This window comes from Pseudoduganella lutea, from assembly GCF_004209755.1.
Lineage (GTDB): Bacteria > Pseudomonadota > Gammaproteobacteria > Burkholderiales > Burkholderiaceae_D > Rugamonas > Rugamonas lutea.
Window position 1 is genome coordinate 6,543,211 of record NZ_CP035913.1, and the last position, 110,821, is coordinate 6,654,031.

Annotated in this window: 117 protein-coding genes and 9 pseudogenes (2 of these 126 running past the window's edge); 88 read left to right on the forward strand and 38 right to left on the reverse strand. The window is 58.1% G+C overall.

The features are described 5' to 3' along the window. A protein-coding gene (locus EWM63_RS27560) for a S24 family peptidase (RefSeq protein ID WP_130189379.1) crosses the window boundary here: on the reverse strand, positions 1–496 show its 5' portion. 29 nt of this gene lie to the left of the window's left edge; 496 of the gene's 525 nt are visible here — the first part of the coding sequence; it begins with the start codon at positions 494–496; the stop codon falls past the left edge of the window. Between the two features lie 485 nt (positions 497–981). Here EWM63_RS27560 and EWM63_RS27565 point away from each other — a divergent pair, with 485 nt between their 5' ends. The 5 genes from EWM63_RS27565 to EWM63_RS27585 all read left to right on the forward strand — a co-directional run bounded on the left by EWM63_RS27565 (position 982) and on the right by EWM63_RS27585 (position 6,347). Then, the gene (locus EWM63_RS27565) at positions 982–1,311 is read left to right on the forward strand and encodes a flagellar transcriptional regulator FlhD (RefSeq protein ID WP_130189380.1); all 330 of its coding nucleotides are present in this window, start codon (positions 982–984) and stop codon (positions 1,309–1,311) included. 8 nt (positions 1,312–1,319) lie between these two features. After that, positions 1,320–1,910: a FlhC family transcriptional regulator gene (locus tag EWM63_RS27570; RefSeq protein ID WP_130189381.1), complete on the forward strand. Its 591-nt coding sequence runs from the start codon at positions 1,320–1,322 to the stop codon at positions 1,908–1,910. Positions 1,911–2,003: 93 nt separating this feature from the next. Beyond that, on the forward strand, positions 2,004–3,836 hold the full coding sequence (gene mobH, locus EWM63_RS27575; protein WP_130189382.1) for a MobH family relaxase: 1,833 nt from the start codon (positions 2,004–2,006) through the stop codon (positions 3,834–3,836). Then, a complete protein-coding gene (traD, locus tag EWM63_RS27580) occupies positions 3,817–5,724 on the forward strand; it encodes a conjugative transfer system coupling protein TraD (protein WP_130189383.1) in 1,908 nt (635 codons plus the stop codon). Before mobH ends, traD begins: the two co-directional genes overlap by 20 nt. After that, positions 5,721–6,347 (forward strand): IncC plasmid conjugative DNA transfer DtrJ family protein, encoded by a 627-nt coding sequence (locus EWM63_RS27585; protein ID WP_130189384.1) that lies wholly within the window; start codon positions 5,721–5,723, stop codon positions 6,345–6,347. The genes traD and EWM63_RS27585 overlap by 4 nt, the downstream gene beginning before the upstream one ends. Before the next feature lie 418 nt (positions 6,348–6,765). Here the strand turns inward: EWM63_RS27585 and EWM63_RS27590 are convergent, their stop codons facing one another. Further along, positions 6,766–6,972, reverse strand: coding sequence for a hypothetical protein (locus tag EWM63_RS27590; protein WP_130189385.1), 207 nt, complete (start codon positions 6,970–6,972; stop codon positions 6,766–6,768). A gap of 307 nt (positions 6,973–7,279) precedes the next feature. Here EWM63_RS27590 and EWM63_RS27595 point away from each other — a divergent pair, with 307 nt between their 5' ends. From EWM63_RS27595 to EWM63_RS27710, 26 genes and pseudogenes are all read left to right on the forward strand, one after another. Continuing rightward, positions 7,280–8,788, forward strand: a complete 1,509-nt coding sequence (locus EWM63_RS27595) for a recombinase family protein (RefSeq protein ID WP_130189386.1) — start codon at positions 7,280–7,282, stop codon at positions 8,786–8,788. Positions 8,789–8,973: 185 nt separating this feature from the next. Next, positions 8,974–9,477 (forward strand): hypothetical protein, encoded by a 504-nt coding sequence (locus tag EWM63_RS27600; protein ID WP_130189387.1) that lies wholly within the window; start codon positions 8,974–8,976, stop codon positions 9,475–9,477. 129 nt (positions 9,478–9,606) lie between these two features. After that, positions 9,607–10,170, forward strand: a complete 564-nt coding sequence (locus EWM63_RS27605; protein ID WP_130189388.1) for a lytic transglycosylase domain-containing protein — start codon at positions 9,607–9,609, stop codon at positions 10,168–10,170. Between the two features lie 295 nt (positions 10,171–10,465). Then, on the forward strand, positions 10,466–11,656 hold the full coding sequence (gene iscB, locus EWM63_RS27610; protein ID WP_307720806.1) for an RNA-guided endonuclease IscB: 1,191 nt from the start codon (positions 10,466–10,468) through the stop codon (positions 11,654–11,656). Beyond that, the gene (locus tag EWM63_RS32985; protein WP_307720807.1) at positions 11,632–11,883 is read left to right on the forward strand and encodes a hypothetical protein; all 252 of its coding nucleotides are present in this window, start codon (positions 11,632–11,634) and stop codon (positions 11,881–11,883) included. Before iscB (EWM63_RS27610) ends, EWM63_RS32985 begins: the two co-directional genes overlap by 25 nt. After that, positions 11,883–12,530, forward strand: coding sequence for an OmpA family protein (locus tag EWM63_RS27615; RefSeq protein ID WP_130189389.1), 648 nt, complete (start codon positions 11,883–11,885; stop codon positions 12,528–12,530). Before EWM63_RS32985 ends, EWM63_RS27615 begins: the two co-directional genes overlap by 1 nt. Next, on the forward strand, positions 12,527–12,676 hold the full coding sequence (locus EWM63_RS31920; protein WP_165390959.1) for a hypothetical protein: 150 nt from the start codon (positions 12,527–12,529) through the stop codon (positions 12,674–12,676). Before EWM63_RS27615 ends, EWM63_RS31920 begins: the two co-directional genes overlap by 4 nt. Before the next feature lie 55 nt (positions 12,677–12,731). Then, positions 12,732–13,091: a hypothetical protein gene (locus EWM63_RS27620; RefSeq protein WP_130189390.1), complete on the forward strand. Its 360-nt coding sequence runs from the start codon at positions 12,732–12,734 to the stop codon at positions 13,089–13,091. An 18-nt stretch (positions 13,092–13,109) separates the two neighbouring features. Next, positions 13,110–13,409, forward strand: a complete 300-nt coding sequence (traL, locus tag EWM63_RS27625) for a type IV conjugative transfer system protein TraL (RefSeq protein ID WP_130189391.1) — start codon at positions 13,110–13,112, stop codon at positions 13,407–13,409. A 9-nt stretch (positions 13,410–13,418) separates the two neighbouring features. Further along, positions 13,419–13,982, forward strand: coding sequence for a type IV conjugative transfer system protein TraE (gene traE / locus EWM63_RS27630; RefSeq protein WP_130189392.1), 564 nt, complete (start codon positions 13,419–13,421; stop codon positions 13,980–13,982). Further along, positions 13,972–14,781 (forward strand): TraK domain-containing protein, encoded by an 810-nt coding sequence (locus EWM63_RS27635; RefSeq protein ID WP_130189393.1) that lies wholly within the window; start codon positions 13,972–13,974, stop codon positions 14,779–14,781. The genes traE and EWM63_RS27635 overlap by 11 nt, the downstream gene beginning before the upstream one ends. Then, positions 14,778–16,133: a TraB/TrbI/VirB10 family type IV secretion system protein gene (locus EWM63_RS27640; RefSeq protein ID WP_130189394.1), complete on the forward strand. Its 1,356-nt coding sequence runs from the start codon at positions 14,778–14,780 to the stop codon at positions 16,131–16,133. The genes EWM63_RS27635 and EWM63_RS27640 overlap by 4 nt, the downstream gene beginning before the upstream one ends. Continuing rightward, positions 16,117–16,929, forward strand: coding sequence for a DsbC family protein (locus tag EWM63_RS27645; RefSeq protein WP_130189395.1), 813 nt, complete (start codon positions 16,117–16,119; stop codon positions 16,927–16,929). Before EWM63_RS27640 ends, EWM63_RS27645 begins: the two co-directional genes overlap by 17 nt. Further along, positions 16,907–17,461: a TraV family lipoprotein gene (locus EWM63_RS27650; RefSeq protein ID WP_130189396.1), complete on the forward strand. Its 555-nt coding sequence runs from the start codon at positions 16,907–16,909 to the stop codon at positions 17,459–17,461. The genes EWM63_RS27645 and EWM63_RS27650 overlap by 23 nt, the downstream gene beginning before the upstream one ends. Before the next feature lie 22 nt (positions 17,462–17,483). Beyond that, positions 17,484–20,045, forward strand: a complete 2,562-nt coding sequence (gene traC, locus EWM63_RS27655) for a type IV secretion system protein TraC (RefSeq protein ID WP_130189397.1) — start codon at positions 17,484–17,486, stop codon at positions 20,043–20,045. Continuing rightward, positions 20,042–20,431 carry a hypothetical protein gene (locus EWM63_RS27660; RefSeq protein ID WP_130189398.1) on the forward strand — a complete coding sequence of 130 codons (390 nt, stop codon included), beginning with the start codon at positions 20,042–20,044 and terminating at the stop codon, positions 20,429–20,431. The genes traC and EWM63_RS27660 overlap by 4 nt, the downstream gene beginning before the upstream one ends. Positions 20,432–20,738: 307 nt before the next feature. Next, complete coding sequence (iscB, locus tag EWM63_RS27665; protein WP_130189399.1) at positions 20,739–22,157, forward strand: RNA-guided endonuclease IscB; 1,419 nt, start codon at positions 20,739–20,741, stop codon at positions 22,155–22,157. Next, positions 22,157–22,687: a conjugative transfer signal peptidase TraF gene (gene traF, locus EWM63_RS27670; RefSeq protein WP_130189400.1), complete on the forward strand. Its 531-nt coding sequence runs from the start codon at positions 22,157–22,159 to the stop codon at positions 22,685–22,687. Before iscB (EWM63_RS27665) ends, traF (EWM63_RS27670) begins: the two co-directional genes overlap by 1 nt. Positions 22,688–22,697: 10 nt before the next feature. Beyond that, the gene (gene traW / locus EWM63_RS27675; protein WP_130189401.1) at positions 22,698–23,351 is read left to right on the forward strand and encodes a type-F conjugative transfer system protein TraW; all 654 of its coding nucleotides are present in this window, start codon (positions 22,698–22,700) and stop codon (positions 23,349–23,351) included. Positions 23,352–23,416: 65 nt separating this feature from the next. After that, positions 23,417–24,402 (forward strand): annotated as a pseudogene (locus EWM63_RS27680) (TraU family protein). A 115-nt stretch (positions 24,403–24,517) separates the two neighbouring features. Further along, positions 24,518–25,009 carry a type-F conjugative transfer system pilin assembly protein TrbC gene (gene trbC, locus EWM63_RS32615; protein WP_259772519.1) on the forward strand — a complete coding sequence of 164 codons (492 nt, stop codon included), beginning with the start codon at positions 24,518–24,520 and terminating at the stop codon, positions 25,007–25,009. Between the two features lie 2 nt (positions 25,010–25,011). Further along, positions 25,012–26,322, forward strand: coding sequence for a conjugal transfer protein TraN (gene traN / locus EWM63_RS27690; protein WP_130189403.1), 1,311 nt, complete (start codon positions 25,012–25,014; stop codon positions 26,320–26,322). Continuing rightward, a complete protein-coding gene (locus EWM63_RS27695; protein ID WP_130189404.1) occupies positions 26,316–26,711 on the forward strand; it encodes a hypothetical protein in 396 nt (131 codons plus the stop codon). Before traN ends, EWM63_RS27695 begins: the two co-directional genes overlap by 7 nt. Continuing rightward, the gene (gene traF / locus EWM63_RS27700) at positions 26,708–27,547 is read left to right on the forward strand and encodes a conjugal transfer protein TraF (RefSeq protein WP_130189405.1); all 840 of its coding nucleotides are present in this window, start codon (positions 26,708–26,710) and stop codon (positions 27,545–27,547) included. Before EWM63_RS27695 ends, traF (EWM63_RS27700) begins: the two co-directional genes overlap by 4 nt. A 9-nt stretch (positions 27,548–27,556) precedes the next feature. Then, entirely contained in the window at positions 27,557–28,975 is a 1,419-nt protein-coding gene (locus EWM63_RS27705; protein ID WP_229487535.1) for a conjugal transfer protein TraH, read from the forward strand. A 34-nt stretch (positions 28,976–29,009) separates the two neighbouring features. Further along, positions 29,010–31,817, forward strand: coding sequence for a conjugal transfer protein TraG N-terminal domain-containing protein (locus EWM63_RS27710; RefSeq protein ID WP_130189406.1), 2,808 nt, complete (start codon positions 29,010–29,012; stop codon positions 31,815–31,817). Position 31,818: 1 nt separating this feature from the next. Here the strand turns inward: EWM63_RS27710 and EWM63_RS27715 are convergent, their stop codons facing one another. Further along, positions 31,819–32,127: a hypothetical protein gene (locus tag EWM63_RS27715; RefSeq protein ID WP_130189407.1), complete on the reverse strand. Its 309-nt coding sequence runs from the start codon at positions 32,125–32,127 to the stop codon at positions 31,819–31,821. Here EWM63_RS27715 and EWM63_RS27720 point away from each other — a divergent pair. From EWM63_RS27720 to EWM63_RS27730, 3 genes are all read left to right on the forward strand, one after another. Continuing rightward, positions 32,126–32,695 (forward strand): hypothetical protein, encoded by a 570-nt coding sequence (locus EWM63_RS27720; protein WP_130189408.1) that lies wholly within the window; start codon positions 32,126–32,128, stop codon positions 32,693–32,695. The two genes, EWM63_RS27715 and EWM63_RS27720, sit on opposite strands and share 2 nt — an antisense overlap. A 16-nt stretch (positions 32,696–32,711) precedes the next feature. After that, positions 32,712–33,710, forward strand: coding sequence for a S49 family peptidase (locus EWM63_RS27725; protein WP_130189409.1), 999 nt, complete (start codon positions 32,712–32,714; stop codon positions 33,708–33,710). Between the two features lie 76 nt (positions 33,711–33,786). Continuing rightward, positions 33,787–34,176 carry a GntR family transcriptional regulator gene (locus EWM63_RS27730; protein WP_130189410.1) on the forward strand — a complete coding sequence of 130 codons (390 nt, stop codon included), beginning with the start codon at positions 33,787–33,789 and terminating at the stop codon, positions 34,174–34,176. Positions 34,177–34,451: 275 nt separating this feature from the next. On the opposite strand, the pseudogene EWM63_RS27735 reads toward EWM63_RS27730, so the two are convergent. Beyond that, positions 34,452–34,766: pseudogene (locus tag EWM63_RS27735) on the reverse strand (transposase); the annotation flags it as partial. A gap of 247 nt (positions 34,767–35,013) precedes the next feature. On the opposite strand from EWM63_RS27735, the gene EWM63_RS27740 reads away from it, so the two are divergent. The 4 genes from EWM63_RS27740 to EWM63_RS33205 all read left to right on the forward strand — a co-directional run bounded on the left by EWM63_RS27740 (position 35,014) and on the right by EWM63_RS33205 (position 38,176). Further along, positions 35,014–35,910 (forward strand): tetratricopeptide repeat protein, encoded by an 897-nt coding sequence (locus EWM63_RS27740; RefSeq protein ID WP_165390960.1) that lies wholly within the window; start codon positions 35,014–35,016, stop codon positions 35,908–35,910. Positions 35,911–35,938: 28 nt separating this feature from the next. Then, positions 35,939–36,382, forward strand: coding sequence for a hypothetical protein (locus tag EWM63_RS27745; RefSeq protein WP_130189412.1), 444 nt, complete (start codon positions 35,939–35,941; stop codon positions 36,380–36,382). Continuing rightward, positions 36,379–37,461: a hypothetical protein gene (locus tag EWM63_RS27750; protein WP_130189413.1), complete on the forward strand. Its 1,083-nt coding sequence runs from the start codon at positions 36,379–36,381 to the stop codon at positions 37,459–37,461. The genes EWM63_RS27745 and EWM63_RS27750 overlap by 4 nt, the downstream gene beginning before the upstream one ends. 325 nt (positions 37,462–37,786) lie before the next feature. After that, a complete protein-coding gene (locus EWM63_RS33205) occupies positions 37,787–38,176 on the forward strand; it encodes a transposase (RefSeq protein WP_503826255.1) in 390 nt (129 codons plus the stop codon). Positions 38,177–38,329: 153 nt separating this feature from the next. On the opposite strand, the pseudogene tnpC reads toward EWM63_RS33205, so the two are convergent. The 4 genes and pseudogenes from tnpC to EWM63_RS27775 form a co-directional block, all read right to left on the reverse strand. Continuing rightward, positions 38,330–39,774 (reverse strand): annotated as a pseudogene (gene tnpC, locus EWM63_RS32620) (IS66 family transposase); the annotation flags it as partial. Between the two features lie 222 nt (positions 39,775–39,996). Continuing rightward, positions 39,997–41,262: an RNA-guided endonuclease InsQ/TnpB family protein gene (locus tag EWM63_RS27765; RefSeq protein ID WP_229487536.1), complete on the reverse strand. Its 1,266-nt coding sequence runs from the start codon at positions 41,260–41,262 to the stop codon at positions 39,997–39,999. 45 nt (positions 41,263–41,307) lie between these two features. Continuing rightward, entirely contained in the window at positions 41,308–41,556 is a 249-nt protein-coding gene (locus EWM63_RS27770; protein ID WP_130189415.1) for a hypothetical protein, read from the reverse strand. Beyond that, the gene (locus EWM63_RS27775; protein ID WP_130189416.1) at positions 41,549–42,616 is read right to left on the reverse strand and encodes a PRTRC system protein D; all 1,068 of its coding nucleotides are present in this window, start codon (positions 42,614–42,616) and stop codon (positions 41,549–41,551) included. The genes EWM63_RS27770 and EWM63_RS27775 overlap by 8 nt, the downstream gene beginning before the upstream one ends. Positions 42,617–43,850: 1,234 nt before the next feature. Between EWM63_RS27775 and EWM63_RS27780 the strand changes: the two genes are divergently transcribed. Both EWM63_RS27780 and EWM63_RS27785 read left to right on the forward strand, forming a co-directional pair. Beyond that, positions 43,851–44,906: an integrase domain-containing protein gene (locus EWM63_RS27780; protein ID WP_165390961.1), complete on the forward strand. Its 1,056-nt coding sequence runs from the start codon at positions 43,851–43,853 to the stop codon at positions 44,904–44,906. Beyond that, entirely contained in the window at positions 44,878–45,567 is a 690-nt protein-coding gene (locus tag EWM63_RS27785) for a restriction endonuclease (RefSeq protein ID WP_165390962.1), read from the forward strand. The genes EWM63_RS27780 and EWM63_RS27785 overlap by 29 nt, the downstream gene beginning before the upstream one ends. A 61-nt stretch (positions 45,568–45,628) precedes the next feature. On the opposite strand, the gene EWM63_RS27790 is transcribed toward EWM63_RS27785, so the two are convergent. Then, a complete protein-coding gene (locus EWM63_RS27790) occupies positions 45,629–45,943 on the reverse strand; it encodes a hypothetical protein (protein WP_130189419.1) in 315 nt (104 codons plus the stop codon). Between the two features lie 549 nt (positions 45,944–46,492). On the opposite strand from EWM63_RS27790, the gene EWM63_RS27795 reads away from it, so the two are divergent. Beyond that, complete coding sequence (locus tag EWM63_RS27795; RefSeq protein ID WP_130189420.1) at positions 46,493–46,954, forward strand: hypothetical protein; 462 nt, start codon at positions 46,493–46,495, stop codon at positions 46,952–46,954. Here the strand turns inward: EWM63_RS27795 and EWM63_RS27800 are convergent. Next, the gene (locus EWM63_RS27800; protein ID WP_130189421.1) at positions 46,940–47,170 is read right to left on the reverse strand and encodes a hypothetical protein; all 231 of its coding nucleotides are present in this window, start codon (positions 47,168–47,170) and stop codon (positions 46,940–46,942) included. The genes EWM63_RS27795 and EWM63_RS27800 overlap by 15 nt on opposite strands. 169 nt (positions 47,171–47,339) lie before the next feature. Between EWM63_RS27800 and EWM63_RS27805 the strand changes: the two genes are divergently transcribed. Beyond that, positions 47,340–47,621 carry a hypothetical protein gene (locus EWM63_RS27805; RefSeq protein WP_130189422.1) on the forward strand — a complete coding sequence of 94 codons (282 nt, stop codon included), beginning with the start codon at positions 47,340–47,342 and terminating at the stop codon, positions 47,619–47,621. After that, a complete protein-coding gene (locus tag EWM63_RS27810) occupies positions 47,605–47,967 on the forward strand; it encodes a hypothetical protein (protein ID WP_130189423.1) in 363 nt (120 codons plus the stop codon). Before EWM63_RS27805 ends, EWM63_RS27810 begins: the two co-directional genes overlap by 17 nt. 919 nt (positions 47,968–48,886) lie before the next feature. Here the strand turns inward: EWM63_RS27810 and EWM63_RS27815 are convergent. The 3 genes and pseudogenes from EWM63_RS27815 to dkgB form a co-directional block, all read right to left on the reverse strand. Continuing rightward, positions 48,887–49,822, reverse strand: coding sequence for a cyclase family protein (locus tag EWM63_RS27815; protein ID WP_130190652.1), 936 nt, complete (start codon positions 49,820–49,822; stop codon positions 48,887–48,889). 11 nt (positions 49,823–49,833) lie between these two features. After that, positions 49,834–50,023: pseudogene (locus EWM63_RS32625) on the reverse strand (hypothetical protein); the annotation flags it as partial. 54 nt (positions 50,024–50,077) lie between these two features. Beyond that, positions 50,078–50,881 (reverse strand): 2,5-didehydrogluconate reductase DkgB, encoded by an 804-nt coding sequence (gene dkgB, locus EWM63_RS27820; protein WP_130189424.1) that lies wholly within the window; start codon positions 50,879–50,881, stop codon positions 50,078–50,080. A gap of 100 nt (positions 50,882–50,981) precedes the next feature. On the opposite strand from dkgB, the pseudogene EWM63_RS27825 reads away from it, so the two are divergent. The 5 genes and pseudogenes from EWM63_RS27825 to EWM63_RS33185 all read left to right on the forward strand — a co-directional run. Further along, positions 50,982–51,883 (forward strand): annotated as a pseudogene (locus EWM63_RS27825) (LysR substrate-binding domain-containing protein). A 461-nt stretch (positions 51,884–52,344) separates the two neighbouring features. Further along, positions 52,345–53,283 (forward strand): LysR substrate-binding domain-containing protein, encoded by a 939-nt coding sequence (locus tag EWM63_RS27830; protein ID WP_229487537.1) that lies wholly within the window; start codon positions 52,345–52,347, stop codon positions 53,281–53,283. Positions 53,284–53,446: 163 nt separating this feature from the next. Continuing rightward, complete coding sequence (locus EWM63_RS27835) at positions 53,447–54,724, forward strand: aminotransferase class V-fold PLP-dependent enzyme (RefSeq protein ID WP_130189425.1); 1,278 nt, start codon at positions 53,447–53,449, stop codon at positions 54,722–54,724. Beyond that, positions 54,721–56,661 carry a CocE/NonD family hydrolase gene (locus EWM63_RS27840; protein WP_130189426.1) on the forward strand — a complete coding sequence of 647 codons (1,941 nt, stop codon included), beginning with the start codon at positions 54,721–54,723 and terminating at the stop codon, positions 56,659–56,661. Before EWM63_RS27835 ends, EWM63_RS27840 begins: the two co-directional genes overlap by 4 nt. Positions 56,662–57,015: 354 nt before the next feature. Then, positions 57,016–57,850: pseudogene (locus EWM63_RS33185) on the forward strand (DDE-type integrase/transposase/recombinase); the annotation flags it as partial. Positions 57,851–58,010: 160 nt separating this feature from the next. Here EWM63_RS33185 and EWM63_RS27850 read toward each other — a convergent pair. After that, the gene (locus tag EWM63_RS27850) at positions 58,011–58,301 is read right to left on the reverse strand and encodes a hypothetical protein (RefSeq protein ID WP_130189427.1); all 291 of its coding nucleotides are present in this window, start codon (positions 58,299–58,301) and stop codon (positions 58,011–58,013) included. A gap of 262 nt (positions 58,302–58,563) precedes the next feature. Here EWM63_RS27850 and EWM63_RS32640 point away from each other — a divergent pair, with 262 nt between their 5' ends. Next, positions 58,564–59,847 carry an alpha/beta hydrolase gene (locus EWM63_RS32640; RefSeq protein ID WP_229487540.1) on the forward strand — a complete coding sequence of 428 codons (1,284 nt, stop codon included), beginning with the start codon at positions 58,564–58,566 and terminating at the stop codon, positions 59,845–59,847. A gap of 416 nt (positions 59,848–60,263) precedes the next feature. On the opposite strand, the pseudogene EWM63_RS27860 reads toward EWM63_RS32640, so the two are convergent. Then, a pseudogene (locus tag EWM63_RS27860) lies at positions 60,264–60,494 on the reverse strand (transposase); the annotation flags it as partial. 187 nt (positions 60,495–60,681) lie between these two features. On the opposite strand from EWM63_RS27860, the gene EWM63_RS27865 reads away from it, so the two are divergent. The 4 genes from EWM63_RS27865 to EWM63_RS33100 all read left to right on the forward strand — a co-directional run bounded on the left by EWM63_RS27865 (position 60,682) and on the right by EWM63_RS33100 (position 65,413). Next, positions 60,682–62,595: a hybrid sensor histidine kinase/response regulator gene (locus EWM63_RS27865; protein WP_130189429.1), complete on the forward strand. Its 1,914-nt coding sequence runs from the start codon at positions 60,682–60,684 to the stop codon at positions 62,593–62,595. Positions 62,596–63,187: 592 nt separating this feature from the next. Next, positions 63,188–63,895: a TIGR01841 family phasin gene (gene phaP, locus EWM63_RS27870; RefSeq protein WP_229487541.1), complete on the forward strand. Its 708-nt coding sequence runs from the start codon at positions 63,188–63,190 to the stop codon at positions 63,893–63,895. Between the two features lie 366 nt (positions 63,896–64,261). Continuing rightward, the gene (locus tag EWM63_RS27875; RefSeq protein WP_130189430.1) at positions 64,262–64,585 is read left to right on the forward strand and encodes a hypothetical protein; all 324 of its coding nucleotides are present in this window, start codon (positions 64,262–64,264) and stop codon (positions 64,583–64,585) included. A gap of 408 nt (positions 64,586–64,993) precedes the next feature. Continuing rightward, the gene (locus tag EWM63_RS33100; RefSeq protein WP_371861258.1) at positions 64,994–65,413 is read left to right on the forward strand and encodes an SMI1/KNR4 family protein; all 420 of its coding nucleotides are present in this window, start codon (positions 64,994–64,996) and stop codon (positions 65,411–65,413) included. A 179-nt stretch (positions 65,414–65,592) separates the two neighbouring features. On the opposite strand, the gene EWM63_RS32645 is transcribed toward EWM63_RS33100, so the two are convergent. Continuing rightward, positions 65,593–66,369 carry a PEP-CTERM sorting domain-containing protein gene (locus EWM63_RS32645; RefSeq protein ID WP_229487543.1) on the reverse strand — a complete coding sequence of 259 codons (777 nt, stop codon included), beginning with the start codon at positions 66,367–66,369 and terminating at the stop codon, positions 65,593–65,595. Positions 66,370–66,734: 365 nt separating this feature from the next. On the opposite strand from EWM63_RS32645, the gene EWM63_RS27895 reads away from it, so the two are divergent. From EWM63_RS27895 to EWM63_RS27925, 6 genes are all read left to right on the forward strand, one after another. Continuing rightward, positions 66,735–66,920, forward strand: a complete 186-nt coding sequence (locus EWM63_RS27895) for a hypothetical protein (protein ID WP_130189433.1) — start codon at positions 66,735–66,737, stop codon at positions 66,918–66,920. Between the two features lie 725 nt (positions 66,921–67,645). After that, on the forward strand, positions 67,646–67,885 hold the full coding sequence (locus EWM63_RS27900; RefSeq protein ID WP_130189434.1) for a hypothetical protein: 240 nt from the start codon (positions 67,646–67,648) through the stop codon (positions 67,883–67,885). Positions 67,886–68,234: 349 nt separating this feature from the next. Further along, positions 68,235–68,522, forward strand: a complete 288-nt coding sequence (locus EWM63_RS27905) for a hypothetical protein (RefSeq protein WP_130189435.1) — start codon at positions 68,235–68,237, stop codon at positions 68,520–68,522. Between the two features lie 713 nt (positions 68,523–69,235). Then, positions 69,236–69,730 (forward strand): hypothetical protein, encoded by a 495-nt coding sequence (locus tag EWM63_RS27915; protein ID WP_130189436.1) that lies wholly within the window; start codon positions 69,236–69,238, stop codon positions 69,728–69,730. A gap of 298 nt (positions 69,731–70,028) precedes the next feature. Beyond that, on the forward strand, positions 70,029–70,325 hold the full coding sequence (locus EWM63_RS33105) for a GNAT family N-acetyltransferase (protein WP_503826256.1): 297 nt from the start codon (positions 70,029–70,031) through the stop codon (positions 70,323–70,325). Positions 70,326–70,351: 26 nt separating this feature from the next. After that, positions 70,352–70,681, forward strand: coding sequence for a DUF1648 domain-containing protein (locus EWM63_RS27925; RefSeq protein ID WP_165390964.1), 330 nt, complete (start codon positions 70,352–70,354; stop codon positions 70,679–70,681). Between the two features lie 241 nt (positions 70,682–70,922). Here EWM63_RS27925 and EWM63_RS27930 read toward each other — a convergent pair whose 3' ends face one another. From EWM63_RS27930 to EWM63_RS27940, 3 genes are all read right to left on the reverse strand, one after another. Beyond that, positions 70,923–71,417 carry an FxDxF family PEP-CTERM protein gene (locus tag EWM63_RS27930; protein ID WP_130189438.1) on the reverse strand — a complete coding sequence of 165 codons (495 nt, stop codon included), beginning with the start codon at positions 71,415–71,417 and terminating at the stop codon, positions 70,923–70,925. A gap of 258 nt (positions 71,418–71,675) precedes the next feature. Next, positions 71,676–72,053 carry a response regulator gene (locus tag EWM63_RS27935; RefSeq protein WP_130189439.1) on the reverse strand — a complete coding sequence of 126 codons (378 nt, stop codon included), beginning with the start codon at positions 72,051–72,053 and terminating at the stop codon, positions 71,676–71,678. Between the two features lie 256 nt (positions 72,054–72,309). After that, positions 72,310–72,510, reverse strand: a complete 201-nt coding sequence (locus tag EWM63_RS27940; protein ID WP_130189440.1) for a hypothetical protein — start codon at positions 72,508–72,510, stop codon at positions 72,310–72,312. A gap of 1,450 nt (positions 72,511–73,960) precedes the next feature. Here EWM63_RS27940 and EWM63_RS27945 point away from each other — a divergent pair. From EWM63_RS27945 to EWM63_RS28020, 16 genes are all read left to right on the forward strand, one after another. Next, complete coding sequence (locus tag EWM63_RS27945) at positions 73,961–75,058, forward strand: DUF4209 domain-containing protein (protein WP_130189441.1); 1,098 nt, start codon at positions 73,961–73,963, stop codon at positions 75,056–75,058. A gap of 1 nt (position 75,059) precedes the next feature. Next, entirely contained in the window at positions 75,060–76,850 is a 1,791-nt protein-coding gene (locus EWM63_RS27950; protein WP_165390965.1) for a site-specific integrase, read from the forward strand. Positions 76,851–77,246: 396 nt separating this feature from the next. Beyond that, a complete protein-coding gene (locus EWM63_RS27955) occupies positions 77,247–77,918 on the forward strand; it encodes a tyrosine-type recombinase/integrase (protein ID WP_130189443.1) in 672 nt (223 codons plus the stop codon). Between the two features lie 31 nt (positions 77,919–77,949). Beyond that, positions 77,950–78,171 carry a hypothetical protein gene (locus EWM63_RS27960; protein WP_130189444.1) on the forward strand — a complete coding sequence of 74 codons (222 nt, stop codon included), beginning with the start codon at positions 77,950–77,952 and terminating at the stop codon, positions 78,169–78,171. Between the two features lie 94 nt (positions 78,172–78,265). Beyond that, positions 78,266–79,009: a hypothetical protein gene (locus EWM63_RS27965; RefSeq protein WP_229487544.1), complete on the forward strand. Its 744-nt coding sequence runs from the start codon at positions 78,266–78,268 to the stop codon at positions 79,007–79,009. A gap of 286 nt (positions 79,010–79,295) precedes the next feature. Next, positions 79,296–79,484, forward strand: a complete 189-nt coding sequence (locus tag EWM63_RS27970) for a hypothetical protein (protein WP_130189445.1) — start codon at positions 79,296–79,298, stop codon at positions 79,482–79,484. Positions 79,485–79,501: 17 nt separating this feature from the next. Continuing rightward, on the forward strand, positions 79,502–79,696 hold the full coding sequence (locus tag EWM63_RS27975; RefSeq protein WP_130189446.1) for a hypothetical protein: 195 nt from the start codon (positions 79,502–79,504) through the stop codon (positions 79,694–79,696). Between the two features lie 10 nt (positions 79,697–79,706). Further along, positions 79,707–80,285 carry a hypothetical protein gene (locus tag EWM63_RS27980; RefSeq protein ID WP_130189447.1) on the forward strand — a complete coding sequence of 193 codons (579 nt, stop codon included), beginning with the start codon at positions 79,707–79,709 and terminating at the stop codon, positions 80,283–80,285. Between the two features lie 11 nt (positions 80,286–80,296). After that, complete coding sequence (locus EWM63_RS27985; RefSeq protein WP_130189448.1) at positions 80,297–80,488, forward strand: hypothetical protein; 192 nt, start codon at positions 80,297–80,299, stop codon at positions 80,486–80,488. Between the two features lie 118 nt (positions 80,489–80,606). After that, on the forward strand, positions 80,607–80,810 hold the full coding sequence (locus EWM63_RS27990; RefSeq protein ID WP_207221172.1) for a hypothetical protein: 204 nt from the start codon (positions 80,607–80,609) through the stop codon (positions 80,808–80,810). 11 nt (positions 80,811–80,821) lie between these two features. Continuing rightward, positions 80,822–81,052, forward strand: a complete 231-nt coding sequence (locus EWM63_RS27995; protein WP_130189450.1) for a hypothetical protein — start codon at positions 80,822–80,824, stop codon at positions 81,050–81,052. A 99-nt stretch (positions 81,053–81,151) separates the two neighbouring features. Continuing rightward, positions 81,152–81,319, forward strand: coding sequence for a hypothetical protein (locus EWM63_RS31925; RefSeq protein ID WP_165390966.1), 168 nt, complete (start codon positions 81,152–81,154; stop codon positions 81,317–81,319). Positions 81,320–81,342: 23 nt separating this feature from the next. Then, positions 81,343–81,603 (forward strand): hypothetical protein, encoded by a 261-nt coding sequence (locus EWM63_RS28000; RefSeq protein WP_130189451.1) that lies wholly within the window; start codon positions 81,343–81,345, stop codon positions 81,601–81,603. A gap of 27 nt (positions 81,604–81,630) precedes the next feature. Further along, positions 81,631–81,831: a hypothetical protein gene (locus EWM63_RS28005; protein WP_130189452.1), complete on the forward strand. Its 201-nt coding sequence runs from the start codon at positions 81,631–81,633 to the stop codon at positions 81,829–81,831. A 386-nt stretch (positions 81,832–82,217) separates the two neighbouring features. Beyond that, a complete protein-coding gene (locus tag EWM63_RS28015; protein ID WP_130189454.1) occupies positions 82,218–82,526 on the forward strand; it encodes a hypothetical protein in 309 nt (102 codons plus the stop codon). Further along, the gene (locus EWM63_RS28020) at positions 82,527–83,183 is read left to right on the forward strand and encodes a hypothetical protein (RefSeq protein ID WP_130189455.1); all 657 of its coding nucleotides are present in this window, start codon (positions 82,527–82,529) and stop codon (positions 83,181–83,183) included. A gap of 214 nt (positions 83,184–83,397) precedes the next feature. Here the strand turns inward: EWM63_RS28020 and EWM63_RS28025 are convergent, their stop codons facing one another. Continuing rightward, the gene (locus EWM63_RS28025; RefSeq protein WP_130189456.1) at positions 83,398–83,574 is read right to left on the reverse strand and encodes a TraB/GumN family protein; all 177 of its coding nucleotides are present in this window, start codon (positions 83,572–83,574) and stop codon (positions 83,398–83,400) included. A gap of 483 nt (positions 83,575–84,057) precedes the next feature. On the opposite strand from EWM63_RS28025, the gene EWM63_RS28030 reads away from it, so the two are divergent. The 4 genes from EWM63_RS28030 (at position 84,058) to EWM63_RS28045 (ending at position 87,927) form a co-directional block, all read left to right on the forward strand. Continuing rightward, positions 84,058–84,381, forward strand: coding sequence for a DUF6968 family protein (locus EWM63_RS28030; protein ID WP_130189457.1), 324 nt, complete (start codon positions 84,058–84,060; stop codon positions 84,379–84,381). A gap of 81 nt (positions 84,382–84,462) precedes the next feature. Further along, on the forward strand, positions 84,463–84,882 hold the full coding sequence (locus EWM63_RS28035) for a GNAT family N-acetyltransferase (RefSeq protein WP_130189458.1): 420 nt from the start codon (positions 84,463–84,465) through the stop codon (positions 84,880–84,882). Between the two features lie 276 nt (positions 84,883–85,158). After that, positions 85,159–85,695 (forward strand): hypothetical protein, encoded by a 537-nt coding sequence (locus EWM63_RS28040; RefSeq protein ID WP_130189459.1) that lies wholly within the window; start codon positions 85,159–85,161, stop codon positions 85,693–85,695. Between the two features lie 585 nt (positions 85,696–86,280). Then, positions 86,281–87,927: a hypothetical protein gene (locus tag EWM63_RS28045; protein ID WP_165390967.1), complete on the forward strand. Its 1,647-nt coding sequence runs from the start codon at positions 86,281–86,283 to the stop codon at positions 87,925–87,927. A 39-nt stretch (positions 87,928–87,966) separates the two neighbouring features. On the opposite strand, the pseudogene EWM63_RS28050 reads toward EWM63_RS28045, so the two are convergent. Then, positions 87,967–88,129, reverse strand: a pseudogene (locus EWM63_RS28050) (IS3 family transposase); the annotation flags it as partial. A 262-nt stretch (positions 88,130–88,391) separates the two neighbouring features. Between EWM63_RS28050 and EWM63_RS28055 the strand changes: the two are divergent. Continuing rightward, positions 88,392–88,763 carry a hypothetical protein gene (locus tag EWM63_RS28055; RefSeq protein WP_130189461.1) on the forward strand — a complete coding sequence of 124 codons (372 nt, stop codon included), beginning with the start codon at positions 88,392–88,394 and terminating at the stop codon, positions 88,761–88,763. A gap of 208 nt (positions 88,764–88,971) precedes the next feature. After that, entirely contained in the window at positions 88,972–89,325 is a 354-nt protein-coding gene (locus tag EWM63_RS28060) for an H-NS histone family protein (RefSeq protein WP_229487545.1), read from the forward strand. Positions 89,326–90,281: 956 nt separating this feature from the next. On the opposite strand, the pseudogene EWM63_RS28065 reads toward EWM63_RS28060, so the two are convergent. From EWM63_RS28065 to EWM63_RS28100, 8 genes and pseudogenes are all read right to left on the reverse strand, one after another. Further along, positions 90,282–90,691, reverse strand: a pseudogene (locus tag EWM63_RS28065) (DDE-type integrase/transposase/recombinase); the annotation flags it as partial. 551 nt (positions 90,692–91,242) lie between these two features. Beyond that, positions 91,243–92,898: a methyl-accepting chemotaxis protein gene (locus EWM63_RS28070; protein WP_130189462.1), complete on the reverse strand. Its 1,656-nt coding sequence runs from the start codon at positions 92,896–92,898 to the stop codon at positions 91,243–91,245. A gap of 668 nt (positions 92,899–93,566) precedes the next feature. After that, the gene (locus EWM63_RS28075; protein WP_130189463.1) at positions 93,567–94,316 is read right to left on the reverse strand and encodes an ABC transporter ATP-binding protein; all 750 of its coding nucleotides are present in this window, start codon (positions 94,314–94,316) and stop codon (positions 93,567–93,569) included. Then, positions 94,306–95,064, reverse strand: coding sequence for an ABC transporter permease (locus EWM63_RS28080; protein ID WP_130189464.1), 759 nt, complete (start codon positions 95,062–95,064; stop codon positions 94,306–94,308). Before EWM63_RS28080 ends, EWM63_RS28075 begins: the two co-directional genes overlap by 11 nt. Positions 95,065–95,088: 24 nt before the next feature. Further along, positions 95,089–95,523, reverse strand: coding sequence for a cupredoxin domain-containing protein (locus tag EWM63_RS28085; RefSeq protein ID WP_130189465.1), 435 nt, complete (start codon positions 95,521–95,523; stop codon positions 95,089–95,091). Between the two features lie 3 nt (positions 95,524–95,526). Continuing rightward, positions 95,527–96,093 (reverse strand): SCO family protein, encoded by a 567-nt coding sequence (locus EWM63_RS28090; RefSeq protein WP_130189466.1) that lies wholly within the window; start codon positions 96,091–96,093, stop codon positions 95,527–95,529. Beyond that, entirely contained in the window at positions 96,090–97,118 is a 1,029-nt protein-coding gene (locus EWM63_RS28095) for an ABC transporter substrate-binding protein (protein WP_130189467.1), read from the reverse strand. The genes EWM63_RS28090 and EWM63_RS28095 overlap by 4 nt, the downstream gene beginning before the upstream one ends. 584 nt (positions 97,119–97,702) lie before the next feature. Next, the gene (locus EWM63_RS28100) at positions 97,703–98,515 is read right to left on the reverse strand and encodes a hypothetical protein (RefSeq protein ID WP_130189468.1); all 813 of its coding nucleotides are present in this window, start codon (positions 98,513–98,515) and stop codon (positions 97,703–97,705) included. A gap of 548 nt (positions 98,516–99,063) precedes the next feature. On the opposite strand from EWM63_RS28100, the gene EWM63_RS28105 reads away from it, so the two are divergent. Next, positions 99,064–99,453, forward strand: coding sequence for a hypothetical protein (locus EWM63_RS28105; protein ID WP_207221173.1), 390 nt, complete (start codon positions 99,064–99,066; stop codon positions 99,451–99,453). An 804-nt stretch (positions 99,454–100,257) separates the two neighbouring features. Next, on the forward strand, positions 100,258–100,794 hold the full coding sequence (locus tag EWM63_RS28110; RefSeq protein ID WP_130189469.1) for a GNAT family N-acetyltransferase: 537 nt from the start codon (positions 100,258–100,260) through the stop codon (positions 100,792–100,794). A 661-nt stretch (positions 100,795–101,455) separates the two neighbouring features. Here EWM63_RS28110 and EWM63_RS32650 read toward each other — a convergent pair. Then, a complete protein-coding gene (locus tag EWM63_RS32650) occupies positions 101,456–101,851 on the reverse strand; it encodes a serine hydrolase domain-containing protein (RefSeq protein ID WP_229487547.1) in 396 nt (131 codons plus the stop codon). 134 nt (positions 101,852–101,985) lie between these two features. After that, entirely contained in the window at positions 101,986–102,462 is a 477-nt protein-coding gene (locus tag EWM63_RS32655; protein WP_229487548.1) for a serine hydrolase domain-containing protein, read from the reverse strand. A gap of 135 nt (positions 102,463–102,597) precedes the next feature. On the opposite strand from EWM63_RS32655, the gene EWM63_RS28120 reads away from it, so the two are divergent. Together EWM63_RS28120 and EWM63_RS28125 are read left to right on the forward strand one after the other, a co-directional pair. Continuing rightward, the gene (locus tag EWM63_RS28120; protein WP_443094122.1) at positions 102,598–103,029 is read left to right on the forward strand and encodes a GFA family protein; all 432 of its coding nucleotides are present in this window, start codon (positions 102,598–102,600) and stop codon (positions 103,027–103,029) included. Positions 103,030–103,077: 48 nt separating this feature from the next. Next, on the forward strand, positions 103,078–103,473 hold the full coding sequence (locus EWM63_RS28125) for a hypothetical protein (protein WP_130189470.1): 396 nt from the start codon (positions 103,078–103,080) through the stop codon (positions 103,471–103,473). A 463-nt stretch (positions 103,474–103,936) separates the two neighbouring features. On the opposite strand, the gene EWM63_RS28130 is transcribed toward EWM63_RS28125, so the two are convergent. Genes EWM63_RS28130 through EWM63_RS28155 form a run of 7 tightly spaced genes read right to left on the reverse strand, consistent with a single transcriptional unit; the run spans position 103,937 to position 108,025 of the window. Next, positions 103,937–104,722 carry a PRTRC system ThiF family protein gene (locus EWM63_RS28130; RefSeq protein WP_229487550.1) on the reverse strand — a complete coding sequence of 262 codons (786 nt, stop codon included), beginning with the start codon at positions 104,720–104,722 and terminating at the stop codon, positions 103,937–103,939. Beyond that, positions 104,719–105,357 carry a PRTRC system protein A gene (locus EWM63_RS28135; protein WP_130189471.1) on the reverse strand — a complete coding sequence of 213 codons (639 nt, stop codon included), beginning with the start codon at positions 105,355–105,357 and terminating at the stop codon, positions 104,719–104,721. The genes EWM63_RS28130 and EWM63_RS28135 overlap by 4 nt, the downstream gene beginning before the upstream one ends. Beyond that, positions 105,350–106,081, reverse strand: coding sequence for a PRTRC system protein B (locus tag EWM63_RS28140; RefSeq protein WP_130189472.1), 732 nt, complete (start codon positions 106,079–106,081; stop codon positions 105,350–105,352). The genes EWM63_RS28135 and EWM63_RS28140 overlap by 8 nt, the downstream gene beginning before the upstream one ends. A 26-nt stretch (positions 106,082–106,107) precedes the next feature. After that, positions 106,108–107,136, reverse strand: a complete 1,029-nt coding sequence (locus tag EWM63_RS28145) for a PRTRC system protein F (protein WP_165390968.1) — start codon at positions 107,134–107,136, stop codon at positions 106,108–106,110. After that, positions 107,115–107,333, reverse strand: coding sequence for a hypothetical protein (locus tag EWM63_RS31930; RefSeq protein WP_165390969.1), 219 nt, complete (start codon positions 107,331–107,333; stop codon positions 107,115–107,117). The genes EWM63_RS28145 and EWM63_RS31930 overlap by 22 nt, the downstream gene beginning before the upstream one ends. After that, positions 107,330–107,548, reverse strand: coding sequence for a PRTRC system protein C (locus EWM63_RS28150; protein WP_130189474.1), 219 nt, complete (start codon positions 107,546–107,548; stop codon positions 107,330–107,332). Before EWM63_RS28150 ends, EWM63_RS31930 begins: the two co-directional genes overlap by 4 nt. 12 nt (positions 107,549–107,560) lie before the next feature. Next, positions 107,561–108,025, reverse strand: a complete 465-nt coding sequence (locus EWM63_RS28155) for a PRTRC system protein E (RefSeq protein ID WP_130189475.1) — start codon at positions 108,023–108,025, stop codon at positions 107,561–107,563. Between the two features lie 561 nt (positions 108,026–108,586). Between EWM63_RS28155 and EWM63_RS28160 the strand changes: the two genes are divergently transcribed. From EWM63_RS28160 to EWM63_RS28170, 3 genes are all read left to right on the forward strand, one after another. Beyond that, entirely contained in the window at positions 108,587–109,039 is a 453-nt protein-coding gene (locus EWM63_RS28160; RefSeq protein ID WP_371861148.1) for a DUF305 domain-containing protein, read from the forward strand. Then, positions 109,036–110,412 carry a YncE family protein gene (locus EWM63_RS28165; RefSeq protein WP_130189476.1) on the forward strand — a complete coding sequence of 459 codons (1,377 nt, stop codon included), beginning with the start codon at positions 109,036–109,038 and terminating at the stop codon, positions 110,410–110,412. Before EWM63_RS28160 ends, EWM63_RS28165 begins: the two co-directional genes overlap by 4 nt. A gap of 199 nt (positions 110,413–110,611) precedes the next feature. After that, positions 110,612–110,821, forward strand: the beginning of a protein-coding gene (locus tag EWM63_RS28170) for a M48 family metalloprotease (RefSeq protein ID WP_207221174.1). Its footprint extends 1,065 nt past the window's final position; 210 of the gene's 1,275 nt are visible here — the first part of the coding sequence; it begins with the start codon at positions 110,612–110,614; the stop codon falls past the right edge of the window.

Below are 110,821 nucleotides of genomic sequence, written 5' to 3' on the forward strand. Positions count from 1 at the left end.
TAACCCGGCCACGCACGCGCACACCGTCTTCCGCACGCAGCGCGGCTTCATCCACCAGGACGTCACCGTACTGGGTGTTTTCGCAGCGTAGCAGCAGGCCGGCACCGACCTGCAGTTCAACGTGGCGGACGATGGTCTGGCCGAGATATTCGAGCACATACACGCCGTTGCAGGCGATCCGGTTCTGGGTAGGATCGTAGAAGTAAGGGCTGCCGTGCAGTATCCGGGGCGCCATGTCGTGGCCGTGCATGATGGCCATGGCTAGCCCACTGGCGACGGCCGTCTTGTCGGCTACTGCACCGAACCAGGCGGGCCGGGAAGGCGACGAGGGCAGTTGCTGAAGTAGTTGCAATGGCAGGCGATCGACCGCGAAAGGCAGGCGTCGGCTGGTCAGTCCCAGGAGCCAGCCCGTATCGACGTCCAGCTGCAGCGACAGCACGGCCAGCGAAGCCGGGTCCGGCAATCCGGGATGATCGGCATCGATCCAGCGTGCCACGGTCTGCTTGGCGCGACCAGTTAGACGGTGAAGGAATAGGACGAATTCGTGCGATGAGACGTGGCGGGCATCTAACTCAGCGACAAGTCGGTCACGTAGACCTGGAATGAGCCTTAAATCTAATAGCTGCGCCTGCTGTCGGGTAAGCGGAACACTACGCTGGTCAGGTTCCATGGATTGGTAAGTTTGTCGTGGATCGAGGAAAAGAGCGCATGAAATGCTAGCAGCTGCTCACGCTAGCAAAATTATAGTTAAGTTAGGTACACGGCTTATAGCATCCACCTAAGTGAACAATAAAGTCAATCCCTCAAGCTTTTTCACACGAGTAGCGATAGCAATTGCTGTTGACGCGCCTGAAGGTGCGGTGTAGCCTGCTTCGCGATAGGCGGCCACTGCTGCATCGCACAGCGCCAGCCCCCGTGCTGTTGCTACCGAATCTTAGATGCGACCACGCCCCGGTCCTGGGGCATTACGGAGTAACCATCATGGACAACGCCCCACACCTATCGGATGTACAGCAGTTGAACCTCGACTACCTGTTGATCGTCCAGGCCGCCCTCAAGCAGGACCGGCTCACCGCCAGTTACACGTTCCATCTGGATCCCGACAGCGCCGCCATCCTGCCGACCATGAGCGTGCGGGAATTGAGCACCCTGGCGCAGAGCGTCACCCAGGAGAGCCTGTGTCGGCCGATCGCCAATCTTGCAGCTTTGTTGAAGGCCCCGCGCAGCTTGGCAGGCATGTTGTGCACCGCGGGAGTAGGACAGAATGCCGCCGGCATGCCTGCGGGGCAAACCAATACCGCCACCTTCTGAACCGCATCATGGCTGCGACCGATGCCGACACGCACATCCGGGCGTTGCAGTTGGCCCGTGAGTGTATTGCACTGGGAGCGCGCTTCGGGACCGTGGCCGACGTCACGGGACTGAGCCAAGCGACGCTGCGAACTTATTTCTACCGCAAGGAACGTGCCGCCATTGGCCGTCGTCCCGATTCCAGCGACTGGCTATTCAACGGCAATGTTTGTCTGCGCGCCGAGGGCTCCGAATTCGCCAACATCTTCACCGCGCTGATGGAGCTGCAACGATGCCAGCCGGCCGATGCCCTGGTCGCGGCCTACCGCCTTTTTGTCGAACGCAGTGCGCATCGGTCCACGCTGACCTTCGACAAGGCCTTCGTGCTCGTCAGTGCGCTGTGCGGCGTCTGGAAGCACACGCAGCCCAGCCTTGCGATGCACCGTTGTCCGCGCTGCCTCGCGCGGTACGTGGCCGGCATCGGTGCGCCGCCGCCGATGGCTAACGGGTGCATCTTCTGTGTCCTGTTGCACCGGATGCCGCGCGATCCCCGGATACAGGCCTACTTCGTACGCCGGCAGCGCGTCGTCCCAGCGATCGTGGCGCCGGGTGGAAGCTGACCTTGAAATAGGGCGGTATTCGCGTCCTTTTCGCATGGACTGCCGCAGATGGCGGCTCGATACTAGGAGCCCGCCATCCCCTGGGGCCGAGCCATGTCCATTGCGCAATTGTTGTCGAAGCTGCGTGGCGGAGGCGCTAGCGAGGCCCATGCTGCGCCATCACCCGCAGTCGAGCACGGAGTGTCCGTCAAGGCAGGTATCCGCGCGTGTTCCATCGATGAATTGCTGGCAAATCACAAGGACATCATCGCCCGGATCAAGCTGTGCTACGGTAGCGACAACGCGACGTTTGAAGCTGACTTGCTCGCGCCGATTCGCCACTATGCCGCTTACGTGAATGCGCTACCGGCCACGCAGAACAGCTACTTCAATCGGCCAGGTGGCCTCCTGCGCCTGGGGCTGGAAACTGCTTTCTATGCGCTGCAGGCAACCGATTCGCAGATCTTTGCCGGACGCCAGACCATCACCAACCGCCGCATGCTGGAGCCGCGCTGGCGGCGCGCCACCTTCGTCGCCGGTCTGTGCGGCGAGCTATACCGCTGTTTCAATCAGTGCAAGGTGCGCGATACGCAGGGGCATGTCTGGCAACCGTATCTTGCCCCGCTGACGCTCTGGCTGCGCCAGCGCCGCAGCACACACTTCATGGTGCAATGGCTGCCTGGGCCGGAGCGCCGGGCCGTCGGCCTCTATGCGCTGCCGCTGATTGTTCCGCCCGCAACCATGGAAGACCTTGCCTTCGGCAACGAGGTCATCGTGCCCAACATGCTCGCGTCGATCTCGGGCCTGGCCACTTATCACGACCACAACGTGATGGAGCGCCTGGTGCGGCATGCGATGGCGCTGGTGGTCCAGCGTGAGCGTTGCGCCCCGGCCAGCGATGCTTCGCCGGACGAGGTGCCGGTCCATCTGGCGCGCCACATCCTCGAGGCCATGCGTGAACTGGTGCAGTCGGACCACAACTGGCTGCCGAATGCACCGCGCTCGCGCCTCTGGTTCGGTGCCGACGGCCTGTTTCTGGTGTGGCCAAACGGCGCGGCTGACGTCATCCGCCTGCTGGCCGATGAACAACTGCCGGGAGCGCCAGACAAATCCGAAGCCATACTGGCCATCCTGGTGGCTGCCGGCGTCGTGCCAGTCCGTCCACCTGGCACATCCATCATCGCGATCCAGCCACCGGGAGCGTCCGAGCCGCTGGATGCCATACCCATCACGCCACCCGGCCTGCTGCTCGCCGATGTTGTGCCGGTGGTGCAACCGCTGCCCGAAGCGATGGTCACGGAGCGCCCGGGCGATACCCTGCGCGCGCAGGCAGCACATGCCGCATCCGCTGCCGAGGTGGACGTGGAGCATAACTCACCCTACGTGGACGACGTCTCCAGGAAGCCAGAACGCAAGCGCACGGCCCGAACAGTGGCCGCCGGTGGGAGCACGCAGGCGCAATTGCCTTTACCGGCGATGACGCCGCCGGATGCCGGGCGGGACGGAGGCGATCTGGCCGCGCCTGGTACGCGCAAGACCACGGCGGTAAGTGGCAATTCACCGGGGCTCCCGGAACCTGTCGCTGCGCTGCATGCTGAGCTGCGTCCGCCAATGCGCCTGAACCGCAGGGTCGCGCGCGCACTGGCTGCCATCGTTAGCACCCTGCACGGAGAGCAGCCGCTATGCCATGTCGTCGACGGGTCGCTGTTTGTGCCATTGTCCGCGCTGGCGGAGCAGGGTGTCGATGCGCGGCAGGCATGCCGTTCGTTGCAAGATGCCGGAATGCTGGAGCCCGACGAGAGTGGCGAAGGTGTGCGGTCGGCACGGATCGACGGCCAGCAGCAGGCCGGGATATACGTCCTGGCTGAATATGTGGCAGGGTTGGAAATGCCCGTAGCGATACCGGCGCAATCGCGAGGAGGGTGCCATGCTGATGCGTCGCTATGAAATGCCATGGCGCAGCCCGATGGAGCTGGTGGCCGCGGCCGTGTGGGGCCTGGCTGGACTAAGCATTGTCGCGCTGACGCCGGCAATGGTGCCCTTGCCACTCGGGCTGGCGCTGCTGGGGGTAATGCTGCCGATGGCCTTGTGGCGGACACGCCAGGGCCTCTGCATTATCGCCGTGCGCGCGGCGCTTTCCGGACGGGCCATGGAGATGATCACGACCAGGCAACTGGCGCGGCTGACCACCGATCCCGACATGGTGGTGATCGGCTTCGGCTTTGAATGGCAACCGCTCCATTCGCAGCGGTTATACGAGCTTGCCAAGACTGACTGGCGCGAGCTGCGCATCCCACCACCCGTATTGCGCGCGCTGGGGTATGTCGTCAATCCGCAGGCCGACGACGAGATCGGGCTGCCCTACATTCACGGCGTGGAAGGGCGGGAAATGCTGCTCAAGCGGCCCTTGCAGAATTTCGAGGGCGGGACAGTGGTGGTGGGCACGACGCAGTCGGGCAAGGGCGTGTGCCTGGGCTGGCTGATCACGCAGGCGATCCGGCGCGGAGATGTGGTGATCATCCTCGACCCGAAGAATTCCAAACGTCTTCGGCGCCTGGTGGAACGGGCCTGCGCCGACTACCGCGAGGAAGATACCTTCCTGTGGTTCCACCCGGCGTTCCCCGAAAGCGGCGTGCGTCTGGACTTCACCTTCAACTGGCAAAAGCCGACCGAGATCGCTTCGCGCATCCAGTCCATCCTGCCGCCCGACACCGCCGGTGCGTTCTCGGCGTTCGGCTGGGATGCCGTGAACGTGGTCACGCAAGGCATGGTACGGCTGGAGCGCCGGCCGAACCTGATGAAACTGACGAAATACATCGAGGCGGGCATCGAGCCCATCCTGGAGGAAACGCTCAAGCGCTTCTATGAGGAATTGCTTGGCCGTGGCTGGCGTACCAATCCCGACCTGGTGCGGTTGCTGGAAAAGGCGCGCAAAGGCAGCATCAAGTCACCATCGCCGGTCGCCAGTGCCGAACTGGTGGCGTTCGTCGAATACTACGAGCGCCACGTGCACGAGTCGCGCCATGACAAGGCCATTGATTCCCAGGTGCGCGTGCTCCGGCACAACCGGGAGCACTACCAGAAAATCACCGCCAACCTGCTGCCCATCCTGTCGATGCTGACCTCGGGAGACTTGGGGCGCTCGCTGTCGCCGGAACCCTTCGACGCGAGTGACGAGCGGCCCATCATGAATCTGGAGAAGATCGAGCGCGGAGGCCATGTGCTCCTGATGTGTCTCGATTCGCTGCCTGATCCCGCCGTGGCGTCGGCCATCGGCGCCATGTGCCTGGCCGACCTGGCCGCGCGGTCCGGCATCCGCTACAACTTGGGCGGGTATCGACGCATTTCGCTTTTCGTGGATGAGGTGTCGAACGTGATCAACCAGCCGCTGATCGAGATCATGAACAAAGGGGCCGAAGGTGGCATCTACACCACGGTCGCCATGCAGACCATTGCCGACCTGGCCAAGCGCCTGGGTAGTCAGGAAGCAGCGCGCATGGCGCTGGGCAACCTGAACAACCTGATCGCGTTTCGCACCAAGGACCAGCCCACGCAGGAATTCATCAATGAGACCTTCGGCCAGACGGCGATCCACAATATGAAGGTGGGCCGCAACACGGCGCGTGACGGACACATGGGTGACTTCACCATGGTGGAATCGACCCAGATTGCCGAGGAGTTCAACGAGTTGGTGCCGATGTCGTTGCTGGGCAAGCTGCCCAACCTGCAGTTCTTTGCATCGGTCTCCGGCGGCCACCTGTGCAAGGGACGGTTCACCTTGCTCGATCCTGGGGGCGCATCGGATGAAAAGCAAAGTGCGGAGGCGACGCCATGATCCGGTGTGTCGCCATTGCGTCGCTGGTTACGCTGTTGATGCTGGTGCTGTACCTACCTGCGGTCACGCCACCAGCGGCCTTTTTCGAACGTGTGCGTAGTGAGTATTCCGCGCACGGCGCCACCTGGGGACAGGGGCTTGCATACCGGGCGCTGGAAGACGCTATGGCCATGCTCGAGCGTCCGGTGTCCGCACCATTGATGAATGAAGGCTCTGCTCAGCAAGCCAAGGTAGCGACGGCAGCGGGACAGCAATTCGATACCGTGAGCCGGCGACTTCTGGACAGCGATTATTTGCGCGCCTTCAACGCGCTCGCACTGTTGGCGGGCTTCCGACTCGCAGTCTTGGCGCAGTTGGCACCTGGCCTGTTTCTCCTCGCCACAGCCTACGTGGTGGACGGGTTGGCGCGGCGCTGGGTCAAGGGGAGGGAATTTTCCCAACATCATCCAGAGGTATGGACAGGTAGCGTGTGCTGTGTCTGTATAGCCTGCTGCGCGGGAGTCATTTCGTCGGTCCTCCCAGTAGCAGTGCCGCTGGCATTGCTGCCGTCTTTGACAGGCTGTGTATTCTTCGCTGCTGGCTTTGCCATTGCGAACTATCCCCTTGGACAAGCGCGCCATTAAGGCATCTAGCAAAACGTCTTGCTCGTCTTATGAATAGCACCATCGTAAATTAAGGGTCTGCGATTACCGCTATCGTCCAAAAGTGGGCATCTAGACAAGTCGCAACCGCCATCACCATCCAGTTGAGTTATTACTTACTACAAGGCGAAGCTTTGGATCCCTGTTCGTCGTACAAGCAATCCTCGATTGAGCCAACTGCCATGCGGGACACATAGAAAGATCGATCGGCCCTGGGCCGACAGAAACTTGCTGCAACCATACGACCAAGTACGAAAACTCCGCGTCGTTTAGATCAGTTATGTCCATGATGGCAACTGAAGACTATGGGTCTGCTGATTTTATACTGCTACTCGCGCTACATGCATGCTGACCGCCGCCTACCTGGCGCCGAAGTCAAGCCCGAATGAAGGCCCCCATGTCAATCGTTGTTTTCATTCCTGCCGAACTCGCAGGAAAAGTGCATCAATGCGAAAGGCCCCTCGTGCAAGACGGCAGCTAAGATCTGCACCCGAAATTCCTGCAGAAATTCAGCAGCAAACGGCGGGGCATGATGTGCGCTCAGCACATCAAAGACTCGCTGGAATGCTGCGATTTGCGAAGTATTCAGATTCGCGTAGGTTGTCATCGTTCACCTCCAGCTCTATCGTAAAACCTGGCGGCCGTCCGTCATTGAGCGATGTCAAGCAGCGCGTACCTCACGACGAGCAAGTCTCGGTAACGTATCGCAGTTCGTGAACCAAGCACACAGGTAAGCGATGTTTGGCTGTCGGATTGTTTTACATATGACCCCCATCTTGTGTGCTCAAGCCGGATCCTGCAGTCCTGGCACGAGAACTGCTCCAGCAGGGGAGGCATTCGATTCCTTGCCGACCTCGTATGAATGCATACGAGTGAAAACGCCAACTACCCCTTTACCGCGACAATGAGGAAAGATGAGTGAACAGAAGCAGCATGCTGCCGCAGCCTACGCGCGGATGTCGACAGACATGCAGAACTACTCAATACGACAGCAAACGGCTGTAATTGCCTTGTTTGCGCAGCAGCACGGCATTGACATCGTGCGCGAATATACCGACGAGGGAAGAAGTGGTTTGACGATTGAAGGGCGGCCAGCACTTCGTCAAATGCTCGCGGAGATTCTCAGCGGGCATGCCCCATACAGGACAGTGCTTGTGTATGACGTTAGCCGCTGGGGGCGATTCCAGGACATTGACGAAAGCGCGCACTACGAGTTTATGTGTCGCCAGGCCGGGGTGACAGTGCTCTATGTGGCCGAAGCTTTTGCGAATGACGGTACGCCCATGGCTTCCATGATCAAGGGTCTGAAGCGGCTCATGGCCGCGGAGTACAGTCGCGAACTGTCCGCAAAAGTGCTCAATGCACAATGCTCCTTCGCTCGCCTGGGCTACAAGGCCCACGGTGGCGATGCGGGATATGGACAGCGCCGGGTCTGTGCGGCAGCGGATGGGACCTTCAAGCGAATACTTGCCCCAGGTGAGCGCAAGCCTGCGCTTACGGATCGCGTCAAATTTGCGCTCGGCCCAGAGCAGGAAGTCGCAGTAGTCAAGGAAACCTACCGGCTGTACTTGGAGGACGGCTTGGGCGATACGGCCATTGCGGCACACTGGAATGCACGCGGTATCAAGAATCAGTTCGGCGAGTGCTGGGACCCCTACAACGTCAGGCGCATTCTGACCAGCGAAAAGTACACGGGGGCTATCGTGTACAACCGCAGCTCCACGCAGTTGAACAGCAGACGGCTGTTAAATCCTGAAGAACAGTGGGTGCGTGTTCTCGACGCCCACCCGCAGATCGTGCCCCGAGCCGTTTTCGACGCGGCGCAAATGGAACGAAAGCGCCGGCTGAAGATGCCTGCCAAGGACGCGATCACCATGCGCTTGAAGGCGCTACATGAGCGGACTGGCAAGGTCAACGCTGCACTGATCAAGGCCGATCCCCGGCTGCCTGGTCCGCAGTTCATCCGGACCGTGTTCGGCAGTCTGGCGGCAGCCTACGCAGCCGCTGATATTGCTCCAGCTCGTACTGCTCGGAGCGCATTGACCAGGGCCGCCACGTTTGCGCTGCTCGACCAGCTTGTACCACAGATAGAAGACTTGATCCGCGATGCCGGGGCTGCCAGCGAGCGACTAGGCCGGGGAATGCTGCGTATCAATGGCAGTGTTCGCCTGCGCGTCGCAGTTTCATGCTGCCGTCATGAAGAACACGCTCGTCGCTGGAAGGTAACGCTTCGTTCACAGCGCCCGTACGATTTCGTGCTGTGCGCACGCCTCAACATCGCCAACGATGCCATCGCCTCGTACTACCTGTTCCCTGTCAGTCAGTTCGTGCAGCGCTCGATCTGGTTCAACGCTGCCAACGCTCCTGAACACGAATCTTGCCGCTATCGATCACTGAACGCGATCTTTGGTATCGATGATTAGGCTGCCTGAGAAGACTGGTCATTTGTTAAGGTAAGCGAGCAATGGCATTCGTGCATGGGAGCGCGCGAATGTGCGGCGAAATGTCGCCAAAATAGAGGGCATATCAAGGTGCAGAATCGAATCGACAGCAGTACGATGATGTTCATCAAGCCCCGCTGTGGGGAAACGTCTTGAGGTGCATCACAATGACTACCGCATTCATTCCGCTGGACCAAGCGCCGCAGCTGGCACACAGCGATCTTGCGGCGGCACTGCCTGACATGCATGAGGGGGTGACTGTCGCCACGCGCGTCTGGATCGACGAGTACAACTGGCTGGAAGCACTCTATAACGACGCTGCCAATTGCTCACCGAAGCTGCGCTTTCCCGATCTGATCAGTGCGTGCGTGTCGTTGGTGTTCGATGACCCAGCGCCGGAGCGCCGTGTGTTCGCCTTCTTGCACCAGCAGCTGGTGCTGCGCGACCAGGCAACCACGCGCCGGCGTGAAGACATGTGGCGCGAACAATATACCTTGCTGCTGGCCTTGCAGAAGTCGGAGCAGAACCGCCACCCGCATCCGCAGTTCAAGCTCGATCATTTCACCACGGCGTGCGTCGCCCTGGTGTTGGCACAAGAAGGGGCGAAGGCCAAGGTGTTCGAGCAAGCCCGACGCAACATCGCGCGAAGGGCTTCTCGAGGTTTCATCTAAGCTTTATTTGCGTCGATCAGGCGCACACCTGCGTTTCACCGCGCCAGGCTACCGCCGGCATACCCGAATTCACCAGAGTCCTCGCGTTGACGCGAGATCGATTCTTTTGGGTTTTGTCGTGAGGTACGTATGCGATTCTCCATCCGTTCTACCGTGCCGCTGCTGGTATTGATCCCCGGCTTGGCCAGTGCCTGCTGGGAGCAGGCGGCGAAGAAACACAACGTCCCGACTGTCCTGTTGCTGGCCATTGCCGACACCGAGTCCGGCATGAATCCGGCAGCAGTGAACAACAGCCATGTTCGCCGCACAAAAACGGTCGATATCGGCTACATGCAGGTCAATTCGGACCCGCGCGTACTGCGCAATCTGGGCGTGAGCAAGCAGGACTTGTTCGAACCCTGCACCAACATCAATGCAGGTGCACGCATCCTTTCCGAAAAGATCGCGCGCCATGGCTACACATGGGAGGCCGTCGGCGCCTACAACGCCGCGTGCGTTGCGATGACCGCGGAGCAGTGCCTGCGCACGCGAATGCGTTATGCGTGGCGGGTATATCGGTCACTGATGCGCAGGCTTGCACCGTCTCAGCCCGAGAGCACATGGCTTGCAGCCGCAGCGCCGCTGTACTCGGTGAGCTTGCGGTCAACTACCCCGCCCTCAAGGGCGGAGCTTAAATGGGCGCAAGCCCGATAGCTCGGGTTGACCCGAGAAAGGGCCAAGGGTGCAAGCCCGCGGCGCTACGTTGCAAGCAGGTACAAGACCGACGCTGGGATGCTTTATCCAGTCCCGGATAGAAAAGCGAAAGCCTTTCATTCGAAGTTGCGGTAGCAGACAAGCTACAGGGTACGCACGAAACGGACCGCAACCAGGCAAGGCGAAAACCCTGCCGAAGCCGGCTTGCAACATTCTCAAGGATAGCGAGGCAGTGGTATCGCTGCTTCCGTAACGAGGCGCGTAAGCGCAATGACAAGTGACACGGGAAACTGACATGACGGTACTAGTTCTCGACAAGAAAAAGCGGCCCTTGATGCCGTGCACACCGAAGCGGGCACGCAAGCTGCTCGCGTCCGGCCGTGCCCGCATCCATCGGTTGTTCCCGTTCTGTATCCGGCTTGTTGACCGGTGTCTCGAACGGTCCGCTGTACAACCGTTGCGGCTATCGATCGACCCTGGCAGTAAGTTTACAGGGATGGCTATCTCGCGCATCGAAATCATTGATGCTGAGAGGGACCTCGAACCCGTGATGCACATCGCATTCCTGCTGGAGTTGACGCATCGTGGTCAGGTCATCAGGGATGCATTGCATGCCCGCTCGGCAATGCGCCGCAGGCGGCGCGGTAACCTGCGTTACCGCGCTCCACGATTTTTCAACCGAACCAAGCCAAAGGGCTGGCTCCCTCCCTCCCTGCAGCACCGCATCGACACGACGACGGCGTGGATCGCGCGATTGCGGCGCCTGGCGCCCATCACGCACCTGGCGCAGGAACTGGTCCGATTCGATACGCACCTGATGCAGAATCCGGAAATCTCGGGTGTCGCTTATCAGCAAGGGACATTGGCAGGTTATGAAGTACGCGAGTACCTGCTGGAGAAATTCCACCGCATATGCGCCTACTGCGATGCGAAGGACGTGCCGCTCCAGATGGACCATATCCAGTCCAGGGCTCGCGGTGGATCGGATCGGATTTCCAACCTAACTCTCGCATGCGTAGTGTGCAACGGCAGAAAGGCCGCGCAAGATATTCAAGAGTTTCTCGCGAACGACCCAGCCAGGCTAACCAGGATACTTAAGCAGGCAAAGGTGCCGCTGCACGACGCGGCGGCCGTCAACGCTACCCGATGGGCCTTGCTCAAGACCTTGAAGAAGACGGGTCTTCCGGTTGAGACTGGCACAGGCGGGCGGACGAAGTGGAACCGTACCCGCTTCGGTATCGTCAAGACTCACGCGCTCGACGCGGCCTGCGTGGGTATCGTGGGGACGTGCAAGGTACGAACGTGCCAACGTTGCATGTCAAGTGCACGCGCCGGGGCTCTCGCTGCAAGACGCGACTGGATAAATATGGTTTCCCGCGTGCTTACCTCACACGCCAGAAAACGGCCTTCGGCTTTCGCACTGGCGACATGGTGGCGGCCACAGTCCCGACCGGTAAGCACATGGGCCAATACAAAGGCCGCGTAGCCGTGCGGATGACAGGCAGTTTCAATATTCAGTCGGGTATTGCCAGCGTGCCGACCGTGCAAGGCATTTCATACAAGCATTGCCGATTCCTGCAGCGTGCAGATGGCTACGGCTATGTTTGGCAACCGACATGGATCGAACAACCCAAGGCAAAGGCTGCGACCGCTTCGCGGTCGGCTCTTTTCCTCACCGCCCTGAAGGGCGGTGTATCTCGGAGCAAAATCTGATGAGGCGCTATGTGCAGCATGCGGCGCTGATGCTGTCCGCCGCTCTCCCGTTGCCGATCCTGTTATCGGGCTGCGCCAGCACACCAATGCCGGACAGTGCCCAGCAGATTTCCGGAACACGGCCATTGGTGGGATTCGCGATCGCCCAGCTTGGGTACGATAAATCAAGCTATTTCGGCATGTGCCTTCAAGCTGCTTGCCCGGTGGTGACGCCCAAGACGAACGCGCTTTCCGCGCAACCTGCTGTACCGGGCGATACAGGCCAGAAGGCCTCACCGCCCCAGGCTCGGTTTATGAAACCTGAAGGCATCGTGATTCACTTCGATGCCGCTTCTGCAGAACTGGAGCAATCGGCTACAGCTGCACTGGCCCAGTTAGCCGACCAGGCGCGCCATGCAGCGCACATCACGGTCGTCGGCAGGACGGACAGCACAGGTAGCCGTGCATTCAATCAGCGCCTCGCATGGCAGCGCGCACGTGTCGTGGGCACTTTTCTGCGCGAACAGTTGGGTATTGCACCCGCGCGGATCACAGTGGAAGGGCGCGGCGCGTGCTGCTACGTGGCCGACAACACGACCAGCGACGGTCGCCGGGCCAACCGGCATGCCGTCGTCACATTCCACCTTGCACAAGAGGCCTTGCCATGAAAGGCGCTACGCCTGCCCGCGACGAGCGTGGCAAGGAACTGCCCTGGCCGTGGACCCGGCCGCGCGGTCACCATCCCAAGCGCGGGCGGCCACGTCGCAAGGCGATGGTGCGCGGCCCACCCGGGACGCGCTGGACGCCCGGATGACGCGAGCCGGGCAAGCACACCCTGCGCGTGCCATATGAATCCAAAGGAGAAATGCATGAGTACGTTGAATACCTGGGCGCCAACGCCCGTACCGTGGCGTCTGCCCCGCAAGGGCCTAAGCGCGGCAGCGCTATACATCGTGATGCTGCTGGGGCTTGTCATTGCGGCCCCTGGCCAGGCAATCGATCTGGTCGCTTTCACGGGCCTGACCGGTCCACTGGTGTCGGCGTTGACCCAGATGGCCAGTCTGGCGCCCGGCATCAAGGCGCTGGTCGGGTTCATCGGTTTCGTGGTGGCGCTGATCTCGCTGGCCGCGCTCCGCAACTTCGGTCCAGTGTTGTTCTACGTCGGACTGGCCATTTTCGGTGCCGTGGGTCTCGTGATCGCCGGCGCGATCATGGGCGCGGTGATCTGAATCACCACGGAGGACGGGATGCTGACCGACACCTATATCCCGCGCCGGTTGGACGATCAGTGGAAGATCGGCCTGTGGGACATCGATGTCGCAGCCCCCGTCCTTTTCATGCTGTTCGTGGGCTATCTGGCCAGCAGCCTGTGGGGCTTCTGCGCTGCTGTGGCCATTGGCATTTACTTCGCCCGCAAGATGGCGCGCACCAAGGCTGACAAACACCCTGCCTATGCGTTGCACTGGCTGTACTGGCATTTGCCCACCAATCCGGTGAGTTCGATGCGCGCCACGCCGCCATCGCACATCCGCCGCATGGTGGGATAAGGAGCGAACATGGACAACATCCGCTACCAGGACGATCTGCGGGAACTGCGCGTGCGCATCCGGGGCCACCGGATTGCCATGGGCGTGCTGGGCCTGTGCCTGTTTGTCACGCTGTTGATCACCTATGAACTGCTCGGCGCGCAGCGCGTGATCGTTATGCCGCCGCAGGTGACCAAATCGTTCTGGGTGTCGGGGGAACGCGTCAGCAATGAATACCTGGAGCAGATGGCAGGCTACGTCGCCTGGCTAATGCTCGACGTTACGCCCGCCTCGGCAGCCTGGAAGAAAGATGCCTTGCTGGGCTTTGTCGCGCCACAGGACTATGAAGCGCTGAAGCTACGCATGGAGCTGGAAGCCGAGCGCCTGCGCAAGATCAACGGCAGCACCTATTTTCAGTTGCAGCAACTGGAGCCGGACGAGGAGGCGCAGACGGTCCTGATGACCGGGCGCCTGCGCACGCTGGTCAACGGCCAGGAAACCTCTCTGCTGCAAAAGCGCTATCGCCTGGCCTTCCAGTATTCGGGCGGACGCACCCACCTGAGAACCTTCAAGGAACTTCGCGATGAAACGTAGACACGTCATCCTGCTGCTTACATTGGCCTGCCACGGTGCCTGCGCCCATGCGGGCCAGCCGCGCGACGTGCGCGATGGCGAAATCATGGAAGCGGCCATTTCGACCGACGCGCCCACGCGCGTGCGCCTGGAGGGGCAACGCATCGTCAACGTGGTTGGCAACATCCACTCCAGCAGCAATTGCGAGGGCGCGCCGGCCAACGGCGCCGTGCCGCAGACTGCGGCGCAACTGGCCACTCCCACTGTCAATCCGCGCGGCGACGTTATCCTCAATTGCGACCTCGACAAGGGCGAAATCTATGTCAGGCCGGTTTCCGCGAGCCTGGCCAAGCCGATCAATTTATTCGTGTCGTCGCCGCGCGCCACCTACACCCTGCTGCTGCGCCCGGCACGCATGGCGGCGGACACGCTGATCCTGCGTGACCGCCATATCGACAGCACGCAGACAGCGTCGACGAATAACAGGCCCGCCGCTGCGCACCATGTGCGGGCCCTGAAGACCTTGCTGGTATCGATGGCGACTGGCCGCGACGCCGATGGTGCGCAGGCCGAACACATGGAAGTGCGCAAGGCCCTATGGCAGGAGGCCGAATACACGCAACTGCACCGCGTCGAGGCGCGGGCATTGGTGGGCGAAACCTACCGGTTGCGCAATATCGGCAATACCGTCATGGTGCTGGCCGAACAGGAATTCGACCGCGAAGGCGTGCTGGCGGTCGCGATCGAGCGGCACAACCTGCGGCCGGGCGAGGCCACGCTGGTCCATGTCATCGCGGGCCAGGAGGAGGGCGCGCGATGAAGCTTCGAGAACGATGGGAAGCGGCAACGAGCCGTCTGAGCCCCAGGCAGAAGCAGTACATGACGGCCAGCAGCATCCTGGCAGGCGGTATCGGCATGCTCTGGCTGGTGTTGAGCCTGGCCGGTGCTGACGAGCCCAAGACGGCCCCCAATGCTGGCCAGGCCAAGGAAAAAGTGGTGGTCAACCCGGAACAGGAGGGCGTGACCCCGCCCCGTGTGGACCCGCTGGACCAGTGGGTAGGGACCGCCGGCAAGACACTGGCGCAATACAAGGTGGACAAGGATGCGCAGGACCGTTTCAATGCGGAGCGCAAGGCCGGTGAACAGACACTGATGCAGCGACTGGCCGATCTGGAACGCAAACAGCAGGAGCAGAACCTGGCCGCGTCAGCAGCGCCCGTTGCGCCACCGGCCGCGCCATCTGCACCGGCGCCGACAGGCCGTCCGCCCGCCATGCCGTCGCATACCGCCTCCGGCGCTCCGCCGCTGGTAGACCCTTCCGGCTATCCTCCTGGCAGTCCTGTAACACCGCTGCCAGTGCCCAACGGCACAGCGGATATGCCGGTGCCTCCCGCCGAGCCGGCGCCAGCGCTGATCCGCGTCAACCTGGCGCAGCCGACACCTGCCGCGAAATCGGCCGACGCGCCGGAAGCCGCCGGCCGCGAGGCGGATCATGAGAGTTCCGAAGGCGGCATGCTCGACACGTATCTGCCGGTGGGTTTTATTCGTGGCGAAACGTTGAGTGGCATCGCGGCGCCGACCGGCGGGCAGGCACAGGCCAACCCATTGCCGGTGTTGATCCGCCTGCTGGACAACGCCGTGCTGCCGAACCATTACCGCAGCGAGGTGAAGGAGTGTTTCGTGATCGCTTCCGGCTACGGCAGCATCAGCGCTTCCCGCGCGTACCTGCGAACCGTGAACCTGTCTTGCGTGCGCCGGGATGGCCGTGCGCTGGAGGTCAAGATCGACGGCAACGTGCTGGGCGAGGACGGCATGCTGGGGCTGCGCGGCCGCCTGGTGACCATGCAGGGGCAGATGCTGGCCAATGCGCTGCGTGCCGGCATTGTCAGCGGTATTGGCCAGGGTTTTGGGCAAAGTGGTGCAACCTTTTCCACCACACCGTTCGGTACGCTGGCCACGTCGCCCGAAGGCATGGGCGACCGGATGCAGCGCGGCATCGGTAGCGGCGTGGGGCGTGCACTGGACAACCTGGCGAATTACTACATCAAGCTGGCCGAAGAGACGTTTCCCGTCATCGAGGTCGGTGCCAAGCGGCAGGTGGACATCGTACTGACCAGGGGCGTGCGTCTGCCGAGGTTGGGGAAGGAGAAAGACGATGCGACCGTGGATTAACTGGATACCGCTATTGCTGGCGGTGGGTCTGCCAGCCGCGCTCGCCGCGCGAGCCGAGGACGCCATGCTGGCGCAGTTGCGCAAGGCGCATCCCGGCACGCGCTTCGACCGGGTAACACCGACACCTGTCGCCGGCATCTATGAAGTCTGGATGGGCGACAACGTCGCCTATGTCCGCCGTGGCAGCACACGTTACCTGATATTCGGTCATCTCTACGATGTACGTCACATGCGCGATCTGACCGCGTCGCGCAAGGCTAGTCGGCCGGCCAGCGATGGAGAGCCGCTACAGAGAACAACAGGTACGGTGCACCGCCAGGCTGTTGCTGACGTGCCTGTCGCCGATGCCATCGTTGCCACCCAGGGCAACGGCGCACGGCGTCTGCTGGTCTTCACCGATCCTGCTTGCGGCTTTTGCCGCGAGCTCGACAAGGAACTGCGGGAACTGCGTGACGTCACGGTACTGCACTACCTGGTGCCGTTCCAGGGCAGAGCACTGCCAGAGGCAATCTGGTGTGCACCGGATCGCGACGCAGCGTACCGGCGGGTCATGACCGATGGCACTGCACCGCAGTCGTCTATATCGGCGTGTGCCATGCCGCTCGAGCGCAACATGGCGCTCGCCGGCCGGCTCGGGATTCGTGTCACGCCCACGCTCGTGTTTGCTGATGGGCGCATTACCGCGGGTGTGCTGCCTTCTGCAGAAATCGAAGCCGGCCTGGCGCGCGCCGCCGATGGGCTCGCAAGGGCCGATGGCATAGCAAGGACCAAATATGGAACTTCTCGCAAACGATAGATGGGGTCGCAGCACGTGCCTGGCCGGAACTCTGGCCGCGTTGGCCTTGACGGGCTGCGGCAACTTGTCCGGGCTCGACGGCTCGCCAAAGTTCAGTTGCAAGGCGCCGGAGGGCGTGCATTGCGCGTCGGTGACCGCCAACTATCACAACCGGGTCGCTGATGGCACCCGGCAAGCGAGTCAGGCAGCGTCGGCAACGCCCGAATCGGCAGGCGTCGCCATGCGTCCTGGTCTCGACCCGGTGGCACTGCGTACACCGGTGCGTGTCCTGAGGCTATGGATCAAGGCATGGGAGGACAGCGACCACGATCTGGTGGACCAATCCTATGTCTATGTCCGCATCAATGAAGGGCAATGGCAGGTCGCCCATGTGCAGCGCGCGGCCCGCGAATCCTACGCGCCACTGCGCCCGCCGCCAGCATCGCCGATGGCACAGCCGGAGCCCGCCACGGCGCCGTCGGCCACGAGCGAAGGTGCTGAAACAGCACGAAGCGCCGCGGGGAGCCTGCCGGCCGTCGGCAATACACGGTAGCCATTCGTCCAGGGAGCACATCATGTTCGATTTCGCCAGCGACGAAACACGCGGTGGACCGCGCCACCTGTTGGAATGGCTGGGCTTGCGTACTGGGATCGATACGCCGCCAGACCAGTTCGCGTCCTGGCTGCCCTATAGCGGCTACATCCCCGACCAGCAGCTGTTCGTGAACCGCAACGGCTGCATCGGGTTCATCCTCGACGTGCTGCCGCAGTGCGGCGCCGACGAGCGCATGGTGGACGTGCTGGCCAGCCTGTACCTCAACTGCCCGATCGGCACCGGCATCCAATACCATCTGTTTGGCTCGCCCCATGTGCATCCCATCCTGCGCGACTACGCCAACCTGCGCATGGAAGATGCCGACCAGTACGAGAAGAGCAGGGAAGGCGGCCGTCCGGCGCGCAATACCAATCTCTACCGGAAGCTGGCGCGGCAGCGGGTACAGCATCTGCTGGCCGGGGCGCAGCGTTCGCTGACCGCCGCCTACCATTTCACCATGCGCGATTTTCGCCTGCTGGTCTCGGTGACGATTCCCGGATCGGGGGACGATACGCAGCGCCTCGGCATCCTGTGCGCACTGCGCGATTCGATGTCCGTGACACTGGCCTCGGCCTCGCTGCCGAACCGACGCTGCGACGCGGATGAGCTGATCAACTGGTGCGCGCAGTTCACCAACCCCGACCGCATGACGCGCACCGGTTTCGGCGACCTGCACTACGACGCCGGCAGGGAAGTACGCGACCAGATCGTCGACTTCGACACGATCCAGGACGCCACGCCCGAAGGGCTGTGCTTCTCCAAACTGAGCGGCGCAGCGGCGCTGGAAGCGCGTTTCATGTCGATCAAGTCCTTTCCCAAGAAATTCGAGCTGTGGCGCATGGGCACCCTGATCGGGGACCTGATGCAGCCGCCGCTGCAGTACAGCGCCCCCTTCTTGCTGACCATGGGCGTGCACATCCTCGATCACGCGGATACGCGCAGCGCCATCACGACCAACCACTTCCGTGCCAACCAGAATTCGGACAGCAAGCTGGCCCAGGTCATGCCCGATGTCGAGCAAAAGCGCCAGGACTGGAAGGCCGCTGCGGACGCCGCCGACAATGGCGGCCGCCTGGTGACGATGTACCACCAGATTGGCATCTTTTCCACCAGCGGGCAGGCTACGCAGGCCTGCGAGGCGGCCCGCGCGATTTGGCGTTCCTGCGGCTTCGAGCTGAACGCGGACGTGTTCAAGCAGCGCCAGGCATTGCTGGCCAGTCTGCCGATGACGCTGTCCCCCACCTTCCACGACGACTTGCGCAAGATGCGCCGGGTGACGCGCAAGACCGATGCCAATGCCATCCATCTTGCGCCGCTCGTGGCGGAGTGGCGCGGTACGCGCACGCCCACGCTGGTGCTGGCTGGCCGGCGCGGACAGATCACCACGCTCGACCTGTTCGACAACGACCTGGGCAACTACAACGGGGCGGTGGTCGGCGCGCCCGGGTCGGGCAAGTCGGTGCTCCTCAATGAAATGGCATGGTCCTACCGCTCGGTGGGCGCCAAGGTCTGGATGATGGACCTGGGCCGCTCCTTCGAAAAGCTGTGCCGCAAGGCCAATGGCAGCTACATTGAATTCACGCCCAGCAGCGACATCAACCTCAATCCCTTCACGGCGATCAATGACATCTGCGATGACATGGACATGCTGGTGCCGGCCATCGCCAAGATGTGCTCGATGAAGGGCACGCTGGAGGAAGTGCAATACAAGGCCATTTCGGCGGTGCTCTTGCAGCAGTGGGACAAGTATGGCCGCGACATGACGATGACGGCCATGCGCGACGCCTTCAAGAGCGGGGCAATTCCCGACCTGGACATCCGCGATGACCAGCGCATCCGTGATCTGGCCGTCATGCTCAATCCCTATGCGAAGGGTGGCCAGTACGCCCGCTACTTCGAGGGCAGGAACAACATCGATTTCAGCAACGATTTCATCGTGATCGAGAACGAGGAGCTCAAGCGCCGGCCAGACCTGCACGCAGTGGTCAACATCCTCTTGATGTACCAGATCACCGCCGAGATGTACCTGACGCGCAACCGCAAGAAGCTGCTCATCATGGACGAATTGAAGCAGCAGTTGGGTGAAATCGGCAGCGACGATCCCTTCAAGGCCGCCGTGGTGGAGGAAGCGGCGCGGCGGGCGCGCAAGTATGGCGGCTCGCTCGTGACTGCCACGCAAGGGGCCGATGACTACTACGGTTCGGCGCAGATGGAAGCGGCCTTCAACTGCTCGGACTGGGTCTTCCTGTTGCGTCAGAAGCCCGAGTCGATCGAGTTGCTGGACCGTAAAGGCAGGCTGCTGATGGATGCTGCGAAAAAGCGCCTGCTTAACTCCCTGCGTACGGAGGCCGGCTGTTATGCCGAGATGTATGTATCGTCGCCGGTGGGTGAGGGCGTCGCGCGCCTGGTGCTCGATCCGGCCACCCATCTGCTGTTTTCCAACAAGCTGGAAGACAACAAGCCCATCGATGCGCTGCGCGCCCAGGGCTTGAGCATCGACGAAGCGATCACGCGCGTGCTGGAACAACGGGGCCTCGTATGAAATCCGCATTGATGCCGCTCGTGGCCGCGGTGGCGATGAACGCCGCCACGCTGGGCGCCTACCACTACTGGCTCGTCCGGCCCATTCCTGCGATCGGGGTGGTCGATGCCGCACGGGTGTACCGCGAGGAACAGGAGCGCTACCTGCAGGCGATTTCCGCCAGTCCGAATGACGCCGCGCGGGATAGGGCGATTGCCGCGGCCAGGGGCTTTGCCAACACCTTCCCCGCGCATCTGGCGAGTCTGGAACAGGACTGCGGCTGCCTGGTGGTCGACCGCTCGGCCATCGCGTCGGCGCCTGGTGCCATCCTCGACCTCACGCCACATTTATGGCAGCGGGTGCGGCCGTCAACTACCTCGCCCCGAAGGGCGGAGCTTGAAAGGTGAAAAGCTCGATAGCTCGGGTTGACCCGAGAAAGGGCCATGGGTGCAAGCCTATGGCACTACGTTGCAAGCAGGTACAAGACCGACGCCGGGATGCTTTATCCAGTCCCGGATAGAAAGGCGAAATGTCTTTCATTCGAAGTTGCGGTAGCAGACAAGCTACAGGGTACGCACGAAACGGACCGCAATCAGGCAGGACGCGAACCTGCTGAAGCCGGCCTGCAACATTCTCAAGGATAGCGAGGCAGCGGCATGGCTGCTTCCGACACAAGGCGCGTAAGCGTACTGAAAAGTGAATGGGGAAACCGACATGACGGTACTGGTTCTCGACAAGAAAAAGCGGCCCTTAATGCCGTGCACACCGAAGCGGGCACGCAAGCTGCTCGCTGCCGGTCGCGCACGCATCCATCGACTGTTCCCCTTCTGTATCCGCCTCGTTGACCGGTGCCTCGAACAGTCCACCGTGCAACCATTGCGGCTGTCGATCGACCCCGGTAGCAAGGCGACGGGAATGGCAATTGCGCGCATCGAAGCCGCTAACGCCTACGGTGTCGTCGAACCCGTAATACACATCTTATTCCTGCTGGAGCTGGCACATCGTGGCCAAGCCATCAGGGATTCATTACATGCCCGCTCGGCAATGCGACACCGGCGACGCAGTAACCTGCGCTACCGCGCTCCGCGGTTTTCCAATCGCACCAGGCCAAGAGGTTGGCTTCCACCGTCCCTACGACATCGCCTCGACACAACGGTGTCGTGGGTCACGCGACTGCGGCGCCTGGCTCCCGTCACGCACTTGGCGCAGGAGCTGGTGTATTTCGATACGCAACTGATGCAAGATCCGGAAATCTCGGGTGTCGCATATCAGCAAGGGACATTAGCAGGTTCCGAAGTGCGCGAATATCTGCTGGAGAAATTCCATCGTACATGTACTTATTGCGACGCGACAGACGTGCCGCTGCAGGTGGAGCACATCCACGCCAAAGCCCGCGGCGGCTCAGACCGGGTTTCCAATCTGACCCTCGCGTGCATACCGTGCAATAGAAAAAAATCTGCACAAGATATACGCGTGTTTCTTGGAAAAGATCCAGTCAGACTAGCGCGCATTCTGAAGCAGGCAAAGGCGCCTTTGCACGATGCAGCGGCCGTCAATGCCACCCGATGGGTTCTATTCTGTGCGTTAAAAAAGGCTGGTCTTCCAGTCGAAACTGGCACGGGCGGCCAGACGAAGTGGAACCGCAGCCGCCATGGTGTCATCAAGACCCACGCGCTTGACGCGGCATGTGTAGGTGTCGTCGGGGAGGTGCAAGGTACAAAGGTGCCAACGCTACATGTCAAGTGCACGGGCCGAGGCTCACGCTGCAAGACGCGTTTAGATAAGTACGGTTTCCCACGTGCTTACCTCACGCGCAAGAAAACAGCCTTCGGCTTTCGCACCGGCGATATGGTGATGGCGACGGTGTTGACTGGCAAGCACAAAGGTCAATATAGAGGCCGCGTAGCCGTGCGGATGACAGGCAATTTCAACATTCAGCTCGGTATTGCTGGCATTCCCACTGTGCAAGGCGTCGCACATAGATATTGCCGAGTCCTGCAGCGTGCAGATGGCTACGGCTATGTGTGGCAACCGACAAACATCTTTCAAATCAAGGCAAAGGCGACTGCTGCTTCGCGGTCAGCTCCTTTCCTCACCGCCCTCAATGGCGGTGTATTCCGGAGCACAAGCTGATGACACGCCTGCTCCAATTCGTGCGTGCCATGCGAAGGGACTGGCTTTGCTACGCATTGCTCACGGCCATCTGGCTGCTCGCGAGCATCCGCGTGCTGGGCGATCCCACGCCGCGCCTGCCGCTGCTCTTCAACGTGACGCCCAGCCTGCCGTACCTGATCGCCGTGGTGCGCTACGCGGAGCCCGCGGTGTCCCGTGGCGACTACGTGATCTTTTCTTTCCGGGGCGAGGGCGTGCGCCACTTTCCCGGCCTGCGCAACCAGCCCTTCTTCAAGCGCGTGGCCGGCGTCGCCGGCGACCGGGTCCATGTGTTGGGGCGCAGCGTGTTCGTCAATGGCGTCTACGTCGGCCTGGCCAAGCCTTTCGCGGCGGTATCGCACGTGGCACTGGAACCGATTGGCCCGACGGTGATTCCGGCAGGCTTTTTCTACATGCAGGGAACCGGTGACGACAGCTTTGACTCCCGCTATCGTCTGTGCGGCCTGGTGCCGCTGCGTGACGTGCTGGCCGTGGTGCGGCCGCTGTTCTGAGGAGCTGATCATGACGCGCATTCGATACCGGTGGTGGCTGGCCGCCGTGCTGGCGGCGGGAGCAGGCGCGCAGGCGGAATCGCTCGGTGTCATCGGACCGGTCTATCGCATCGCGGAGGAAGACCTGCTGGCCATGATCGAGCGCCGCCTGCGGGAAAAGGAAGCGACCGGTGAACTGGCCCGGTTGCGCGCCCAGGCGGTAGAACGGGGGCGCCAGGCCGTCTTGCGGCCCGCGCCGCTGGCGCTGCCCGTGGTGCAGGCGCCGCGGACCTACCATGTCGATCCGACTTATGTGCTCGACAAGAATATCGTGGACGCCACCGGCAGGCTGCTCTTTGCGGCCGGCACGCGCGCCAATCCGCTCGATATCGTGTCGATGCCGCGCAAGTTGCTGTTCTTCGACGGCCGGGACGCACGCCAGGTAGCGCTGGCGGCCCAGCTGGTCGGCGCACAGGCCGGCGCCGTGAAACCGGTACTGACTGGCGGCTCCTACCTCGACCTGATGCGGCGCTGGCGCATGCCGGTCTACTTCGACCAGCGCGGCCTGCTGGTGCGCAAGCTGTCGATCGCGCGCGTGCCGGCGCTGGTGTCGCAGGAAGGCAAGCGCCTGCGCATCGACGAGATGGTACCGCCCGTAGCGGCGGCGAGCGGGGTGACGCCATGACCGCCTTCTTGCCTGTCCTCCAGGGCCTACGCAATTGCGCAGGGCGGTGCCGCCACGCAGTGGGCGTGCTGGTGGCCGCCGCATGGCTGGCCTTGCTCTGCCCGGCAGCCGATGCGGCCAGCACTTGCACCGGGCGGTTTCCGAACCCCGTCACCGATATTTGCTGGAGCTGCCTGATGCCGATCACGCTCGGTGGCGGCACCCTGGCCACGATCGGCGGCCAGGAAGACATTCTCAATCCGAGTGTCCCGGTGTGCTCCTGTGGCGTGAATCCCACGGTTGGTATCTCCATCGGGTTCTGGGAACCGGTGCGCCATGTGGAAGTGGTGCGCAGGGCGTTCTGCCTGGTGTCGCTGGGCGGTGTGGACCTCAATCCAGGGATTGCCGCGCCGCATGCCGGGCGCTCGGTCGACGCGGGCGGCGACCAGAACAGCTTCTACCAGGCGCATTTCTACGCCAACCCCGTGCTGTTCTGGCTCCAGGTAGTGGCCGACTTTCCCTGCCTGGAGCAGGGCTCGTTCGATCTGGCCTACCTCACCGAAGTCGATCCGCTCTGGAATGACGACGAGCTGACCTTGATTCTCAACCCGGAGGCGGTCTTGTTTGCCAACCCGGTGGCGCAGGCTGCCTGCGCCGCCGATTGCGTGGCAGCCACCGCCGGTTTCGGGCGTCCGGAGCTGTTCTGGTGCGCAGGCTGCCAGGGGGCGATCCATCCGCTCGATGGCCATGTGCCGTATCACCTGGGCGGTGTACGCACCGCCGAACTGTTGGCGCAGCGCCTGACGGCCAAGCTGCACCGTGAGCTGCTGGCCTGGGGACGGCACGGGTCCGCCGGGCTGTGCGGACCGTACTTTCTCCCGGTGATGGACAAACGTGCCTACAAGAGCCAGCTGACCTATCCGATCCCCGCCACCGTCAAGGAAGCCGGCAAGTGCTGCCAGCCCTTTGGGCGCAGCACGGTGCTGTGGGGCGCGGGCAAGGAGTACCCCGTGCAGGGGAGGATTTCGCATTCATGTTGTTTCGGAAGGGGAACTGCTGTGTTGGCTACTGAATGGCATCCAGCCCGCTTCACGGGACCGCTGGTGATGGCCTTGACGTTGGGCGTCGGGCCGGCAAGGGCGACAGAGCCTGCGCGTCAGCACCGCATCGACGCGCTGCCGCAGCCGATGGCCGGGACAAAAGTGGACCTGGCGGCCGTGGCGCGTGGCTACGAGGCGGCTGGCGTTGGCGCAGCACCCCATTCCGCCGGTCCACGGCTGCTGGTGTTCATCAGCTTGGCCATGCCGGAGGGTTCGCTGCGCAGGCTCGCGGCCGATGCGCCACGTGTAGGCGCCGTGCTGGTGCTGCGCGGCCTGGAAGGCGGATCGATGATCAAGACCGCCGCCCGCATCGGGCAGCTGGGTGGCGCGGGCAAGGTGTCGATCCAGATCGATCCCAAGGCGTTCTTGCGCTTCGCCATTGAGCAGGTGCCCACCATGATCCTCGCGCGCGATGTTGCCGCCACTTCGCCATGCCAGGAGCGCGGCTGTGCTGCGCCGGAAGGATTCGTGGCCGTGGCAGGGGATGTCACACTGGCCCACGCCCTCGATCACGTGGCCCGCAGTGCGCCGCGCTTCGCACGAGAGGCCCGTCGTCTGCGGGCCGGCCTGGAGCCGTGATCATGCGCCGCCTGACCGCATGGATCGTCCTTTGCGCGCTGCTGACCTCGCAGGTGCGGCTGGCGCTTGCACAGTCGGACGACCTGGCCGCCGCGCGGGCCGCCAACGTCCTCGCGCGTGGGATGGTCAATGCACAGGACGCCGCCGGGGTGGTACCCGGCTATACGACCAATGTGCCGCAGACCTCCCTGTACGGCCAGGCCAACTTGGCTACCCAGGCGCAAGCGCAGTTGGCGATGTGCGCATTGCATCCCGATCCGGCGGCATGCGTGGCTGGACTTCACGCGGTGACGTCTGCCAGCACCCCGCGCCCTCCCGTGCCGAGCAGCGATCCGCAGGTGGCCGGTGCCACGGCGGTGGCGAGAAATCCGCTGGCGACGGAAAGCCATCTGGGCGGCCTGTACGTGGGCTGCCCGGGACCGGGGCCTTGCGCCGCGGGCATGTTCTGTCTGGGGGAGCAATGCTTCGATACCAGCAAGGTCAACGATCCGGATTTTGCGCAGGCCATGACGTATCTGGAAGCGGCAAGGGAGGCCGGCGTGTACATGGACCCGGCCACCATGCAGGTGTTCGCGGGAGAGGACAACCGCTGCCGGAACCGGCTCCTGGCCAACTGCTGCAAGACCGACCGGGCCGGCGCGGCGCAGAACAATGGCTCGCTGTTCGGTGTCGGCTCCAGGCTGGTGTTCGATGTGCTGATGAACTCGAACAACCGCAGTTTCATCGCCTCCGGGATCAAGGCCGCGCTGACCAGCTACGGCTTTAGCGGCACCTTCTCCGCTTACGGGGTGACGGTGGCCGTGAACGGTGTCGCGCTACCGGCAGGTTCAATCACCATCGCGGCGGGGCAGAACATCGTGGTGGCGTTCACGCCCTGGACGCTGGTCATCATGGTCATCTTCATGGTCGTGATGTCCATGTTGTCGTGCAATGCCGAAGAGGGGCAACTGTCCATGAAAGAGGGCGCGCGACTGTGCCGCAGCATCGGGACCTGGTGTTCCAAGTGCATCAGGGTGCTGGGCAGGTGCGTGTCCTGCATCGAACACACCACGTCGAAATGCTGCTTCAACTCCGTGCTGGCCCGTCTCATCAACGAGCAGGGGCGCGCGCAACTGGGTATCGGATGGGGCCGCGCGCAAAACCCGGCCTGTGGCGGTTTCTCGATCGCACAGTTGCAGGCCATGGATTTTTCCAGATTCGATTTGTCCGAATTCTATGCCTCGATCGTGCCGATATCGCCGAACGTCGGCGCGCTGCAAGACGCAGCGGCCACCAAGGCTGTGAAATGCTACGCGGGAGGTGGGAAATGTTAATCCGACCATTTCTGGTAATGGGCGTAGCCCTGTTGCTGGTCCTGGACGTATCCGCCATGGAGGGCGCCGCGGCACGTACGCCGGTGGAACAGTTTGCGCCGTTGTTGCGGACCGCGCTCGACTCTCCCGATGGCACCGCCCGCGGCATGTTGACGGGCGGCCTTGCCGCTGCCATCAGTCGCCAATATCAGACCAGCGCCCCCATCCATATCGATGTGTCGACCATTGTGCGCTACCGGCAACAGGGCTGTGCGCGGTTACGGGTGGAGGTCGCGCAGGATGGCGTGCGGCTAAATACGACGGCGACATCGGGCAAGCAGCATCTGCGCTTCGAGCTGAACTATTGCAGAGATGGCCTGCCACCGCGCAGCCTTGAGGTGGCGAGATGATCAGGCGCGCGCTCTATTGCCTTGGCCTAGCGCTTGCTACGGCTGGCGCGGTGGCAGCCACGCCCGATCCGGGCGAGGTACTGGCGGGCGACGCTCCCGCGGTGTCCGATCCACGGGCCGGCTGGCACTTCTATCTCGATCCGCCCCCGACGACGCCATCCCGGCCGAAGGCTCGGCCACCTAGCGTGATGGACGAAGAGCAGGATGCGCTGGCGCGCTTTCGGCAGTTACAGAAAGAAGTCGAGGAGCGCCGCGCGCTCGCCGTGATCTCGCCCACCGAGCCCAATGTTCGGCGCTACATGGAGCTGGAGGCGAAGGTGGTGGGCAATGCGTCGCTCTTCGCCGACATCGCGCGGCGCATTGCCTGGGCCCATCCGGAACTGGATCCTTCCACCCAGGGCCGGCCGGTGAACGCCACCGCGCTGGAGGTGTTCGAGCAGGCACGCCTGCGCGAGAGCGCCGGGGTCTTGGCCCAAGTGGCGAAGGAGCACGTGCTGATGTTCTTCTTTCGCGGCAGTTGCGGCTACTGCCATGCGATGGCGCCGGTACTGGACGCTTTCCGCAAGCGGCATGGCATCAAGCTGGTGCCGATCAGTATGGATGGCGGCAGGCTGGCGGCATTTCCGGACGCGCGCAGCGACAACGGCGCCGTACGGGCGCTGAAGGTGCAGCAGGTGCCGGCGCTGTTCCTGGCGCAGCCCTATACGGGCCGGATCGAGCCGGTGGGATTTGGCGTGCTGTCGGAGGCCCAGCTTGCCGAGCGGATCGTCACGATTTTCGAAGGGCGCGACGGGAAGAATACACCGCGCCCCGATTTCTGGACTGAACAACGATAGGAGGCTACGGTGAGCAAACTTGCAAAGTGGATTGGTGCGGTATCGCTCGCTGGCGCGGTGTGCGGCGGCGCGCGCGCGGGTGACCTGAACGCGGCCATCGAGACCATGTTCAACGACCTGGGCGCCATCGGCAACTATACGGCGCCAGGGGCGTTCAAGGGACAGGTCTTCAACACTTACAGCGGCGGCAGCCTGATGCTGCGCAGCCAGAACAAGACCTACCAGCTGATGGCGATGGATTTCCCGACGGTGAAAGCCGGCTGTGGCGGCATCGATGTGTTTGGTGGCTCGTTCTCGCATATCTCGGCTGCCGAATTCAAGAACATGCTGAAGAACATCACCGCCGCACTGCCCGGTGTGGCCTTCCAGCTGGCGCTGGAGTCTGTGTCACCCCTGCTGGGTGGCGTGACGAAATGGACCAAGAATCTGGAGAGCATGCTCACCCAGGCGAACATCAGTACCTGCAACACGGCGAAGTCGCTGGTCAGCTCGGCGATGGAGGCGACTGGAGTGAGTGGTGACAGGTTATGCGAGGACCTGGCAGTGTCGCTCGGCCTGGAGTCCGATTATGCGGCTGCGAAGCAGCGCTGCCAGACTGCGAAGCCTTCCGTGTTTGCGACCGCTCGGGGATCGTCTGATCCGCAGGTGCAGAACAAGGCACCGTTCGTCGGAAACCTCACATGGAAAGCATTAAAGCTTGCCGGCACCAACCTCGATGATCAAGAACGTGAGCTGATCATGAGCCTGGTCGGCACGGTGGTCTTCTATGAAGACGGACGCGTTGCGACACCGGTAGCACCGACCATCACCTCTATCAATCGGCTCTTATACGGCACATCGGGTGCGGCCGGTGGCAAAGTGATGCAGGAGATCTTGAGGTGCAATAACTACACGGAGTGCGATGCGGTCACGATTCAATCCAATTACGCCCATACGCCGTTTACCGTAAAGGTCGAACAATTGATGCGCTCCATCGCGACCAAGATTCTCACCCGCACGCCGATTCCTAATAATTCTGCCGAGATCGGCTTCGTAAACCAAACCACTGAGCCGGTGTACCGCATGCTATCTGTCACGACATCCGTGCCGGGCTCCAGCATCACGGAAGACATGATCACCCGGTTCCGGGAACTGATCGCGGCAGATTATGCATATGTATTCCTGGAGAAAAATCTACGCCAGGGAATTCTGGCACTGGATAAGGACTACACACTGAGCTCCGCGCAAGCGTTACGTGCCAAGGAACTTCGGCAGCGCGCGCAAGATTTGCTTGTAAACGTCTCTCGAGAGAAAACGCAGCTCTACCAAAAAGTTGGGTCCCTGAACGCAATTACGAATAGCCTTGAACAAGTAGAGCGCCAGATGCGAAGCGCAATGCCTCAGCACGTGCTCGACATGCTCGGCCGGCACGCGGCGTATATGAAGTGATCCAGGAGATACTCGTCCTCAGTGGGAGCCGGACATGTGGGAAATTTACGCATACCAGAACAACGAAAGTCTGTTCGGAATTTTCAATGCGATCGCAGGCATTTGCGGTTCAGACTCATACCTCAGTGCACTCGCCCTGGTCACAGTGTGTGGCTTTTTTACTGCCATGGTCGCATATGCGATTGCGCCCCAAAAACTGCAGGGCTGGTACTGGTTGGCATCGATCACGTTAGTCCTTTCGGTATTGTTCGTCCCGAAGGTGACAGTGGGCATTATCGATAAAACAGGTGGAAGTGCGGTAACCATCGTCGACAACGTACCCTTCGGCTTGGCCGCACTGGGTTCGCTATCGAGTACAGTCGGCAATACGCTGACCGAGCTGTACGAGACCGCAATGCAGTATCTTCCAGGGATTGCTGGACTCCCAACGGAACTGAGCTACCAGCGCAACGGTCTTCTGTTCGGCAACCGGATGATCCGGGAAACTAGCCGAGTTGTGTTCGACAATCCGAACTTCCGAACAGACCTGATCAACTTCATCAACAATTGCACGATGTACGATCTGGCCTCCGGCGATCTTGCGCCAGATGTTTTCGCCAAGTCGGCTGACGTTTGGTCGTTAATGGCCACACCGAATCCGGCCCGGTTTACGCCAATTTCCGATGGCGCCAGCGGGATGACAATTGCGCCATGTACGGCTGCGTACACTACCCTGAATGGCAGACTCCCGGCTCAATTGAGCCACATTCAAGGGCTGCTGGCTGGTCGCATGAATCCAACGTTATCAGGAGCGGTAGCGGGGGCCGTCATAGCGGGCCAGATCCAGCAGGCGTATGTAAAAAATCGCATCGCCGATGCAGCCTCCACAGCAGCAGATCTCATTCGACAGAATGCGCTGATCAATGCCATCAACGATGCATCGATGCTGGCTGGGCAAAAAATCAACGATCCCGCTTCCATGCTCCTCGCCGTAGGAAGGGCGCAAGCAATGGCACAGACCAATGCCGCCTGGATCAACAACGGAAAAGTGGCAGAGCAGGCACTGCCAGTGATCCGAAATGCAATAGAAGCCATTTCGTATGCGCTCTTTCCGATCACGATCTTGCTGCTGATGCTCACCAGCGGCCGTGAAACCACGACGGCGGTGAAGAACTACATTTCCCTTTTGATCTGGATTCAGTTATGGCCGCCGTTGTACGCCATTCTCAATTACATGGCGATGATCTACGCCGCGAAGGACTTGGCAGCAGCGGCTTACGTAGGAAGTGGTGCTTACTCGCTGTCGTTGGTCACAGCGCCCTCGATATATTCAGGCGCCGTATCCGGCGAAGCGGTCGTCGGGTATATGACCATGAGCATTCCATTGATTGCATGGGCTGCCCTGAAGCGAATGGAAACCCTAGGAAGCGCGCTTGTCTCTGGTGCGCAATCGCTGCAGTCGCTACTGACGACCACGTCATCCAGTGCTTCCACTGGTAACGTCTCATTAGGGAACACTTCCATGGACCAGGTGGCACTTGCCCCAACGCGGAGTTCCGCATTCTTCAGGAGCAAACAGGACGACGTAACGGGCAATACCTATACGTCGAATTTGCTCAGCGGCCTTACTGCCGCCAAGGCTCTTGCCAATGAAGGGCCTGTATCGCGGGTGGTGGATGCGAAGGTCACGCAACAGCATGTTGAAGCAGCCTCGCGGTCGGTGGCTACGGCGAAAGCCGAGTCAGTGGCGGCGTCCCACGACCGGGCTGCAGCATTGAGCGATGCCCTAATAAACGTGAGTGGTCGCGTTTCCTCGCAAAGCCGAACTGACGGAACCTCGACAGCGAACAGCGAAAGCATCGGTCAGAAGGTCGGCGAGTTGATGCAGATTTCCAAAGCTGTTGCCGCTTCGACGGGGGCAAGCGAACAACAGGTGGCCTCGGTCGCATTCGGAGGATCGTCATCGGTCGGAGTTGGCGTCCCCGGTGCACTGAAGAGGTACTCCCCGGTAGATGCGCAGGCTCAGACCTTCGGCAAGGGGGGCAAGGATTATTCGGCTGCGATTCAGAAGCAGGACCAGCTTATCGATAGCTCGATCAGCAGCGAAGACAAGGCAAAATTCAAGGCTTTTGCCGACACGATAACGAGAAGCTCGTCATCTCTCTCCACGGTGTTGAGCGACAACCGAAATGGCAAGGAAATTTCGTCCCGCCTTACCGAGTCGACTGCGCGGAGTGAACGAGCGGAAGCGAACCTGCGGAAACAATCCGAATTTTCCGAAAGCCTTACATCGGCATATCAACGAGGAGAGACGATCAGCAAGGATTTGGCAAAGGATCCCAGAAACATCGGGCTCTTCGAGCAGCTTCTTCAGGACGAAGCAGGGGGAAGTGCTGCGGCATTGGTGCGGCTCGAATCCTTCCTCGGCAATATCACGCGTACGCCGGTGCCTGTATCTGGCGCCAGCCGTCTTCCCACGTCATTTAATGATGTGCAGGAAGAATACCGGCATTCAAGGAGCGAACAGCCGTCCGCGGCGGATGTTGGTGAGGCGATGGATCGATATCGGGACCAGGTGATAGGTCGACCTGCACATGGACACGCTGCGCGCCCCGGGAATTCTCAGGAGCAGGAATCACCGTTGCGGAAAGATATTGATAAAACTAGTGATGAGCTGCAGGCACGTGTCGATCAGCAAAGAAAGCGGTTCGATGCCGAGGGCGTCTCTAGGACTGAAGGAAACCATGTGGCAACCGATCGATCATTGTTCGGAAAGGCGACTACCCAGATGAAAGAAGACCCTGACGTCGTCGCCCGCAAGCTTAAGGAGGTCATGGGTAAGATCGAGCGGGGCTGGAAATGAGTCAGCGCCGTGATGGGTAATCGCTGTCGATGCGCAGGTCGCCGCGGGAATCGAAACCAAAGAGGGAGTCATTGTGGCAGCCATCATCGTCGTCTTCATGGAGGCACTCCATCCGGGAACGGGTCAGCCAGACAAGGAAGGTAAGGCCCAGGTACAGCGCAACCAGAGCACCGGCAACTAGTCCACCCGCCAAAAGCGGAATGGTTGCCAAGCCAACCTTGACCATGGCCCAGCCGGCGATAAATCCGGCACTTGCAATCAGAAGAATGTGCTTTAGCATGTGCAGTACCCTCGAAAGGAGGTTCAACATGACTACCAGTTTCCTGGCGTTGGCAGCGGCAAGCGTACTGATCAGCACGAACGTGCACGCAGTATCCTTGGCTGGCCGTCCTACTGATGACAGCGTGTGCGACCTAACACCGATGACAAACTACCGGCTAAGCCAGAAGGTTTTCGTACCTGCAGGAAGTAGCGGGGTTCCGGAGATTTATACGCGACTTGCTCTGCAGTTCATCACCTCCCAATGCAAGAACGGGCAGATCCTACTACTTCACTCGGACCTGGGGAACTCGGAAGACGAGCAGACATTCCGCGCAGTCACTGATGAACTATGCAGCGCTGCTGAAGTTAGCCGGGCTGCAACCGAGACCGTTGAGTATCCCCATTCGTTTCAGGTTAGGTGCCGCCTGATAAAAATTCAAGATGCAAAACAGCGGCTGGCCGCAGCCGAGCGATCGAAGCCCTTGGAGCTGATGATTAAAGAAGGTGCGCCTCCTAATGGTCACGCTGATTCAAGTGAGAAGCCGGCTGGTAAAGAGGAGTGCGGTGGAAAGATCACGTTCGGCAGTTTGCTCGGGCTAGGTGGACATTGTCGTTGAAACCTGGAGGTACCAAATGGGTCCGGAAAAAGATGAGTTTGAGCGTGGCTTGCCGCATGAATCGTTGGTGCGATTGGTTGCCGACCTTCATGCACAGAATATTGCTATTCGCGAGGAACAGCGGCAAGCGGCCAAAGAACGCAGATCGGACCGTCGATGGGGGATCGGATTCAAGGCAGTGCTGGTGTTCGTGCCCGTTGTCGCTGGTGCGATGTTCCTGGCAAGTTCGACTGGGTTCTCGCTTGGACCCTATCAGGATGTGGTCGGCGTCGTGCATATCCAAGGTGAGATCGCACAGGGTATGTTGGCGTCCGCTGACAAGGTGGTGCCGGCGCTGGAAGACGCGTTCTCCGACAGCCATGTCAAGCATGTGGTACTGGCTATCGACAGCCCCGGTGGAGCACCTGCAGAAGCAGAGCGCATTGCCCAGGCGATCATGATCCTGAAGAAGCGGCATCCGAAGCCTGTGACGGCTGTCATCGGCAATATGGGCGCATCGGCCGCATACATGACTGCAATGCATGCGGACCGCATCGTGGCCGGCAAATACAGCTTGGTCGGATCGATTGGCGCCATCATTGCACCGTGGCGCCTGGACCAGGCAATCGCACAATTTCATGTGTCGCAGCGGGTCTATGCATCCGGAAAGCTCAAGGCATTCCTGAACCCCTTCACGCCGGTGTCCGAGGAGTCCGACGCCAAGGCGCAGCAGCTGGTGAGCCACGTGGGCGACTTGTTCGTGAAAGAGCTCTTACGGCAACGCGGCTCACGCTTGAAGCAGCATGTGGATTTCGGGACCGGTGAGATCTGGAGCGGCGAGGAAGCAAAGGCACTTGGCCTGGTCGATGAAATCGGCAGCCTTGAATCGCTGGTCCGCAATTCGCAGTCGGTCGAGACATTCAACTTCGGGCCAAGGGAATCCACGCTCACCCGCTTTGCTACCTCAATGGGGCGCGCCATGGCAGACACCATCGTCGGTATGTCGGGCTGGCAGTGGAGCTCCAGCCTGCGCTGATCGTCGGCAAGGCATCACACGCTCTGCACAATGCACCAGCCCCAAGCCAGGCGTTCAATAAGCACCGAGATCAAGCATGGATCCTGACCATCAACTGTTCTCGATCGCTACAGATTCCTCGCTACCCATCTATCGGCAGTTGATGGAACAGGTGCGGCGCCTGATCGCCGCCGGGGTGCTGGCTCCAGACGATATCCTGCCTTCCGTGCGTCAGGTGGCGCGGACACTGGCGGTCGATCCGATGACGGTCTCCAAGGCTTACCGCTTGCTGGAAATGGAAGGCGTACTCGAGCGCGTCCGCGGGCAGGGCATGCGGGTGGCGCTACGGCATATTGACAGGCATGCGCAGCGGGAGGCGCTGCTGCTGCCGTCCCTGAAGCAGGCAGCACGCGAGGCGCGCCAGTTGGAACTGGACGATCATACGAGTTTGGAACTCTTCAGAAAAGCCTTGAACGAGGAAGAGTGAATGTCGACCCTTGTACGCCTTGGTTCAAAGCGCAGGTCCGAATAACTCAAGCGTCGCGACCGCGTTTGTCGGATCTGCGGACATGGCCTGCGGTTCCACTCCACTTGAAGCCTCGGCGTGACTTGCTCCCGCCTGGATCATTAGCCCTGCATAAGCCAGCGTACGCGTAACCAGTTCTTTAGCGGCGTTGTATCTTTCGATTTTTCGAGCCGGCACAATCCTCTCCGAGCTCAACGACACGGAGCAGGAACCGGTTATAGGTGCGTGCCGGTCGTCACCGCCAGATGCTTCTGGCGCCGACTGACAGTGCTGAAATCGGGGACTTCCCAGTCCAGGCCGGCCAGCTTGAGCAGGCTTTGCGCCATGCCCATCGCCTGGCGCAGCACCAGATTGAACAGACCCTTGATGGTCAGGCAAAACTGAATGGCCGACTCGCTGTATTTTGGACTGCGGCCCCGTTTGCCGCTGGCACTGCCGTGCCAGCGCATATCCTTGTCGAGCCAGATGAGCAGCTATCCACGCGCTTTCAATGCAGCGTTGTAGTCTTTCCAACTGGTCATTCGGGACTTCGGTTTCGAAGGAGCACTCATGCTGTCAGTTTACAGGGAGCCCTTCTGGCCTGCTATACGGACTGATTTGTGCAACAAAGCCATGCAGTATTGCTTATATGTCCCTGTCTTTACCGCTGCGCATTATTTTAAAAAACTTCTGTTGGACTTCGTTTTGACTTATGTATAGCATATCAATGCAAGGAGCAGATCTGGTCATCGCTGCTTTGGCGCAGGCTCCACATCAGTTGTGTAATGAAACGGTATGAATTACGTGGAAGGAATGAGTATGAGCGTTTTTCAGAGCTTGCGATTCTTTCTGCGGAAGAGGCCACCAATCGCCGGAGTACCGGACATCGAGACTCAGACGGGAATGCCAATTAGCGCCGAAGATGCGCTTTTGGTTGAAAAATATCGATTCGCTAACAAACATATGTCGGACGCTTATGCTCTAGCTGTTTCGCTTCAGCACCAACGCCGCTTTGAAGAAGCAGCAAGTGCGTTTGAACTGGCTGCCGATTTGGCTCAACCGATCTATGGCACAGAATCGCCGCAGTTTCTAGAAATCACGGATGGCCGGGTACGATTGTTATTGCTGAAAGGTGAGAAATCAGCAGCACTTGCGATGGCCAGCGATGCTCAAAAATCGCGAAAAAGCTGTTTTGGTGCTGAGAGCACTGAATACGCAGAGGGTTTGGATGCACTAGCACTAGCCTATAAGAGCATGGGGCAAATCGATGTTGCCGAAGACCTTCAGAGGCAAGCCGTTGCCTTATTCGATGCGATTCCAGGTCGACAGGATTGGCACGGCCGGGCAATCGGCAACCTCGTAGGCACACTGATTCAGAAAGGGGCGACCCGAGAAGCTTTACCTCTACTGGTTCGGGCGCTCCAAACGAAGGAATGTATCCTCGGCCCAATGCATCCTAGTTTAGCCCATACCTTATCGAATATCGCAGTCTTGGCCGCTACAGCCGAAGCCTACTACCTCGCTGAGCCGATTGCTGAACGTGCCCATGCAATTCTTCAGGCCAGTTTCGGGCCAAGTCATCCGGATACTATAAAAGCTAAGGACCTGCTGAGTCAGATTAAAAATGACGTCAGGCAAAAAGCCGCGACGCGTAGCTTGGAGGACAATGTCAGGTCAATGGAAAAAGATTTTCTTTCCACGCGCCAGTCTATTTAAAGCGCAAGATCAAAAAAAGGATTATCGTATGACGACCATTGCATCGCTTTCAGACGACGCGGCGGAGATTCTTGAGCCGAATCTCCCATTCTTCCGCACGGATCCGGACGATAAAGGCCGGTATATGGTCGGGCCGGCTGCCCTTGAAGCTATCGCCTGGATGGCAACAACTATCGTGTTGCCGCTTCTCATGGTTGGGCTGAGCGAAGTTGTGAAAACGTACGTTAAAAAGTGGATGGAAAACAAAGAGCTTGATGTGCCGCTCGCACCACCGCCGGATGCCGTTCTTGGAGAGATTAATGATCTACTTGCGAGTTCTTCGCAACTGAATTTATCCGAAGCGCAGACGGCGGTTGCAGTAAAAGTTGTCGCGGACTATCTGGCGTACCGGGGTTGGCCGGCAACGTTTGCGAGCGCAGATGCAACGGCGATTGTGAACACCATTAAAGGAAAAATCGGGATGATGGCATGACACTCGATGTGATCGATAGGGTTATTGCTCGCGAAGTTGGCGAACTGTGTTGGCATTTTGCTTCGAATATCGACCCGAAACTGAAGCCGATCATACGGGCCGAAAAGCATAAGCAGATATGGGCTCCACCATTCGATGAGCAAATTGCGCAAATAAGAGAGCTTGACCCGATTGTTCACTATCCAGTTCTGTTCTTAGACAGTGACAGGCGGCTTGATTCGATTCATGGCCTTGTTTATGGTCCGTCCTATGGCGAATCAGTGCCTCTTTCGAGGTACCTAAGCCATTTGCGGCGTTTTCTGATTTTGCAGCTGACAGGGGGGCACGAAACCGCACTGAATCTGGCGATGCGCGGGATACGCGACTATGCGAAGAACGTCAGTCGGGACGAATTGCTCACGCTTCTGGATCTGATCTGGAACGGACGCTGGTTCGTGGGGAGTTTTGAATGGGGTCTGGTGAGGTTGAGTGCTCTGACCGACAGTGTACCGGAAAACCTGTCGGCGCTTCTCCTCGATCATGCGAAGTTACAAGCGCAGGCCATTGATATCATACAACACGAGCGGCAGATAAAGGCTTCAGCTGAAACAATCGAAGAATGGTTAGCTGGTATATATGATTTTCTTCCCAGGGTTCACTCAACGCTCTATCTTCTCCGCAAGGCGCTCGAGGTACAACATTCGGATGAATTAGAAAAGCTCGACAGAATGCTGGATGAGTTTCAAGCGGACATCGGAACTACGTTGCTCCTAGCTACTGAAAAAGATGCCATTGTAAATGAATATGTCATTGAGCCGATCGAAAAGCACGAGTCACTGGATGGGGCGCTAAAGGAAATTCGAGGAATAAGCCGTGGCCGCACCATAATCCCGCACAGGTGGTATAAAGATGCTGAGCAATTAATACGATCCCATCGGTCGACGCGAAACGCCGACGATTTAAGCTCGTTGAACGCCGCTGTTATTGCAGCGGTTCGACGACAGTTTTCCCAACCCGAGGCTGCGGCAGCTGTTGGCAGGGCGGTATGTATGGATCAAGACCCATGGATGGCGTTTGCCCAGTTTTGGTCAGGTAAATGACTCTTAAAACGCGCGAGTACTTTCGGATGCCTTAACATGTCGGCTAAGTCGGTAGAGTGCCTATGGGCGCTCAAGTCGTGCCGTTAAAGACCAGGACCATGGTCATATTTTCTATCGCGGCAGTTCTGGTATCACTTTTTACTGCTGCCCCCGGTGGCATGGTGCTAGAACACAGATCGCGCATCCCTGGAATGGTAGAGGCGTTATCTTTTGCGGTTGTCATGGTTCGGAACCTTAGTATTAAGGCCACCTCGAAAAACCTCAGCCGATGCTCGCCGGATGGGTAAATCCTGACATCTGAACCAAGCCAGCGAGTGCCGTCATGATGACGCCCCGGATCAGTCTATTTCCCGAGCAGGAGCGCGAAGACCGACGCGCGAAGCTGGGGGATCCGCTAGTGGGCTTGACCGAGCGTGTGGATTTCGAGGCCTTGGCGGCACGGATCGATGCCGCTGCACCGCGTCCATCACGCGCCAAGGGCGGTCGACCGCCGTACCCGACGGTCCTAATGATCAAAATTCTGGCACTGCAACAGCTCTACAACTTGGCCGATGACGCGCTGGAGTATCAATTGCTGGACCGCCGCAGCTTCCTACGGTTTCTGGACCTGACCGAGAGGAGCAGCGTCCCGGATGCCAAGACAATCTGGCTGTTCCGCGACCGCTTGGCGCAGGCAGGCGTGAGCAACCAGGTAATCGAGCCGGTCCAGCAATAGCTGCTGGCGCAGGGTTGTCTGGCGCGCTGCGGCCAGATCGTCGACGCGCCGCTCGTGCAGGCTCCGGGTAAGCGATCACGCGACGGCGCGTATACTTCGCCCGGCCAGGTCATGCAGGTCAGACCGTAGCGGATTGGTCGCAAACAGCTGCTTCTAGATCCGTGGCGTGAGCTGATGCACCATGGACGCCGGATGTTGGCCGACACGCTGCAGCACTTCCACGAAGTAGTCGTACGGATTGATGTCGTGCAGCCGGCAGGTGGCCATAAGGCTCTGCACGACGCCAACGTGTCGCGCGCCCAGCTCGGTCCAGCTGAAGAGCCAGTTCTTTCTGCCCATCGGAATGACACGCAGCGCCCGCTCGAGGCGATTCGTGTCGATCGAGACCTCCGGGTCATCCAAGAAGACAGACAGGCCAACTCGGCGATCGCGGATATATCCCAAGGCGCCAAGGAATGGGCTGCTTGGCAGGAAGCCCCGCTTATCGAACTGCTCGTCGATCCAGGCGAAGATCCGCTCAAGGACCGGTTTTGATTGTTCCTGCCGGCGCGCGAGCTTGGTTTGTCCGGTAAGGCAATCGTCGCGAATCTGCTGCTCGATCTTGTAGAGAGCGGCGATCGCGTGCAGTGCCTGATCGGCTTGCGCCGGCTCGATATCCCTGGCATCAAAAATTTTACGGCGTGCGTGCGCCCAGCACTGCGCGTGTGTGTCCCGGTCGTCTTCGCGTAATGCGCATACGCGCTGTAGCCGTCGCTCTGCAAGACGGCGCCATCCGGCCGCTGCAGGCCAAGCGCGGTTTCGACGTGCTTTGCCGCCCGGCTGGGGTAGTAAAGGAAGCAGATTTCATCCTGCTCGCCCACGACGGGCCAGAAATACGCTGCCTTCATCTTTCCTGGACCGGCTCGCCCTGCCTTGATCGGCGTTTCGTCCATCGCGATGACCCGCGAGCGCCGCACTGACTGCAGCTGGGCTTTGAAGATCATCTCGATCAGCGATACCGCGGCCGGCATCAGCTTCGTGATCCAGGCACGGCTCACGTTAATGCCAGAGTCTTTCAGCTTAACGTGCTGGCGGTACAAGGGCTGGTGGTACGCGAACTTGTCGATGATCATGCCGGCAATGAAGCTGACGTCAGCACGGCAACCGTCCAGCACGCCTACCGGAGCAGCAGGACATGACAGGGTTTGATCAGCGCGCAACTTGATGACAGGACGAACGTACTTGAGGATTACGTAACTACCGGGACGCTGGGCCAGGCGATAGCTGACCTTCTCGCCGATCACCTCGAAGTCGGCCGGGTCCAATCCTGACGCCTCGTTATTGCCCACAGCGATGATCTCGACTGGTACCTTCGACTCGTCAAAGAACAGGGACGCGTCATCATTGCCATCGATGAGATTCTGCTTCTTGTTCTTGGGTGCACGCTCATGCGCCGCGATTCTGGTCGTTTTGGCGGCCGCCACGTCATCGGGAACGACGTCGAACGCCTCGCCCAGCGTGCCCTGGACGCCTTCCGGTTCCGGCATCCGACGCTCGCTCCTCTGGCCGAAGATCTGCCGCTGGAACCACGCCACCTGGCGGCGCAGACGGATGATTTCGCGTTCCTTCGCGTCGAGCAGAGCACTCATCTGCGGCATGGTCAATCACACTGCTGGACTGGCGATTTCAGAGGCGCGATATTGGTCAGAAGGCATAACAATATTATAAAGTTATCAGAGACTGAACAAGCTCAGGTGGCGACCGGCAGGCCCACTACCAGTAGATCGATGCGGTCGACCTGCATTTGACCTCATCCCCTCCCTCAGTCTTGCGGCTGCCGCTTACGCGGAAAGGGAGGAGATTCCTCCTGCGAGACGCGCAAGTCCGCGCGCGAGAATGATCTTTGCCGCGTTGACGTCGCGGTCATGCGCTGCGCCGCACTCGAGGCAACTCCACTCCCTTATTCCAAGGCCTTTCAGCCCTTTCGGGCCGCTGCGTGCAAGGCACGCAGAACAGGTCTGGGTTGAATACGCTTCCTCGACCTCATCGAACCACACGCCAGCGTCATCGCATTTATATTGCAGCATGGTCCGGAACGTCGACCAGCCCGCATCGAGCACGGATTTCGCCATCCGTGTCCGTGCCAGGCCCGCCGCGTTCACGTTGCCTACGAAGATTGCACCATGCCCGGCGACGAGCGTGGTGCTGAATTTGTGCAGGAAATCCTTCCTGCGGTTGGCGATTTTTGCATGAATCGCCCGCGTGCGCGCCTTCTTACGTGCGCGCTGCGCAATCGCCAGGGCGGCCTCCTGACCGCGGTAGAAGCGCTCGGCCTCGACCTTGTCGCCGCTGGAGGTGGCGGCAAAATCCTTCAGCCCCAGGTCCATGCCGATCGCGCTCGTCGCTTCGGAGCGCTGCGCTTTCTCGACTCTGACCGTGATGTTGATGTACCAGCGGCCATGGGCGTCCTCGCTGATGCAGCCGGCGCCGAGCTTGTACTGGCTAAGCCCGTAGCTGTCCCACAGGGACAGTGGCTTGTCGAGACAGGAAAACAGCAGCTGGCCGTTGCGGTAACGCAGGGCTGAAGCCTTGAACGGGATCCAGCCCAGACTGCGGCGGCTGCCGCGCGAGACGCGCCAGCGCAGCTTGACCTTCTTGTGCTGGATACGGCGCGTGACCAGCTCCTTTGAAATGGCCTGTACCGTGGTGGCAGGCAGGTTCAGGCCTTCTTTGGTGGCGCCGGCAGTGTACTTGTCGATATCGTATGCGCTTAGGAAGCGCCGCTCTCGCTGCCAGACCTTGAACGACAGGTCATTTACATAGTTCCAGACAAAATTGACGTCCCGAGCCATTGCCTGCAGGGCAGTCGCATGCTTGTCCTTGAGGCGAAGCCTCAGGACGCGGGTAGTATGCGTGGCTGGTTTGTTCTGTTTGGCGGACATATCAGGCTGAGGCGTCGGGTGACATGAACAATATAGATTGCGTAGCCACTTGCAGCAAGGCGACTTGTCGGCCGGCGCGCTATCCATCACCGCCCTGAAGGACGGTGCTTTTCGCGCCAAATTTAGGTAATGCGCAGGCATTGATGATACTTCGAGCGTGGCCATGTAGACTTCATGTGATGGATGGACGTGTTGGGCGCTTGCCTTCATTCAAAGTGCAGGTCCGAATAACTCAAGCGTCGCGGCCGCATGCGTCGGATCTACGGACATGGCTTGCGGTTCCAAGTCCGTTGAAGCCTTGGCGAGACAAACTTCCGCCTGGATCATCAGGCCTGCATAGGCCAGCGTTCGCAGGCGGTTTGCCCGCTTGGCACCCTTGGTGAATCGCATCAGCTCATCGTACAGTGGCGGATTGTCTGCCTGGTCGAGCTCGAAATTGATGCGGAGCGTTTTACTCATCGCTCTCTCCTGTCGAGGCGTCAGGCTGGAGCGGTAGCTCGGTGCTGGTGCCGTTCGCTGCACTGGAGCGGGCCAGCTCCATGCCAGCCTGTTGGAATCCCTTCACGTTAGCGAAGATCGGATCCTTCAGCTCGTGGATGGTGTGGTTCGGGAAGGCACCCTTAAGTGCGGCCCGGTAGAAAAACGCACCGCCGCCCACCAGGATGATATTCCGGATGTCGCTGGCGTCGCCTACGTAGTGCATCATCTCGGCGATGGCCTGCTCGGGGACCTTCCTGGCGAGCGGGAGATGGCGCGTCAGGTCATATTCCGCCTGAAACACAATCGGCTTCTTCCCCGTTCGCAGGGCGGCATCGACGGTGTCGTAGTCGCGGTAATGCGAGCCGGTGCTGCGGCTGATCCCCTCCACGATGGCCTGCAGGGCATCGTGCATCCCCCGCGGAACCGAATGGCTGCGCTTCTCGATCTGCTGCATGCCCTGTGTCACGAGCCAGTCGAACGTGCGCCGGCCCGGATCGATGATCAGGCTGCGCTCCTTGCGCAGCTGGGCCACCTTGCTGTGCATGAGGCCATAGTGCATCAAGGCGCCTGCCGGCTGCGCGATCGCCTTCGCGCGCAGGACCTTTACTCGCTTGCCCTTGCCCAGCTCATGCTCCCCGGTGAGGCGCCGTTCCAGCGCCGTCACCAGCGACTTGAGCTTGTACGTGGCCACTGGCAAACCCACCACCAGTAGATCGATGCGATCGACCTGCATATAGTGGAGCGCGCCGAGCAGCAGCGCCAGGTATTCCGGCGTGTCGCAGTAGCGATCGTGCTGCAGCACGTTCGCGTTGAACACGTCAGAGGCCAGATGCACGTCGGGGCCGACCTCGTACACCAGGCCGCCGGCGGGGATGCCCACGGTTTTACGGCGGGCGCCCCATGCCTCGGCCTCTACCGCTACCTCCGATGGGTGGGCCTGCGACGGGAACATCTCGCACCGCAGCTCTCCATTCTTGATCCCGCTGATGAATTTGGTATTTCCACGGCCGACATCAACCGCTCGCACAATGGGCTCCATGATTCTCCTCCTGCGTGAGAAAAGGAAAGTATCAGTGCCTGGCGCGGCCCGGTCCATGCGAAATGACCCCATTCCAACGGCCATTTTGCGAAGTACTACGGATGCGGGCCTGATGCAGAACTGCCAGGGCCGCAATCAGCACGAAGTTTGAGGACACCATGAGCATGGAGGCGGATCTGGTCCGGCTCCATCAGGTCCCCATGCGATGCTATTGATCGGGGAAGCTGCTTGGCTGGGGCATAGCGGTGCTGCTCGCTTCAACACTTACAATCAGAGGAGTTCGGAGGACTGGTCCCGTCATAGGGGGAAAGCCCACTGAATTCTTGACCTACAAATTATTCTGGCACCGATATCACAATTTTTCGTGCTCACGCGTTCCTTGACAACGCCCGATTCGCTTCCTATTCTGCCTACACTGTCCGGACCCGCTTCCCGTGAGCATCGTGCTCTCAATGCGGCGCAGGCCTGCGATACAGCCCGTTGCGGTCGTAACCCGTCTTCAGATCGGCGATGCCGATAATCTAGCGTGCCACCAGGCGCCGATTGTGCCAGTGCCCTCCTCAACGGGGATGACGACACTGGAACATAGCTTCTCGATCTTTTTCTGAGCAGGTGGGCCTTTGCGCCCATGAACGCATGGCAGGCGTCGACCGCCCCGTGCCGCCCGTGGCACATCCTGAGCGCATCCGGCACGACCGGGTGCAGAGGAATGGCGATGCCGTTCCCTCGATTTCGAATACACCCCTCTGCAAGCATGGTCACCGCGTGAGCGGTGCCGTGTCGTAGCGACCTCGTAGAAGCGTTGCGCGACATGGTACATGCGGCATCACGAAGCGGCCTGGTGGTAGGGCCGGGGATAACCGTGTGAGGTGGCTCCAAGTATTCAGGGCATGGCATGCCCTCACTTGCTGTCTTTGGCCGCGTTGCTCGTGGTCCTGTTCGCCCCAGAGGCGAAACACGGGACGGAAGGCGAAATCCGCCGCTCGTGTACATGCGCATTTTTACGACACTGAAGGTATCCACTACGCACGCCGGGGACCGGGATCAGCCGCGCGGCGATAACAGTCCCGGGACTTGCCGCGCTTGGCCAGCGCGGCAGGATAGGTTTGGCCAGGTGCAGTGCGGCAGGACAGTGGCGGCACTGAACGAGGAAATAGAAGGACGCTGGTCGGCACAAGGGCGTTGCACAGGGCGCATGATGGCCTTGGTCGCTAGCGAACAGCAGGAGTGGCAGATGAGTTATGTTCGCGATTGGAAAGGACAACTGGCCGCCATCATCGAGCGGCACAACGAGATGCACGCGTTTCGCCACAAGCCGATTTCCCACAACACGCGCGAGGCGCGCCGACAGTCGCTGTTCCGAATGTTCGGGTTGCTTCGCCAGCTCGGCTTCATGGTCGCGCCGGCCAACATTGGCGATCGTCACGTTCGGGCCTTGGTACGTTACTGGTGTGCGCAGCCTGCGGCCGCAATGCCAGCGCGGGAGCAGGCCTGCAGCGCGGCATACATCCAGCAGCAGCTGTCCATCCTGCGTGTGTTCGCCGGATGGATCGGCAAGGCCGGCTTGGTGCACGAGGCCAAGGCCTACGTGGAAGATCCCGCGCTGGTGGCGCGGCACTATGCTGCACAACGCGACTTCAGCTGGGCGGCGAATGGCGTCGATGCGCAGACGCTGGTTGCCAAGGTCACCGAGATGGACAGGTACGTGGGCATCCAGCTGCGCCTGATGCTTGCGTTCGGCATGCGCCGCAAGGAGGCGGTGATGTTCGCGCCGCATGTGGCCGAGGTACCTGATTACGCACTGCCGAAAGGCCATCCGGCAGCAATGCGGTTCGTCAGCTTCCTGCGCATCAAGCGCGGCACCAAGGGTGGCCACCTTCGCTATACCGCAGTGCGCAGCGACGAGCAGCGCGAGGCGCTGGAGGAGGCCAGGCGCGTTGCGAAGACTAGGGATGGCCATGTCGGGTGCCCAGGCCTGACGCTCAAGCAATCGCTCGACCGGTTCTCCAACGTGGTGCGTACCGTGGGCATATCGCGCAAGGGACTGGGCGTGAGCGCGCACGGACTGCGCCACCAGTTTGCCAATGATTTGTATTTCGAAATCGCGACGGTGCGCTCGCCCGTGCAGGGCGGCGATCCCGCGCTCGACCCGGCCGTGCGGCGGGATGCCTACCGCCAGGTGGCAGAGCAGCTTGGCCACCATCGGCCTCAGGTCAGCACCGCATATCTGGGTTCTTTGCGTCAGGAAGGAGGAACGAATAATGAAGCAAGCGCGCAGCATCAAGGGTGACGCACCGCCGTCACAAAATGGCCATCGCTATGCCGGATCGCGTCAACATCATGCGGGTTGGGACGCTGCCTGGGCTGCCCGCTTTCGCCGATGGCGAACAGCCTTGTCGAAGCTGGCCGTCCGCTGTTTCTCGCGTTGGCTCAACGCCAGCAGGCTAGCTGGCCTGCCGGGCCACCAGCGCAATGTGCGCCAATCGCGGCGCGTCCTGCGCGCCGTCCGTGGCTTCACCGAACCGGGTGTGGGGGCGCGCAGCCTGGCCTACCTGCGTGCGGTCGATCCGCTGGTCTTCGAGGAAGTCGTGATGTCGGCGCTGGAGGACGCGGGCCTCCTGGTGCTACGTAGTAGGCGCTACAGTGGCGATGGCGGCGTGGATGGCACGGTGTGGTTGCCGGGACGTGGCTGGTATGCCGTGCAGTCCAAGCGGTACCGGCACCATGTGTGCCTGGAACACATCTGCGCCTTCAGCCAAGTGCTGGCGTCGCAGGATTTCGACGGAGGCCTGTTCGTGCATACCGGCCGTAGCGGTGCGGCGCTGTATCCGCAGATGGACGCAGGTGGGATCGCATTGTTGAGTGGTGAGCGGCTGATCCGCCTGGTGAGGGAGCGCGTGCTCGATGTCCGGCTAAGGGCAAGGCGGGCGTGGCGGCCCGGTAAGGGCTGATGATCCCATCTGCATGGCGACAATGCAGGACAGCGGTAGACCAGTGTATCGGCGGGAGAGGCTAGGAACCGCTGCGCGCGTCCAGCCACGCGCAGGCCACCGTCTCTGCCTCGGCGTAGGCTGCACCGACGAGGTACGCGTTGTAGGCTTCCACGATACCGTTGAAGGATATCGTGTACTCGGTGCGCTCGACGTCGGTCAACGTGTGCCACCAGTTCATGCTCTTCGCCAGGCTGCCTGCGGTGGTTGGAAAGTGCTGCTCTGCCACGGTGATGTGGTGTTCGTAGAGCCGCAGGCACCAGCCGCTGCGTGGTGTCGCCGGCAGGGGCACGATGCCGTAGCTGTAGATAAAATCGTCGTCTGCTTCGGAAGCCATGATGGACGGTAGATAGCAGTGTTGGGGGGATATGGAAATTATAGGAGCGGCCAGTGATCCTGCAATGGATTGGCGAGGCGCGGCGTGAACATGCCGGTCTCCGTATTGCGCACCGAGTTGCAGTACACGCCTCGTGCAAAGTCCCTTGAATTTCCGTGTTCCGGGTGCCATGATGTAAACGCTTTCTGTGGGAATCGTTCCTACAATGCTTCAGACGCATGCCATCGCGGTGTTGCTTCTGGACCTTGGGTCTTCCAGGGCGTTGCGGTCGTCACCCGTCTTCATCTTGCTGGCGTCTCTGCCAGTTCCATCCTTCGCTTCGCGTGAAGGATTCATCATCGTAGTGCAAACAGATTGGCATTGGCATCACTGCCCGTGCTGACAAGAGGCGGATTTTTCGCTTCTTCGGTTGAGGCCCTGGTTCGCAAGAATCACGGGCCTTTTTCACGTCCGCTCGCGCGGACATCATCATCTAATGTGTTTGTTGAACCAGCGGGGCATCGACGTCCCGCGAGGGCTTGGTGCTCCACATTTTTTTGGGAGGTCACCATGTACCAGGAGAAGGAAGAACGTGGCAACCGGCATGTACGCCGGATGGGCCGTGAAGAAGAACGGTTGTGGTCGGAGTTCTACCACTCCGTGGGTAACCCCACGGTTGCCGCTGAACTCATCGCCCATATGGACCAGGACGACGAGGCCCGGCGGCTGCATTCTGCCCTGTATCTGCGCTGCCGCCAGTCGCTGCGGATCGCGAAGGAGCGGCAGGCGAGGGCGCATGCGGTGGGCAAGGCCATTCGCGCGTTGCTGTTCGGGGTATTTGGCTGGCCGGTCGTGGCGCTGATACGTTGCGGTCGCTTCTGCCTCGGTGCCTGTGAAGCGCTGTTGGCCCGCCATGGCGAGCCGGCGGAAATCCAACTGAGTGAAATGAGCAAGCGGCCGATGCGCAAGCAGAAGCCGAAACCGGCAAGAGTCGCGCCCGCGGCGCAGGCAGGTGGCTCAAGCGGTGGCTAGGATGGTGCCATCCAGGCAGCCTTGGTACGCGTCATCGATCATGCGATGCAGCGTCCGGGTTGCCTGGGAAGTACCCCAATAGTACCGCTTGCACTTGCGGATGTAGCGCTTCAGTTGGGCGAGACTGCGGATGTTCCCGGGATCGATGTTCGTGACATAGAACAGGTACTCGATCTCGGGCGCAGTCAGGCGGATGTGGGAGCCTAGTCGCAGCATGGCATGTTCACCGTGTCGATGTCGTGGATGGAAAAGCGGTGCAAGGGTACTTGCACAAGCCCGGTTCGCTGCGACCATATTAGGCACGGATCGTGGCGTGTTCAACCTGGACGCGCTGTGGTCGATGGTCGTTGGATGAATCGGCAATCATGCGAGGAGGGAGGTCATCATGAAACGCATGGACGGTAATCTGGTGCCGGAGGGCGGGGATGCGTCGTACGACGCGCTGTGTGCCCCGCTGCTGGTGTGGCTGGAAGAGTTGAGGCCGGGCAGGCGGTTGCGTGCGCGGGACGGTACGCCGTTCATTCGTATTAACCGCACCTGCATCTGCTTCTGCAATCTGAGAGATGGCTCCTTGTGCTCGGCCAGGGATATCTGCCGTTGCTATGGCGGCGTGGCTGTGGGCGAGCTGAGGCAGTCGAAGGGAGTAAAACATGGACGGAATACGTGATGAGAACACCGCATGGCGACAACGGTTATCGAGCGATTCGCTCGATGGCGATGTCGTGCCGGGACTGGTGGAATGGCTGGACATGGAAGATTGGCGCGCAAGATGGCAGCCACTGCCGGACCCACACGCCGCGATCGAGCAGCTGCAAGCGATCTTTCGGCGTGTCATGCGGCACGGTTATGCGGCTTACCTGCGGGGAGAGCGGGTCATGCCCGATCGCTTCTCCCACAATGAGCAGTTCGCTGCGATGTGGCAGGAGGGATTTGCCAGCGCACGAATGGATGCCGAGCTGATGGCGCTCCGCTGTTTTGCAAGCCCTGCCGAGCCGCATCGAAGCGTCTGCTGAGTGGAAGGGCGGTGTCATTGGATTAGGCGGGTGGCGCAGTATGGCCACCCCGCCAGGAACAGCATGGAGGAAGACGCAATGGGACAACGCATGAATCCTACGCGTCGCGCGATGAACTTGAACTAACGCTCGCAGATGGAAATCAGTTCGTCCTCGGTGTAGTGGTAGACGGTGGGTGGAAATACCTGATATACATTTTCAGTGCAAAATTGCCGGATGGGTCGTTCGCGGCATTTGATGTTAGAGATGTGCCACAACTGACGGGCGCATTTGCTGGCGAGAGCATTGCTCCGAGCGCGCGCCTACACGCGCTAGCGATGGCAATTCGCAATGAATTGCGGGCTCGCGAAGATTTCTTCGTAGCCCTTGTCGGAGTCGCCAATAAGATGGCGAGCCGACCAGGGTCGAGCCTGGATCAGCACTTGGGATGTCATGCGGCACGGCTATGCGGCCTGACTGCAGAGAGCGGGGGATGGCTGATCGTTTCTCCAGCGATGAGCTGTTCGCGTCGATGTGACAGGCGGGCTCCACCGCGATGGCTACCAGCCGCTGACTTGCTTGGCGTGGTTAGCCAAGTGGGCCGTCAGCGGCCGGCACGGTCGACAGCGCCGCTCAGACAAAAGCCTGCATGGAGCAGCCGACATCCAGCCGCCGACATGGCAGCGGGGGCTAAGCTCAGCCGTATCCTTACCTGATAATCCCAGTTATCGATCAAGGTCTTCCAGGCTCCTCAGCTGTTCTGCAGCCCATGATGTCGTATGCTGAGCTATTTCGACAGGCCGGTTCCGGGCCAGAAGCGGTCATTCGGCAACAACGAGGTAGGCATGAATGCCTTGCAGGCAGTGACAATTCGATGTCGTCCCGACTTCTTCCCAAACATTGTCATCATTCAACATTCACCACCTGCCTCACTCCGGTGTTAGCGGATTGCTACGGGATTAATGTTTACCTGTGTCGATCCGACATACAGCGGCTGGCCCAACACGAACAGGAATTCCCATGCCTGGTCGCGTACCAGCGCACGACTATCAATCAGTTCCAGGTTATAGATACCTCGCTTGGCCAGCATGTATTGGTTGATAGGGAATTCCTCTTTTGTATGTGGATTTGGATAAACTTCAGAGGCCCATGTGTCGCCGCCAAAGGCAACGATGCCTTGGTCAGCTAGCCATCTCGCTGCTTCCATGCCGATACCAGGCTCCACCTCCAGGAACTGCTTGTTATCCTTCCCGATCAGCTCCAGCCAGCCCGTGTTGAACAACACTACGTCGCCCTTGCGCAGAGTAAGGTTCTGCTTCTTCAACACAGCCAGGAGGTCGGCGACCGTAAACTCCGTGCCGCCCGGGACAATCTTCTTGCCATAGTGCGCAGTCATGTCCAGTACCACGCCACGCGTGACAATTGGCGGTACTTTTTCGACCCCCAGCTTTTTGATGCCATCGACTGTGACAAAGTCTGCTGCCTTATTGCCGTTGTAGTAGACATTGTCGATGCCGATATGGCCAATGCCGTTCAGTTGCGTGCCGACGCCAGTCCAGGCGTTGACGAGTTCATCATTGGCAGTGAACTTGTTCGGTCCTAGAGTCTTTCCTCCTTCTTGGCCGACCTGTACATTGTAGAGGCGAAAGGTACGGTGGCGGTAAGCCGGCAGATTTTTGTCAACTGGCACGGCCAAGGGATAAGTCTTGCCTGTCTTCACCAAGCCAACGGCTTGCTTGACTATCTCAGGCGTCAGCAAATTTGCTGCGCCAATTTCATCTTTCGCACCATACGTAGACGGGTACCAGTCTTGAGCACTTGCAGCATTGAGGGCCAGCAATAAGGTCACGGAAAGTGCCATTCGGGCAAGGGTCATCGTTTTGTTAGTCATATTCTCTCTTTCGTTCGAACCGCACGTGCGGCCGAGGTCGGATAATCGGAAAGGCCATACGCGTCCCCCAAGACAGCGCCTTGGGTCGTGCTCGGCCAGAGGAGCGCCATCATGCAGGTGTTCAGGCAAGTCGGGGTTAGCGAGAAAAGGGCGTCCAAAGGCGATCATGTCAGCCCAGCCTTCACGCAAGGCATCACAGGGGCGGCCCGTCTAAGATTAGGTTGATCCAGTGTTCGTGGCTCAATCCCACTGGGGGGCAAGACCAGCCGGATTCACTTCGCGGCTATTGCGGTCGAGTGCGGTAATAGCGGCCATGTCGTCCGCATCCAGCTTCAATTCCCGCGCCAGCAGATTGCTGGCCAAATTCACGCGTTTGGTCGAAGAAGGAATCACGGCATAGCCGAGCTGCAGCGCCCAAGCCAGCGCTACTTGAGCAACGGTCGCATTGCGTCGAGTGGCGATGCGAGTCAGCACAGGGTCCTGCAATACCTTCCCGTAAGCCAGTGTCATGTACGACGTTACGGCAATATTCTCGTCCTGCAGGAACCCTGCCAGCCGAGTGTTTTGCAGATAGGGGCTCAGTTCAATCTGATTGGTGGCAATTTCGCCTTTACCAACAACGGAGATTGCCTCACGTGTCAGCTCAATATTGAAATTTGAGATGCCGATCTGTCGGGTTAAGCCCTGGGCCTTCGCATCAAGCAACGCTTCCATAAACTCGGGCAACCTGACACCGTTGCCGGGTGCCGGCCAGTGGATCAATGTCAGGTCGACATAGCCGGTGCGCAACTTGTCCAGGCTGGCACGTAGGCTTGGCACCAATTTCTCTTTTGCATAGTTCTCAGTCCAAATCTTGGTCGTCAGGAAGAGCTCATCGCGCCGCACGCCACTTTCCTCGACGGCACGACCAACATCACCTTCATTGCCGTAGATCTGCGCGGTGTCAATAGCACGGTAGCCGATTTGCAGTGCTGTGCTTACAGAATCGTACGCAGCTTGGCCGGAAAGACGGAATGTACCAACGCCAACTGCAGGAATACCCATGTAACGCTCCTTGATTGTGTTTGATCTAGATCAGTATGCCCTGAGAATACTTTCCGATTAAGCCGTGTATGATTCAAATACTTTTGACGTTAGATCAAGTATGAGAACAACATTCGATGAGCTCTATGCGTTTGTAGCGGTAATTGATACTGGCACGATTACGGCAGCTTCCGAGCAGCTTGGAGTAACGATCTCGGCAGTGAGTCGCACGCTTGCCCGCCTTGAGCAAAAGCTGCAAACGACACTCTTGCGGCGCACTACGCGCCGACTCGAACTCACTGATGAGGGTGAAGCTTTCCTTCGGCATGCACGCGCGATCCTAGCAGCCGTTGACAATGCTGAAGAACAGATGGAAGCTCGGCGCCTGCGTCCCGCTGGGCGCTTGCGTGTAGATGCAGCAACGCCCTTTATGCTGCACGTGATCGTGCCGCTACTGGACGGTTTTCGCGCATGCTATCCGACGTTGATTTGGAACTGCATTCGAACGAAGGCATCATCGACCTGATCGAGATGCGCACGGACGTTGCACTGCGGATCGGCGCTCTGCGCGACTCCACGTTGCATGCACGCCCGATTGGCACCAGTCGCATTCGCGTACTCGCCAGTCCTGCCTATCTGGAACGGCATGGCACACCGCGCAACCCACAGGACCTGCAGCATCACACATTGCTCGGCTTTAGTCAGCCAGACGCGCTTAACAATTGGCCCCTAAGGGAGGCCAACAACAGTGCGATGCACATCAAGCCCGAGATCTCGTCGAGCAGCGGTGAAACGATCAGACAAATGGCACTTGCTGACCTGGGTATCGTCTGTCTATCAGATTTCATGACAGGTTCCGACCGCCGCGCTGGGCGTTTGGTGCAGCTACTGGCATCCTACACAGTCGAAGAGCGCCAAGCGATTCACGCTGTGTACTACCGTAATACTGCACTTTCGTCACGCATTACCTGTTTTGTTGACTATCTTGTCAGTGCCTTAGGCGAGCAACCATTTGATGACTAAAGCGTCGCCAGTCATCGCTGCCGTACTGCCTGCCATCACTGAATGATGGATGATAGTTTGCTTTAAGCTTGCACTGCCACACTGTCACACTGCCATCGGCCGGGCATCAATCGGCAGCTCACGCGACAAGATCGACTTCATGGACTGCAGCAATCCGCCATGCGAAAAGATAGATGAACCTTGCCCGATAAATTTAACACTGCCAAGTTCGAATGGTTTTCCAGCTCCGCCAAATCGTCAAAACATCGTCGCGCCGCGAGGTTTGCAACACGACGGTGCCGCCGGCGCTGTGCAATCCGGCAGCCGACTCAGCAGCCTCGATCCACCTTGCGAATGGTGCCAGCAACGCGGATGCCAGCACTGACGCTTCCCCATAAGTGGGATTTATGTATTTGCCGGGGTTGCGTAACATACCTCATCGCAACCTACATTCCCTTATTGTGCTCAGCCGAGATATCGAAATGTTCCGCGCCGTAATGACGGCCGGGTCGGCAACGAAGGCGGCGCGGCTCCTGGAGGTCTCACAGCCGGCCGTCAGCCAGGCATTAAAACGACTAGAAGAACGCGCCGGGATCGACCTTTTTCAAAGGGTGCGCGGCAAGCTGTTGCCAACCAGGGAAGCGGTCGCATTGCTGAACGAGGTCCAACGGCATTTCGTTGGAATGGACCAGATTGACCATCGTATCGGCACGTTAAAGCAACTGTCTGCTGGACGGGTACGCATCGCCAGCTTCCCTGGCCTTGGCGTGGGATTCCTGCCGCGCGTGCTTGCCGACATGCCCGAGGAATGCGCAGGCACGCTCGTGTCGCTGCAAGTCATGGGCTCACAGGACGTCCGGGCCACCGTTTTGCGTGGCGAAGTCGAACTGGGGGTGGTGGCCGATGATGTGCAGGTCAGCGGCATCGAGCATTCACTGTTCGCACGGTACTTCGGCCTCGTTGCGCTCCCCGCCGGACACTCGCTAGCCGAGTGCAGCGTGATCACTCCCGTTCAGCTGGCACGCTATCCCTTCATCGCGCTCAATCCCGACGATGTCGTCAGCCTGCGCTTGGATGCGATCTGCCGAGCCCATGGCGTCAAGCTGCGTACGGCGATGGAAACACCGTACACCATCACCATCTGCGAACTCGTGCGCAATGGCATCGGTATCGCGATCGTCAATCCAGTGACTGCCTGTGATTACCGCAATAGTGGTCTCGTCTTCCGTCCCTTTTCGGAACGCGTCGATTTTGCCGCCCTAACGGTGTGGCCAGCCGGTGCGCTCCTGTCGACGTTCGCCCGTGCGTTTCTTGGTGCGATGCGCAAGCGCCTCGACGTAGATATGGGTACGCTTAGCTCATCGATGCCGGCTGCTGCGCGTAAGGTCGTACTGCACCAGTTCCAGGGTACGCGCGACTAACCATCGTGCTCTGCGCGGACGGGCGAATGGCCGCGCCGGACAAGACACACGCTTGAAAGACTGGATCATAAGTCTCGCTTATCGACCAATCAGGAATGTCATCGCGCGCCTGGCGCAACACTGCATATACTTTGGCACGACATCACCGAACCAGGGAGCCTGCATGAGTATTTTCGTTCCACGCCGTCGCGCATTGCTACGCGGCGCCGCCAGCCTTGCCGCTGGCCTTGCCGCGGCCAATAGCTCCAACGCCGCCGCATACGTCACCGCTGCCCCGTCTGGTAATTGGCAACAACTGGCTGCTAGTTATGACGTAGCTAGCGAATTTATCAACCTAGAAAATGCTTACTTCGGCATCATGGCGCGCCCAGTCACGGAGGATTTCAAGCGCAATATCGACTACCTGAATCGCTACAACTCGCTGTTCCTGCGCCGCGAATTCGATCGCGAAGGCATTGAGGCGATTCGGGCTAGACTGGCGGCGCATGCCGGCGTCGCAACATCGGAGATCGCTATCACGCGCGGCGCGACCGAATCCCTGCAAAACCTCATCTGCAACTACCGGCTCGTCAAACCGGGAGAAACTGTTATGCACGGTAACCTCGACTACGACACTATGATCGATGCCATAAACGACCTGGCACGTCGTAGCAATGCGCGGGTGGCGACGGTGCAGATCCCGGAGCCGGCCACTCGCCAAGCTGTGATCGATGCCTACGAACAGGCACTGCGCCGGCACTCTCGCACTAGGCTGCTGCTGCTCACACACATCAGCCACCGCACCGGACTTGTGACGCCCGTGGCCGAGATTGTGCGCATGGCCAAGGCGCGCGGCGTAGACGTCATCGTCGACATTGCCCAATCGTGGGGACAGCTCGATTTCAGGATTCCCGACCTGGGCGCCGATTTTGTGGGTGCTAACCTGCACAAATGGATAGGCGCACCACTTGGCACGGGCTTTCTTTACATCCGCGAATCGCGCCTGCAGGATATCGCCGTCCAGGCCGGTACCACGATCTTTCCGGCCAACGACGTGCGCGCCCGCGTCAACGCGGGCACCGTCAACATGGCGGCAATCATGACGATTCCGGCCGCGCTGGCGTTCCACGGCCAGGTGTCATTGGCCGAACGCGCCACCCGGCTGCGGGACTTGCGTGACACGTGGGTGCGCCAGGTCATCGACGTGTCCGGGGTGCAGATCCTCACACCGGAGGAGCCCGGCATGACCGGCGCCGTCACCTCGTTCCGCCTGCGCGGAAAAACCACCTTCGAGGACAACGTGGCCATTGCGCGTCGCCTTGCCGACGAGTACAAGATCTTCACGGTAGCCCGCTCTGGTCCCGTTGGGGGCAGCTGCATCCGGGTGACGCCATCCTATTTCACCGGCAACGCGGATCTGGACCGCCTGGCCAGTGCCATCCGGAAGCTGGCAACCGCATGACCCGCGCGTTCCCATTGCCCCTGTTGCGCCGCGGCGGCGCGCTAGCCGCGCTGCTGGTGTGCACGGTCGCAGGAGTGGCCGCTCAGACGCCTCCGATGGCACCAGACGTGACTACAGCGCGCGTGGCCTCGCCCGATATGGCAGACCATGAACGTCGCGTCGTGATGATCCCCATGCGCGACGGCGTGCGCCTGCACACGGTGATCATTATCCCAAAGTCCGCCAGCAACGCACCGATGCTGCTCACACGCACCCCATATAACGCCGTGATCCGTACAAGGCGGAGCATCAGCCCAGCAATGCTTGCAACACTGCCGCAGGGCGATGAGACCTTCGTGGCGCAGGGTTATATCCGCGTACTGCAGGATGTGCGCGGGAAGTATGGTTCCGAAGGCGACTATGTGATGACTCGTCCGCTGGCCGGGCCGCTGAACCGTAGCGGCATCGATCATGCTACCGATGCCTGGGATACCATCGACTGGCTGGTGAAGAATGTCCCGGAAAGCAACGGGAAGGTCGGTATGCTCGGATCTTCGTACGACGGGTTTACAACACTGATGGCGATCGCGGATCCACATCCGGCCCTGCAGGTAGCGGTACCGATGAGCCCCATGGTGGATGGCTGGCGCGGCGACGACTGGTTTCACAATGGTGCGTTCCGCGTGCAGATGCTCGACTATATCGCGATCCAGACATCGATCCGCGCGCGTGGCGAGCCGCTGGCGACTGGCGTATACGATGACTACGACGGCGTACTACGGGCCGGTTCGACTGGCGCGTATGCACACCAGTTCGGCCTGGACCGCCTGAACTTCGTGAAGAAGCTGTTCGATCATCCGGCCTACGACGCGTACTGGCAGGAACAGGCGCTAGACCGCATCCTGGCCAGGCGGCCGCTGCGTGTGCCTACAATGACCGTGGTCGGCCAGTGGGATCAGGAGGACATCTACGGCGCCTACGCTGTGTATGCGGCGTTGGAAGCCCAGGACAAGGACAATCGCCTGAACTTCCTAGCTGTGGGACCATGGCGTCACAGCGGCGTCAATTTCGACGGTGCGACGCTGGGCCCGCTACGCTTCTCGGGGGAGACCGCCCTCGAGTTCAGGCGCGACGTGATGCAACCCTTCCTCGACCAGTATCTGAAAGATGGTGCACCAACGGCGGACACGCCGCCTGTCCTGGTCTACCAGACCGGCACGAACCGCTGGCAAACCCTGCAGCGCTGGCCGTTAGCGTGCGCCGCCGAATGCCCGGCACCTGCAACACCGCTGTATCTGCACGCAGGCTTCCGGCTGTCCTTCGCTCCCCCGGCGGACAGACAGCCGGCGTTCGACGAATACGTGGCGGATCCGGCCAAGCCGGTGCCGTTCATTCCGCGTCCCGTGCGCATGCACGATGCCGCAGTCTGGCGCCCCTGGCTAGTCGGCGACCAGCGCTTCGTGGCTGACCGGCCGGATGTGCTGACCTATGTCTCGGAACCCCTAGTGGCGCCACTGCAGCTGTCCGGCGCCCCGGTGGCAAATCTGTTCGCATCGACATCTGGCACGGACGCAGACTGGGTCGTAAAGGTAATCGACGTTTATCCCGACGAGGTGCCATCGCAGCCGGAGTTGGGCGGCTACCAATTGCCGCTGGCAATGGACATCTTCCGCGGGCGCTACCGCAACAGTCTGGAACATCCAGAGCCTATCACGGCAGGCAAGCCCGAGCGCTATCGGTTTGCGCTACCGAATATCAATCATGTCGTCATGCCTGGGCACCGGTTGATGGTGCAGATCCAGTCCAGCTGGTTCCCGCTGTACGATCGCAACCCGCAGCGATACGTACCCAATATCTTCCATGCCCGGGCGGCCGATTATGTAAAGGCGACACAGCGAATCTATCGGAGTACTGGACAGTACAGCACGTTGGAGCTTCCGGTAGTATCGGCGCGGTAAGAGATTATGGGCTGCAATCAAGCCATTGCGCATACTGCTTGTATCGCATCTGCTGTCGTGGCCTTAACCGATGTCCGTCAGGCCCAATCGTGATCGGCTTAGAGCCATTAGGGCGGCGATACACAGAACGGACCCGACTTGATCGGTGGCACGGCGGTTATGGCTTGGTGTTGGCGGTACAGGACGGCGTAGCCGTGGAGTACGAACAGCAACTGAGTGTCGCTGCCCTCGAAGATATTGAGATCTTAGCCGTGGAAACACACGAATAGGAGTACTCGACCTACATTCTTGGTCGGGTCTGATCTTGGGCCGGCCCGGCCTACTCACATGAACCGGCCTCCATGAAAGCCAGGGCGATTCAATGTGCAAGACCGTTCGCATCGTGCTCACAGCTGCACACGACTTTGAGCGCGGCCCAGGAATTGTCGTACTCTCACTTCGCCAGACGCTCTATTTGCCGCTCCACGACCTACTTTACATTACCCGTCAATACATCAATTCGGAGGTCTCCCGCTCGGGCAATGCACGGCCACTCAAACGCGAAGGCATGGCAAGATTGGAGGACGTGATTCCCAAAGCAGAAGGGGAAACGATCACGGTCAAGAAGACTTTTAAAGACTATGAGCTAGGCTTCCTGCACGTCGATATCAAGTACCTGCCGTAGATGCGTGACGAGACCTCGAGCCGCTATCTGTTCGTCGCCATCGACCGCGGTACGCGCTGGGTATACCTGCATATCTATGGCGATATGACCGAGCGTAGTAGTGTTGATTTCCTGCGCCGTTTGACGCTCGCGTCACCTATCAAAATCACCAAGATTTTGACCGACAACGGTTCGAAATTTACGGACCGTTTCACCACCAAAGACAAAGCGCCCAGCGGCAACCATGCGTTCGACAAAGCCTGTACCACCATGGAGATCGAGCACCGCCTGGCGCCGCCTCGCCATTCACAAACCAACGGTATGGTCGAACGATTCAATGGCGGAATCAGCGAACTAATCGCGCAGACACGCTGCGATAGCAGGGCTGATCTGGCGGCCACCTTGCTCAATTACCTTAAGCTTTACAATCACCATATTCCGCAACGCGCTATCGGCTCAACAACACCAATCCAAGCGCTCAAAAAGTTGCAGAAGCGCAAGCCCGAGCTATTCGTCAAACGCGTCTACGATCAGACGGGACTCGACATCGATATTGTTCCACCACGTCATCACCTCGTCTACGGACGCATCCGCTGCCGGAAAATCCGCACCTCCCTTCTGTATTCCATTGTCCTGCAAGCGCAGTTGCCAGCCCCTCCTAACTTTGCTGGTCGTGCTGTGATCTCGTAGGTATAGCGCAAAGCAGTCAGTGGAAAGATATCCATTCTTCACCGATTCGCTTCGCTTCGGCGTAGCTTTCGGCTAATAGGTAAGTTTCGTAGGGGCCCACAGGTAGATCTGCATTGTTCAACGCGAACCAGAAGCGCCGCTCGGCTTCGCACAGCATCGCCCACCAAATTTCAGCGGCCACTCTGTCAGCCGGTAGCACTAAAAAGTCTCTCCTGCCCACGTTTTCATCATTTTCCTGCAGGCTCAGACGCCATCCACCACCCTGTTCCCTACCGCGTTCAGTGATCACGTATGTATAACGGCTCATTCCTTAATTCGTCCACGTCGTAGTTGGACCTGTCATTCTGTTATATCGTGTTGGGCCAAGGCGCACGCTCGCGGAAAGTGAAGTACTGACAACGTTATACCCGTAAGGTTTGACATTACCGCTGACTCCGCAGCCAGGCGAAGTCAGGGTTTTTCTGTTTCAACTTATCAATCTTCCCCAGTTGTCCATGTGCCAGAGAATTGGTTAGCTGTTATGATATCTGAACATAGCGCGAATTCGCCGCGCATATTCGGAGAAACTGATGTTGCGTTCGATTCTTGCAATCATGTTAAGTGTCGTTATCGCTGGCAGCCATAGCCTAAGCCACGCCATTCCCGCCTACGCCTTTGTCGAGGTCGACGCGTTACCAGAGCAACCACTGATCCCGGATCCCTTCCTGAAGCCAGACGGTACACGCGTGCGCAGTCGCGCCGAGTGGCCAGCCCAACGCGCCTATTTGCGTGCCAAGATGGAGCATTACCTCTACGGGACCATTCCGCCTAACCCCAGTGCCAAGGAAATGCGTTACGAGCGGCTCTCAGACGAAGCGTTTTCGCCCACCGGTTCAAGCATCAAGGGGCGCAAGCAAACCTACCGCATCACGATACAGCGCGTTGGGCTGTCGTATTCCTACCGGTTCACTTTATACCGACCGGAGCCGCTTAAGCCCTACCCCACGCTCATCAATAACAAGCCCGAGTACGGCTATCCGAACCCGACCTTTAGCAAGGACGAGGGCGTGCGGCGGGGCTACGCAGTTGTTGAATTCAATCGCGATGAAGTGGCGCCAGACGATCCGAACAACGCCGACCGCAAAGCCGGCGTCTTTGCGCTATACCCGGAATACGATTTCCATACGATCGGCGCCTGGGCCTGGGCCTACCAGCCAGTAATCAATGTCTTACAACAGGAGGGCGCCACCGATATGGCCAAGATCATCGGCGCTGGCCACTCAAGGGGCGGCGCCACTGCCATGGCGGCCGCTATTTTTGACGAGCGCATCGCCTTCGTGGCGCCCTCGGCCACCGGACCGTTTTCCACCAGCGTCATGCGCCAGCGCGATCCGGCTGGTTTCCGTGGAAGGGACGATTACGCCGAGATCATGGTCAAGCAGTTCCCGCACTGGTATCACCCGCGCTTTCGTGCGTTCGCGGGGCGCGGTCTGCGCATGCCATGGGATGCCCCAACGCTGGCGGCCCTAGTCGCGCCTCGCCCTCTGCTGAGCCTGAGTTCGCTCGGCGACGGATATGACAACTACCTGGCTTTGGAGTCGGGTATTCGCGCTGACACCATGATCTACGACTGGTTCGGCGCCGGGCGATGGGTGCGCGTGCACTGGCGTGACTTCGAGAACAGCTTTGGCCAGAAAGGCCACAATCTAGGGCCAGAGGAATTCTTGGCGATCTACGATATGGCCGACGAGTACTTCTTCGGAAAGTCTCCAGGTAAAAGTAATTTCAACAGGGGGCCAGGGCGCCAAGGGTGGATGACTGATCCGATAAAGAACCCGCTCAAGCTGAACTGGAGCACGCCACCCACGCAGTAACCTGGTGCCAGTTGGGGTAAGCCAGCATGCCGTTCGATTGCACCTCAAACGGGGAATTGCTGACGTCGGCCCAACTCCTAGCAGCGACCAGCGGCCGCCGTCGGCTTTTTCACGCACCATCAAAATTGCGTCGGCGCCGCGAAAGATTACGGCGTATAGGTCAATCTTTGGCGTCGCGTAGCGGGTCTGTCTCGCGGCCTCTTGTTGGAGTACCGGCAGCGGCATCCCAATCAGGTGGTGCAGCATACGCTGGCCTAGCTGAAGTAATTCCTGGTAGCGCTCGGCGTCGTGTGGCGCCGGGCTGACGCCGAGTCCGGTCTGCGCCAGTGCCTGCACGCTCGAGAGAGCTTGGAGCGAGAAAAGAGGCCAAGGCCTACGGCGTCAGGACGATCTGGCGCCTGCAAGACTTGACAGTCCACGCGGTTGAGGTAGCTGTAGATGTAGAGCTTGAGCAGCACAGTTGGATGGTAGGACGGTCGTCCGGTCCTGGCCGGCTGCACACGCCCAAAGCCGAGTTTTCCCAAGTCGAGTTCTTCTACAAATACATCGACCACGCGAACCGGATTGTTCTCGGCCACGTAGTCGTCTAGCAGCTCAGGCAGCAACGTCCCCCGTCCTCGGTCTTCGCCTTCGATGAAGCGCTTCATTTTGCACCCCGGTTGATAAGATACTCACCCAACGTTTACCGAACTGGTTTCGTTTACGCGGCCGGCGTTTTTACACTGCCTGGGCCAGAAGCAGTCGTCCGCCTCCCCAAAATGACCGACGTATAGTTGAGACATCCCGACAACATTGTCGTAATCATCTTGGCTTGATTCATTGTTGAGAAAGCAAATGACTAATACACTCTTGGAGCTTAGCTATTCCCGTATGGTCGAGAAAGTCTCCGATTATGCGATTTTTCTGACAGATCGCTCAGGAGTGATTCAGACTTGGAATCCGGCAGCAGAAGTCATGAAAGGATTTTCTAAAGATGAAGCAATCGGCCAGCACCTGAGTATTCTGTACACGGATGAGGACAAGCGCCGCAACCACCCGAAACATAACCTAGAAGACGCGGCCAGTCAGGGAACCTTTCAGGAGTCGGCATGGCGCAAGCGCAAGGACGGTTCGCTATTCTGGGCCCTTGTCGAGCTGATTGCGATCCGCAACGACAGCGGCGAGCTCGAAGGATTCTGCAAGGTCACACGGGATCTGACCAACCTGAAGCAATTGCAAGACAACCTGGCAGCCGAAAAGGAGCGCGCCGAGTTGATACTCGGTGCCATCGCGGACGGGGTAATCTCCGTCGATGAGGCGGGTGCTGTTGAATATGTTAACCGCCAAGCCCAGTGTTTGACAGGCTGGTCGCAGGAGGACGCCAAGGGGCTTCGGATCGAACAGGTTTTCGACGCCGTGCAGCCGGATTGGCCCGGGGCGGGAGATGACGGGCCTGCTCGTACCGAAACCGGCGGCACGCCTTCGCATACGATGCTACGTCTTCGCACGCGTGAAGGCGTCCAGCACTTGATCGAAATTCGCGAGGCGGAGATTCCCGGCAGAGAAGGACAGCCAGGCGGCAGTGTTATTGTATTTCACGACGTGAGCGAAAGGCAGCGCATGGAAGGCGCGCTGCGCGACGCGGATCGCCGCAAGGACGAATTTCTGGCAATGCTTGCGCACGAGTTGCGCAACCCGCTGGCGCCAGTAAGTGCCGCTGCCGAATTGCTGGCCCTGGGCAAACTCGAGGCCGGCCCTGCGAAGAAAGCAAGCCAGGTCATCATTCGTCAGGTCAAGCACATGACCGCGCTGGTGGATGATCTGCTGGACGTATCGCGTGTGTCACGCGGGCAGATTACATTGAATATGGCCCCGCTCGACATGAAGCTGGTGGTCAATGCGGCGATCGAGCAAGTGCAGCCACTCATCGAAAGCCGCCAGCACATGCTCACGTTGAAACTCGCGCCTCTCAAGGCTTACGTGAAGGGCGATGAAAAGCGGCTGATTCAGGTCATTGCCAATCTTCTGAACAACGCGGCGAAGTACACTCCCCCGGAAGGCACCATCAGCCTCGAAATGTCGGTTGCCGATGGTAACGTATGTATCATCGTCGTAGACAACGGTATTGGCATCGACCCGGCCATACAGGAGGTCGTGTTCGAATTGTTCGAGCAGGTCCGGCTTACGTCGGATAGAGCCATAGGAGGGCTTGGCATCGGGCTGGCACTGGTACGCAGCCTGATCCACCTGCATCACGGTACAGTAACGTGCCACAGTGAAGGCCTCGGCCGGGGCAGCCGGTTCATCGCGTGCATACCGTCCCTGGCGCCAGACGAAGCGGTTCCGGAACGGCGTAGCGTCGATCGTCTTGTTGAACTGCCTGTTGCCAATCGAGATCTGTCGATTCTAGTGGTGGATGATAATGTCGATGCAGCCGAAATGCTGCAATTTTTCCTTTCGACGATGGGGCACCACGTGTCGCTTGCACACACGGCAAGCCAGGCGCTGGAAATGGCCCAGTCATCGGCACCAGATGTGTGCATTCTTGACATTGGCCTGCCCGACAGCAGCGGATATGACCTTGCTACCAACATTCGGAAGGTATCATCCGTGCAACCCGCGTTAATTGCCCTGACGGGTTTGGGAACGATGCGTGATCGGAACTTGGCCACGGAGGTAGGATTTGATCATTACTTCGTTAAGCCCGCAGATCTCGATATGCTATCTGAGGTGTTAGCAACGGTAAGTTCGCACAATGTGCGCCGTTAAACCTCTGGCTTTGATGTCGTTCAACAAAGCCGTTGGTCGGTCCGGTTTGGTTCGAATTTAGCCGTTCACTGCCCGAGCAGCCCGCATGCAACTGGCGAAATCATGTGCAGGCAGCTTATGTCAGCGCTGCAATAAAGATTAAAGAAGAACTGGGTTTGAGAAGAGCCGATGATTTTTTGATTCGTGAAGGTGTGCCTCGTAGTGTCATTGCAAGGGTTTTGCTTGCCGGAAAACCTAGTAGAACAAGGTCTGACTTAAGTCTGCTATGGGGCGAGAGCTGGCTGTAGTGGCAGTCTGTAACCTTCTCCGGCAGCCTGTTATGCTGCGGCGAACGGCCGATTTCGGCGAAAAGCGGAAGTTCGCGCGCCTTGGGGCGTGGGGCGGCAAGCCCAGCAAACGGGCTCGAAATGGACAGTAAACCACTCGCATGATATGCCTCCAGCTGGCATGCCAGTATGGCGACAAGTTAGCTCGGTGCGTTCGGGTCTTGATGCTGCATCGTAATGAAACGCCATCATTGTGTAATCGATCTACTATCAATACACACTGGATTCGCTCTGGCCCACGCCTAGGGCAATACCGCCGGTGCTAAATGCAGCAATTAACTTCTATCGGCCCTGTCAGGTGCCTGAAACAACTACCTGACGCGGTCGCCATTTACGTGACTCTCTTCTCGAAGGTATTTATGTTTCCATTTTCCCCCGAAGTGACCCCAGCAGTACGGGCCCATCTCGATGCCCAGATGGCATATCTCAACGAGATGTCCAATGCAATGTCGCGCTCTTTCCAGAGCCTGTGTGAAGCCAATATTCAGCTGACCCAATCGCTGCTGGAAGACAGTGCCATTGCATCCCAACAGTTCCTGGCTGCCGCCACGCCAGCCGAGGCACTCGCGGTTGCAACAGCGCGCGCCCAGCCAGCCAGCTCGAAACTGCAGGCATACCGCCAGCAGATCGCCCGCGTGGCAACCGACGCCCAGGTCGAGCTGGCCCGGGTGTCGTCTGAGCATGTGCCACAAACCTCGCGTACCGCGCAGTCGTTGGCGCAAGAGGTAGCGCGCGTTGCCGTCGATCAGACCCAGCGTAACGTGCGTCAGCAGGAAGAAAACCTGAAGAACTTCCGTAATCCTTTCGAAGGCATGCGCGGTGAGAGCGGCAATGCGAGCATGCAGGCCCACGCCACTATGCAAAGCGCCGGGAGTGCTGGCGCCCAGGTCGATGCGGGCAATGGAAGCAAGGCGGAGGGCAATGCCCAGGGGAGCGCAGCAGCGCCCAACGACAAATCGAACAAACATTCTTGACCGGTAGAGGTCGGCGGTAGCGACCGGCTGTCCGGCCTCCTGTTCCAGGTTGCTCAACGACCCGTCGCCGACGCACCCGCCCGCTTTGTGGCGGGTTTTTTGCGCGCTAGTGCTAGTCAATCCCTTGTATGTGCCCCCAATCCCGGATAGTCCCTATGACCCAAAGAAAACAGCCAGTGTGTCAATCGGTGGACTTTTCCGCTTTGCAATCTGTTAACCTGGCGCGACAGGCCGGTTTCGGCTAGGAGCAGTAAGTCAATTTTAGTTTTCTTGCCGTAGAGGTGTCCGTTGAGTGAGCGGAGGCCCAGACATCTTGATTTCTTGCTGTTCGTCTCTAAATGAAGAGTAAAACACAGGAGTCATAAAATGGAGATGAATGATCAACAACGGCTGAGTCAAGTCTATGACCCGGCCAGATTCCTCGATGCACTGGCTTTACATACAGGCGTCTCAGGTGACGCCGGATTAGGCAAGGCACTGCAGATTAGTAAGCATCTTCTCACTTGGATCAGACAACGTCGGTATCCCGTCAGTGCGACGCTTTTGTTGCAAATTCACGATGCGACTGGTCTGAGCGTTCGTGAGTTGCGCGATCTAGTGGGCGACCGTCGACGTGCCGTGCGGATGAGTGACCGGCGTGTGCTGAGTCCAGAGGAACGCGTTAAAGAACATACGCGGCGCCTAACTTAAATTGCGAATATGTGGGCTAGATCCAGCCGGTAATAGCCGCGCAGTTGAGTAGCAAGCTATTCTGGCTTGATTCAAATGAATCGGCCTAGGCCAAAGTTGGAACGATTCATACTGCCAACTGCCAACTGCCAACTGCCAACTGCCAACTGCCAACTGCCAGCTGCCAGCTGCCAGCTGCGCGTCCGAGAAGCTGAACTGCACAAACACCATAAAGACGCCGTTTTGTCTACTTTAGGACGACAACTGCCTGACATGACAGCTCGTGATTTTTTCGTCTTGTCAACCTGCTATCCCGCTGCGAGAGGCCGGTTTCGGCCAGGAGCGGTCCTCTGCAAACCTCCAAGATAACCGAGAGAGCCGCCGTGGCAGCAGCGTCGCTGCCGAGCTGCTTCAGAAATGCCGAACGACATGAAATTTTCTAGTCCCGACAGAAAAATTACTGAAAGCGATATCAATAGCGTCGAGGCGACAATAGGGTTGCTTTTCCCATCCGTATTGAGAAGACAGTATCTTCAATCGAACGGTGGCGTTCCAGAACCCTATGTTTACGAAGACGCGTGTATTGATACCGTTGTATGTGAATTCATACCGATCATCTCTGATCGCGGGAGGTGTACGGCTGTATCTATGTACCAGAATCTAGTACTGGATAAGGGAATTGTCTTTCTATCATATTTTCCTTTTGCAATAGACGGAGGAGGTGACTACTTCTTTGCCGATTGCTCGACCGAAATTGCAGAGGTCAGCTTTTTCTCCGGAGAACTTCGGTCATTGATCCCGCTATCTATAGGAATTTCCGAATTTTGGATGAAACTCAAACCCGAGTGAGAGGCGCTATATTGCAGCTTCAGTGGAACAAACTCTCGGAAACGGCAGAGGAATTTCTGTCTTACCAGCGTCCGCTTCGGGGCGGATGCGGTCGTACAAAGTCACGGTTCGGTGACTGCTTATAATTTTTTGCCTCGCTGCAGAACCTGACCGACTCCTCCAGAAATACGAACGACGTGTCAGCGCACCCGGCGCCGCGCCCGCATTCCGAGCACGCCCAATCCCGCCAGCAGCATCCCGTACGTCCCCGGTTCCGGCACTGCGCTTACATTCGCCGTTAGCACGAGGTCCGTCAACTGCAACGCGCTCCAAGCGGGCCATGAGTGGTAGCTGATCCAGCTGCTGCCGCCCTCGAAGTGGGTGATCTCGTACATCGTTCCCGCCGCGTACGCGAACAGCGTGCTCTGTATGTCGAGCGTGAAGTCTCCTGTCGTGTGCGTATTGGTCGCCAGAGCGAATGGCGCGCTGCCTTCGATATAGGGAACGTTCAAACGAGGCAGGGTCGTCGAGATGCCGGCGCTGGTCAGTGTCCAGGCGATCGTCGCTTCGTTGCCGGCTTCTCCACCGCGTCCGAAGCAGTTGATGCCGCATTCAAAATCGGGTGGCGTGATCTCGGAGCTGGCATTCAGGGTGCCGCTGAGCGTCAGCGACGTAATCCGGTAGCCCTCTGTCACCGTGCCGGCCAGCTGCACGCCTCCGAACACCGTGTTCTCACGCGGCGCGTCTTCGCTATAAGCCAGTACAGGAGTGTTTGCCGGATCGCCAGTCAGGGCAATGCGTACCGTGCTGCCCGTGTCCGACAGCAGGTCGATCTCCGCCGAGCCGCTGCTCGATCCGGCAATCGCCAGCGTGAAGCCGCTGGTCGTCAAGTGTTGTTCGGCATGCGCGGCTGGTAGGAAGGCGAGCGACATGGCAAATACGGTAACCAGGGCAAATCCGCGCGAAATAGGCTGCATGGCGATTTCCTTTCGTGGCTTGGGAAGGAGCGGGTGAATTGTCTGAGCATAGATAAAATTATGCTAATTGTCATGAACTAGCAGGCCGGTTGCTGCTTCCGCGCGACAAGTAGCAGTGGCTTGCACTGTGCAGTTTAGGAGGGATCAATGTCAGTGCATCTTACGAGCCGAGAGCCGTCTATTGGCGGCAGACCACAGCAGTGCTCGCGGGTGTCTGCTTTGGGGCGGGAGCTGCCTGTTGTGACAGTCTATGACTTTCCGGTGCGGCGACCTGCTATGCTGCGGCGAACGGCCGCGTTCGGCCAGGAGCGGTCATTGAAGCACTTGGCTTCCATAATAATCGAACGCTTAAAGCGAGCAATACTGTGTCTGATTTTAAACAAAAAACAGAAATCTTCGAAATGGCAAGTGGCGATATCAGTGTATGGGTCGACGGTGGAATTCACCTCAAAATCAATGCGCCGGGTACAGACCCTGTTGAACTAGGCGAGCAGGAAGCGCTGAAACTTGGTGAGCTTTTAGTGCGCTTGGCGATTGAGCAACGCGGCTAAGGGCCAGAAGCTACCTACACCTTGACTACCTTTAACTAATCAATGTCAGACTATCAAGCCTCTTGGCAAAGAACGGAACGCCTGCTAGTGTCAGCAAAGGCATTACTCCTGCCGGAAGTTGCCGCAGCCAATGAGACTGACCTGCGACAATTCGATGAGTTTTTGGATGCCAACGAACTCGGACTAGCGTTTGAATGGCTAGAGTCGATCACTTACGAAGATCAGCCAACCTGCCTTCCGCTTCTACGGCTGTTGAGGTCCGCTGCGGAAGAAATGAACATGGGTGAAAACTTGGCGGAGCTTGACAGCAGAATTAACGCGTTGGCTAAACCTCTAACCCAGTAACGAATGAACGTCCGCTTTGGGGCGGAACCGGCCAGTCGTGACAGGCGGCTTTCCGCCAGAAGCGGACTGTCGATATGGAAATTTCGCTCCGTGTATGGAGACCAGTAGGTGCCAATCGAGGCGGCTGACATAGTGTTGTGTACGGCCGCTGAAATGTCATGTACAGTCATCGCTGTTCCAAGGTCGGTTCGCCCCTCTGGATCGCTCGCGCCGGTCATGAATCACGGCGCTCTGGCGACCGAATGCATTCGAGCTTGTCGACATCAAAGATGGTTATAGCCGATCCATCTGGCCTTGTAAGGCGAGCCAACAGGGCATAGCAGCGAGGTCGACAAAACGGTGCCTGCGCCATTTCACAAGCACAATCAAGGAGCACGGTCATGATTCTGGAATTAGCATTTCATCTGCTTTTCGAGACCGTATTGTTTGGTGTCGGAAGATACGTGATCATCATCGCAACGTTCGGCAGAGTACGTCCGGTTACGCTGAAGGAAACTTGGGCCATCTGTGCGCAGAAAGGTCGTGCCATGGAAATCTATTACGAGTTCGTGGCCGTCACTCTCATTGGCATGATTACTCTGGGAGTGATCTTGACGTTGGTTATCTCCTTACATAGATGAGCCACGAGCCGTCCGGTTTTAGGGCGGGAGCGGCCGCGGGCCCGACCAACTTCATTGGTAACGCCGCCGGTCGCCGGCTGGATCGGGTACCCTCCGACCGTCGTATGGTCGTTCAGAATCAATGACCTACAGCGTCTAGTTCCGACCAATTTTATTTGCGCTAGTCAGGAATGACTAGCGCAAATAAAATTGGTCGGATCAGAATAAAGTTGGTCGGGAGAGCCCCCGCCGGGTAGACCACGCCTTTCTGGCACAGGCACGCATGCTCATGTACAGTGGGCCAGTCGGCAGAACGCTTTCGGTCAAGATGTTGGTTCAAGAAATGGCGCGACCAGGAGACGATAGACTGATGAATTTTGTTCCGCTTGGGCTAATCCGCGCCGCCATCGCCTGGCGACGTGAGCGCGGATATAGCGGCCGCGGTGGGGTCGTTCTCATCCACAACGACATTGTGGCGGGGTGGACCAGCGCACTGCGCACCCCAGAGCACTGGGCCCCTGGCACCATCGCGATCGATGAAATCGGCCATAGCTGGATCGCGACCGGTGGCGATGCGTCGGTCGGCGCCACAGTATGGATGCCTTTCGATACTCGATCGTGGCTGCGCATGAGACATGCCGGACTGAGGGGGAAATAACGTGAACTGCGCCGGCGACATCATCGCTGTGCCAGCTGAACACCGCTGCTGCGGCTGCCTAAAAAAAGCGCCTAACAAAACCTGCTGCTTCTCCTGGTGCGACAAACACGTACACTTTGGCAATGGGACCGGCCGCTTTCGGCCAGAAGCAGTCATTCGCTTTCGCGATTTTTTATGCTGGACAAGGAATTTATATGGATAAAAACTCATCGTGTGACCCCTTGGTGGAATTTTTGAAAACAGTGCCTGGAGTTAAACCAAGCATGGGGCAGGGGCGTTCGAGGATGGGACCTGGTGGGTCAAGCTTCAAGTCGATATCGGACATCCGCTTGCCTGGCAAGTTGTTCAGGAAATGGGGCACGTCTTAAATTACATTTCAATTTCTGAACCGCTGCCGACGATCTTCAAGCCGGTGTCACCTCCGCCGTATATGAACGGTGGGCCACAGCAATTCCTGTCGTGGGTCATTGAGTCGACTGAGAAAGAGTTTAGTCCAGCATTGTGCGCCGAATGGTTAAGTGGCCGGATGCCTCGACCAATTGATGACTTATCTCAATGGGCGGGTAATGATTCAGACGATGACGAATCGTAGATAGGATGCAGGCCATCACCGGCTAAATGGTGAGACAGCCTCGGTTCGCGGGCATGTCCGCTTTGGGGCGTAAGCTGCCTTTCATATCTACCATAAATATTCATCGGTCTGGAGGCTTATAATGCTCAATATTAATTTGTATCTCATTTTTGTAGCATTGGTATTGCTTAGCTCCGCCTGCAGCTCCAAAAAAGAGGAAGGGATATATGGTTTTATCGAAGATGAGTCAGTCAGAAATACCATTTTTCCACTCCATGACTTCATTGATGCGGAAGCTGAAGTAGTATGTGTACTTGACCCATATCAATCGGAGTTCTCAAAGGTTGATCTCGAAAGCGAACGTTTTAACAAATATCTCACTAATATCGCGCATGTGCCAAAGGAGAACTATTGGTCGTTAATGATTGCTTCAGAAGCAGCCATTAAAAAAGTTGATTTCTCAATAGCTCGAAAAAGATTTTTTTTGACTCAATTCGAAATTGACCGCGGGGTAGGTGAGAAATTAATGTTCCCACAAGGCTTTACCCCAAAAAAATGCGCAGTCGCTCGTAAAGCGACAATTGCAAAAGTTGAACTTAAAGAAAATATTTATTTGGTATTCGGAGAGGTAGAGTGAGTACTGATAACGTCCGCTTAGGGGCGGGAGCAGCCTGTCGTGACAGTCTGTGACCTTTCGGTTCAGCGACCTGCTGTGCTGCAGCGAACGGCCGAGATTGGCCTAACAGCCGCCATTAAACAATTTCGGGTGACATGTCATGGTGGTGCGCGATTTTACAGACCTCGATTTCCCTGCTGTGTGCAGCATTTAAATTGAGGCACGAAGCGACGAGCTCGAGTTCGAAAACATTAAGCTCGTAGTCACTCAGTTAGACGAAGATTAGACCCTTCTGACAGCGTTCGGAGAATCAACCGTACTGGTTCTTGATGATAAAGAAGTCTTGGGATTCGTAGCCCTGTACAGCAATCAGTTACGCGCCGTATTTGTTCGAAGAGATGTTCGAGGAAAGGGTATGGGGCAAGCATTGCTAGATGCTGCGCGTTCACAAACTGGTAGGGAAATGATCCTAAACGTTGCGAAGCCAAACATCAGAGCTCAACGGTTTTGCACACGCAACGGTTTTCGGGCTGTGGGAGAGGTAGCCAGGATGTACCGTAGCACGGAGATCAAATACATTCAAATGAGGTCTAGCTATGCGTCACCTGAGTGTTAATCATTAACGTGATGACGGAGAGAAAAATGAATCGAGTAGCGAACGCAATTTGCGGAGTTTTCGTAGTCATATCAAGCCTTATTGGCGTTTACGGCTATTTGCATATCCCAGCTGACCGCCCAATCGCTGTGCACTTCGATTTATCCGGCACGCCAGACGGTTTTGCACCTACTTATATGGCATTTTTGATCATACCGCTAATCGGCATCGCTACGTTGGTGATTGTTGCGTTGCAAAGCAGTTCTATTCCCGAAGGGCGTACCGTGCGCGGGGGAGCGGCCATTGTTGTAATTGTTGTTCAGGCGATTCTCTGCTTTGGGCAGTTGTTCATTCTGTTTCAAGAATTGAAAGGGTGAGGTATATAAGCGGTAAGCGAAAAAGGTCTGACTCGAGGCCAAAACTATCAAAAACGGGCCTTCACCATAAGCTCTTTTGGTACTTTGAGCTTTCTTCAGACTTGAGGAGTTCCGAACGTCCGCTTAGGGGCGGTACCGGTCCTTCGATGAACGACGTAGATCGGCCAAAACCGGCCGGCCGGAACAATGAACAAAAAAAAAGACGCCGAAGCGTCTTTCCATCTAGCTGAGTACCGCGCAATCAAGCCTTGCGACGACGAGCCAGGAAGCCCATAACGCCCAGGCCGCCCAGCAGCATCCCGTAAGTGGTTGGCTCAGGAACAGCCGAGGTTACGTCGATCGTCCCGGCGTAGCTGGCAACGTCGCCAAATGCCTTGCCAGTGATGACCAGGGTCAGTGTGCCGTTGACCGGCAGATCCGAGAAATCGATATCGGAATACTTGGCGCCGTTCGTCAGGTCAAGCTCAACGCCGTTCAACGTTGCGGAGTAGAAGTCGATATTGCTTTTCTTGTTTTGCACGTTGCGAGCGAAACCGGTTGCATCGGCGGACATGCCGCTGTAGCTGAACGTGAACGTGTCAGTAAAGTCGCCGATAGCATGGCTGGTGCCAAAATCAGCGGTCCAGTTCGCGTCCCCAGCTGCCAGAACGATCGTCGGGGAGGTATAGTTTTCGGCCATTGCGCCGCCAAATGCGGTGCTGAGGATTGCTGCCAGGGCGATGGATTGCAGTTTCATTTTATTCTCTCAAGTACTAGATGTTGTTGAGCAACTAAGGTAACTCACACCACATTAGTTGTCAATGATTTATTAAAATTTCCTTAAGAAAATAATTACTCTGCAACACCGCTAACACGTGCTGGTGCATCGAATGTGCGTACGAGCGTCCGGTATGGACAACATCTAGTGCCCACTCGGTGGTTGAAACCGATCAAGTGTGATTCTTCGTTCGCCGGCAGTTGAGTAGGAGATGGCCCATGACGCTCACGTGCTAAGCTACGACGCTGACGTGAAGTGGCGAGCTAGCTTGGCGACCAATTGTCGAGGCGACAGAGGCTTCTCTAGAAACTCAGCATTGCTCACCTGTCGCACCCAGGAGCGTTCGTCTAAGGCGGTCAACGAAGTCATGATCAGAATGAGGAACGAACTGTCCGGATACATTTTTCGAGCCAACGGACACAGCGTTCGGCCATCCATACCGTTCATGTTAATGTCCGTAATGAGCACATCAGGACAGCGCTTTGTCATCTTTGCCAAAGCATCGTGGCCATCGATCGCGGTGGCCACGTCGTATCCCTCTCGTTCGAGTGAAAGGCGGAGCACACGAACAACGTAAGGTTCGTCGTCAACTAACAGGATGTGACGCTGGATCATAGGATGACCAGCTTACACCCTTAACAAGGCAAAAGGAAATTGGCGCTATCTCTCCGTCGGGCACAGTCTCATGCAGTTGAGGCAAAGGCTGTCGCCACCAACGTCCTCAAACGGAAGAATCCCGGCGATGCGATAGTGCTGTTTTGGTAAATGCCGATGAGGCTGGAAGCTGCATTAGTTGTCGTAACTTGACAGACTACCTCGACAATAGGCTGCATTCGCTTAGTAGAGGTGCGGCGGTGTAAAGCCCAGTACATCACAGCTTTTCCATCTCATCTATCGGGCTTTCCCGACGCACGCTACGGCTTCCTAGCACACGGTTGACTACCGTCGTCGGAACGCCTACTTTAAGCATGTACTCTTTTGCCTCCTGTTCACCAAGCATCTCGTGGAACACAAGCCCAACTTCAACCCGCTGCGAAGTTAATTTGTCTTTTCTTTCCTTTGCCACCTTCATCCCAACAAGTAGTTCCTTTGAGAAATTTTACATGCAAAATTCTTATCCAAAGCATGAAATTATTTCATCATGGCAAATTAACATTTATGCCTGAGTGCAAGTGTCAGGGCCTGCGAGCGGCAGGTTGCGTTGGGTCCTGCAATCGTCCAGCCTGAAGCCGGCCGGGGTCGCCCGGCGTGGTAGTCGCATAGCGCAGGACAACTACGTGGCCGCCGGCGTCGTGCCGCTTCCATAGGTTGGCCTCGTCCGCCAGCGCGAATGGGGCCTGCGACGACAATCCGACCGCGAGGCCGATGATCAGTGAACGTAACAGGGTAGATATGCTGGGCAATGATCTAGTTTCCACTTGTGCGAACGGCAGCTTTGGGGCAAGCGGTCGCACGCAGGCGGGCAGTAATTGCTAGGCCGCATACCACGGTAGCAGCGCAGTTGTTTGGGGCTTCGTAGGCGGGTGGCTTTTTCAGGTCTGACGCGAGGACTTCACGGGCAAAAAAATAGCCGGCTCTGGGCCGGCTAAATCTAGTTCTTTGGAGGAGCTAGAGGAGACATATGCATCCTCTCACTCAATAGATTGCAAAGCCAATTTATTCTAGCGATACCGTTTATCATCAAAACAGATATCCCGTCACATGCTTGTCATTAGGATATCGCGACCAGTATGAGCCCTGCTGGACCGGATTGCCGCAAGAATGATCGAGCCTCGTTCTGCGGGTTGCGCCATACCTGGCCGTGGCCAGCACCCTGGGCTGCGGTCAGCTGATCACCAACCTCTTGCACACGCTGCATATTTCCGCTGCCGCCGCTGATGGGAGGTCGTCCATAGATTCATGCTTTGACGGCACTCGATTACCGCATTTCGTCTGTAGGGGAAATCCTTCGAGCGCGGCAACGCCGGCCTGTGCCATTGCGGCGCCTGAGGCCGCGCGGGAGGCACTGCTAAGCATGTGGAACTTCGTGTGGTGGCGCGGGCTAGTCATCCAAAGTACATACATTTCATTTTTTGGATGGGTGGAGGATCTCCCTATTATATGATCCGGTGATCTTACCTGCTGTTGCGGCAGGATTGTGCCCGCGCCGTATCACGCGACAGACGCTCTCGAGATTTGCGCTCGCGGTACTCAAAGGGTGCCCGTTGCAATGCATGCTCCTGATGTGCTTGCGTAACGCACGCTCGCGAACCGACGTTCGACCACAATACTTACCTTCTCGCTCATTTCGTGATGTCATCTCAAAGGATATTTTCGATCGCCTCATAGAATTATCCGTACAGAACTCCTCAGCCGCCGCACCCTACCGCTGGGAAACGCTCAGCAATCGAGCGCCTGCCCTCATCGTTGGACGCGAGATAGCAACTGCCTTGCATGATAACTCCAATTATCACTCAAGGGTTTTTGATGGTTTTCGGCGTGGAACGCGCGTAGGATAGATGTTTTTCCTATTGAGGATCCGCATGACCGATCAAGACCCCCCGCCTGCGGAAGAAGAGAAAGCTGCGCAACAGGTTGCGCTTCTCGCTCTGGCTGCCCAGACAGTAGCTCTGCAGGTGCCGCCAGAACATTCTCAGACGCAGCAGTACTGGATGACCAGAGCGATGGAAGCCTACCGGCGCGTGCCCGATCGCTACCAGCAGATCCTGGGCATTGGCCTGGCGATCGAAGCGCTGCACCTGCAGCAGGAGCAGGACCTCGAGACAACACTCGCCGACGAAACCCTTAGCAGGTCGCTACTGAAGCTCACCTGCATGGCGCGGGACGCTGTCGATCACGTCAAGGATCGTGAGCCAGTGGATGCGCTCGGTGCCCTGTGCGGACTCGATGGTCCGCCCAATGCCAGTGTGCTAAGGGAGCACGTCAGGACGCAGCTACAGGTAGCGAAATCCTTGCAAGCCGGTGCAGGTAAAGGGGAGGGTGATGAGGATAATGACCTGTTCGCCGAATCCGTCTCGGACGCCCGGCTGGCGATGATGTCGCGTGAACTTTGTCGCGACTATGCAGGCCTGTTAGGTGCCGGTGCGATCGCACCGGCGCTCGAGCAGCTTCAGCAAGAGCATGACATCAGTGCGGACACCCTGATCGCGCTTGCGGCTGCTTCGCCCATGGTGCCAGCCGATCGCGCCCGAATGGTGGGCCAGGCATTGCACGCCGGTCTCAGGGGCGAGTTGGTGCAGGCTTTGTACATACTGGTCCCGCAGTTTGACCACATGATCCGCGAAGCGTTGCGTACCGCCTCTGGGGAGATGCGGCAGACATCCTCGATGGCGTCGGTGCCGATTGAGGATCCACGCGTTAATAAACTTCTGGGCGAAGGCCTGACGCTTGCGTTCCAGGGCGTCCTGTGTGACGGCGGTGGCGCGGGTCTGCGGCACGTCGTGCTCGAGGGCCGGGCCGATGAAGAAATCTGCGAGTCGCCGCAGGCCTTGTATGCCTGGTGGCTGATCCTGCAGCTGGTCCTGGAGACGGGGGCGATCGCGCGTGTCAATCAGTCTGATGCAGTGACTGCGGTGTCAGTGAATGCCGCCGCGGCCGGAGGAGACGGAGGGCACGACTGACATGGCGCAAAACACCCACGTTCTGCTCCCAGATGAGACGTTTACGCGCGCTGACTACACAGCGCTGCGTGCGTACTGCCTGAAGCTGCCGATTGAGCGCATTGCGAGTCTGTACTACGGTGAGGACAGCCCCCAGGTGGAAGAAGGACTGGAGCGGTTTTTGATTCGCATGCGTGACCTCCTAGTCGAGCGGGCGATTGAAAACCAGCCCGCTTTCGCGACGGCGCTGACGCATGCCCGCAAGACCGGCAACATCAGCGCCAAGGCCCTTGATATCCTGATCCAGGCCGCGGACCTGAAGGCGCCGGTACCAAGCCGTGAAGACGCGATCGGTAAATGGCTTAGACCGCGTACCGTGCGATCGCTACGTGGCGACGGCATCGACACGCTGGGCGCCTTCGCTGACTTCGTTAACGAGCGTGGCGAAGCGTGGTGGCGAGGTATTCCACGCCTCGGTGCGAAGCGCGCAGTGATTCTGATGACCTGGTTGCGGCAGCATAAGACGCTGGGTGACATCAACCCGGCGCCGCGGCGTGTCGCGCAGATGCCGGCATATGAGCTGCTCGATCCTGAGCGCACCAGCACGCTCAAGCCTTTGGGGACGTTTTGTCTGCCGGTGAACCTGGATGGTCAGTTTGGTGTGAACCGGTCGTCCACGTTCTGCTTCATCACGGCGATGGACGATCTCGCGGCCATCGACTGTTACCTGGCGCGGTTTGAGCATCAGCCGCATACGCTGCGCGCCTACCGCAAGGAGCTGGAGCGGCTCGTGCTATGGAGCGTGCACGTGGCGAAAAAGCCTGTGTCGTCGCTGCTGGTTGACGACTGTGAATCGTATAAACGATTTATACAGGCGCCGAATAGGGCGTTCTGTGGACGGACCGCGCAGCGGGGCAGTGCACTGTGGCGGCCCTTTGCCGAGAAGCCAATGACGGCCTCGTCGCAGCGCTACGCAGTGCAGGTGCTGCGTGCGGCCTTTAACTACCTGGTGAAGGTCCGCTACCTGGCCGGCAACCCATGGGAGGCTGTGCGGGATCCGCAGGTCATACAGCTGATCAACCCGATTAAAGTTGAGCGGGCACTGCCGCCAGAGAGCTGGGAGACGCTGGTAGAAACACTGCGGCGCCGCGGTGAGGTGCAGGACAACCGGCAGGACCGTATCGCTCTGGCGGCGCTTCTCCTGATGGGCGATTCAGGCCTTCGGCGTAGTGAGGTTGTGCGCGTGCTACGCGCTGACCTCCGTCCAAGCGAACACGTTCATGGCGTATGGATGATGACGACCTTGGGTAAGCGGAACAAGCAGCGGCTGGTACCGGTCAGTCCTCGGACAATTGTCGCGTTGCGCAAGCACTGGGCGGATCACGGACTGGATCTGTATGACCCGGCAGAACAGGAACGGCCGCTGTTGGTGCCGCTGACTGTACCACCGACCGGAGCGGCGCTCGCGCGTCACCAGCATCGTGAGGATACTGCTGTGCAGGGATACTCCGTCAATGCAGTCTATGCGCTCGTCAAGACAGCATTAAGCCGCGTAAAAGAGGAGCTCTTGGCTCTGAGCGCAGAGATGCCAGACGAGATGACGGTCGAGCAGATTGAAACGATGGCTGCCGCCAGTCCGCATGCGTTCCGGCACACGTTCGGGACCGTCGCCGTCGAGCAGGGTATGTCTCAGGCAGTTGTGCAGGACGTAATGGGGCATGCAGACTCGTCGACCACTAAGCTTTACAGCAAAAGTAGGGCGAAGCACATTGCCGAGGAAGCGGCTCGCTTTTACGCGCAGGACAACAAGTAGGCAACCCATCAGGCAGTCAACCCCCGGTCTGGCTAACATTAATTGCCCTCTACGAAAGCCAGGTCGATTCAGCTAGTGCGCAAACGCATAGTTCAACAGTTCCCCACAGATGCCTGTTACACGGGCATTCCGTAAAGCGCTTTTTAAAACAGGTACTTGCGTCCATCGCCTGCAAACAATTCACATGCTTGTACACAGAAACAGGGGACAACTAGCAGGTAGCCAGCAATCGAAGCTTGACCCCGAGGACGTTAAACCGTCGAGCTATTAGAACTTTGAGCGTTGCGCCAGCGGCTTTTCCGAGGACCACAGGAAACATGCGGTGGTACACTCGAAAAAGAGCCTCGACGGTTCTCACTCTGAATAACACCAATTCCTATCTTGTTCAGAGGTCGCATGGCACAAGCCACCGTTCTAAAGCCGGGCCAGTACCGGCATCTTCTGCGCGTCACACGCGCCACCAGTCGCACGCCTGAGCGTGACGCACTTGTCCTTCTGCTCGCTATCCATACGGGCATGCGAATATCCGAGATCGCCCAGGTCGAGGTTGGCGACTTCCTATTCCCGTCAGGCGCGATTCGCCAAGAGGTTAGTTTGCGGGCGGCCGTGACGAAAGGATGCAGGCAGCGCTGCATCTACCCGACAAACCGGGAGCTGATCGAGGCGCTCAATGACTACCTGACTCTGCGGCTAGAAAAGCGCTGGCGGATGAGCGACGATTCCAAGAAATATCGCGGTCTGCGTTCGGATAGCAAGCTGGTCCTTACGTTTAAGGGGTACGGATTTTCGATGAACGTCAAACGACGTGTCAGTTACGCGGGTGAGCAGGTTGATTACGCAGCCTGCGACGCGCTGCAATCGCACGTTAGCAAGCTATATCGGGACGCTGACATCAAAGGCGGCAGCAGTCATTCCGGGCGCCGCACGATGGCGTCTCGGCTGCTGGAACAGGGGCATGGTATCGAGACGCTCCAGCTGATGCTGGGACATGCCGAGCTTGAGTGCGTCGATCCGTATCTTGAGGTCTCAAAAGAAAGGCTTCGACAAGCCTTCGCTGATGTTTTATGATGGTACACACTGTGTATAACTATATGAAATTATGAAAGACCTCTCGCAACAGGAGCTATTGCATACATTAAAGGACGCAATGGGTTCCACATGGAATGGCGTCTCAGAGCGTACGGGCATTGCTCCCCGCACCATCAAAAGCTATTTACTTCCCGACGATTCTAAGGGGCGGCGTGGTATGGATAAATTTGTTCGCGAAGCTGTCGAAAAGGCACTAGCACAGGAGCAAAAGAAAATCAAAAAGAGCGCTTGACATGGTACACATTGTGTACCATTATGATGTTCATGGGTGGTGCATATCGCGGGCTAAGGTAGAGGAACATGCACATACGTATCAACATTAGATAGTGAAATGGGCAGAAACTGTGCAGAAAGAATTTTTCCCTCGCGCCTTACGCGCTGGCTGGCCAGCAGAATTCCCTGACGTTGTAATCAATGCATCGGAGACCTCCGTTAAACAGCATCCAGCGTATGCAGCAGCAAAGTCAGGCGACGTAGAGGCAGCTATGCAACTGGTCATGAGTACGATCAGCGACGATGCGATAGAAACGCTAATCGACATCGGAAGCCCATGGGAACCTGTCCTGATCAGCGTGCATGCAGAAGAGCGTGTAGGTGTGAACGCTATTCCTGAGGTCATGGCAGACCTTCTGGGCCATATGTTGGGATGGGCTGTTGAACGCGACGTTGTCCAGGCAAACGTCGTCAATCATACTGGAGCGAGCGGATTCTCGCGGTTGGCGAAGCAGGCTTTCTTCGAAGGCTCAGTTAAGCCGGAGGTGTACGTGATCGTCGACGATTTTATCGGGCAAGGAGGCACGATAGCCAACCTCCGTGGCCACATTCATCAACAAGGCGGGCGCGTGCTTTGTGCAACAACGTTGACTGGCAAAGATCACTCAGCGCTTTTGCATCAAACCTCAGAGCAGCTTCTCGAACTAAGGAACAAACATGGTCAAATCGAAAATTGGTGGAAAGAGCGTTTCGGCTTCGGATTTGAGTGTCTTACGGCCTCCGAAAGCCGTTACCTCATCAACACTCCAACAAGCGAAAGAATCCGCAATCGCATCGAAGAATCTAATGCGGAGTAGTCGTGAGGTGTCCGGACAATATGTGGTTCGGGGGAGCGCACAGTGCCCATGGGTACCGTCCGAGTATTGTCGCGGGAAGAAGTCGATTCCTTGCGAGAGACAAAGCGTCAAGTTGCATCACGAGTCTCAAGTGAATTTACGAGCCGAAAGCGGTAGTAGCGGTGTCTGTGCGCCCCAACGCCGGCCGCGTGTCAGAGCTGACGCTACGGCAATTCTGTGCGAGAAGGGCAGTCATTAGGCAGCGCCTTGCCTGTCCGTCGCAGCTGCCGACACTAAGGAAAAGGACATGATGATGAGCGACGATCTCCTGGCAGCGTTCAACGATTTCAACGATGCGGCCTACGCAATTGGCCACTGCCAGCTCGCGCAGGCATCGGCAGCGCCGCAGCGTCTTGAAGTTGCCCGCAACGCCTTCCACACACTCTTCATGGATGCGGTTAAGGCCGATGCCGCCGCAGGCCGCAAACGTCCGTAATCACCGAGGAGATCGCCATGAAAATCAACGAACAGTGGTTGGCCGAATCTGCATCCTCTTTTGCGCAACTGATCGAGGGTGCGGATGGGGGAGAAGTCGGCCGCTGGATGTGGGAAGACATGGATGACACGTGGCGCGCGGCCAGGGGGTTAGGCATCACGCATGCGAATGAGGATGCGTTGGCCGAGGCCGAGGCGTGGCAGAACACTTAATCGGAGAACAATGGACGCGGAACTGGCAAAGACAATCGCAGCTTACGGGGGCTTGGGCTTGGGCCTCGTTAATCTCGCTCATTCGATGTACAAAGACTACTGGCGGAAGGCTCGGCTCGAAGTGTTCGTTGGTGATGCACGTATCCGTACTGAGGTTGATGGATCATATGATATCGAGGTGCCGATACAACTGCGGGGCAAGGGAGGAACGGTTACGCTCCGATCTGCGGAGATTCGATCCAAAACCTATATTACTCCTGAGCTAAAGCACTCACGTCCGATTGGATTGGTCATGGATCACCCAGGTCGCAGTTTGTTAGACGTACCCTTCCAAGATTTCGGCGCTGAATTGGGCCGCAGAAGCGAAGGGGGCTATGAATTTTCGACCCTAAAACTAGAGGACAAGGACGCCAAGTTTGTTGTTGTGGCCGAGCGCGTCATCGTGCCCAGGGGACCTGATGGCTATTGGGAGTGGTCGTTAGGAGGCTGGGAGCTGGTTCTACATCACTCGGCTGGAGAGTCAGCGATACCCTTTGAATTTAAAAGGCACTCCACGGATAAGAACCCCAACCGATATACAGCGAATTAGAACGGAAAAAAATGGAAACCAATGCAGTTGATGACGAAGATTTGTTGGAATTGGAACTTCTCTGGGAGGCCATAGATGAAGAAGGTCGCGGCCGATTGCTGCGGTTCGCGCAACGCGTAGCGGCTCTGCCAAAGCACATCATTTTAACGCCAGAGCAGGCACAATACATGTCCGATAACGATGCGGACTTTCCGTATAGCTGAACAGAGGAAAAGTGCGCTAATTCGCGGCCGCGAAACTTAATTGATCTGCGCTAAAGTGGCGCCGTAACTAGTCAGCGCCGGGGCAAGCAAAACGGTATAAACCGTATCGAAAGAATCTATGCATAAACAAATGTACGAGCTGTCGATTGAGCTTCGCGATGATGGAACGATTGCGATCACACAACCAGCTGGGATAGAAGAGCCGTCCGTTGTTCTTGTCGCTCCTGAACAGGTCGCCATCGTCGTGGACTGGCTCAACGAGGCTGCTGCAAGAGCGATGACCAAAGGCGTTATGCCGGCCTCTCGTTCAGGCAACGGCTGAGCAACGAAATCATGGCTAAGAAAACCTATTCAGTCGTCGCGATTCGACCTGGCCGGAGACAGGACTACTCGAGATTCAACCAAGGTGTGCAGGTGAACGATACCGGTGAACAGCTTCATACTGATTTGCTTTCGCTTAGCGTGACTATCGAGGCAATCAGCAGGACCGATGCGGAAAACAAAGTGCGCGCCCGGTACCCTGACCATTCAATCGACAGTGCTGCAACCCAGCAACTAGGATGACGGAAAAATCGTGGCTCCGTTTTCGCGGCCGCGAAACTGAACCAACCGCGTCATGATGACGCCCGCAACCGGCCGGCAGCCCGTCAAAGAGGTAACAACATGCATCCAGTAGTACGTAAGCTGTTCTTCACAGACCGCGTTGTTGTCAAAAACACCTATGGCACTTCCTTTGAAGCGGAAGGATTGTTCTTGAACTGGTTCGGCCGCAATGTGCCATTCGTGGCCATGGGGGTATGGGCAGGCTTCATGCTCGCCTTTGCAGTCTGATGTGGGCAAGGCCGAGGAAAACTATGAAACTGACACTCCAACAGCAGGTCGCAGCGATCCATCGCGCCGCAAGGGATCAAGGCAAATCCGAAGAGTTCACGGCCCGAGCGGTCATCTTTTGGCTGGAGTGGCAACTTGACCTTTCGCTGGCCGGGAACGGTTGGCTCGACAATGACGAAGCCACCCTTGAAGCGATTTCGGAGGACGAAAAGCAGATCCTGGAATTCAAGCAGTTTATGGCCTCGGCTGGCATTATCGGCTGGTACAACCGCGCGATGGATTGAACAAGGAAACGGGCCGGAGACGTGGGAATGAAAATCAGATCTCGAACGGGCCTCATCATGACGCCTGAGCAGTTTGACGAACTGTGGAAACAGTTCGAGGCGAATGCCAAGCTCGTTGATCCTGACGCATTCCATGTTGAAGGCGGTGAGGAGCGATTCACAGCCTCCATGGACGGCCTGAAAGGTTTGCTTCGCGACGTAATAGTTCGGCGCAAAACCAAGCCGTAGGCCGATAAATTAGGCTCGAGGAAAATATGTCAGCCATCACAGCCACCCTTTACCCATGCGCCCACTGTAAGGAAACTGGAGCCTGCTCCACAGGCCACAATGGGTTGTCGTGTGCAGTATGTGTCGGGGAACATACCCTGAAAGGTGAACACTACGGATTGGCATGTGGTGTTTGTGGCGGCATGGGTAAAGCCGAACCAAGGACTGAGCGGATCAACAAACGCATGGCGCCAATCTTGGCTTACTCGATGGTGATCCTCTTGTTGATTGCTATTGGACTAGCCGCATACACGAACAAGCATTTATCTGAAATATTGGCGTTTGCAGGAACTGTAATCGGTGCGATTACGGGCCACTACTTCTCTCGCAGCGAGACATAGGAAAATATGAAGGCTGTTTCGATCCTAATCGGCGCCACAATTGGTGCAACTCTGTTCGCCGGAATCGGTTTCGTCGCGGGCGCAGTCATAGCGGGCCCTCGCGGCTGGTTCACGCCGATGGTGCGCGTTGTTGTGGAAAACCGGAGTGACCAGGACGTCACGAACATCGTATTGACACATCGATCGGACCGTCAATTGAGCACGGTGCTATTGTCATCTTTGAAGAACCGCCAGCCTTCCGAATCGAAAACTGGATCAACGCCTGAGGCCAAGGAAGACCCTGTGCTCAATCCTCGAAAGAGAGGGGAAATGTAATTGGACGCGTTAAAGATAGATAGCCTGCCCGCGATAGTGGAAATCCTCAAGGAATTGCTCAGCACTACTATCGGCAGCACGGTGCTAGCAATTTTCCTCTTTATTTATCTTCTTATAAAGGTGCCGCAATTACCACTTCTTCGGTCGCTCCTTAGTAGAAAAGAATCGCGCCTGAAATGGTTGAATGATTATTCGACCACGAGCAGAGATGAGGAATTTTGTAAAAATGTCGTGGAGGACATCCGCGATGCGCTGATTTTCGAGAAAGCCACCGGTATATATGCTGAAAGGGCATGGCGCAAAGGGCTCGTTGAATTGCATGACCGAACCGGAGTGTCGTGGGTCACAATGAGAAGGGCAAGGAAGTACATGGATATCGCCATCGATGGAACTGTCTTCATTCGGCAATTCAAATTGGGCGACCGAGTAGAGGCACGATTCAATACCGTGATGATGTGGCTGTTTTTAGCTATAGCGACTTTGCTTTTCATAACGATCATGCTCTTCGAGCCAAGCGTGTCGCTTGGGGCGGCTGGACTTTTGGTTACTTTTCTGCTGGTTGGCTTTGCCATGGGAGCAGCACATCAAAACTGGCCAATGCATGCAGCGAACGCTATCAATGACAAACTGCGAGTCACTGCACATGCGGCGAGCTAGGGAAGAAAACTGCGGTGCTGATCTAGCGTCCGTGAAACTGAACCACTCGCGCCCCGGTGCCGCCCGAGGCTGGCCAGCGCCGGCGCGAGGAAAAGGTAGCAGTCTTTCTCGGCACAGCCTGCGAATCGAGCCATAGACTGCAGCGACCGATGACATCGTCGACACCCTGCTTCGCACTTTCGCGCGCGAAACTCGGGACATAGGGTGTGAAGTGTCAAGGGGTAGATCGGCCTGGTATCCTCGTGGGGCGTATGCGGTAACCCGCCTGGGTCAGCAGGCTAACAAGCCCATCGGGTCCAGGCAGATGTGCAGCACCGACAGCAACCACAGCATTCCCAGAATTCAGCTCGGAAACCAGCCATGACTGAAAAAACAGAAAACCCTTTGACATCTACTGTTTCCTGTACCGCTCGTATTACGGGAACAGATGAGAACCCCAAAGCTGTTCAGATCAGTGCAAGGTCCCTTCCTAGCGAAGGGCAGTCGATAAGGGCGCTCTACTGCTGGGCCAATGTAAACCGACACACGAGAGCGACTGTCGACCGATACACATGGGGTACAGTTTCCGTGCGAGGTGGCAACGTGTACATCGATCCAATTTAGCGGAACGGAAAACATGTACTCGCAAATGATGCTCGACCAGAATACCAAAGCCTTTGCTGCCTACAATTCACTCAGCGATGGGATTGATGCAGCATTTAGGCAGGGCAAATATGCGGGTGCGATAGACACCCCCAAGTGCCCGCATCCCGAAGGGACTCCCGATCATGATTGGTGGAACCGTGGATTTGACAATGGGACTGACTGCTTGGCGCACGGTCTCGACCCGTATTCAGACTGCGCCTAATCCGAAAGTGAACAAGACGGAAAAACAATGGGTACGCCGATCGTAAGTAGAGATTGCCAAGTGCAGGCGCCGGAAGGCCCGGCGTTCTTTACAAGAGTGGGCGTACAGCAGCCCGTGCAGAAAGACGGCAAATGGTGGGAATGTAAGCTGAGCTTACCCGGCATACTTGAGGACGATCGTGTCGCATTTGGCGTCGACGAGTGGGACGCGCTGCAAGCAGGGATGCAATTGGTATGGATCGAACTTGATCATAAGGCAAAGACTGGATGGCAATTCTCGTGGTGGAACGGCGAGACTACCGATGTCGATCAGCTACTGCCTCAGTGGGGTCGAGAGTTGCGGCCTTGTTAGTACCTACAAAACGGAAAACCCAGCTTTCGCGCGCGAAAGTCAGCAAAGGCAAAGTGACGTGGCGAGTAAGTCGAAGAGGCGATGAAAATGATTGAGTTTGATCAGGTATCTAAAGAGGAACTGGTGACTTTTATCTCGGAAAATTTTGATCGTTTCGACAGCGAAAGAACACCAGGATTCCCGGAGAACATGCTTTTCGACTTAGAGAGCGACTCCTTCCAGTTCTTCCGCAACCCAAACGGATTCGCGATTGCGTTCACAGGAAGACCAACCGAAGTCGAGCTGATGTTCTTGTACGTGCGAAGGTCGGCAGAAGGGCAAGGGATAGGGACGCAACTAATCGATAGTGTGAAGCACATGGCAGCAGGGCTCCCGGTTACGCTCAAATGTGAAGGATCCGACCGAGAAGCGTATTTTCGGGGGCGTGGATTTAAAGCTGTTATGCAGGTATCGAAGGACCGCTTCTGCATGCAGTGGCTACCTGCAAATCAGTCGATCTAATCGACCCGCAGAAACAACTTAGTACCGAATAGTGCCCCGCTAAGGAAAAGTCTGACTTTCGCGCGCGAAAGTCTCAACAAGGAAAACATGCAGATACCACAAATTGATCAATCTGAGTTTGTTAACTTAGTTGCCACAAAGCGTTTTAAAGATGCCTTCCGTTGTGTTATGGGTACGGGAGACAAACCAGTTATCTGCGGCCGAGAATTGCTAAAGCTGTTTGCGAACCTAGGCCCAGAAGATCGATAGGACATGCTTGCATGGTGCTCGACGACTATGGAGCTGGAACCCCTTGAAGCTATACGCTGGTACGTTGATCAGATTGCACGGCATGAACTGGGTCACGCCGTAGCTGCCAGACTCTTGGGTTTTCACAGCGGCAAAATGGTTTTGGCGGTGTCTGCTGCGAATGGCGATCATGAAGCCTCAACTAGCGTTGGCCTTGACATGGCCCTTTCCGACGTCAGTCAGATCCGAAGCTATGTCGAGAAAAGGGTAATCGTACTTATGGCCGGAACGATGGCTGAGCCAGACACGTCACAAGATTTAATGGCAGAATTTCACGCAGCCTTTGAAGCTGGACCTGCAAACTCAGATCGTCAAAAGTGCGAGGAGTTTTTACAACTTTTGCAGAACGTCGAAGTCGGAAATTTGGATGCTCAGCCAAACCATACCGATTACTACCGAAAATTAGTTTTTGCAACTCATCGATTGATCACAGCGAACCATGCCGCAATAGACCGCATAGCAATCAAAATGAGCCATCAAGTTCAGACGTTTGGTCAGATAGTTAAGTGGCCCCCAGTGACGTAGAGGCGCTGCTTGGACAGGAAAGCTGGATCAACCCGCTATCCGGTATTAGTGCCAACTAAACCATCGCGTACAAGAACGGAAAATGCGCCCTAGAGGCGCCCGCACCCGGCCGGCGCCGGCCCAAAGGAAAGTATGTCAAAAGCAGTGTATCAATTTGCCCGTGGGGCTGAAACATCAGAAGGCAAACTTTCTGTGTTTTTTAGTAGGAATGGTGCAGGTACTGATGCCCAGCTCTACTAACTGAGCACAGCAGCATCTACTTGAGTAATCTTGATTTCTTCTCGTAAGACGGAAGGAGCTCGAATTTTGGCGAGTGGTATCATGAGCGAAGCTGCGGCTTAAAACTGGAGTTCTCGTGCCTTAGAGCGGCAGATCGGAATACTATACTACGAGAGACCATTGGCCAGCCGGGATCGCCCCACTGTCGAACATGAAGCACAAAAGCAACTGCAGGCGCGTTGCCAAACAGCTTGCAAGCGCGGAACGCCGTAGCTGCCGTTCTCATTGAGCCGACCATTAGTCGCTACGAGAACGTTGCTCGAGTTGGTTCATCGCTGAGCTGACACTTCCAAGGTGTAAATTCGGATGCGGAAAATTGAGACCTCTCGCGGTACGTTTAGTGGCATCACTGCCTTGGCGAATTATCTTGCAATGCCGTACGCGAACGTTAAGGCCCTTGTGCGTCAAGGTCGGGTGGAGGATCTGTTCACTGGATTTTACAGGGGATATGATCCGGCCAGGCTTGCCGATATTACTGATCATCGTATTGCCTGCACGACGCTAGCTAGGCGGATTGCAGCTTACGCTAGAATCGTTGCCTATGTTCATGATCGAGTCACTTCAACTCCTGGTCTAACATTAGACGCTGCGCTATTAACGCCACAGGATCAATTTGTTTATGCAGCAAAAGACTCTGCCGGTCTGATTTCGCTTTCCTGCGGTAACCCTGCTCACCCCGTGTGGACCGTTGATGCAGGCTACCTAATGCGGACTCAACGTTGGTGCGGGCATTGCGCGAAGTCCGTAAAAAAAACTGACAACCAAGTAGAAATGGAATTAGGTATACGAGGGTTCGCGCTGCTATCGGATTACCGAAATGCTAATGCAGAGATCACGGTCAAGTGCACCAACGGCCATGTGGTCACGCATACCTTAAGCAAGATCGTCAATGGAAATGTCGGTTGCCCTCAATGTTTCTCGCCTAGAGAAGAGGCAGTTGTTCAGCACTATTTGGAATACTTTTTAGGTATTCGATTCGATCAAGTAAGGAAACGCCCTGCCTGGCTCTACGAGCTCTCTGGCCAGCGGCTAGAACTGGACGGTTACTGCACCGAATGGAAACTGGCTTTCGAGTATCAGGGGGAACATCACTATAAGACTGTCGGATATGCAATTGGAAGTGCTTTATCAGCAGTGCAGGCGCGGGACGCTGCTAAGTCGGCGGCCTGTAAGGCGGCCGGTGTCTTGTTGATCGTAGTGCCAACTTTGCCAAAACGCTGGAACGAGCAAATCGCTGCCGACCACGTGGCACAGTGTTTAGTTAGTCAGGGTTTTGGTCTCCGACGGAAAGCGTGCGACGCGCCGAAGTTCATCAAGCGCGAGCCCGAGAAACTGAGCGTCTTCCGAACCGCTATTGAAGCCGCTGAGGGCGCACTTTTGGAAGAGGTGTACAAGGGCTACCATCGGGGCCATCTGATTCGGTGCGCGTTCGGTCACGAGTGGCTTGGCACGCCCGCGTCAATTTTTCGTGGTTGCTGGTGCCCCAAGTGTGCACGCCAGAAATCCGTCGCCGGGTCGAAACGCGAACGGGCCAAGCGCTATGAATCCAGTAAGCCGGCCAGATTGCAGCAGCTGCGCGAGATAGTAGAAGCAGCTGGCGGAACATTGCTCGAAGCCGAATACAAGGGCTTGAGGTCGCCGCATGCGGTAACGTGCGGCAAATGCGGTCATGCTTGGTCGCCTACAGCCCAGTCCCTGTTCGCAGGCCATTTTTGTCAGCGCTGTGGTCGTGACAACCTGATCGCTGCAGCCAAGCGCGCTACGACAAAACGCAGTATTAGAAAATTTCACCGAGCAAAAGCTGCGGTCAAGCTGCTGGCTATCACAACGCCCAATGAAGTCGCGCGCTTCTTAGGGTTATCCGCGCATACCGTCCGGCGATACGCGAGAAAGGCAGCTGAGCAAGTCACGATTGATCTGCTCGAGGACGAGCCGGCGCCATTTAACGAGTGACTATCAGCCTGTGATCGTGACCAACAACAGGCCCTAATGTGTTTTCCAAGGAGCGCGGTGGTGAATCAATTCAGCTTTGTAGACCCATTAAAGTCTCGGCCAAGGCTTTGTCGTAGCTGTGGCCTTTGCTGCCGACAGAGGGCTCGATTCCGGCGTGCGCGGGACGCTCGTTGTACTTAATGGACACATATTGGGCAGATTGGACCGGTCGTTGTGATAGATCAACGTGTTTCTCTCCGGTGAGATGAGCTTCGAGCAGAGCTGGTTCATGAGTGCCTGGTACTGCAGGAGGCAGCTCAAGCAAGGAAGGACAGGGAGATCTAGATCGCCAGCAAGACTTCGCATATCGGGACGTTACGTCAAATCGATGTCGCCTGGGGGCCTTACCGCTTGACACAACCGTTATCGTATAGGATAACTCGCAGAGCATTACGGCGCACGACACGGACATATTGGAGGCGAGAATGCCTTTCTTGAAAAAAGACGACAACAAGATCGCGCTGGCGATGGAGGCCATGGCACAACTGCTGGAAATGCAGTCCACACAAAAATCCTGGCAGCTGTCTGCGGCTATGCAGGAACTTCCACGGCTCGACCTGACCGCATCATGTGGCGAGCATGACGATTGCGCAGATCATCTACACTCAATCTGGGAAGCAGTGGCGGTGCGTTTTCCCGGCTGCAGATCTCGACGATACGTCGATGGTATGGGAGAAGTGTATTTCGTTGTTCTGTCAGATTTCAGTGAGCTTAGCCCCAAGTTAGGAGTCGCCCATAGCGAATGCCGTGCTTGGGAAATGGCTTTAGATGCGCAACACTCTCTAGCTGGTGGATAGAGAAGAGGGCGGAACCGCAGGACGTACTCGCACATGTGGTGTTGATTCAACACCAATCTTTCACAGCAGTGCAAACAGGGACGGGTTGTCCACATTTTCTGTGGAAAGGTTGACTGAAAACTTGCGCGGATCCAGCGTCTATGCCACCTGCGGGGCGATGCCTAAAACTTAAGCATGGTGGCCCGATTTGACGTAACTGAGCGCTAAAGTGTGGCCAGGAAATTTAAGCGATGGTAAATTAGTCGATATCATCGAAAAAGGAAGAAAAATGGCTAGTTATCAGGAAATCAAAGCAAAGATCGCCGAATTAGAACGCCAGGCGGAAGAATTACGCCGCGCGGAGCGAGAGGGCGCGATCCAGAAAATTCGCGAATTGATGCAGAATCACGGTCTATCTGTACAGGACTTGGCGGGTAGTACCAAGAAGCAGCCGAAGAAGGATCGTTCGCCTGTGGCGGCCAAATACCGTGATCCCAAGTCAGGCGCAACGTGGACCGGACGTGGTCGTGCTCCACTTTGGTTGAATGGCCGAAGTAAAGACGATTTTCTGATCAAAGATTAATGGTCTGATAGTTCCGGCTGACTAGTATAAAAACTCTGTATAGCTCGATCGATGGTTCGATGCCTAGCTAAGGTGTCGGCTGCTGGATATTGCTCAGGTCTTGATCTCAGGATATTGCAACAGCACCAGCGAAACTGCATTTTCTTGTGACTGACAAATAACGTCTGTAGCCAACTCGGCTGAATACGCAAGGCGGAGTGCAGCTTACTGCCGAACGGTTTTCCTAGAAGGAGGCCACTTGACCAGATCACGCAGCGGTAGTCCAACGCTGGCTGCGATTGAGTTCATCTCTGCTATTGCCGTCACCTTCTGTGCTTCTTCGCCCGCATGTACCAGCTTTGTAATCTCTAGTGCCAAGGATCGCAGTTCTGAAACCGGCAGATCGGAAGCAAGGCTTACTAGGTCATCTACGGCCTGCGATTTTGTTACTTTCATTGATTTTAATATTGCATATTAAAAAGGTAGATTGTACGTATTGAAGCGCATCCTGTAAAGGCGGTCGATAGTGCCGCTCATAAATGTCTACGTGGGCAACTGCGCCGTCGCTATGCCAGGGGCGTCATAGCATGCCGATCCAAGGCTGGGTCATCAGCCTTGCCGATTATGTTAGGCGCCCGCGGAAAAGGCTCGCGCTCTGGTAGGGTCGTTCGGCCGTAATTCCTTCGAAGATGTCTGCGGTGGTAATGAGGCGCGTGTCCTCCATTGTCCGCCCTAGTAAGACCACGTGGATACTCCGTGTCATTGAGCCTCTCGTGGTAACGCTGCTGATACGGGCAAGTCTCGAAAGAACTCGATGAGGCCGCGGTTCATCTTCGTGTACCCGCTGTGCTGACGCATCGCTTCCCACTCTGCGTGGTCCAGGCCCTTGCGTTGTCAAGCACGCTGAGGCTGAAGCCCGGTTGCTTAGATCATGGAGCTGCGTGCCACGGCGCAGCCAACGCTGACTAGATTGTTCAGTATTTTGACGAGCGTAGCTTTGTCGGCTCGCAATGTGTTCCTTGCTGCTGCAGTTCGCGAACGGCCTCGTGCCAGGCTGCGTAACTGTCTAGCGTAATGGTTTTCAGCGCCCGCCCTAGCAAACGTACGGCCTTGCGAAAGAATTTCTTTGCCGAGCCCACGTTGCGCCGCGGGCTGAGCCGAAAGTCGATCGTCTTGCCTGCTGCCGCAATAGCCCGGTAGAGATAAGCGCACTGCCCTCGGATCCTGATGTAGGTCTCATCGATTCTCCGGCCATGATCTCGACGAGGTCATGGTATGACAGCTTATAGCGCAGCTATCCGTGTACGCTGAGAACGATTATCTCCTGCTCGAAAGTGCCTGCCTTGAACAGGTCAGTCTTGCTCCGGCGGGCGTGCGTGCTGTGCAACGGTCGTCATTCTAGCTGAGCTGCAGGTTTCCATAACCGCCCTTTTATGCGCGGTCGTTGAGCCTTTAGTCCTACACGTGTAAGTTTTGTAATTAGCCAATGAATATCGACGCACGGGTCATCCTTATGTAGCAGAAAGAAGATTCCAGCCCATTCTTCATCGACTTCGCTATTCCAAACAGTGAAATTAACGATCGGATACTCGTCTGTGAAAGCAATAAGAATTTGGGAATCTGCTTGGAGATCAGATATGTCCAGTGTCCAGTACTGAAGGAATTTAACAATCAGCAAACTTTTCTTCAAGGGAACTCCCAAACGACTGCACTGCTGGTTGTCAACTTATATGACTAGAATACTCGCGACGACATCCAGGTTATTCGCTCGTCATCTCCTAGCCCGCTAGCGAGCTTTCGCCACGGCAGTATTTAGTAGCGGCAGGGCATCCCGAACACGGAGAATTCACCAATGTTGTATCACCAACGCTGCTGCGGGTTTCTATAGCACCGTCGCGTTTGCCGCGAACTGATGACTTCAATCACGGCGTCATAGCCTCAGGGGACTGTAGCTAGCTGAGTGCGTTTCTGCCGTATGTCAGTCGGAGCTGTTGCGTAACGGAGCGCGCCTTCAGGGACAACCGACGTTACCTCGGTCGGACTGAGTTTGAATATGCTTACCGCGCGTAGCAGCTGGGCTGCTTGGCCCTGCATAGATTCGGACGCGGCTGCCGCTTCCTCAACCAGCGCTGCATTCTGCTGGGTGACCTGATCCATCTGCACCACTGCAGCATTGATCTGCTCAATGCCAGCGCTCTGCTCACCACTTGCCGAGCTGATCTCAGCCATGATGTCGTTCACGCGACGAACGCTATCCAAAATCTCGGCCATTGTGGCCCCGGCCTCGTTGACGAGAGCACTGCCGTTTGCAACCTTTGTGACGGAGTTTTCGATCAGCCCCTTAATCTCCTTCGACGCAACGCCCGCTCGCTGCGCCAGATTGCGCACCTCGGCTGCAACCACCGCAAAGCCACGCCCCTGTTCGCCGGCGCGTGCCGCTTCAACGGCAGCGTTAAGTGCAAGGATATTAGTCTGGAAGGCTATTCCGTCGATCACACTGGTAATGTCGGCAATCATACCGGCGGCCGTGGCGATCTCGTCCATGGTACCTACGACCTGACCAATTACCGCACTGCCTTTGTCTGCCACTGAGGTAGCGGTATTCGCTAGCACTTGCCCTTGACGCGCGTTGTCGGCATTCTGGCGAACGGTCGCAGTCAGCTCCTCCATTGAGGAAGCGGTTTCTTCCAGCGATGATGCCTGCTCTTCAGTGCGGGACGACAGATCCATGCTTCCGGCCGCGACTTGGCTCGACGCGCTGGCAATCATCTGGGTGCTACTCTGAACCGTTTGAACGATGGCCGCGAGACTGTCCCGCATGTGGCTGATCGAGCACATCATGCTGGTCGAATCGCCGGCGCGGGTATGGATCTCTACCGTCAAGTCGCCTGCGGCAATGCTCGCAGCGGCACTAGCGGCATCGACCGGCTCGCCGCCAAGTTGGCGCACCAGGACACGCGCAATGGCAGTCGCCAGGGTCACACTAATCAGGAATGCGGCAGTCAGTAGCGCCGTGATCCAGTTGCGCGCGCTGGCGTAAAGCGCGTCGCCGCTGCGGCTAGCTGCCTTGCCTCCAGCAATATTGGCGTCAACAATGCGCTGAAGATCGGTACTGGCCTGGTCGAACAGCTCTTGGGAGCGGCCACGCAGGAGTGCCTTGGCGTCGTCATTCCGGTTGGCGCGCGATAGCGCGATGACCTCTCGATGTTGGCTGAGGTAAGCGTTCCAGGCAACACTAAATTTGTCATATAGCTGTTGCTCCTCGTTTGAACTGATGAGCCTCTCGTATTCAGTCCGACTTGATGCCAGGGTCTTACCGACTTGCTCGAGCGTACGTTCATAATTCGTCATCTCGGCCTCGTCGTGAGACAAGATGTGCTGCAGCTCGGCTATTCTAAAGTCCGAGGTGGCTGTATTCATATCGCCGGCATAGCGCACGCTTGGCATCCAGTTCACTTCCATCTCGGTGGAGGTCTGGTTGACGCTGTCCAGCTTGAGGAGGGAGAAGCCACCCAGCAGTAGGGTGAGGGCGACTGTAATGCCAAAGGCCAGGCGCAACTTGCTTGCGACGGTCAGTCTATAAAACCAGTTCATGAGGGATTCCGTTGGTTGTAACGCGTGCTGGATGTGCCAGACGCTAGGCATAGCTTCAAGCGAAGAGGTTACGCACAACGGAAAACTTAGCGGAGGACAGGAATGGGGTCCATCACGCACCGTTCAGGTGCGCGCTCACTGTACCAGAACCGCCATTGGGAATACCACCTAGTTGCCTCGATACAACATAAAATTTAAGATCAATTCTGCTCACATGTATTGCACCTCGTATGGCAACCATTGGTGGACTCCGCTAGTGTGAGCCAGACTGACATAAATTCGTAGTCCAAATTGCATGTAACAGTTGCCTTAACTTCCGTGCGCGAAATTTAGCCTAACGGTTCCAGCGGATCATAGTAGTTACCTAGGATATTCCTTCCAGGATCGAACAGGCGGGCTAGTCACTTGGCTTACCCCATAAAGTCTGCTACGAGTCCTCCACGAGCTAAAACGATTTAGGAAGGTTGTCCGTCTAAATAATGTTTGCCAAAATTGCGCGGACAACCGTTTCAGATCGGCAACTTGCCACAATGAAGTTTGCCGTGGCCTGCCACCCACGTGCATTGCCCGACAGTCTGTTCCCAACCCAGAGTCGGCCTTCGCATTGCAATCGTGGCGAAAAATCTCGGCTCATCGTTATCACAGAGTGGCTGCGTGGTATCGTAACTCTACTGAAACGTCAGGCCCAGTTCTACCAGAATGGCGTCTTTCATTTCCTGGAAGCGTGGCTCGGACAGCTTGCGGGGATGCACTGCGTCGATAGCGAATGAGCGTCTAATTTTTGCCGGGCGAGGTGAGAGCACCATGATGCGGTCGGCAAGGTACAGGGCTTCTTCGACATCGTGGGTGATTAAGATGACGGTGTGGCGTTCCTCCTGCAAGATGCGCAGCAGCTCGTTGCGCATTCGCAAGTTCATCAACGCGTCCAGGGCCGAGAACGGTTCGTCCATGTACAGGATTTCGGGCTTAACCACCAGGGCCCTGGCGATCTCCACCCGCTTGAGCATGCCACCGGACAATTCGCGCGGATAGGCTTGCTCGAATCCTTTTAGTCCCACCATCTCCGCGTAGTGGTCGGCTAGGCGGTGCTTCTCCGGCGCCGTGCCCTGATTCAGGCCGAACATTAGGTTTTCACGCACGGTCAGCCAGGGAAACACCGAGCCGTTCTGCGAGATCACGATGCCTTTCGGGCTCGGCCCCTTTGCCACCTGGCCGTCGATGCGCACGGCTCCGGTGTCCGGCTGCTCGAAGCCGGAGATCATCTTCATGATGGTCGACTTGCCGCAGCCGGATGGCCCGACGATGGCGACGAATTCCCCATCTTTGACGTCCAGCGTCAGGCCGTCCACGACATCGAGTCGCTGCCCATTGCGCGTGAAGCTCTTCTTGATATTGTCGATGCTGATTTTAGTGTCCATAGCGCCACCTTACCGAATCGAGGCCTTCCAGGCGCCGCATCATCATGTCCAGCAACAGCCCGATGATGCCTATGATGGCCATGGCTGCGATCACCAGGTCATAGCGATTGCCCGCGTTGCGCGCGTCGATGATCATGAAACCAAGGCCGGAGCTGCGTACGATCATTTCCGCCGCCACCACCACCAGCCATGCCACACCTAGGCTGATGCGCATGCCAACGACGATATCGGGCAGCACGGCTGGAGCCACCACCTGGCGAAACATCTTAGAGCGTGAAACGCCGAAGTTTATCCCGGCGTGGATGTAGCGCTTCTCGATGGTGTGCACGCCGTTTGCCGTCTGCACGATCATCGGGAACACTGACGCCAGGAAAATCAGGAATACCGGTCCCATGTCGCCCACGCCGAACCACAGGATGGCCAGGGGAATCCAGGCGATCGGCGATATCGGCCGCAGGATCTGGAATACCGGATTCAGGGTGTTGTACACCGCGTGCACCCGGCCCATCCACAGGCCGATCGGGATCGCAACCACGGCGGCCAGCAGGAAGCCGGTGGCGACCCGCTGCAGCGATGCGCCGATGTGCTTCCACAAGGTGCCATCGGCCGCCAGTTCGATGGCTCCGTCAAGCACTTGACCGGGAGTCGGGAAAATAACCGATTGGGTCAAGGTGACAGCGTAGTGCCAGATCCCGACCAGGACGACCAATAATAGGATGGGGGGCCAGATTTTCTTGAGCTTTTCCACGTGCAAGTACTTCCTTCACGAACGTTACTGGAATAACGTCGACAAGACCCTGCCCGCGCGGCGCACGCGCCACGTCAGGCGCGCGATGCCTGCCGCCGGATGGGGCTCGACGATGACTTTCATCGATCCGCTGCTGTGGGCGGAGCAGTTGAATTCATTGACCGACACCGTGTCGAACGGCAGGCGAAAATCCTGCCCGGGCATGATCAACACGGGCCCGAAGATCTGCGGCACCGTGTCGGCGTTGCGCAGGAGAAGTACGTCCTTCACTCCGAGGGTAAGGGTTATCGTGTCGGGCAGGATGTCTACCTTGTCGCCAGCCATGCGGCGAGCCCAGGTTCCCTTCTGGATCTCGAACAGCTCGTCCCGGTTCTCGTCCGACACGGGCGTGAACGCGCCCCACGCCGATAGCGCGGCGGCGACGGCAAACGGCAACCAGAGAGACCGCAAGCGTCGCATGCTTCAAGGCTTCAGCAAAATCGCCAGGTCGTGGGCGATCTCCCTGGCGGGGCGGCCGAAAGGCATCATGGCGCGCTGGCGTCCTTGACGATCGATGAAGTACAAATAGGACGAGTGGCTCATTGAATAGTCGCCGCCGCCATCGATAGGATGCTTCCTGGCGGTGATACCATAGTCTTTAAGCAGCTGGGCGATCTGGTCCCGGGTGCCAGTGATGCCAATGAAGGTGGGGTCGAACTGCGCCAGGTACGTGCGCAGGCTCTCGGGCGTGTCGCGCTCCGGGTCGACGCTAATGAACAACACCTTGACGTCCCTGGCCGCCGGGCCGACGAGCTTTTTGGCTTCGGCCAGCGCCGCCAGCGATACCGGGCACACCGTCTGGCAGTGGCTGAAGCCGAATTCAAGCACGACAACTTTGCCGCGCAGGTCGGTCAGCCTGAAGGGCTTGCCGGTGGAAGCCGGCAGGGAGATCTCCGGGGCAGGGCGGGGCGGCTCGAATATGCCGGACTTGAGCTGCTGGGCGTAGGCAGCGCCCGTGCACAGCAGCAGGGCAAGGATGAGGGTCTTCATAGGGCAAGCTTGAGCGGTTTGACGGCCTTGAAGAAGCTGTCATCGACATAGCGTTCGTAGGCGATCGGTTTCTTGAGGGTGCGTGCTTCCAGCGAGAGCTGCATCAATTCGTCGAACTCAGTGCGGATCATGCGCAGGTCGCCATAGGTGACGCGATCGTGCGGCGACTCCATGACGAACTGGATGATCTTGGGATTCTGGTTGAAAAACTTCTTATCGCCGGCGATATGGGCAGCGCGGTCGCGGTTGGCGGGCCCCTGGTCCAGCCAGGTGCCGGCGGCCTGGATGTGATTGACCAGGTCCTGCACCAGCGGGCGCTGGGTCTGAATCACGTCGTCGCGCACCGTCAGCACACAGCAGATATAGTTGCGCCATTCGTCGCGCGTCATCGCCAGAGGACGCGCGTAGCCCGCGCGCTGGGCGGCCGCGCCGAACGGCTCGCCGGTGCAATAGGCATCAACTGCCTTGGCATACAGGGCGGCGGGCATGTCTGGCGGATTCATCTCGATGATCTCGATGTCCTTCAAGGTCATGCTTTCCCGTGCCAGCATCTTGCGCAGGAAAAGATAGTCGACTGCGAAGCGGCTCGGCACCGCGATGGCGCGTCCGCGCAAGTCGCGAAACCTGCGATAGCCTGAATCGGTACGCACCATGATCACCGCTCCGGAGCGGTGCCCGAGCGAGACGATCTTGAGTGGAATGCGGGTGTTCACAAGGTCCATTACCAACGGCGCGAGCATATACGCGGCCTGGATGCGGCCGGTCATCAGCGACTCCTTAATCTCTGGCCACCCGCTGTACTTGTGATAGACGAACGGTGCAGGTCCCAGGCCGGCCTGCTGGTTCGCCAGGGTCTTGGCGGTGCAAGCGATCGGCAAGGTCAGGTTGCAGGTGACGGGCAGGCCGCCGACGGCCAGTGGGCTCACCGGTGCAGCGCCCAGCGCGATGCGTGGTAGTGCAGTCGCCAGAGCGGCGCCTAGACCCGAGTACAGCAGGCGGCGGCGCATCGGCAAATAATCTTTCATGGCTACAGCATCCTAAGATCAAAGACGGCGCCGATATCGATCGAGCGCCCGTAGCTAGGCATGGGACGCAGCAGGCCGGTACTGCTTTAGACGAAGTCGGCGAAACATACACGGCTGGCCAGCAGTGCGTACGCCTTGTCGAACAAGTTCGACACGCCTCTTTAGTGGCGTGCAGCGCGCGACAGATGGTACCTCATTTGCAGAATGACTAGGCCATACTCGGCGGTTTTCGGCTCGATCAGTGCACATAGACCCGCCCCCTTGGCCCCGACGCGGCCCACTCGCCTCAGACCTTTGGAGCACTGGGGCGATACAGGGCTTCCAGTGCGCCACTGCCTCGCATGATCGTTATAGCTCCACACTGTCTTCTTGCCTGCCGTGCGTGGCAAAGGCGCTGGCGCAGGGGCCGCTGGTTTGGTCCAGCGCTGGTGGGCAGACTCAGGCTGGCCGACAGGTTGAGGCCATACAGCTTGCAGCAGTCGGCCAAGTGCGGGCATTGATTAAGCTGCACTAGTAAGGTAGTTAGCACTTCGCGCCAATGACTTCTGCAGATCAATTGGCATAACGCCATCGAGCTCTGGAAATCAAGAGCGAGGCGAATCTCCAGCTTTTCGCGCGAACAGGTCGGGAAGCTGAATTCGGTTGGCGATTCCTTTAGGATCCCCAAACACATCCGCGAGGGAGGTCCCTGATGTTCCAGCCTGACCGTGGGCCATGCCCGTGAAATAGTTGAAGTCCAAGTCGATCCTCTCTTGGAGGCTTGAGGCATAATTCTCGGGATACCAAGCTTGCTCAAGCGCTGGCAAGGCATTGAAATGTTCAAGAGCCGCCTTGAACGAATTCGTGAGCTTGCCAGTCTGCGAATATTCTTGCCGGGTTTGCTCGGCGAATTCGATACGCCAAGCTATCTCCTCATCGTAGACTTGGCGATGAGCCGCATATTTTTCGTTAGCTGTAAATGTTCCGCTCTCGTCGTTGTAGATAGTGACCAATTGCTCCCTAGACATGCCCTTGAACGGATTTGGACCAAGAATATTGTCCATAAATTTCGTGGCCGCCTCTGCAGACTCGAAGGCGGAGGAGTCTTGTGGCTCGGGTATCTCCTTGGCTTTTTGAGCTTTGGTCGCGGGGTCCAAGTTGTAGCTCACTTCGCTCATCGTTTTGATCGTTTTATCGCGCAGTTCCGACTTCGAAAGCGAGGCATTTGCTTGCGCAGTAGTCTGCTCGGCCTTGGCCAGCCGCGAAGCCATCGTGGAAATTGAAACTGATTCGACTGATGGAGAAATGGCACCCGCGGCGTAGCCTTGGGAGACCTTGCCCTCCGTCACCACGGATGAGGGGGCGGTTGACGCTGAAGAGTCGAGGCGTGGCCCTTGCGTTGTGATATTTATCGACATGCCCAGTTTCCCATCTTCAAATTGGTGTCAGCCCAAGGGGCCGCCTCCCACGGCATCATAAGCCGTATTTTCCGCAATCAGCGCACGGGTTCGGTGGTCCCGCGCGCGCGGTAGGGCGAGCTCGCCACATTCTGATCGAGTCCAAGATGCGAGCCTTCAATGGAATTGCTTGAGGCGGTGCAGGCATGCGGGTGCGGAGCGAACGATTTGGGAAAACCCTTGCATTCTGCCTCACTCGTTGGCTGAAGCTTCCGAATTCGCGGTCTCCAAGTTGCAAGTCGGTCCAGCCTCCTGTGTGACGACGGTGGAGCGAGCACATGACCGTTACAACTTACACGAACATGAGTCTCTTGCAGAGGTAATTGGAGTTGCCGAGCAGTTCCCAAGTTATTCTTTGGTGAGTGAACCAGCTCGACCGTCCGCGAAGGGGCGAAAGCGGCCTTTCATTAGGGCGACCGTCTAAGTCGTGTCCACGGCTTCGTGCTATTTTTTCCGCTTTCTCTTTTCTTCCCCATATGACCTCCATACCTGACAGCTATGCAGATTCGATGCCCTCTGATCTTGATCTACTTGTGGAACTTGGGCGAGTAGCATGGGCAGCAGCACGTCTGCACGCAGGCGTTCGCGACTCCATCAATAAACACAGTGGTTCAACCTCGATGGCTCCTTTTGAGCTGACTCTCGGGCAAGCCATCGCTGACCTCGAAAAACGCGCGACAATCAACGGCCGCGCAGACCAAGTGGAGTGGGTTCGCGACTTTGGGCGGCCTGCTAGCCATCGTCGCAATGGAGTAATTCACGCCGTGACCTTTACAGCTCCCGATCGCAAACAGGCCATCGGAACAGTCGATATGAGTCCGCCAGGCAGATTCCTCGCTCCTGACTTGCGCGCCGTCACACTTGCGCTTATTGAAGCGAGCATGAAGTTGCCGACCTAAGACATCGATGAAAGGATAGTGAGCCGCATGCGCGACCGGCTTCCAGCCTCCAAGTTCCTCAAATTTGGGTATGGCCAGAGTCCGATGTGCGTCGAAGGCGGTCCTTCATCGTGTGCTAAAGGCGACCAAGACAATAGTGCTTCACTTCGGCCACGTCTGAACTGCCTTCGCGTGACGCGCCGCGCACTCCGCATACTGGCGCAGCAGGTCGATAGCCCAGGCCTGCCCGGCGTCGAAGTCGGTGTTGTTATCGACGCGCCAACTGCCGGGTTAGCACGGCAGTTGGCGCCCCTCTCATTTACTTTTTGGGGGATTGCTAGATTTGCTCGGTTTGAGGGCCGGATTATTCCCTGGAGTGGTTTTGTTATCACGGCGGCGCTGATCCGGCAGCCCTGTTGATTTTGCGATCGGCTTTGGTCCTGGCTTGAGTGCCATTGTCATTCTCCCTAGATTTCGAGGCGCAAGAGGATTCCCGCGCGGAACAGAAGATGGAGACTAAGCAAGCCAAAATCAAGAGCGGGATTTCATTTGTGCAACCTGCATGAATCTCTAACTCGGCCAGGCCTGAACCTTCTTGGTATGGCGTGTCGCGCACTCGGCATACTGGCGCAGCAGCTAAATCGCCTAGGCCTGCAATGCATCGAAGTCGTCGGAAGCCGGGCGCGGCTTTTCCAAACACGGCGAGGCAGCGCACTACCAAACTAAACCTATTTCCTTAAGGCAATGTCCGCGTAAGCTTAGACCAAAGAGGCCGCTTTCGGCCAGAAGCGGCCTTAGATTAAACAGAATCTGACGAAAGACCAGATGTCCTCAATCGATATACGCTACACAGAAAAGTTCCCCGAACCGGAATTTTCATCTCTGCAGAGAAGTATTTTTGCGGAGATTGAAAGAATTCCGGATGAACTAGACTCCGTCTTGCGTTCAAAAAAAATTGATATAGATTCGAGAGGTCAGCATCAAGCTCCGAAGCATAGGTTCGGTGCTTATGACGGCGAGGAGCTTGTTGGGTGGACCTACGGCTGGTTTGAGCATAACAACGTTTTCTATATGGCGAATAGCGGCATTAAGCCAACTCATCGACGTAAGGGGGTTTACACTGCTTTGTTAAACGTGATCCGAAGCTATGCATTGGAGCAGGGAGCTTGGTGTATCCGATCTCAGCACTCTGTCGTCAACAACGCCGTTATTATTGCCAAGCTACGGGCAGCTTTTCACATCACAGGCTTACATCAGTCCGGACAAATGGGAACACTTGTTGAGTTAACCCAGCATCTGTCTGACAAGCATGAGCAGATGTTTCGAGATCGCGTGATGCCCTATGGTATCCCAAAAAAGTGAACTTGCTCTAAGGCGGCCGCAACAACAACGGCCACGTTAGGGCGGAAGTTGTCGTACACTGGATGATAGCAATCGGCCACAAGCGGATCTTGAGTAAGCTCATTGACGTTTATAGTTTTTGCAAAGCTGGTCAAGTACAAAAATGAAAATTTCTTCTTTTATATTGCTTCTTTCAACAATGTCCTTGTCTGTTGGATTCTGTCAAGATACAGTAAAACCCGTGGCGTCCCGCGAAGATCCTGCCCCTAAAAAATTACCTGTCGTAGAGGAGCTGGTCGACTATGACTACGCCTGGGACCAATTTGCGCACAGAGGCAGATTGATTTGGGACTGTCGGGGGCTGCAATCTGGTCGCTTTGTTGGCCCTGAATTTTGCGTTAATAAGGAAATGGTGGAAACGCATTGGCCCGATAAGAAGATTCCTGGGGACTGGAAACGATAAAATTAAATTAACCTTTGTTTCCAAGTGCCTCGATGCACGAAACGTAGACGAACGACCGGGGCGAGAGCCGCCTGTCGTGACTGTCTGTGACTTTTCCGTTCGGCGAACTGCTGTGCTGCGGCGAACGGCCGAGTTCGGCCAAAAGCAGCCATAGCGAATGGAACGTAATGCCTCGCGCCGAGTAGGACAACACGACTGGTCTAGCTGACCTTTCTACTCTCAGATAAGTGCTGCAGAGAGAATTTGATTCATGTCCGGCTCGGCATTTTGGCAATTGGCCAAATGTATTATTGATGTACGGGTCTGGGGTAGCCTAACAATCAGGGTGTTGAATCCCCAAAGACCGCCGTTATGGAACACAACTTCTTGACCGAACCTTTTTGTGATCTCTAATCCAAATCGGTAGTCAGGCACTGTTCCATCCAAAAAGGGCGACGGTTGTAGCATTGCATGCAGCAGGCTTGAATGGTCGGCCCACTGGCGGTGCCATTCGACTTCCCACAGCAGCAGCTGAGCGGTGCTGCCATACATGCCGCCATCACCAACCGTGTTGGCATTACCCAAATGCTGCTTGTATCCCGAAGAACGCGCCGCGTCATTTTCATAGCTGAACACCCGATGTTTTATGACATCAAGCGGTCGTCATCGTATGTCATATCGTGGATGCCGAGCGGCTCGAACAGTGTTTTCCTAGCATAGTCCTTGCACGTTATGCCGGTCAATCGCTGGACAAGAGTGGCTAGAAGGATCTAGTTGCTATTGCTGTACCGGTGTTCAGTCTGCGCAGGACACTCCACTGTGTCCATGCAGGAAATTAACTGCAGGATGATGTCGTTGTTGAAGTAGTCAGCTTCGTGCCGTCCAAGCTGGCACTGCAGGAACTGGAAATAATCTGGAATCCCGCTACTATGATTTAACAGACTTCGCAACGGAAAGGGTTGCTCGAATTTGGTCAACTCTGGCAAATGGGCGCAGACGTCGTCATCGAGACTTATTGCGCCTTCACGCACCAGGGACATGACGCAGGCCGCCGTAAATTGCTTCGATTCCGATGCCAAGTAGTATGCCGAGTCGCGCGACAACGGCACTTTCAGCTCCAATGAAGCAAGACCATGATGGCGCTCAAATAACGTTTCTCCTGCGCGCAGGACCGCGGCGCTGAAACCCGGTCCCTGCCACGGCAAGAGCGCTTCCAACCCGCTGTAATAGTCTTTAAGTTTTTGCATGCAGTCTCGGCTTGTTGTTTGAGAGAAAGCCGAGATTGTACGTGCCAAAGCGTCTTTGGTATCGAAATAACACGTCACCAACGACAGCTTCGGGGCGCAAGCGGTCGTACACGGGTCCGGCTGCAACGAGCTAGGATGGGCCCTTTTCTTGGGGAGGGCACATTGGCAACAAGAACTGCATCCTGCAGCTGCGGCCAGTTGCAGATCGAAGTGGCGGCTGAACCGAACGGCGTCGGCATCTGCCACTGCCTGGCGTGCCAGCGGCGCACTGGCAGCGTGTTTGCGCCTGTTGCCGGGTTTCCTCTTCCCTATACCGTGAGTGGCCGCTCCACGGAATACGTGCGCGTGGGCGACGCCGGCTGTGGCTTCGTCTATCACTTCTGCCCAGTATGCGGCACGACAGTCTTTCATACGGAAGACGACGTCGACGACGAAGTGTTCGTGGCGGTCGGTGCTTTCGGCGACACCGATTTCCCACCGCCGCAGATATCGGTGTACGACTGCCGCCGCCATGCGTGGGTCCAACTGCCTCCCGGAACCCGGACATTCGAACTCGATCCCAACTGAGTGCCACGACACGCTTACAATCGCAGCAACGAAACTGACTGGTCAACAATGAATAAAATCTCGTTTGATACACTGGCGCGGCTTGCAAAGGCTTCCGCTACGGTCACGGTTCCGTGCATGTGCAACCGGGTGTCGGTTGCCGCATGGAGCGCATTGCCGATGACGTTGGAGTTAAACCGCTTTCACGATATCGGCGTGCTGTTCGACGATCCCTACGACGAGCCGACGTTTGCGGAGTTTCATCCCGCCGGGACGCGCTATGACAGCGACATCGCCCCGATCGCGCTGAATTTCTACCCCTACAATCGCTGCGCCGTGGCACGCTGCCTGGACTGTGGCCGACACTATCTGCGCTATAACGAAGCGGGCGGCTATTTCACGGAGCTTCGCATTCGCGCCCTGCGGCCGGAGCTGATCGTCGATACACCCGCACCTGAGGCTTAGCCGCCATTGTCCGCTTCGGAGCGGTAGCGTTCATACCTGAACGGCCGAAATCGGCAAACCTCAACTCGTGCTGGACAGCAATTCCTATGGTGCGCAAACAGGCCATATAGAATAATCTGCAACTAACAGAACATGACGCTGCACGTTGCAACCTCGACCTGCTTCACCGACTGCGCTGCTCCAGGTCGTCACAGAAGAGCACTGCTCGGGACGCCGCAATATGGCTTAAACGTGCCAGCACGATCTGGGCACCCAGTTGAGGTGTACCACGCTCTGAACCGATGTATTTCGATGGGAACAACTCCTTAAAATGAAATTGCTAGCCCGCTCCTTGCATGATAACCCTAATTATCATGTAGTCCTTTTTGCCAGTCAGAGTTCTCATTGAATTGATACGTCTGCGTCAGGCTGCTTTCGGCCGGTCGCAGTACACAATGACCGGCTGATCTCGTGGTTCTGGAGATTAACCGTTGCCGTCGGTAGGCACTAGCCGCATGGGTGCAGTACGTTTTGCCTGTAAATTTAGTACCACACCCTGTGCCTCAATGCTCCCGGAAGTGAATAACTCAAACAGCAGTTGGGCTGCGTAGCGCGCCGCGACGTCGTTGATGAACAGCCCCTGCGATGCCAGCGACATGCGTACCGAACAAGACGGCATATCGTCCTCCAACACCGTACCGTCCAGCAGTTCAGGATAGCGCTCGGTGACGCAGCGCAGCCGCTCTTGGGCGTCCAGCGGCCTACGAAAGGTCGGAGGCTGGCCAAGTACCACCTGCGCATCGTGCTGGCGGTTGCCCAGGTCCAGCCAGTAGCGGTAATGGTCGCCTGCAAACAGGTAGGCATGCATGCGTTGCCGTGCGGCGCGCGTGTCCACGCAACTGATCAGCATATCGGCATTGCGCTGGGTAAGGCTATATTCGCCTCGCCACGTGTCTTCAATGGCACGCACGCTCGCGTCCCAATCCAATCCATAGAACTGGTTTAGGCGTGAGATCGTCACCACCGCCTTATGCGCGCCCACGTCGGCATGGCTGTACAGTTGGCGGCCCACGTTTGCCTCGCTGACAGTATCGGGATCGAAGGCATGCACGTGCAGGCCGCCGGGGTGGCCCAGCGCACGCATGGCGAAATCGAGCCGCGCCAGGCAACCCGCCATCTGTGCACCATTGCCACCCACTCCGGCCAGGTGGATGGTCACGCGCCGCGTCAGCAATTCGCCTGGAACTCGGTGTGGCAGGCTGGTCATCATGGCTCGCACCCCAGTCTGGTCAGTCCGACGACACTGTCCCATTGGTCACACAGGTCGATGAACAGCCCGTTGATGGCAAGGCGGACGCGTGCTTCTGGATGGCGGCTGCGCACCCGCCCAAACACACCGCACAGCTTGATCGCGCGGTCGTCCGCATCGCCCAGCGCGGAGAAGAACGCCGGCGCATCGCCGTGGGAATGCAGGTCGAGTACCACCTGCTCGGTGGCGGCGAGGAGCGGGAGACGGTAGACGACATGGTCCCGGTCGGCCTCGACCGTCTCGCAGGTCGCCACTCGCAGCATGCCGGATCGCCCGTCATGGATGATCGCAGCGGCGGTCTCGTCGGGCGCGGCATACCGTGCCGAGGCGATGAACCGGCGCAGCAGATCGGCAGGAATTACCCCGAAGGACAGGCGCAGCCATGGCGACAACGCGCCATAGGGCACGGGCAGTCCGCTGTCGATGCCACCGAAGCGTTGCAGGCAGTCCAGCCAGGGTAGCCGTACCTGCACGAATACGCCGTTGGCGGCCACGACGAGGCGCAGGCCGGGTGACATCGACGGCAGGGCGCCATGGCGGGGCGCGGCGATAACCGGACAGGCGGCCAGCAACACGGCGTCACGTGGATCAGCCATGGTCGTCTCCCAAGAGGGCGACCATGTCGCCCAGCGTCCTGTCCATCGCGATCAGGGCGCGCGAGGGAAATCGCGCCGGCGGCGCATCCAGCAAGCCCTTCCAGAACGCGTAGGCGCCGTGCTTGTGCCGCACGGTCCTTGTGCCGTTGGGATGGGAGAAGAAGGAGCCAAAGAACGCGTCGGTCCATGCATCGATGCAATGGCTGGCTTCGCCCGTCGGGACGACAGTGCTGCCTTGGCAAATCACGCCAAGGTCGCTGACATTGAAGTAGGGCGCCCGGCACAGCGGCGTTTCTGGCGTAGGGCGGATATTGTCCTTGCAGGCCCAGACCCACCAGCCCTTGGCGCTGGCCGCGAACACCAGTGCCGGATGCGGTACCACCTCGCCGCGCTCGCCAAGTTCGGCGCAGCGAACGGCGATGTGGCGTACTCCGGCGGGGTGCCACCACACGCGCAAGGTGTCGCCCGCATAGAGCAGGCGCCCGTCGAGATAGGATGCCGAGGCGGGCGCCTGCTGCGCCAGTTCGCGCGCCAGCCGCCTTGCCGCGCGCGGCGACATGGGCTTGCCGGCGAGGATGACCGGTCGGTCTCCGCTCAGATCGACCCGATGAATGCTGGCGTAAGCATGTGTGGCGTTATGCTGTGCCTCCCGGTAGATCAGCACCGCCTGGGCCAATACGAGGCTGGCGGCGCGCGGGGCTTCGATACGGAACTGTACTGGCATGATGGTGTCCTCCTGTGCAACCAGTATTACTCCGACAAATGGGCAAGCAAGCGGTCGATCAGGCCGATGGCGCGCAGGTGCGGCGTGATCATGCGCATCCATTGGCGCAGGGCCGGCGGGTGGTCGGCGGGGAGCACGACTTCCCCGATCTCGTCGAACGAATCGGCCTGCCATGCGTAGTCCGCGTAGTCATCCGACACGCGCACGGCGACGTCGTCGTCTGCCCAGCACAGCACCGCACCAAAGCCGGTGAAGAGCCCTTCACGCCGTGCCGTGAAGTCACCGGATACCGGTGTGCGGGCCAGCGCCAGCGCCAGTGCCGCCGCGCGGCGCACAAAGGCGTCATCGTGATGTTCGGACAGGATATGCAGGCGTCGCTGCGACAGCCCCGCAGTCCGCCGCAATGCCCATGCCGGGAACGCGGCTTCGATCTCTGCGCGCGTCACCATTTCGGCTTGCATGGCGTCCCGCGCTTTCGGATCGCCGTCGCAGTGTTCATCGAGATACTCGGTTTCGTCCGGTTCGCCCAGCCAGTACAGGTGGGATGCCTCGTCCAGTACGATGGACGGCGTGAAGAGCGGGTAGACAGCCCAGCTTTTGTCCTCCAGCACGCAAAGCACGGTGGCACCGAGGCCGGGCACGACAGCTTCCAGCCGGTCAAGACGAGGACCGACGGTCCAGCGATGCACCGAGCCTTCTCGCCAGGCGATGTGCATTCCCCGAACGCGGTCCACATCCGATGGCTGTTGTACCGCCTGCGATTCCTCGATCTCGTCCACCTTGCACGTCTCGACCGGCTGCAGGGAGAACACGGGCGACAGGCACCTTGTCTCGCCAATATGCCGGTGCAGCCATGCCGACAGGACCGCACCGCAAGCTTGCAGCGGATCGGTGCTTGCTTGCGGAAAGCTGCGCTCCGTCACCGCGCCACCGCGCACGAGGTAGCGGGCCAGCATACCGGCCACCCGCTGTCCTGCGGCGGGCATGATGGAGGCCGGTATGCCGTCGGCGAGCGTGGGCTGGCCGGCACTGGCTAGGGCGTGGGTTGCAGCCATGGCGAGGGCGCGGTCGTGCGGGGCAGATCGGCGGGATTGGCTGGGGTGCTGCTGCAGGTGCTGGCAAAGCGCAGCCAGCATGCCGCCGTATGGCCGAGGGCTCGCTTGCCGAGTGCGCGGTCGGTGACGGCGGCGTTGCCTGCAGCGCTGCCAGCCGCCATCGCCTCGGTCAGCGCCATGAATTCACGCCAGTTCATTGCCGCTGCCCCTTGGTGCCGACGTTGCGGCGGAAGGTGACTTCCTGCACACCGTTCACCAGTTCGTCGGCGATAATGATCTCGGCGCTGATGAGTTCCGGGTAGATGGCGCTGTGCAGGTCGCGCACGTCGCGCGGCGCCATGCCCGGTGGCGCGGGCAGTTCGATGCCGTTGTAGCGGTAGATGCGAGGCGTTTCGGTGATGGTGATGGCCATGATTCCTCCTCGTCAGAACAGTTCGGGCTGGCGGTTCTTCATCCAGTCCCGGTCTGGGTCGTCGTTGGGATTGGTATCCTGGGCATCGTTGTTCCCGCTATCAGGAGCTGCGGTGCGCGGCGCTATACGTTGCTCGGAAGACTTGGGCGGTGTTGCCGGCTTTGCGGGCTGGCTTGCCGCCTTGGGCGGCTTTGAACGATTGGCATGGTTGGCCTCGATGGCGTGGCCAGCCGCCGCAGCTTGCTCCAGCAGTGGCAAGAGCTTGGTGCGGTAGCCCGTGAGCGCTTCGATGAATTCGGCATCGAAGTCTTCCGGCGTTGCGGTGAGTGTCAAGTCGGTGGCAAGTTTGGCCGCGGCATCCTGCGTCGGGCGCGGCATGAGCGAGATCGTCATCACGCCGTGTTCGCGGTCGGCACTGACCAGCATGGCCAGCCGTGTCGTGACGGCCAGCGGGTATAGCTCGGTGAACATTCCCATGGTTGATCTCCTTTGGTGGGGACAGAACTAGGTTACGCCCGCTTGCCGCTGGCGCAAGTGCCGCGGGCAGTGTTGGCAGATGGCCTCTGCGCCAGCGGGCAGGGCAGCAAGCCATTGCCGCGTGAGATAGGGCGTCAAAACAGACGTTTCGGAACGGTGCAGGGAACCGGAAGCAGAACTCGTCCGTAATCAGCCGGTTACGTGAAGCTTTCGTAAAAAACGCGTAACGCGGCCATATCGGTAATCTACCGGAACCAATCTACAGTATTCATCTACCTGTAGCGGGCACAAGTACGAACGATTCGTCATCCCCGCCATCTCATATTTAGTACCTTTCTCCCCTCCATTCTAGGCAGCATGACTTCCAAACGAACCAGGCCATAATCGTTCCCGATCGTCAGACGTAGTTTAGTTATTACGCCAATCGGCCGAGAGCCTGGCGCGACAGACCTTAAGCAGCTATTGCGTTCGCGCATGGTCCATGTGGAGCTGGCGGTCGTCCATAGTGTTCTATGCACGGGACGTCTCATGGACTGCACACCAACCCTCAGGAGATCTGAAATGACGAATACCAGAACATTCGGTCAATCAATGGCCGAGAGGACTGTGCGCGGCAGCGCGACGGCCTTGATCGCCATCTGTCTCGCCAGCAGCGCAAGCGCGCACGACATGCACCAACACGGCCGTGAGGACAAGCCCATCCATCAAGCTCTGCCTGCATCTTTTGCGGCCAGCAATGACCGGCCGTTTGCCCAATTGATGGATGAGGCAATGGCGGTAATGGATCGGGACATGCAGGCTGCGCCGATGAACGGCCAGCCGGAGCACGACTTCGTGACCATGATGCTGCCCCATCATCAGGGAGCGGTCGATATGGCAAAAGCGGTGCTGCTCAATACGAAGGATCCGGAACTGCGCAACCTGGCGCTCGGCATCATCACCGAGCAGCAAAACGAAATCAACGTGATGCGAGCCTGGCTTGCGCGTCACGCCAACTGGAAGGAGCTCCAATGAAGCTGACACGTACACTAATTCTGGTGGGGCTCCTCGGCGCGAACCAGCTGGCGCTGGCCCTCCCTACGGCGACGGACCGGGTCTATACCGCCGACCAGAACAGCAATACCGTATCGGTGTTCGATCCGTCGAGCAACCAGCTGCTCGGCCAGATCGTCCTCGGCAATCCGCGTCCCGATGTGCTGTCACCGCTGTACCGCGGCGAAATTAATGTACATGGCATGGGCTTTTCCCCGGACCACAAGACGCTGGTCGTCATTTCGAATGGTTCAAACTCGGTAACGTTCATAGATACCGCGACCAACAAGGTCAAGGGAAAGACTTATGTTGGACGCTCTCCGCACGAAGGGTTTTTCACGGCGGATGGCAAGGAAGTATGGGTCGTGGTCCGCGGTGAGGACTACATCTCCGTCATCGATCCCGCCACCTTCCGGGAGACTCGCCGTATCCCGACAGCAGTTGGACCCGGCATGGTGCAGTTCATGCCTGACGGGAAGCTGGCCTTTGCCGTGTCGAGTTTCACATCCCAGGTGGACGTCATCGACGTCAAGGCCCATAAGGTCATCAATTCCATTCCAGTCGTCAGCCCGTTTTCCCCCTTCCTGCAGTTCACACCCGACTTCACGGAGGTGTGGATGACGCACAAGGATGTCGGCAAGGTCACCCGTATCGATACGCGAACGCAGGAAGTGACAGGTGTCATCGACACGGGTTTCATCACCAACCACTTGGCGTTTGCTAAAGTGGACGGGAAGACGCTGGCGTATGTGACGGTCGGCGGAGAAAACCTCGTCAAGGTCTACTCGACGGGACCAGCCGCAACTCTGGTCGCGACCATTCCGACGGGCGCTCTGCCGCATGGCATCTGGACATCCGACGATGGCACACGGCTGTATGTAGGACTGGAGAATGGCGATGGCGTCGATGTGATTGACTCAGCGTCGAATCGCGTTGTGGGCCACATGGGCGGCGGACAGGCCCCGCAGGCCCTAGTCTTCTTGTCGAACGTCGCGCAGGCAGGCAACGCCGACAACCTGGCGAAACGCGTTAACCGGGATTCGACGCCGCTCGCATTGAGGGCGCCAAAAGGGCAGGCGCGCGGGCTGGTCGTGGCGCGCCAGCTCGGTGTGGTGGATGCGCTGGAAGTTTCCGTTTTCAAGCTCAAGCCCGATACCCAGTACAGCGTGTACCTCGGCACGGAACAAGCCGGTGCCTTGCGGACGGATGCGAAAGGCATGGCGAATGGCACGATGATAGGACCGTTGCGCAACCTTGCCCTGGTCGAGGCTGCAAAGACTGCCCCAGCCGCACGCATCCTCGTCATGGAGGGCAGCAAGGGACCGGATGAAGCCACCGCCGTTCTCATGAACTGACTCTCCCCAGGGGTGTAGCTAGCCTGTTGGCCATACCGGAGCATGTCGGATGAACAGCCGAGATGAATGCCCAGCGATGAGCATTGCCGAAGGCTCATGCCGTGGCAAATGGCTTCTTCCCACGGTATGACCACTCGCGACGACAGGCATCTTCATGCACTCAGGGGTCGCCCTAACCAGGCTCCATACAGACACCATCATGAGGACGTCGCGCCCTGCCGCGAACGGGCTGCGTATCAACCACGTCAGGGTACTTTTTACCGGCTCTGGCACTAACATCACTTACCTCACCATGCTAAGCCCATTCATTCCCGCAGCATCGACACAGGCCTACCTGGCCCAGATTCCACAGGAGATCCAGCAGCGTGCCGGCGACTACACGCAAGGAAATCATTGGCTGATCCTGTTC

What these genes read in the sequence shown, in the direction of transcription:
- EWM63_RS27830 (WP_229487537.1), top strand. Translation starts at nt 52,345, where the DNA reads ATGTTCCGCGCCGTAATGACGGCCGGGTCGGCAACGAAGGCGGCGCGG.
- EWM63_RS28140 (WP_130189472.1), bottom strand. Translation starts at nt 106,081, where the DNA reads ATGCCAGTACAGTTCCGTATCGAAGCCCCGCGCGCCGCCAGCCTCGTA.
- traL (WP_130189391.1), top strand. Translation starts at nt 13,110, where the DNA reads ATGCTGACCGACACCTATATCCCGCGCCGGTTGGACGATCAGTGGAAG.
- EWM63_RS27970 (WP_130189445.1), top strand. Translation starts at nt 79,296, where the DNA reads ATGATGATGAGCGACGATCTCCTGGCAGCGTTCAACGATTTCAACGAT.
- EWM63_RS28125 (WP_130189470.1), top strand. Translation starts at nt 103,078, where the DNA reads ATGAATAAAATCTCGTTTGATACACTGGCGCGGCTTGCAAAGGCTTCC.
- EWM63_RS28150 (WP_130189474.1), bottom strand. Translation starts at nt 107,548, where the DNA reads ATGGCCATCACCATCACCGAAACGCCTCGCATCTACCGCTACAACGGC.
- EWM63_RS27975 (WP_130189446.1), top strand. Translation starts at nt 79,502, where the DNA reads ATGAAAATCAACGAACAGTGGTTGGCCGAATCTGCATCCTCTTTTGCG.
- EWM63_RS27710 (WP_130189406.1), top strand. Translation starts at nt 29,010, where the DNA reads ATGTGGGAAATTTACGCATACCAGAACAACGAAAGTCTGTTCGGAATT.
- EWM63_RS32640 (WP_229487540.1), top strand. Translation starts at nt 58,564, where the DNA reads ATGTTGCGTTCGATTCTTGCAATCATGTTAAGTGTCGTTATCGCTGGC.
- EWM63_RS27660 (WP_130189398.1), top strand. Translation starts at nt 20,042, where the DNA reads ATGAAATCCGCATTGATGCCGCTCGTGGCCGCGGTGGCGATGAACGCC.
- EWM63_RS27900 (WP_130189434.1), top strand. Translation starts at nt 67,646, where the DNA reads ATGATTCTGGAATTAGCATTTCATCTGCTTTTCGAGACCGTATTGTTT.
- EWM63_RS31920 (WP_165390959.1), top strand. Translation starts at nt 12,527, where the DNA reads ATGAAAGGCGCTACGCCTGCCCGCGACGAGCGTGGCAAGGAACTGCCC.
- EWM63_RS27875 (WP_130189430.1), top strand. Translation starts at nt 64,262, where the DNA reads ATGGAGATGAATGATCAACAACGGCTGAGTCAAGTCTATGACCCGGCC.
- EWM63_RS27730 (WP_130189410.1), top strand. Translation starts at nt 33,787, where the DNA reads ATGGATCCTGACCATCAACTGTTCTCGATCGCTACAGATTCCTCGCTA.
- EWM63_RS28045 (WP_165390967.1), top strand. Translation starts at nt 86,281, where the DNA reads ATGCGGAAAATTGAGACCTCTCGCGGTACGTTTAGTGGCATCACTGCC.
- EWM63_RS27740 (WP_165390960.1), top strand. Translation starts at nt 35,014, where the DNA reads ATGAGCGTTTTTCAGAGCTTGCGATTCTTTCTGCGGAAGAGGCCACCA.
- EWM63_RS27955 (WP_130189443.1), top strand. Translation starts at nt 77,247, where the DNA reads ATGGCACAAGCCACCGTTCTAAAGCCGGGCCAGTACCGGCATCTTCTG.
- EWM63_RS27620 (WP_130189390.1), top strand. Translation starts at nt 12,732, where the DNA reads ATGAGTACGTTGAATACCTGGGCGCCAACGCCCGTACCGTGGCGTCTG.
- EWM63_RS27985 (WP_130189448.1), top strand. Translation starts at nt 80,297, where the DNA reads ATGGAAACCAATGCAGTTGATGACGAAGATTTGTTGGAATTGGAACTT.
- dkgB (WP_130189424.1), bottom strand. Translation starts at nt 50,881, where the DNA reads ATGGGTATTCCTGCAGTTGGCGTTGGTACATTCCGTCTTTCCGGCCAA.
- EWM63_RS27565 (WP_130189380.1), top strand. Translation starts at nt 982, where the DNA reads ATGGACAACGCCCCACACCTATCGGATGTACAGCAGTTGAACCTCGAC.
- EWM63_RS28090 (WP_130189466.1), bottom strand. Translation starts at nt 96,093, where the DNA reads ATGAAGACCCTCATCCTTGCCCTGCTGCTGTGCACGGGCGCTGCCTAC.
- EWM63_RS27840 (WP_130189426.1), top strand. Translation starts at nt 54,721, where the DNA reads ATGACCCGCGCGTTCCCATTGCCCCTGTTGCGCCGCGGCGGCGCGCTA.
- traN (WP_130189403.1), top strand. Translation starts at nt 25,012, where the DNA reads ATGCGCCGCCTGACCGCATGGATCGTCCTTTGCGCGCTGCTGACCTCG.
- EWM63_RS27590 (WP_130189385.1), bottom strand. Translation starts at nt 6,972, where the DNA reads ATGACAACCTACGCGAATCTGAATACTTCGCAAATCGCAGCATTCCAG.
- EWM63_RS27935 (WP_130189439.1), bottom strand. Translation starts at nt 72,053, where the DNA reads ATGATCCAGCGTCACATCCTGTTAGTTGACGACGAACCTTACGTTGTT.
- EWM63_RS31925 (WP_165390966.1), top strand. Translation starts at nt 81,152, where the DNA reads ATGCATCCAGTAGTACGTAAGCTGTTCTTCACAGACCGCGTTGTTGTC.
- EWM63_RS28025 (WP_130189456.1), bottom strand. Translation starts at nt 83,574, where the DNA reads ATGTCAAAGGGTTTTCTGTTTTTTCAGTCATGGCTGGTTTCCGAGCTG.
- EWM63_RS28130 (WP_229487550.1), bottom strand. Translation starts at nt 104,722, where the DNA reads ATGATGACCAGCCTGCCACACCGAGTTCCAGGCGAATTGCTGACGCGG.
- iscB (WP_307720806.1), top strand. Translation starts at nt 10,466, where the DNA reads ATGACGGTACTAGTTCTCGACAAGAAAAAGCGGCCCTTGATGCCGTGC.
- mobH (WP_130189382.1), top strand. Translation starts at nt 2,004, where the DNA reads ATGTCCATTGCGCAATTGTTGTCGAAGCTGCGTGGCGGAGGCGCTAGC.
- EWM63_RS27585 (WP_130189384.1), top strand. Translation starts at nt 5,721, where the DNA reads ATGATCCGGTGTGTCGCCATTGCGTCGCTGGTTACGCTGTTGATGCTG.
- EWM63_RS33100 (WP_371861258.1), top strand. Translation starts at nt 64,994, where the DNA reads ATGAAATTTTCTAGTCCCGACAGAAAAATTACTGAAAGCGATATCAAT.
- EWM63_RS28085 (WP_130189465.1), bottom strand. Translation starts at nt 95,523, where the DNA reads ATGCGACGCTTGCGGTCTCTCTGGTTGCCGTTTGCCGTCGCCGCCGCG.
- EWM63_RS28070 (WP_130189462.1), bottom strand. Translation starts at nt 92,898, where the DNA reads ATGAACTGGTTTTATAGACTGACCGTCGCAAGCAAGTTGCGCCTGGCC.
- EWM63_RS27995 (WP_130189450.1), top strand. Translation starts at nt 80,822, where the DNA reads ATGGCTAAGAAAACCTATTCAGTCGTCGCGATTCGACCTGGCCGGAGA.
- EWM63_RS32645 (WP_229487543.1), bottom strand. Translation starts at nt 66,369, where the DNA reads ATGCAGCCTATTTCGCGCGGATTTGCCCTGGTTACCGTATTTGCCATG.
- EWM63_RS28015 (WP_130189454.1), top strand. Translation starts at nt 82,218, where the DNA reads ATGAAGGCTGTTTCGATCCTAATCGGCGCCACAATTGGTGCAACTCTG.
- EWM63_RS27645 (WP_130189395.1), top strand. Translation starts at nt 16,117, where the DNA reads ATGCGACCGTGGATTAACTGGATACCGCTATTGCTGGCGGTGGGTCTG.
- EWM63_RS28100 (WP_130189468.1), bottom strand. Translation starts at nt 98,515, where the DNA reads ATGTCGATAAATATCACAACGCAAGGGCCACGCCTCGACTCTTCAGCG.
- EWM63_RS27865 (WP_130189429.1), top strand. Translation starts at nt 60,682, where the DNA reads ATGACTAATACACTCTTGGAGCTTAGCTATTCCCGTATGGTCGAGAAA.
- EWM63_RS27770 (WP_130189415.1), bottom strand. Translation starts at nt 41,556, where the DNA reads ATGAGTAAAACGCTCCGCATCAATTTCGAGCTCGACCAGGCAGACAAT.
- EWM63_RS27640 (WP_130189394.1), top strand. Translation starts at nt 14,778, where the DNA reads ATGAAGCTTCGAGAACGATGGGAAGCGGCAACGAGCCGTCTGAGCCCC.
- EWM63_RS27780 (WP_165390961.1), top strand. Translation starts at nt 43,851, where the DNA reads ATGAGTTATGTTCGCGATTGGAAAGGACAACTGGCCGCCATCATCGAG.
- EWM63_RS27745 (WP_130189412.1), top strand. Translation starts at nt 35,939, where the DNA reads ATGACGACCATTGCATCGCTTTCAGACGACGCGGCGGAGATTCTTGAG.
- EWM63_RS27945 (WP_130189441.1), top strand. Translation starts at nt 73,961, where the DNA reads ATGACCGATCAAGACCCCCCGCCTGCGGAAGAAGAGAAAGCTGCGCAA.
- EWM63_RS28095 (WP_130189467.1), bottom strand. Translation starts at nt 97,118, where the DNA reads ATGAAAGATTATTTGCCGATGCGCCGCCGCCTGCTGTACTCGGGTCTA.
- EWM63_RS33205 (WP_503826255.1), top strand. Translation starts at nt 37,787, where the DNA reads ATGACGCCCCGGATCAGTCTATTTCCCGAGCAGGAGCGCGAAGACCGA.
- EWM63_RS32655 (WP_229487548.1), bottom strand. Translation starts at nt 102,462, where the DNA reads ATGCAAAAACTTAAAGACTATTACAGCGGGTTGGAAGCGCTCTTGCCG.
- EWM63_RS27805 (WP_130189422.1), top strand. Translation starts at nt 47,340, where the DNA reads ATGAAACGCATGGACGGTAATCTGGTGCCGGAGGGCGGGGATGCGTCG.
- EWM63_RS28000 (WP_130189451.1), top strand. Translation starts at nt 81,343, where the DNA reads ATGAAACTGACACTCCAACAGCAGGTCGCAGCGATCCATCGCGCCGCA.
- traC (WP_130189397.1), top strand. Translation starts at nt 17,484, where the DNA reads ATGTTCGATTTCGCCAGCGACGAAACACGCGGTGGACCGCGCCACCTG.
- EWM63_RS27695 (WP_130189404.1), top strand. Translation starts at nt 26,316, where the DNA reads ATGTTAATCCGACCATTTCTGGTAATGGGCGTAGCCCTGTTGCTGGTC.
- EWM63_RS27795 (WP_130189420.1), top strand. Translation starts at nt 46,493, where the DNA reads ATGTACCAGGAGAAGGAAGAACGTGGCAACCGGCATGTACGCCGGATG.
- EWM63_RS28055 (WP_130189461.1), top strand. Translation starts at nt 88,392, where the DNA reads ATGCCTTTCTTGAAAAAAGACGACAACAAGATCGCGCTGGCGATGGAG.
- trbC (WP_259772519.1), top strand. Translation starts at nt 24,518, where the DNA reads ATGGCCGGGACAAAAGTGGACCTGGCGGCCGTGGCGCGTGGCTACGAG.
- EWM63_RS27725 (WP_130189409.1), top strand. Translation starts at nt 32,712, where the DNA reads ATGGGTCCGGAAAAAGATGAGTTTGAGCGTGGCTTGCCGCATGAATCG.
- EWM63_RS27615 (WP_130189389.1), top strand. Translation starts at nt 11,883, where the DNA reads ATGAGGCGCTATGTGCAGCATGCGGCGCTGATGCTGTCCGCCGCTCTC.
- traF (WP_130189400.1), top strand. Translation starts at nt 22,157, where the DNA reads ATGACACGCCTGCTCCAATTCGTGCGTGCCATGCGAAGGGACTGGCTT.
- EWM63_RS27600 (WP_130189387.1), top strand. Translation starts at nt 8,974, where the DNA reads ATGACTACCGCATTCATTCCGCTGGACCAAGCGCCGCAGCTGGCACAC.
- EWM63_RS28105 (WP_207221173.1), top strand. Translation starts at nt 99,064, where the DNA reads ATGCCCTCTGATCTTGATCTACTTGTGGAACTTGGGCGAGTAGCATGG.
- traW (WP_130189401.1), top strand. Translation starts at nt 22,698, where the DNA reads ATGACGCGCATTCGATACCGGTGGTGGCTGGCCGCCGTGCTGGCGGCG.
- EWM63_RS27750 (WP_130189413.1), top strand. Translation starts at nt 36,379, where the DNA reads ATGACACTCGATGTGATCGATAGGGTTATTGCTCGCGAAGTTGGCGAA.
- EWM63_RS31930 (WP_165390969.1), bottom strand. Translation starts at nt 107,333, where the DNA reads ATGAACTGGCGTGAATTCATGGCGCTGACCGAGGCGATGGCGGCTGGC.
- EWM63_RS27925 (WP_165390964.1), top strand. Translation starts at nt 70,352, where the DNA reads ATGAATCGAGTAGCGAACGCAATTTGCGGAGTTTTCGTAGTCATATCA.
- EWM63_RS27950 (WP_165390965.1), top strand. Translation starts at nt 75,060, where the DNA reads ATGGCGCAAAACACCCACGTTCTGCTCCCAGATGAGACGTTTACGCGC.
- phaP (WP_229487541.1), top strand. Translation starts at nt 63,188, where the DNA reads ATGCAGCAATTAACTTCTATCGGCCCTGTCAGGTGCCTGAAACAACTA.
- EWM63_RS28110 (WP_130189469.1), top strand. Translation starts at nt 100,258, where the DNA reads ATGTCCTCAATCGATATACGCTACACAGAAAAGTTCCCCGAACCGGAA.
- EWM63_RS27570 (WP_130189381.1), top strand. Translation starts at nt 1,320, where the DNA reads ATGGCTGCGACCGATGCCGACACGCACATCCGGGCGTTGCAGTTGGCC.
- EWM63_RS28160 (WP_371861148.1), top strand. Translation starts at nt 108,587, where the DNA reads ATGACGAATACCAGAACATTCGGTCAATCAATGGCCGAGAGGACTGTG.
- EWM63_RS28135 (WP_130189471.1), bottom strand. Translation starts at nt 105,357, where the DNA reads ATGGCTGATCCACGTGACGCCGTGTTGCTGGCCGCCTGTCCGGTTATC.
- EWM63_RS27940 (WP_130189440.1), bottom strand. Translation starts at nt 72,510, where the DNA reads ATGAAGGTGGCAAAGGAAAGAAAAGACAAATTAACTTCGCAGCGGGTT.
- traE (WP_130189392.1), top strand. Translation starts at nt 13,419, where the DNA reads ATGGACAACATCCGCTACCAGGACGATCTGCGGGAACTGCGCGTGCGC.
- EWM63_RS27785 (WP_165390962.1), top strand. Translation starts at nt 44,878, where the DNA reads ATGAAGCAAGCGCGCAGCATCAAGGGTGACGCACCGCCGTCACAAAAT.
- EWM63_RS28075 (WP_130189463.1), bottom strand. Translation starts at nt 94,316, where the DNA reads ATGGACACTAAAATCAGCATCGACAATATCAAGAAGAGCTTCACGCGC.
- EWM63_RS28145 (WP_165390968.1), bottom strand. Translation starts at nt 107,136, where the DNA reads ATGGCTGCAACCCACGCCCTAGCCAGTGCCGGCCAGCCCACGCTCGCC.
- EWM63_RS27835 (WP_130189425.1), top strand. Translation starts at nt 53,447, where the DNA reads ATGAGTATTTTCGTTCCACGCCGTCGCGCATTGCTACGCGGCGCCGCC.
- EWM63_RS27635 (WP_130189393.1), top strand. Translation starts at nt 13,972, where the DNA reads ATGAAACGTAGACACGTCATCCTGCTGCTTACATTGGCCTGCCACGGT.
- EWM63_RS28005 (WP_130189452.1), top strand. Translation starts at nt 81,631, where the DNA reads ATGAAAATCAGATCTCGAACGGGCCTCATCATGACGCCTGAGCAGTTT.
- EWM63_RS27980 (WP_130189447.1), top strand. Translation starts at nt 79,707, where the DNA reads ATGGACGCGGAACTGGCAAAGACAATCGCAGCTTACGGGGGCTTGGGC.
- EWM63_RS28120 (WP_443094122.1), top strand. Translation starts at nt 102,598, where the DNA reads ATGGGCCCTTTTCTTGGGGAGGGCACATTGGCAACAAGAACTGCATCC.
- EWM63_RS27905 (WP_130189435.1), top strand. Translation starts at nt 68,235, where the DNA reads ATGAATTTTGTTCCGCTTGGGCTAATCCGCGCCGCCATCGCCTGGCGA.
- EWM63_RS27990 (WP_207221172.1), top strand. Translation starts at nt 80,607, where the DNA reads ATGCATAAACAAATGTACGAGCTGTCGATTGAGCTTCGCGATGATGGA.
- traD (WP_130189383.1), top strand. Translation starts at nt 3,817, where the DNA reads ATGCTGATGCGTCGCTATGAAATGCCATGGCGCAGCCCGATGGAGCTG.
- EWM63_RS27810 (WP_130189423.1), top strand. Translation starts at nt 47,605, where the DNA reads ATGGACGGAATACGTGATGAGAACACCGCATGGCGACAACGGTTATCG.
- iscB (WP_130189399.1), top strand. Translation starts at nt 20,739, where the DNA reads ATGACGGTACTGGTTCTCGACAAGAAAAAGCGGCCCTTAATGCCGTGC.
- EWM63_RS28155 (WP_130189475.1), bottom strand. Translation starts at nt 108,025, where the DNA reads ATGGGAATGTTCACCGAGCTATACCCGCTGGCCGTCACGACACGGCTG.
- EWM63_RS27775 (WP_130189416.1), bottom strand. Translation starts at nt 42,616, where the DNA reads ATGGAGCCCATTGTGCGAGCGGTTGATGTCGGCCGTGGAAATACCAAA.
- EWM63_RS27595 (WP_130189386.1), top strand. Translation starts at nt 7,280, where the DNA reads ATGAGTGAACAGAAGCAGCATGCTGCCGCAGCCTACGCGCGGATGTCG.
- EWM63_RS27800 (WP_130189421.1), bottom strand. Translation starts at nt 47,170, where the DNA reads ATGCTGCGACTAGGCTCCCACATCCGCCTGACTGCGCCCGAGATCGAG.
- EWM63_RS27650 (WP_130189396.1), top strand. Translation starts at nt 16,907, where the DNA reads ATGGAACTTCTCGCAAACGATAGATGGGGTCGCAGCACGTGCCTGGCC.
- EWM63_RS27790 (WP_130189419.1), bottom strand. Translation starts at nt 45,943, where the DNA reads ATGGCTTCCGAAGCAGACGACGATTTTATCTACAGCTACGGCATCGTG.
- EWM63_RS27715 (WP_130189407.1), bottom strand. Translation starts at nt 32,127, where the DNA reads ATGTTGAACCTCCTTTCGAGGGTACTGCACATGCTAAAGCACATTCTT.
- EWM63_RS27815 (WP_130190652.1), bottom strand. Translation starts at nt 49,822, where the DNA reads ATGACCCTTGCCCGAATGGCACTTTCCGTGACCTTATTGCTGGCCCTC.
- EWM63_RS28040 (WP_130189459.1), top strand. Translation starts at nt 85,159, where the DNA reads ATGGAGCTGGAACCCCTTGAAGCTATACGCTGGTACGTTGATCAGATT.
- EWM63_RS27850 (WP_130189427.1), bottom strand. Translation starts at nt 58,301, where the DNA reads ATGAGCCGTTATACATACGTGATCACTGAACGCGGTAGGGAACAGGGT.
- EWM63_RS27930 (WP_130189438.1), bottom strand. Translation starts at nt 71,417, where the DNA reads ATGAAACTGCAATCCATCGCCCTGGCAGCAATCCTCAGCACCGCATTT.
- EWM63_RS28030 (WP_130189457.1), top strand. Translation starts at nt 84,058, where the DNA reads ATGGGTACGCCGATCGTAAGTAGAGATTGCCAAGTGCAGGCGCCGGAA.
- EWM63_RS27915 (WP_130189436.1), top strand. Translation starts at nt 69,236, where the DNA reads ATGCTCAATATTAATTTGTATCTCATTTTTGTAGCATTGGTATTGCTT.
- EWM63_RS27765 (WP_229487536.1), bottom strand. Translation starts at nt 41,262, where the DNA reads ATGGCCACGCTCGAAGTATCATCAATGCCTGCGCATTACCTAAATTTG.
- EWM63_RS27960 (WP_130189444.1), top strand. Translation starts at nt 77,950, where the DNA reads ATGAAAGACCTCTCGCAACAGGAGCTATTGCATACATTAAAGGACGCA.
- traF (WP_130189405.1), top strand. Translation starts at nt 26,708, where the DNA reads ATGATCAGGCGCGCGCTCTATTGCCTTGGCCTAGCGCTTGCTACGGCT.
- EWM63_RS28035 (WP_130189458.1), top strand. Translation starts at nt 84,463, where the DNA reads ATGAAAATGATTGAGTTTGATCAGGTATCTAAAGAGGAACTGGTGACT.
- EWM63_RS28165 (WP_130189476.1), top strand. Translation starts at nt 109,036, where the DNA reads ATGAAGCTGACACGTACACTAATTCTGGTGGGGCTCCTCGGCGCGAAC.
- EWM63_RS27720 (WP_130189408.1), top strand. Translation starts at nt 32,126, where the DNA reads ATGACTACCAGTTTCCTGGCGTTGGCAGCGGCAAGCGTACTGATCAGC.
- EWM63_RS27605 (WP_130189388.1), top strand. Translation starts at nt 9,607, where the DNA reads ATGCGATTCTCCATCCGTTCTACCGTGCCGCTGCTGGTATTGATCCCC.
- EWM63_RS32985 (WP_307720807.1), top strand. Translation starts at nt 11,632, where the DNA reads ATGGGCCAATACAAAGGCCGCGTAGCCGTGCGGATGACAGGCAGTTTC.